This window comes from Oceanicella sp. SM1341, assembly GCF_003448965.1.
Classification (GTDB): Bacteria; Pseudomonadota; Alphaproteobacteria; order Rhodobacterales; family Rhodobacteraceae; genus Paroceanicella.
Genome location: NZ_QRGC01000008.1, coordinates 57,672 through 170,417, shown reverse-complemented (window position 1 = coordinate 170,417; position 112,746 = coordinate 57,672). Strand labels below are relative to the sequence as shown.

Sequence of the window (112,746 nt, the reverse complement as noted above, 5' to 3'; positions counted from 1 at the left end):
CCTTCGTCCAGCGGCGGATGAGCTGCAGCGCCTCCCAGTAGGCCAGCCCCTCGTCGCTCTGCGCCGGGATCCAGCCGTTCTGCACCGGGGTCTCGGGCGAGAGCCTGCGGCGGAACCGCTCCGCCACCTCCTTGCCGGCCTTGTAGAGCTGCCCGCCCGGCCCGCGTGAGCCGTGATGCGTCACCATCGCCGTGCGCCCGGTGCGGCGCGAGCGGCCGACGAACAGGAAGTGGTTGCCGTCGCCCTGGGTGCCCATCTGCTCCTGCGCCGCCTGCAGCAGCCGCGGCTCGCGGAGGAACGGGTTGGCGCGGAAGGCGTCGAGCAGGTGCAGCGACACGGCGAAGCGCCGGCCGTTCGGCCGCCCGCCATACCCGAAATGCGTCACGGCCGAGGCCGCGTCCAGCACCGCCTTCGGGTCGGCCGTCCCGAGGTCGGTGAGCATCATCGAGCAGCAGATGTCGGCCGAGTGCATGCCGGGGTGGATCGCCTCGCGCGCGGCCACCACCCCGCCCACGGGAATGGTGCCCACCGGCCCGCTCGGGCAGGCATCGGGCAGCACGGCGCCGGCCTCCACCGTGGGGGTGCGCATCAGCATGCGCATGGTCTCGCGCACCTTCTCCAGGTTCGCCTGCTCGTCCCCGGTCTCCGCCGCGATGATCTCGGAGAAGCCGGTCGCCCCCTCCGCCCGCAAGGGCAGGGGCTCCGTCGCCGGCGCGGGCGGGCGCTCGGCCATCAGCGTGCGGCGCACCGCCTCGGGCGTGGCGCCGCCGGCCTGCAGCGCATCGGCGCGGGCCAGCAGCCCGGCGAAGTCCGGGCCGGGGGCATAGCCCCAGCCGATCAGCGTGTGTCCGGTGACGGGGGCCGTTCCGGCCGCCTGCTGAATGGTCATTCTCGCGTCCTTTCCGCCCCGGCCGCGGTGCGGGGCCGGGGGCATGTTGCTGAGGGGCCGGGGCCCGGGGATGTCCGTTCCGGGCCCCGGCAGGGGCCGGAGCGGCCGCATGGTCCGCCCCGGCCGGTCTTCGCCGCAGGCACGGATCTGCCTGCTTCCGGTTACCTCTCCTTCGGTGACCATCTGACTCTGCCCGCCACCGCCCGCGGCGCACAGCAAAAGCGAGATTTCCGCCAACCCACTGGTTTTACCCGGCTTTCACCGCGTTTGACCGGAAGCGCTCCCGCAGATACGATCCTGCGGTATCGCCACTTATACATCCGGATACACCCGCCATGCCCCGCCACGCCCTGACGACTCTCCCCCGCCACACCCGGGCCTGAGCCGTGCGCAACGTCGTCATCGGCTTCCTCGGCACCAAGCTCGACGCCGGCAAGCGGCGTGAGTGGCGCCCCAGCGTGCAGCTCTGCACCCACCCGGGCTTCCCCGTGGACCGGCTGGAGCTGCTGCATGACCGGCGCCACTCCCGCATCGCCGAGCGCGTGGCTGCGGACATCGCCACCCTCTCGCCCGAGACCGAGGTGCTGCCGCGCCGCATGGAGCTCGCCGACCCCTGGGACTTCCAGGAGGTCTACGGCGCGCTGTTCGACTTCGCCCGCGACTACGGCTTCGACGAGGACCGCGAGCGCTACCACCTGCACCTGACCACCGGCACCCACGTGGCGCAGATCTGCTGGTTCCTGCTCGCCGAGAGCCGGCACATCCCCGCCCGCCTGCTGCAGACCGCGCCGCCCGCCGCCGCCGGCCCGGCCGAGGGCCGGCTGCACGTGATCGACCTCGACCTCTCGCGCTACGACGCGCTGCAGAGCCGCTTCGACCTCGCCACCCGCGCGCATGCCGCCCTGCTGCGCGGCGGCATCGACACCGCGAACCCCGGCTTCGACGCGCTGATCGGCCGGCTGGAGCAGGTGGCCACCACCACCGACGCGCCGCTGCTGCTCACCGGCCCGGCGGGCAGCGGCAAGACCGTGCTCGCCGGGCGGATCCACGAGCTGAAGCTGCAGCGCCGCCGGCTGAAGGGCCGGCTGGTGCACGTGCCCTGCGCCAGCCTGCGCGGCGACCGGGCGATGGAGGCGCTCTCGGGCCGGCGCCGCGCCGGGCCCGGCAGCACCGAGCGCCGCGGCCTGCTGCGCGAGGCCGACGGCGGCGCGCTCTTCCTCGACGGCATCGACGCCCTCGGCCCGGACGAGCAGGCGATGATCCTGCACGCGGTGGAAAGCGGCACCTTCCTGCCCGTCGGCTCGGACCAGGAGCATTCCGCCCGCTTCCAGCTCATCGCCGCGGCCAGCGCCGACCTGCCGGCGCTGGTGGCGCAGGGCCGGTTCCGCGCCGATCTCTACGCCCGGCTGAGCCTGTGGAGCTTCCGGCTGCCGCCGCTGGCGGAGCGGCGCGAGGACATCGCCGCCAACATCGCCCACGAGCTCGCCCGCGCGGAGCGCCGCCTCGGCCAGCGCATCGGCTTCAACGCCGATGCCGCCGAGCGCTACCAGCGCTTCGCCCGCGCGCCCTCCACGCCCTGGCACGGCAATTTCCGCGACCTCGGCGCCTCCGTCGAGCGGCTGTGCACCCTCGCGCCGCGCGGCCGGGTCACCCTGGCGATGGTCGAGCAGGAGATCGCGGTGCTCGAGGCGCAGTGGCGCGGCCTCGCCCCCGACCCGGAGGAGGAGCTTCTCGCCGGCCTGCCGGGCGCGGAGGCCGGGCGCATCGACCCGTTCGACCGCGCCCAGCTTGCCGCCACCGTCGCCGCCTGCCGCCGCGCGGCCAGCCTGAGCGAGGCCGGCCGGGCGCTCTTCGCCGTCTCCCGCCTCGAGCGCAGCTCGCGCAACGACGCCGACCGGCTGCGCAAGTACCTCGCCCGCTTCGGCCTGTCCTGGGAGGCCGTGACCGCCGGCCGCTGACCCGCCGCGGCTGCAGCGCCGCGCGGTTTCACATGACGACACGGAGATTTTGCGGCATCATCTCCGGCGCATCCGTCTGCGGGTGCGCGAGGGTGCCGACGATGCCGATACGGGACTTCTCCATCACCCGGGACATCCTGCGCTTCGAGGGCGCGGACCCCGGTGCCTACTGGCGGCGCTTCGCCATGCTGCTCACCCTCGCCGTGACCATCGCCACCATGGGCCTGCTGCGCGATTCCGGCGCCGTGGTCATCGCGGCCATGCTCATCGCGCCGCTGATGACCCCGATCCTGGGCATCGCCTCCTCCATGGTGATGGGCTGGCTGGGCCGGGCGCTGTGGCTGGCGCTGGTGGTGCTGTTCGCGGCGGGGGTGAGCGTCTGCATCGCCTGGGCCATCGCCTGGGCCATCGACGCGCCGCGCGGCGTCACCCTGCCGGTGGAGGTGGGCAGCCGCACCCATCCCGGCGCCGAGGACCTGCTCATCGCCCTCGCCGCCGGGGTGGCGGGCGCCTATGTCCAGATCCAGAAATCCGAGATCAGCCTGCTGCCGGGCGCTGCCATCGGCGTGTCGCTGGTGCCGCCGCTCGCCGCCGCCGGGCTGCTGCTGCATTTCGGCGAGCCGCTGCGCGCCCGCGAGGCGGTGCTGCTCTTCGCCACCAATTTCGGCGCCATCATCTTCTCGGCCTGCATCGTCTACATCGCGTCCAGCCCGTCGAGCTTCCTGCTCAGCCGCGGCCGGCGGCGCATGCGCTTCACCATGAGCGCCACCATCGCCACCGCCTTCCTGGTGGCGGTGTTCCTCCACCTGCTCACCACCACCTACTACCGCTACGTGGAAACCCGCACCGAGGCGGCCCTCGCCGCGCATATCCGCCGCTGGGCCGGCAGCGTGCCGGTGGAGGTGCTGCGGGTGGAGGTGCATGCGCGTGACCGGATGGCCGAGATCTGGGCGCTGGTCGACCTGCCGTCGGACGCGCAGTACCGCATCGCCTCCGCCGCCGACCTGCTGCCCGCCTCCCTCGCGCGAAACCCGTTCCGCAGCACGGTGCGCGAGGTGCTGGGCCCGGACTATACCGTCGTGGTGCGCTACCAGACCCGCATCGCCTGGCAGATCGACCTCGCCGACGAAAGCCTCCACCCCGCGCCGGTGCTGCTGCTGCGCGAGGACGAGTAGCCTCACACCGGCCGGGTCTCGGTGGCGTAGGTCTCGAAGAAGTCGGAGAAGGTGGCGAGCCGCATCGGCAGCCGCTCGTAGGGCGGGTAGTAGAGCGTGAGCCACAGCTCCGGCAGCGACCAGCCCTCGAGCAGGGTCACCAGCCGGCCCTCGGCCAGCGCCGGCTCCACGATGAAGCGCGGCAGCAGCGCGATGCCCTCGCCGTTCTCCGCCATCCGGGCGATCAGCTCGCCATTGTTGGCGCTCAGCTCCGCCCCGGCCCGCGCCCGGCGGCGCATGGAGCCGCGCGCGAAGTCCCAGATCTCCGGGCCGCCCTGCGCGTCGTAGGCGATGCAGACATGCCGGGCCAGGTCCTCCGGGCTGTCGGGCCGGCCCCAGGCCTCGAGATAGCGCGGCGCCGCCACGATCACCCGCCGCACCGGGCAGAGCTTGCGCCAGATGGTCAGCTTGTCGCGCGGCGGCCCGGAGATGCGGATCGCGAGGTCCACCTCGTCGGCCACCACGTCCACCAGCCGGTCGGTGAGGGTGAGCGAGACATTCACCTTCGGATAGAGCGTGCGGAACTGCGCGATCACCTCCGGCAGGATGCGCTGGCCCATCGACATCGGCGCGTTGATGCGGATGAGGCCCGAGGTCTCGCCCTGGCCCTCGCGCAGGTCCTCCGCCGCGGCGGTGAGCGCGTCGACCAGCGGGCCCACCCGCGCCGCATAGGCCGCCCCCGCCGAGGTGAGCGACACCTGCCGCGTGGTGCGCAGCAGCAGCTGCACGCCCAGCCGGTCCTCCAGCGCGCCCACCGTGCGGGTGACCGAGGGCGGCGTCATCATCAGGTGCCGCGCCGCCGCGACGAAGCTGCGCTGCTCCGCCACCGCCAGGAATACCCTTATCGCCTCGAGATCGCCCATGCCTCATTGTTGCGCCTACCGTAATGGTGTTGTCAATATTATTGCCATTCTCTTTCACCTCCCGCTGGCCCATCTTCACTGCAGCACACAGGAACAGCCGGCCAGGCCGGCAGCCAGGAGGACAAAATGGACAGCAAGATCAACGGCCTGCATCACGTGACCTCGATCGCGTCCAGCGCCCAGGCCAACTCGGACTTCTTCACCAAGACCCTCGGCCTGCGCCGGGTGAAGAAAACCGTCAACTTCGACGCGCCGGACACCTACCACCTCTATTACGGCGATGCCGCCGGCACGCCCGGCTCGGTGATGACCTACTTCCCGTTCCGCGGCGTCGGCCAGGGCCGGCCGGGCACGGGCGAGGTTGGCACCACGCTCTTCTCGGTGCCCGAGGGCAGCCTGGGCTACTGGAAGCAGCGCCTCGCGGGGCAGGGGGTTACCGGCCTCGCGGAGGAAACCCGCTTCGGCGAGCGCCGCCTGCGCTTCGACGGGCCGGACGGCGACGGTTTCGCCCTCGCCGAGATCGCCGGCGACACCCGCCCGGGCTGGACCGGCAACGGCGTGAGCGGCGATGACGCGGTGCGCGGCTTCTCCGGCGCCAGCCTGCGGCTGCGCGACGGCCGGGCCACGGGCGAACTGCTCGAGTTCATGGGCTACCGCCGCCTCGCCACCGAGGGCGACGTGACCCGCTACGCCATCGAGGGCGGCAACGGTGCGAACACCGTCGACCTCGAGGTGCTGCCGGGCGCCGACCGGGCGCTGCAGGGCGCGGGCTCGGTGCACCACATCGCCTTCTCGGTGCCCGACCGCGCCGCCCAGGCCGAGGTGCGCCGCAGCCTGATGGACACCGGCTACCAGGTCACCCCGGTGATCGACCGCGACTATTTCTGGGCGATCTACTTCCGCACCCCCGGCGGCGTGCTCTTCGAAGTCGCCACCGCCGAGCCCGGCTTCGACCGCGACGAGCCGGCCGAGCACCTCGGCGAGGCGCTGAAGCTGCCCCGCCAGCACGAGGCGCTGCGCGACCGGATCGAGGCCTACCTCGACCCGATCACCGACTGACCGGCCAGCCGGACCGACCAGCCGACTGCCCACCGGCGGGCCCCTCCCGGGCCCGCCGACCAGAAGGCACATCCCGGGCCCCCCGGCCCGCCCGAGGGGCCCGACAGGCCCCGCCTGACATACCCCGACAGGAAGGACACGAACCCATGAGCTGGAACCCCACCCAGTCCCCCGACTGCCCCGAGGCCGGCGCGCTCGACGCGCTGGAGACGCTGATCATCCCCCGCGCGCGTGATCTCGGCGGCTTCGAGGTGCGCCGCGCGCTGCCCGCCCCCGCCCGCCAGATGGTCGGCCCCTTCATCTTCTTCGACCAGATGGGCCCGGCCGAGTTCCTCACCGGCGGCGGCATCGACGTGCGCCCCCACCCGCATATCGGCCTCGCCACCGTCACCTATCTCTACCGCGGCGAGTTCCAGCACCGCGACAGCCTGGGCACCGACCAGATGATCTACCCCGGCGAGGTGAACTGGATGATCGCCGGCAACGGGGTCACCCATTCCGAGCGCACCAGTGCCGCGATGCGGGCAAACCCCGGCGCGCTCTACGGCATCCAGACCTGGGTCGCGCTGCCCGAGGCGCACGAGGAAACCGGTGCCGCCTTCGAGCACCACGGCCGCGAGGCCCTGCCGATGCTGGAGGAGCCGGGCAAGTCCGTCCGCCTCATCCTCGGCGAGGCCTGGGGCGCCCGCGCCCCGGTGAAGACCTTCTCGGAGACCTTCTACGCCGATGCCGTGCTCGCCGCCGGCGCCATGCTGCCGCTGCCCGACAACCACGAGGACCGCGGCGTCTACGTGACCGAGGGCAGCATCTCGGTGGCGGGCCAGGTGTTCGAGGCCGGCCGCATGATGGTGTTCCGCCCCGGTGACGCCATCACCCTCACCGCGGGCCCCCTCGGCGCCCGGGTGATGGTGCTGGGCGGCGAAACCCTCAACGGCCCGCGCTACATCTCGTGGAACTTCGTCGCCTCCTCGCAGGAGAAGATCGACGCGGCCAAGGAGGCCTGGCGCCAGGGCGATTTCGAACACGGCCGCTTCCGCCTGCCGCCGGGTGACGACGCCGAACATATACCTCTGGCTGAATAGGCAGTGCCCCCGGGCATGGTCTACCATCGCGTTGACCAACCCCGCGGACCGCCGCCGCCCCCCTCCCGCACGGGCCGGGGGGCGCTGGCGGCCCCGGGCCAACCGACGCCGGAACCCACGCATGCCGCAGTTTTCCCCCCCGGGGCCCCGCTCACGAAGGATCCGCATCGCCGCCACGGTCGCGATGATGGCGGCGATCTTCGCGGTCGACACCTTCACCCCGCTCAAGAGCGCGGTGGCCACGCTCTACATCGTGGCGCTCATCCTGCTCACCAGCGATTACCGGCCGGTGAACGTGCTGCGCTGGGGCCTCGCCTGCGCCGCGCTCACCGTCATCGCCTTCCTCGCGGTGCACGGCGACTGGGACGACGACATCAGCTCGGTGCTGCGCATGGTCTTCAGCCTCGCGGCCATCGGCGTGGCCACGCTGCTCATCCGCCGCGCCCAGCACACCTATTCCACCCTGCAGCGCTCCGAGCAGCGCTACCGCACCACCTTCAACACCGTGGCCGTGGCGATCTGCGAATATGACTTCCGCCCCGTGGCCGAGGCGGTGGCCGAGCTGCGCGCCCGCGGCGTGAGCGACATCGCCGGCCATCTCGCCGCGCATCCCGACACGGTCGAACGCATCCGCCGCTCCGTCCGCCTCGCCGACGTGAACCACACCGCGCTCCGGCTCTTCGGCTTCCCCGATGCCGCCGGCTTCCGCCAGTACCGCGACGAGTTCCTGCCCGGGCTCGGCCCCCGCTTCGCCGACTGCATCCTCGCGGTCGCCGAGGGGCGGGGGGACCTGAGCATCGAAACCCGGGTCGAGCGCCGCGACGGCCAGCTCCTCGACGTGATCGTGGCCTTCTCGCTCGATGCCGGCAGCGCGCTCGACCGCGTGCCCTGCTCCATGCTCGACGTGACCGAGCGCCGCCGGCTCGGCGCGGCGGTGGAGGAGGCGCGCGGCCGGCTCGAGCGCGCCCATCGCGCCACGGTGATGGCCCAGGTCTCCGCCTCCATCGCCCACGAGATCAACCAGCCGCTCTCGGCCATCCGCAGCTATGCCGGGGCGGCGCACCGCTGGCTGTCGCGCCCCGAGCCCGACCTCGGGGAGGTCAACACCGCGCTCACCGCCGTCGTCGCCTCGGTGCAGCGCGCCGACGAGGTGATCCGCCGCATCCGCGCCATCACCGGCAAGCCGGCGGCCGAGACCAGCTCGCGCATCGGGCTCGACGGGCTGCTGGCCGAGGTGCCCGCCCTCGTCGCCGGCGAGGCGGCGCGCCACGGCGGCAGCCTCGTGGTCTCGCCCGCGGCCCCCGGCGCCGAGATCACCGGCGACCGCATCCTCCTCCAGCAGGTGCTGATCAACCTCGTCTCCAACGCCTTCCAGGCGATGGACGGCCAGCCCGGCCCGCGCCGGGTCGAGATCGCCACCGCCCGCCGCCCGGAAGGGGCGGTCATCGAGGTGCGCGACACCGGGCCCGGCCTGCCGGAAGACTTCGCCGCCCGGGCCTTCGAGCCGTTCCAGACCACCAAGCCCGACGGGATGGGCGTGGGGCTCGCGATCTGCGAATCGGTGGTCGAGCGCCACGGCGGCCGGCTCACCCTCACCTCCGCGCCGGGGCAGGGCGCCACCGCGCGCGTCACCCTGCCGCTGGCGGGAGAGGAGGCCTGCGCGCCCCCGGCCGCCACCGAACCCGCCTCCGCCTGAGACGGGGCGGGGTCAGGCGCGGGGGTCAGGCACGGGGGGTCACGCAGGGAGGGAAGACGCGGGGGCCTAGTGCCCCCCGCTCGCCTGCGGCAGGATCTCGAGCATGCGCAACCCGGTCACGAAGAGCTGCACCGCGACGGCGGTGAGCAGGATGCCGAACACGATCTCCGACACCACGAGCGAGGTGGGGTTGATGCGCTTCGCGATCTTGTCGATGTTGGAAAAGATCACGTAGTCCAGCGCCCCCACCAGCAGCACGAGCCCCAGCACCAGCGCCGAGGCCGCCCAGGATTCGGCGCTGTCGGAGGCGATGATGAGGATGGTCATGCCCACGGGGTTGAACAGGTAGGGCACCGCCAGCGGGTAGATGGCCATCTTCTCGAGCTTCTCGGGCACGAGATGGCTTTCCTTGACCACCTCCTCGCCCGGCCCCAGCGCCATGCGCATCGCGATCAGCGCCAGGATGATGCCGCCGGCCACCGCCACCGCCCCGGAGGTGATGTGCAGCAGCCGCAGCAGCAGCGCCCCGGCCAGGAACACCACCACGGCCGAGGCCACCGCCGTGCGCACCATCAGCCGGCCCACGGCGCGCTGTTGCTCCGGCGTGGCCCCGCGGGTCTTTTCCAGGAAGGGAACGAGCGCGATCTTCGGCCCCAGCCCGACGAGCAGCAGGAGCAGCAGCGTCGCCACCAGTTTCAGATCAATAGTCGAAAAGTCCAAGGGCAACCTCCGCAAGTCACTTTCGACAACTGCGGAATACACACTGCCTGCGCTTTCCGAAAACTCAAAGAAGAATCCGCGCCGGCCGCCTCAGTGCTCCAGCGCGCTTTCCAGCAGGCCCAGCAGGCGCTCCTCGTCCACCGGCTTGTCGAGCACGGCCAGCGCGCCGTCGCTCAGCGCGCGGCTCCGCAGCGGGTCGGAGAGGAAGGCGGTCATCAGGATGAAGGGCACGTCACAGGCGCGGCCGCGCAGTTCCTCCAGCAGCTCCAGCCCGGAGCGGCCCGGCATCCGGTAGTCGCTCAGGATGCAGTCCACCTCCCGCGGCGCACCGGCGAAGAACTCCTCGACGGAGGCATAGAGAAGGGTGCGGTACCCGACGGAGCGGAGAAGGCTGGCGGTGGCGGCACGTACATGGTCGTCATCATCCAGGACAGCTATGAGAGACTGGGTCACGATCTGCTTTCATTCCAGGGGCGCGCCCCGCGAACGCTTTCAGGGGTGAATATGAGCCGGCGGGCTCCCGGCTTCATCCTATACTTGCGTTTACTGCCGGCCCGGAAAGCGCCAACACCCTGACCTGAAAGGCGAAATCGCCGCGCCTCAGCCCCCGCGCAGCGCCTCGGCGATGCGGACCAGCTCGGCCACGGAGCGGGCTTCCATCTTCCGCATCATCGAGGAGCGGTGCAGCTTCACCGTGATCTCGGCCAGGCCCAGCTCGCCGGCGATCTGCTTGTTCAGCAGCCCGCGCACCACGCCCTCCATCACCTCGCGCTCGCGCGGGGTGAGCGTGTCGGCGCGCGCGCGCAGCGCCGCCACCGCGCCCTCCTGCTCGCGCCGGGCGCGGTGGCGCTCCAGCGCGGCATCCACCGCGTCGAGCATGTCCTGGTCGCGGAAGGGCTTGGTGAGGAAGTCCACTGCGCCCGCCTTCATCGCCTGCACGGTCATCGGGATGTCGCCGTGCCCGGTCATGAAGATCAGCGGGATGCCCGAGCCGCGCTCCACCAGCCGCTGCTGCAGCTCCAGCCCGCCGATTCGCGGCATGCGGATGTCGGCGATGATGCAGCTCACCCCCTCGGGCATCGGCGCCTCCAGCAGGTCCGCCGCGCTCTCGCAGGGCCGGGTCTGCAGCCCGACCGAGCGCAGCAGGCTGTCGATCGCCCCGCGCACCTGCGGATCGTCGTCGACGATCACCACGATATCGCTCTCCGGCTCGGTCATGCTCTGCCTGCGCGGTGCCGCGCATCCCTTCTGGTGTGTTGCCTGCAAACCGCTGGGCTTGCGTACAAGCCCTTCATCGGCAGGGCATTTAGACACAAGCGACAAGGTGACGCCACCGCGTCTTCGCCCTCCGCGCCGGGGGTGCCGCAGCGGCACCCCCGAGCCCCGCTCTCACCGCCGCCCGCCCGGCGCCCGCGCTCCTCCCCCCGGCCCGTCCCCCCTCCCGGACGGCCGGACGCCCGATGGCCGGCCCCCGCGCCGGCCGCCCCTCCTGCCCCCCGGGCAGCCCGCCACGGAGACACGCAATGTCACCCACAGCCCGCCCCGGCCCGTCCCGGCGCCGCTCCCGGATGCTGCTCGCCGCCGGCACCGCCCTCGGGCTCGCCGTCGGCGCGGCGCTGGCGCTCGCCCTCGTGCTCCGCCCCGCCATCGCCCCGATCACCCCGCCCGGGCGTGATGCCTTCGCCCCCGATCTCGTGCGCCGCGGCGCCGGGCTCGCCGCGCTGGGAGACTGCGCGGTCTGCCACACCGCGCCGGGCGGGGCGGCGCTCGCCGGCGGCCGGGCGCTGCCCACGCCCTTCGGCACGCTCTACTCCGACAACATCACCCCCGACCCCGCCACCGGCATCGGCACCTGGTCGGAGGCCGCCTTCGCCCGCGCCCTGCGCGAGGGGGTCGACCGCGAGGGCCGCCACCTCTACCCCGCGCTCCCCTACGAGCATTTCACCCATGTGACCGACGCCGACGTCTCCGCCCTCTACGCCTTCCTGATGACCCGCAGGCCGGTGCGGGCCCCGGCGCCGGAAAACGAGCTCATCTTCCCGCTCAACTTCCGCCCGCTCCTCGCCGGCTGGAAGCTGATGTTCCTGCACGAAGGCGGCATCGCCCCCGATCCCGCCCGCTCCGCCGCCTGGAACCGCGGCGCCTACCTGGTGCAGGGGCTCGGCCATTGCGGCGGCTGCCACAGCCCGCGCAACCTCGCCGGGGCGGAGGAGGGCGGGGCCCCCTTCGCCGGCGGCAGCGCCGAGGGCTGGGACGCCCCGCCCCTCGACGCGTCAAACCCCGGCGCCGCGCGCTGGAGCGAGGCCGCCCTCACCGCCTATCTCTCCACCGGCGCCGCGCCGGGCCACGGCGCCGCCGCCGGCCCCATGGGCCCGGTCACCCACGGCCTGTCGCAGGTGCCCCCCGAAGACGTGGCGGCCATCGCCACCTACATCGCCTGGAGCCTCTCGGGCGGACAGGGCGGGGCAACACCCCCCAGGGCCGCCGCCACCGCCCCGGCCCCCGCCGCCCGCGCCGCCGCCGCCGCGAGGGCCGAGCCGGAAGGCGCCACGCTCTTCGCCGGGGCCTGCGCCGGCTGCCACGGCGCCGGCGCGCCGATGGCGGGGCAAGGCCGCCCCGACCTCTCGCAGATGACCGACCTCGCCGCCCCGGGCCCGGCCAACACCCTGCGCGCGATCCTCGGCGGCATCGAGCCGCCGGTGGACGGCCGCGGCCCGAAGATGCCCGGCTTCGCCGACAGTTTCACCGACCCCCAGGTCGCCGCACTCACCCGCTACCTGCGCGCCCGCTACAGCGCCGACGCGCCCTGGCCCGACCTCGCCCCCGCCATCCGCACCGCCCGAGAGGAGCTCTCCCGATGACCGTATCGCTTACCGTCAACGGCACCGCCCATGACATCGCCAGCCCGCCCGACACGCCGCTGCTCTACGTGCTGCGCGACGAGCTGGGCCTGAACGCGGCGAAATACGGCTGCGGCCTCGGCCAGTGCGGCGCCTGCACCGTGCATCTCGACGGCCGGGCGATCTTCTCCTGCGTCACCCCGCTCGCCGCCGCCGCCGGCCGCCGCGTCACCACGCTCGAGGGTCTGGGCGGGCCGGACAGCATGAACCCCCTGCAACAGGCCTTCCTCGACGAGCAGGCCGCCCAATGCGGCTACTGCATCGCCGGGATGATCATGCGCGCCCAGGCCCTGCTCGACGTCACGCCCCACCCGGACGAGGCCACCATCCGCGCCCACATGCAGCCCAACCTCTGCCGCTGCGGCACGCACATGCGCATCCTGCGCGCCATCCGCCGCGCCGCCCGCCCCGCCGGCGCCACCCGGGCCGACGCCCTGCCGGCCGCACCCGGCCCGCGCACCGCCAGCGCAACCGCCAGCGCCGCCCCGGCGCACACCGCCCCTGCCTCCGACCACCCCGCAGCCGCCACCCCCTGTGCCGCCACCGAGGCCGGCCTGCCGGTCTGCGCCCTCGACATGCGGCAGCTCGACGCCGGGGAGGAGCTGTGATGTCCCGCCCCATCCCCGCCGGCCCCGTCCTCACCCGCCGCGGCCTGCTCGCCGCCGGCGGCCTGCTGGTCACCGTCGCCCTCGCGCCGCGCGCCTTCGCCGATGCCGGGGGCGAGGGCGGCGCCGGCCCGGCCGTGCTGCGCCCCGAGCTGCCCGGCAGCCTGAAATCCACCCCCGGCCTCGCCGCCTGGATCCATATCGACGCGGCAGGCCGCGCCACGGTGTTCTCGGGCAAGGCCGAGCTCGGCCAGGGCATCCGCGGCGCGCTGCTGCAGGTGGTGGCCGAGGCGCTCGACATGCCGCCCCCCGCCATCACCCTCGTCTCCGCCGACACCGGCCGCGTGCCCGACGAGGGCCTCACCGCCGGCTCGCATTCCATGCAGGACGGCGGCACGGCCCTGCTGATCGCCGGGGCCAACGTGCGCATGCTGCTGATGCGCGAGGCCGCCCGCCAGCTCGCCCTCCCCGAGGCCGGGGTCGAGACCACCGGCCGCGGCGTGGTGGCGGCGAAGGACGGCCGCGTGCTCGGCTACGGCCCGCTCGCCGCCGCCCTCTCCCTCGAGGTGGAGGCGGTGGCGAACCCGCCCCTGCGCGCCCCCGCCAGCTACCGCAGCATGGGCCGCGACATCCCCCGCCCCGACATCCCGGCCAAGCTCACCGGTGGCGAGGCCTTCGTGCAGGACCTGCGCCTGCCCGGCATGCTGCACGCCCGCCTGGTGCGCGGGCCGAGCTACGGCACCAGCCTCACCGCGCCCGACATGGCGGCCGCCCGCGCCGCCCCGGGCGTCGCCGGCGTGGTGGAGCGCGGCGGCTTCCGCGCCGTGGTCGCCGACACCGAGTGGCAGGCGATCACCGCCATGCGCCTCGCACAGCGCTCGGCCTCCCGGCGCGACCTCGGCCCCCTGCCCGCCGGGCAGGGGCCGGACGTGCTGCGCGCCATGCCCTCGCGCCGCATCAACGTCGAGGGCCTGCCCGGCGCCTCGTCCCGCGGCGGGCCCCGGCGCCTCGTGTCGAACTACAGCCGCCCCTGGCTCAGCCACGGCTCCATCGGCCCGTCCTGCGCGGTGGCGCTGCTGAAGGACGGCGCGCTCACCCTCTGGTCGCACAGCCAGGGCGTGTTCGACATGCAGCGCGCCACGGCCGAGCTCGTCGGCCTCCCGCCCGAGCGCGTGCGCGTCATCCACACCCCCTCCGCCGGCTGCTACGGCCAGAACGGCGCCGATGACGTCACCGCCGAGGCCGGGCTCATCGCCATGGCCTTCCCCGGCCGGCCCGTGCGCCTGCAATGGATGCGCGAGCAGGAATTCGGCTGGGAGCCCTGCGGCTGCGGCATGACCACCCGGCTCGAGGCCTCGCTCGACGCCGCCGGCCACATCGCGAGCTGGAAACACGAGGTCTGGAGCAACGCGCACAACAACCGCGCCACCGACGCCTCCGGCTATCTCGCCGCCCACGAGCTCGACCCCGCCCTCGCCTGGCCCGAGCAGAAACCCATCCCGATGCCCGAGGGCGACGGCGACCGCAACGCCAACCCGCTCTACGCCTTCGCCAACATGGAGGTGCGCTACCGCTTCGTGCCCGAGCCGGTGCTGCGCGCCTCGGCCCTGCGCTCGCTCGGCGGCCATCTCAACGTCTTCTCCATCGAATCGATGCTCGACGAGCTCGCCGCCCTCGCCGGCACCGACCCGCTCGCCTTCCGCCTCGCCCACATGGACGACCCCCGCGCCCGCGACGTGATGATCGCGGCCACCGACCGTTTCGGCTGGGCCCGCCGCCCGCGCGGCAACGGCCGGCGCGGCTGCGGCATGGGCTTCGCGCGCTACAAGAACCTCGGCGCCTACTGCGCCGTGGCGATGGAAGTGGAGGTCACGCCCGAGACCGGCGCCGTCTCGGTGCTGCGGGTGGAGGCGGCGGTGGACGCCGGCCAGCCCGCCAGCCCCGACGGCATCCGCAACCAGGTGGAGGGCGGCATCGTCCAGTCGCTGAGCTGGGCACTGCGCGAGGCCGTGACCTTCGACAGCGAGAAGCGCACCAGCTTCGACTGGGGCAGCTACCCGATCCTGCGCTTTGCCGACGTGCCCGGCTCCGTCAGCGTCCACGTGCTCGCGCGCCCGGGCCAGCCGTTCCTCGGCGCGGGCGAGACCGCCCAGGGCCCGGCCAGCGCCGCCCTCGCCAACGCCATCGCCGACGCAACCGGCCTGCGCCTGCGCCACATGCCCTTCACCCCGGCGCGGGTGAAATCCGCCCTCGGCCCGCTCTACCCGGGATGACCCGGCCGCCGCGCCACTGCCGCGGGGCGCCCCCGCCTCTCCCCGCCGGTCCGGCACCGGCAGGTCTCTCCGCCAGCCGGCATCGGCCGTCCCCTGCTCCGGCCGTCGCAAGCGGGCCCCCCCGCCAGCCGGCCCCGGCGGCTCTCCCGGCGTCGGGCCAGCCACATCGCCCTCCGCTCCCCTCCGATCGGGGCGGGGGCGCCACCTCCCCGCAGAGCGCCCACCGCGCGCGGGCGCGCGCGCACTCACGTCTCGCGCGCGGGCTCAAACATCCCCCGCCTGCAGCCCGGCCGGGCGCGGGAAGGCTACCTCGCCCCCTCGGCCAGCCGTGCCGAGAGTGCTGCGAGGAAGGCGCGCACCTTCGGCGGCACCATGCGCGCCGTGGGGGTGACGGCCCAGATCCCCAGCGCCTCGGGCACCGCGTCCTCCAGCGGCAGGGGGATGAGCCGGCCGGCGGCCAGCTCCTCCTCCACGTACCACTCCGAGAGGTTGGCGATGCCGAGCCCGCCGAGACAGGCCGCGTGCAGCGCCTCCAGCGCCGTGGCGCTGAACGGCCCGCGCACCGGCTGGCGCACCCGGCCGCCGGGGCCGGTGAAATCCCAGTGCGTCGCGCCGCTGCTCACCAGGCAGGCGTGCCGGCCGAGATCGGCGATGCGCCGCGGCGCCCCGGCGCGGGCGAGATATTCCGGTGCTGCCACGAGCACCCGCGCGCTGTCGCCCAGCCGCCGCGCCACCAGCGTGCTGTCGCGCAGGGGCGCGATGCGGATGGCAAGGTCGATGCCCGCGCCCACGATGTCGAGCACGCTGTCGGTCATCGCGAGGTCCACCCGCAGCCCCGGATGCGCGGCGAGAAACCCCGGCATCAGCGGCGCCACCACCCGGCGCCCGAAGGGCGCCGAGCAGGTGAGGCGCAGCAGCCCGCTCACCCCCGCGCCGGCCGGGCGCAGCGCCTCGCGCGCGCCGGCCTCCTGCTCCAGCATCGCCTCGGCCCAGGGCAGGAAGGCCTCGCCCTCCGGCGTGGGCGCAAGCGCGCGCGTCGTCCGGTGCACCAGCCGCACGCCCAGCTCGCGCTCCAGTGCCGCCAGCCGGCGCGAGGCCGCCATCGGCGTCAGCCCCAGCCGCCGCGCCGCCTCGGCCAGGCTGCCGCCCTGCACCGCCTCCACCAGCACCGCGAGGTCTCGCAGGTCCATTATATCGCCATCCGTTACACAGGCTTATCGATGCAGCACACTACCGCGCATTCCGTGCGTCTGCCACATCCGTCTCATCCCGAAGCCGCGGCCCGCGCCGCAGGAGACAGCCAGATGAGCATGCACGCACAGACCCTCCCGGCCGCGCCCGCGCCCGAACCCGCTTCCGCGGCCCTTGGCCGGGGGCTCACCCTCGCCATGGCGGTGGCCGCCGGCGCCGCGGTGGCCAACATCTACTACAACCAGCCGATGCTGGAGATCATGGAGGCCGACCTCGGCCCCGCCGGCACCAGCCTCGTGCCCACGGTCACCCAGCTCGGCTACGCGGCCGGGCTGTTCCTGCTCGTGCCGCTGGGCGACATCGTCGAGCGCCGGCGGCTGATCACCGTGCAGTTCCTCGTGCTCGCCGCCGCGCTGGTGGCGATGGCCAGCGCGCCGGGGCCGGTGATGCTGGTGGCGGCCGCCTTCCTCACCGGGCTTGCCGCCACCGTGGCCCAGCAGATCGTGCCGCTCGCCGCCCATCTCGCCCCGCCCGCGCGCCGCGGCGCCACGGTGGGCACGGTGATGGCCGGGGTGCTCTGCGGCATCCTGCTCAGCCGCACGCTGGCGGGCTTCGTGGGCAGCCACGCCGGCTGGCGCGAGATGTTCTGGCTCGGCGTGCCGGTGGCGCTCGGCGCGGCAGCCCTGATGGCCCGGCTGCTGCCGCAAAGCCCCGCCACCAGCACCGAAAGCTACCCCGCCGCCCTGCGCTCGCTCGCCACCCTGTGGCGCGCCCACCCCGGCCTGCGCCTCGCAGCCCTCACCCAGGCGCTGCTCTTCGCCGCCTTCATCGCCTTCTGGACCGTGCTCGCCTTCCGCCTGCAACAGCCGCGCTTCGGCCTCGGCGCCGAGGCGGCCGGGCTGTTCGGTGTGGTGGGCGCAGTCGGCATCCTCGCCGCGCCCCTCGCCGGGCGCATCGCCGACCGGCGCGGCCCGCACCGGGTGATCGCCCTCGGCGCGGCGCTCACCCTCGCCGCCTGGGCGCTGATGGCGGCCTGGACCAGCCTCGCCGGGCTGATCGCCGGCGTCGTGCTGCTCGATTTCGCGGTGCAGAGCGCGCTGGTGTCGAACCAGCACGTGATCTTCGCCCTCGCGCCGCAGGCCCGCGCCCGGCTCAACACGCTGTTCATGGGGGCGATGTTCCTCGGCGGCGCCTTCGGCTCGGCCGCGGGCTCCGCCGCCTGGGCCTTCGGCGGCTGGGGCGGGCTTGCCGCCTTCGGCATCGCCGCCGCCGGGCTCGCCACGTTGCTGCAGCTCCGCAGCCTCTCGAAGAAGGATATCTGACATGCGCATCGTCATCGCAGGCGGCTCCATGGCCGGGCTCTTCGCCGCCGCCCTCCTCGCGCGCGCCGGCCACACGGTCGACGTGTTCGAGCGCTCGCGCCACGGGCTCGCCGGCCGCGGCGCCGGGCTGGTGGCGCAGGGCGAGGTCGGCGCCCTCCTCGGGCGGATCGGCCGGGCCGACGCGGCGCGCGTCGGCGTCACCGCCTCCGAGCGCATCATCCTCGGCGACGACGGCAGCATCGCCCACCGCGACCCCATCCCGCAGATGCAGATCTCCTGGGACCACCTCTACACCGTGCTGCGCGAGGAGGTGCCCGAGGCCAGCCACCACACCGGCATCGCCGTCACCGCCGCCACCGAAGACGGCCGCGTCACCCTCTCCGACGGCCGCACCCTCGAGGCCGACCTCGTGATCGGCGCCGACGGCATCGGCTCGGCCCTGCGCGCCGCGGTGGCGCCGGGGGCAGGGGGGCCGCGCTACGCCGGCTACGTCGCCTGGCGCTTCCTCATCCCCGAGGCGGCCCTGCCCCCCGCGGCGCGGATGCTCTCCGGCCGCTTCGCCTTCCACCATGCCGAGGGCGCCCAGGCGCTCGGCTACCTCGTGCCCGGCCCGGCGGGCGAAACCGCCCCCGGCGCGCGGCGCTACAACGCCGTGTGGTACCGCCGCGCCGCCGATCTCGCCGCCACGCTCACCGATGCGGACGGCCGCCGCCACCCGTTCTCCCTCGCCCCCGGCCAGCTCCCGGCCGCGGCGCGCGCCCGGCTGGTGGCCGCGGCACGCGCCGCGCTGCCGCCGGCCTTCGCCGCGGTGGTGGCGGCCGAGCCCGCGCCCTTCGTGCAGGCGATCTTCGACATGGACACCCCGGCGATGGCCCGCGGGGCGCTCGCGCTGATCGGCGACGCCGCCTTCGTGGTGCGCCCGCATACCGCGATGGGCGTGGCCAAGGCCGCGGGCGACGCGATGGCCCTCGCCGACGCGCTCTCCCCCCCGCCGGCCCCCGCCGCCCTGCCGGGGGTGCTCGAGGCCTGGGCCCGCCCGCGCCTGCGCTTCGGCCGGGCGGTGCTCACCCGGGGCCTGCGCCTCGGCGCGGCGCTCGAGCCGCAGCCCGCCGCCTGAGCGCCACGCAAAAAGGCCCCGCCCGGCGCGCAGCCGGGCGGGGCCCTCCCGGCGGGGTGCTCAGCCCTGGTGACGGCCGGTCTCGAACAGCATCCAGATGCGGGTCTCCGCCTCGTCGATCCAGGTCTCCAGCAGGCTCGCGGTGGCCACGTCGCCATACTCGTCGCAGACCGCGTGCAGCCCGCGCAACCGCGCGGCGAGGTCGGTGTTGTCGGAGCGCAGCTCGGCCAGCATGTCGGCGGGGGTCACGTAATCCGCCTCGTTCTCGGCGATGCGCGCCTGGCCCGCCACCTGCGTCACCGACCGGATGGTGGTGCCGCCCAGCTTGCGCACCCGCTCGGCCACCGGGTCGATCATCTCGCCGAGGCTCTCGGCCTGGCCGTCGAACAGCAGGTGATAGTCGCGGAAATGCGGCCCCGACACGTGCCAGTGAAAGTTCTTCGTCTTCATCCACAGCGTGATGACGTCCGCCAGCACCGCGGTGAGCGCCGCGGAAATGTCGCGCCGCGCTTCCGACCCCAGGGCGGTGGGCGTGGCGAGCGCCGCCTGGCGCTTCTGGTGCAGCAGGGTGTCGTTCATCTCGGTATCCTCGCGAAACAGGCGGGCCGCGCACATCGCGACGCGCTATGGTGCCGGCCCAGCATGCGCCCGCGGCGCCGCCCGGTCTTGGCAGTTTGCCGCCCGGCTTGCACCGGTCGCGCGGCGGCCGGCAGGCAGGCCGGGAAGGGGAGAGCCGGGCAGGCCCGGGCTCAGCAGGCCCGGTGGGCGCGGCGCCACACGAAGGGGGTATCGCCCACGAACTTGCGGAACAGCCGGGTCATGTGCGCCTGGTCGGTGAAGCCGCAGGCACAGGCCAGCTCGCCCAGCGGCTCCTCGGTGGTGAGCATCAGCGTCTGCACCTGCCGCACCCGCTTGCGGATCACGAAGGTATGCGGCGTCTCGCCGGTGCTCACCTTGAAGGCGCGGGAGAAATGCCCGGCGCTCAGCCCCACCTCGCGGGCCAGCGTCTCCACCGGGATGCTCTCGGAGACATGCGCCTCCACGAAGCGGGTCACCCGGTTCACCTGCCACTGGGCCAACCCGCCGCGCAGCGGGGCGGCCGGCGCCGGCGTGCCGCACTCGGGCAGCAGCAGGCTCTCGGTGTCAACGGCCTCGGGCGCGGGCTCCAGCAGGCTCGCCAGCTCGTCGAGGCAGAGCCGGGCGCGGCGCGGGTCGGCCTCCAGGGCGGCGCGCGCCCGGGTCAGCAGGTCGCCCAGGGCCCGGGGCGAGGCGGGGACGGGCGCTGCAGGGACGGGCGCGGCGGCAGGAACGGGGCGGGAAGAAACGCGCGGGGCCTGCTGCGCTGCGGCATGGGAGAGAGTGAACATCGATGTCCTCCTGTTCGGTGACTGCCTGCCCATGATCCCCATCCGGGCGCGCAGACGGAATTGAACGGCGGGACATCGGTTTCGTGTTCTGGGATAGAACGCTCATACCATGGTTTAGACTTGCTGCCCGGGAGGTGGGGGCGGCAGCGCCCTCCGGCACGCAATGGCCGGATAATCAACGTTATGTTGACTGATCCGGCGTCCCCGCCCGCAGGCCGCATTCGATTCAAATTTTCTGAAAATCCGCGGAAAACTTGATGCGAATTGGCAAGGCCCCGCAAGGAACCGCAAATTTCCGCCAAAGTTTTGTACGAATGCGTCGCACCGCCGCGTCAGGTGAAGAAGGCGCCGTTCTCGCGCACGATCTCGGGCAGCCGCTCGATGGTACCGGAGAGATGCAGGCGCATCGCCTCCGTGGCGGCGGCCGGATCGCCGGCGGCGATCGCCTCCACCACGGCGCGGTGGCCCTCGAGCACGGCGCGCATCTTGCCCTTGCGCGGCAGGTCGAGCGAGCGCACCCGCGCGAGATGGCCGCAACGCGCGGTCACGTGGCGGTGCAGGTCGAGCTGGTCGGCCGCGGCGAAGAGCGCCTCGTGGAAGGCCTCGTCGAGCTGCTTGAACAGCTCGATCTGCTCCACCTCGCCGGCCAGCGCCTCCTGCATCTTGAGCATGCCGCGCAGCTTCACCGCCGCCGCCCCGTCGCCCTGCAGCGCCAGCACCCGGGCCACCTCGCATTCCACCGCCGCGCGCAGGAAATGCTCCTCGCGCAGCCGGTCGCGGTCGATGCGGGTGACGAGGGTGCGCGACTGCGGGTAGGAGCGCACCAGCCCGTCGCCCTCCAGCCGCAGGATGGCCTCGCGCACCGGGCTCTGGCTCACGCTGAAGGCCTGGGCGATCTCGGCCCGCACCAGGGCCGAGCCGGGCGGCAGCTCGAGCGACACGATCCGCCCCCGCAGCGCCTCGTACACCCTCGCGGAGGCCGGCACATGCGCGCTCACCCCCTCGCGCGGGGCCGGCATGTCGGTGGAAAACGGGTTCCTGTTCATCGCGTTGCGCCTCCCGGCCGCAGGGTCGTCGAGCTGCCGAAGCTGCGGGCTTACATCAGCCTGTCGGGCAAGAAAAGCGACAAGCCCGGCACCGCGATCAGCAGGGCGAAGAACAGCACCATCACCGCGAAGAAGATCACCGAGGCGCGGCTGAACGCCCCCATCTTCACGTCGAGCACCCCGCAGACGGTGAACATGATCACCCCCACCGGCGGCGTGAGCCCGCCGAAGTTGATCAGCGTCACGATGAGGATGCCCATGTGCACCGGGTCATAGCCCGCGTGCACCAGCGCCGGCATCACGATGGGGGTCACCAGCAGGATGTTGGCCGCCCCCTCCAGGAACATGCCGCTCACCACCAGCAGCACCACGATCAGCAGCAGCACCGAGAGCGGGTCGGAGGTGAGCGAGGTGACGAATTCGGTGATCTGCTGCGGCCCGCGCTCGATGGTCACGGCGTAGCCCAGTACGCCCGCCATCATGATCAGCAGCATCACCATGCCGAGGTCCGACACCGAGTGGCGCAGCGCGTCGACGAAGCGCGCCCAGGTGAGCTCGCGGTACACGAACACCCCCACCGCGAGCGCGTAGGCCACCAGGAAGGCGCCGGCCTCGGTGGCGGTGAAGAAGCCGAAGCGGAAGCCCACGATCAGGATCACCGGGAAGGCCAGCGCCCAGACCGACTCGAGGAAGGACGCGCCCAGCTCGCGCGCCGAGGGCAGCGTGGCGGCATCCGCCGCGTAGCCGTTGCGCTTCGCCACCCCCCAGGTGGTCACCATCAGCACCAGCGTGAGCGCGATGCCCGGCAGCACCCCGGCGAGGAACAGCCGCCCGATCGACACCTCGTTGATGAAGCCGAACAGGATCAGCCCGATCGAGGGCGGGATGGTGGCGGTGATGATCGAGCCGAAGGCGATGATCGCCGCCGTCATCGCCTTCGAGTAGCCCTGCGCGATCATCGAGGGCCCGAGCAGGCGCGATTCCATCGAGGCATCCGCCACCGCCGAGCCCGAGATGCCGCCCATCATGAAGCTCAGCATGATCGACACCTGCGCGAGCCCGCCCGCCATCCAGCCGGTGAGCAGCCGCGCGAAGCGCACCAGCCGCTCGGTGATGCCGGTGGCGTTCATCAGGTTTCCCGCGAGGATGAAGAACGGCACCGCCAGCAGCGGGAAGCTCTGCGTCGCCGTCACCATCTTCTGGATGGCGATGGTGGGCGGCATGGTGCCGGTGAGCACGAACACCGGAATGGCCGAGAGCGCCAGCGCGAAGGCCACCGGCATGCCCATCAGCAGGAACAGCACGAAAAGCGCGAGGATGAGCAGCAGCATCAGGTCACGTCCTCCTCGCGCGGGGCGGGCGCCGGCGCGCCGCGAAAGCCGGCGGCGATCTGCACCAGCATGGTGCGCAGCATCAGCCCGAGGCCGAGCACCATCGAGGCGTGCACCCATGAGCCGTGCATCTGCGTCGCCCCCTCCAGCCGCGGGTGCATCAGCACCATGTTGCGCCAGGCGTAGACCAGCAGGAAGCCCAGCAGCCCCGCCAGCACCAGACCGTTGAGCAGCATGAGCCAGCGCCGCGCCGCCTCCGGCAGCATGTCCGGCACCAGCGCCAGGCCGAAGTGCCGGCCGTCCTGCAGCGCGAGGTCGGCCGCCAGCATGGCGAGCCAGGCGAAGAGCAGCTGCGCCACCTCCACCGACCAGATGATCGGCGTGCCCCGCACCCGGGCGACCGAGGCCGCCCCGATCAGCACCACCACCGCGACGAGCAGCGTCGCGGCGGCGGCATATTCGATGCGTCGGAACATCACGCGTCCCCCTCCCCCGCGCTCAGCGGCCCAGCACCTTGTCCACCTCGGCGGCCTCGGCCTCGAGGTTGAGCGTCGCATAGACCGGCTTCACCGCCTCCTTGAAGGGCGCGGGGTCGATCTCGCGCACGCTCACGCCGGCGGCGGCGATCTTCTCCAGCGCCTCCTTGCCCTGCTCGATGGTCAGGCCCGAGGCATAGCGGCCGTCCTCCACCGCGAGCTTGCGGATGATCTCCTGGTTCTCCGGCGAGATGTCGTCCCAGGCATCGGCCCCCACCACCAGCGCGGTCACCAGCTGGATGTGGTTGGTGAGCGTCACGTCCTTCACCACCTCGTAGAGCTTGGCGCCCCAGATGGCGGTGGGCTGGGCCTCGGCGGCGTCGATGGTGCCGAGCTGCAGCGCCGAGTACACCTCGCCCCAGGCGATGGGCGTGGGCTCGGCCCCCATGGCGCGGATGGTCTCGATCCACACCGGCGCGCCGATGGTGCGCATGCGCACGCCGGCGAGGTCGGCCGGCGTGTCCACCGGCATCTGGGTCAGCGCCTGGCGCGCGCCCTGGTACCAGTTGGAGGCGAGCATCACGAGCCCGGCCTTCTCCTTCAGCTCCTCGCCCCAGCCCAGGTAGGCCTCCGACAGCGCGAAGCGGTCCGCCTCCTCGTAGCTGTCGAAGATGAACGGCGCCGACATGATGGCGAGCGAGGGCACGAAGCTCGACAGCCGCGCCACGTCGGTCACCGTGCCCACGTTGGCGCCGGCGCGGGCCTGGTCGATCATCTCGGTGGTGTCGCCGAGCTGGGAGTTGTGGAACACGTCCACCTCCACCGCGCCGCCCGTGGCCTCCTTCACGTCGGCGGCGAATTTCTCCAGCCCCTGCCCCATCGGGTCGGAGGGGGCGAGCACGGTGCCGATGCGCAGCACGGTCTGGGCGGCGGCGGGGCCGGCAAGCGCCCCTGCCCCCGCGAGCGCGAGGGTCGAGACGGCGGCGGCGACACCGAGGCGCCTGGCAATGGAAAGCATGGTCTTCCTCCCGTGTAATTATGATTTTTCCGCAACTGATATTTTTGTTGCGCTCGGATACTGGGTCTGCGATCACTGGCCTGTCAACCGGTTTCTGCATGCCCCGCCCCGAGGAGGAGCCCCCCTGCCCCCGTCCCCCGGCCTGAGCTTCACCCCCGCCAGCGACACCACGGCCGAGCTGGGCGAGAGCCCGTTCTGGTGCCCCCTCGAGGGCTGCCTCTGGTGGGTCGACATCGCCGGCCGCCGCCTGCTGCGCACCGACCCCGCCAGCGGCGCCACCGCCGCCTGGCCCACGCCGGAGGAACCGGGCTTCGTGGTGCTCACCGGCCCGGGCGCGCCGGCTGTGGGCATGGAGAGCGGCATCTTCGCCTTCTCCCCCGGCACCGCCCGCTTCACCCGCATCCTGCCCCTCGAGGCCCCCGGCACCCGGTTCAACGACGCCACGGTCGATGCCGCCGGCCGGCTCTGGGCCGCGACGATGGACATCACCGTCACCCGCCCGCTCGGCGCGCTCTACCGCTTCGGCCCGGAAGGGCCCGAGCGCCTGCTCGACGGGCTCTCCACCCCCAACGGGCTCGCGGTCGACGCCGGGCTCACCCGGCTCTGGCTGTCGGATTCCCACCCCTCCCAGCGCCATGTCTGGACCCTGCCGCTCACCGGTGCCGCGCCCGGGCCCCGCCGGCCCTTCGCCACCCTCGCCGGCCCCGACGGCCGCCCCGACGGTGCCGCCATCGACAGCGCCGGCGATTACTGGATCGCGGGGGTGGACGGCGGCGCCCTGCATGTCTTCGCGCCCGACGGCACGCACCGCGCCCGCCATGCCACCCCCTCGGCCACGCCCACCAAGCCCGCCTTCGCCGGGGGCCGGCTGTTCCTCACCGCCAAGCACGGCCCCCTCGCGGCCGCGGCCCTCGCCGCCCCGGTGCCCCCCCTGCCCTACTGGAAACCCGCAGCCTGAGCCGCGGCGCCCCGCCGCCTCGCGCAGCCTGAGCCGCGGCGCCCCGCTGCCCCGGCCCACGAGCCGGGGCCTCGCGCCGCCCGGCCTCCGCGCCACCCCCGCGCCCCCCGTTCAACCGCGGGGTTGCCGATTTCCCCCCGCACCGCGCGCGGCTCTGCTATGCTGCGCGTGAGCCCGGCTGCCCGGGCGAGTGGAGGTCAATTCCGCACCTCATCGGGAGAAACTTCTTGATCAGCGACGGGCGCTCCGTGCATCTGTCGCGAAATCCTGCACCTGTCCAGAAGCTTGCAAGACTCGAGGATGTATTCGATGCGCCACAATATCGCCACTTTCTGCCTTTTTCTTGCCCTGTTATTCGCCTGCTTCCTGCCGCAGCCCTCCGCGGCGCAGCAATCCGGCGCGGCACCCGCCGCGGTGCCCGTCACCACCGTGCCGGCCGCGATGCAGGACGTCTCCCAGACCCTCGACGTCGTGGGCCGCATCGAGGCCACCGAGCGCGTTGAGCTGCGCGCCCGCGTCACCGGCTTCCTCGAGCAGGTGCTGTTCACCGACGGCACGGAGGTGAAGGAAGGCGACGTGCTCTACCGCATCGAGAAGGGCGAGTTCGAGGCGGCCGTGAACCAGGCCCAGGGCGCGCTGGCGCAGGACCAGGCGGCCCTGAAGCTCGCCCAGGTGCAGCTCGACCGCGCCCAGCAGCTCGCCGATCGCGATGCCGGCACCGTCGCCCGGCGCGACGAGGCCCAGGCCTCCGCCGACGAGGCCGCCGGCCGCATCACCTCCGACGAGGCCGCCCTCGCCAAGGCGAAGATCAACCTCGGCTACACCGAGATCACCGCCCCCATCTCCGGGCGCATCGGCCGCACCGCGGTCACCAAGGGCAACGTGGTGGGGCCGGACAGCGGCGTGCTCACCACCATCGTCTCGGAAGACCCGATCTACGTCACCTTCCCCATCAGCCAGCGCGTGCTGCGCGCCTACCGCATGGCGGGCGGAGACCCCAAGGGCGCCGGCGACATCGCCGTGCAGCTCGGCTTCTCCGACGGCACCACCTACGCCCAGACCGGCACCATCGACTTCCTCGACGTCTCGGTCTCCCGCTCCACCGACACCGTGCTCGCCCGAGCGGTGATGCCCAACCCCGACGGCGCCCTGCGCGATGGCGAGCTGGTCACCGTCAACCTCTCCGAGAAGACCCCGGAGGAGAAGATCGTCATCCCCCAGTCCGCCCTGCTGTCGGACAAGGACGGCATCTACGTCTTCACCGTGACCGACGGCAAGGCGACCCAGGCGCGGCTCAAGCTCGGGCCCCAGCACGGCACCGGCGTGGTGGTCGAGAGCGGGCTCTCCGAGGGCGACCAGGTGATCACCGAGGGGCTCGAGCGGGTGCAGCCCGGCGCGCCCGTCTCCGCCGCTCCGGCCGGAAAGTCCTGATCCATGCTCTCAAGCCTCTTCGTCGACCGCCCGCGCTTCGCCATCGTCATCGCCATCGTCACCACCATCGCCGGGCTGCTCTCGCTCATGTCGATCCCGGTGGCGCAATACCCCGACATCGTGCCGCCGCAGGTGCAGGTCTCGGCCTTCTACCCCGGCGCCTCCTCCCAGGTGGTGGAGGAAACCGTCGCCCAGCCCATCGAGGCCCAGGTGGTCGGCGTCTCCGACGCGATCTACATGAAATCGGTCAGCGGGGACGACGGCACCTACACGCTCACCGTCTCCTTCGAGCTCGGCACCGACCCCGACATCAACACGGTCAACGTGAACAACCGCGTGCAGGTCGCCACCTCCAAGCTGCCCGACGAGGTGCAGCGCAGCGGCATCACGGTGAAGAAGAAATCCTCCGCCCTGCTGGGCGTGATCGCCTTCTCCTCGCCGAACGCCACGCATGACCCGCTGTTCCTGTCCAACTACGTCACCATCAACATCCTCGACCAGATCCGCTCCACCCCCGGCGTGGGCGACGCGATGCTCTGGGGCCCGCAGGACTACGCGATGCGGGTCTGGACCGACACCGACCGGCTCACCGGCCTCGGCCTCACCAACGCCGACATCGCCGCCGCCATCCAGTCGCAGAACGTGCAGGCGGCGGTGGGCCGCATCGGCGCCCGCCCGATCTCCGACGACCAGGCCCTGCAGTTCAACGTGCGCACCAAGGGCCGGCTCGCCACGGTGGAGGAGTTCGAGAACATCGTGCTGCGCACCAACCCCGACGGCTCGGTGCTCCGCCTCGGCGAGGTGGCGCGGGTCGAGCTCGGTGCGGCAAACCTCGACCGTTCCACCACCTTCAACGGCGGCGACGCGGCCGTGGTCGCCATCTACCAGGCCCCCGGCGCCAACGCCCTCGAGGCGCTCGATTCCGTGCGCGCCCAGGTGGGCGAACTGGCGAAATCCTTCCCCGAGGACATGGACTGGAAGGTCACCTACGACCCCACGGCCTTCGTCACCTCCACCATCGAGGAGGTGCAGAAAACCCTCATCGAGGCCTTCGTGCTGGTGGTCGCGGTGGTGTTCATCTTCCTCGGCAACTTCCGCGCCACGATCATCCCCACCGTCGCCGTGCCGGTGAGCCTGGTGGGCGCCTTCATCGCGCTCAACGCGCTCGGCTACTCGGCCAACTCCGTGTCGCTGCTCGCCCTCGTGCTCGCCATCGGCATCGTGGTCGACGACGCGATCGTGGTGGTGGAGAACGTCGAGCGGGTGATGGAGGAAAACCCCCATCTCAGCCCGGCCCAGGCCACCAAGCAGGCGATGCGCGAGATCACCGCGCCGATCATCGCCATCACCCTGGTGCTGCTCTCAGTCTTCGTGCCCATCGGCTTCATTCCCGGCATCTCGGGCGAGCTGTTCCGCCAGTTCGCGGTCACCGTCTCGGTGTCGATGGTGCTCTCGGCGATCAACGCGCTCACCCTCTCGCCCGCGCTCTGCGCCGTGCTGCTGCGCCCCTCGCACGGGCCCAAGCGCGGCATCATGGCCCGCGTCTCGCGCGGGATCGACGGGCTGCGCGACGGCTACGGCAACGTGGTGGTGCGCCTCGTGCGCGTCTCGGTGGTGGGGCTGCTCATCGCCGCGGTGGCCGGCGGGGCGATCTGGTCGATGATCAAGGTCACCCCCACCGGCTTCCTGCCCTCCGACGACCAGGGCGGCTTCTTCATCGTGGTCCGCCTGCCCGACGGCGCCTCGGTCACCCGCACCTCGGAGGTGATCGCCCAGGCCGAGGCGATCCTGAAGCAGGAGGACGCCATCGAGGACATCACCTCGGTCACCGGGCTGAACTTCCTCGACGGCTACTCCCAGTCGAGCTCGGGCTTCATCGTGCTCACCCTCAAGCCCTTCGCCGAGCGCCCGGGGCCGGAGAACGGCACCGACGCGCTGATCGCCCGGCTGGGGCCCAAGCTCGCCACCATCCGCGGCGGCGCGGTGGTGCCGCTCGCCCCGCCCCCCATCGTCGGGCTCGGCACCGGCGGCGGCTTCACCTACATGATGAAGGACCAGGGCGGCGGCACGCCGGAGGAACTGGCCCAGGCCCTGCGCGGCCTCATCGTGGCGGCCAACCAGAGCCCCGACCTCTCGCGGGTGTTCTCCACCTACTCGGCCACCACGCCCTCGGTCTACCTCGACATCGACCGCGACAAGGCGCGCATCCTCGGGGTGAACATTTCCGACATCTTCACCCAGCTGCAGGCCGCGCTCGGCGGGCTCTACGTGAACGACATGAACCTCTACGGCCGCACCTGGCAGGTGCAGGTCCAGGCCGAGGCGGCCGACCGCGACAGCATCGACGACATCTACCGCATCAACGTGCGCTCCGACACGGGCGAGATGGTGCCGCTGCGCAGCCTCGTGGAGGTGCGCCCGGTGGTGGGGCCGCCGGCGCTCATCCGCTACAACAATGCCCGCGCCGTGACGGTGATGGGCGGGCCGGCGCCCGGTGTCTCCTCGGGCGAGTCGCTCGCCGCGATGGAGCAGGTGGCCGCCTCCACCCTGCCCGCCGGCTTCTCCGGCGAGTGGACCGACACCGCCTTCCAGGAGAAGCGCACCGAGGGCGCGCTGCCGGTGATCCTCGGGCTGGCGGTGCTCTTCGCCTTCCTGTTCCTCGTGGCGCTCTACGAGAGCTGGACCATCCCGATCCCGGTGCTGCTCTCGGTCTCGGTGGCGATCACCGGCGCGGTGGGGGCGCTGCTGATAGCCGGGCTGCCGCTCGACCTCTACGCCCAGATCGGCATGGTGGTGCTGATCGGCCTCGCGGCGAAGAACGGCATCCTGATCGTGGAGTTCGCCAAGGAGCAGCGCGAGCACGGCGTGCCGCTCCGACAGGCGGCGGCGGAGGGGGCGCGGCTGCGCTTCCGCCCGGTGATGATGACCTCGCTGGCCTTCATCCTCGGGCTCTACCCGCTGGTGACGGCCAGCGGCGCCTCCGAGCTCGCCCGGCGGGCGGTGGGCACGCCGGTGTTCGGCGGCATGATCTTCGCCTCGCTGCTGGGCATCTTCGCCATCCCGCCGCTCTACGTGTTCTTCCAGGGCCTGCGCGAACGCCTGCGCCCCGGCGCCCGCCCCAAGGCCCCGCCCGAGGAGACACCCCCCGCCGCCTGATCTCCCGCCGCCTGACCTGCCACACGGCCCGCCCTCCCCGGCGGGCCGTTTTCCTTTCCGTCCCGGCCCGGCCACGGCCGCCTCGCCGAGGGGGCTTCGCCCCCTCACCTCGACGGCCGTCGCACAGGGCCTTGCGGCCCTGCGCCGAGGCGGCCCCGCTGCGGCAGGGCCCCGGGCGGTGCGCCGCGGGCAGGTTTCGAAGTGGACGGTTGCAAGGGCCTGGTGCGAAGGATGACAGGGGGGGAACAGAGGCCCCCTGCCCCACCGGCCGCGACCGGTTCCGAGGCCCGCGAGGCGGCCACCCGTTGCCGGACCGGGGGACTCGTCGTTGCCACCGGCGGCCTGACGTCAAAGCCTGCCCGTTCGGGGCTCAGAAAGCGGCGGCGGAACCTGCCGCGGCGCGAGCCCCTCCTCGTTCCGAGCCGGGCGCGAAGGGACGCGCCCGAGCCTGGGTGGGCGCACTCACGCCCGTGGTCAGCGGTTTATCGCGAAAGCCCCGGACGAGGACTGTGCGACACCTGGCATCGCCATCGCGCCCTCCCGGGGGAGGGTCGGGCGCGGCCCGGGCTGGTCGCCCGGGCGGGAGGCCCGAGCCATGCACGCAGCCCCGGAAGGACAAGCGGCGCGCCTTGTCCCGGCGCGCCGCTTGTCTTCCCCCCTGCCCTGCCGTTGCCACTTTCCAGCGGCAGGAAACTATAGCCAGAAGTAAGCTCTATCAGATCTGTTTTCCATGCGTTTTCAATATGTTACAAAGCACTTCCGCAAAAATTGCCAATTGGCAATTCTCACACCCGCGACCGTGCGGCAATCAACGCCTCGAAGGCCTTGCGCAGCTCCGCCTCCGACACCGAACCGTCGATCTCGACCACGCTCTTGCGCCCCTTCCGGCGCAGGATCACCCCGCGCGCCAGGGCCTCGCCCTTGTCGGCCGCCTTGCGCGGCGCGGCCTTGCCCTCGCCCGCCTTGCGCAGCCGGGTGAGCACCTCCGCCACCGGCACCCCGCCCTGCCCCGAGAGCCGCGCCGAGGCCTGGGCGTCGCGCAGCTCCACCGCCGCGTCGAGCACCCGGGCGCGGCTGTCCTCGGCGGCCAGGAACGGCTTCAGGCTGCGGGCGTGAAGCTCGCGCAACTCGCGCACCGAGGGCCAGGCGGAGACGATCTCCTCGGGCAGCCGGGCGAGCTGCAGGAAGCGCGACAGCCAGCCTTCCGAGACGTCCAGCCGCTGCGCCATCGCCTTCTGCCGGCCGTCGTAATAGAGGTCGAGCGCCCGGGCATAATCGATGGCGCGCTCGTAGTCCGAGAGGTCCTCGCGGTCGCGGTTCTCGATGTCGGAGAGGCGGAAGGCCTCCTCGTCGCTGAGCTCGCGCACCTCGACGAGATAGCGGAAGCCGGGGTAGTTGTTCGCCCGCAGCCAGGAGATGGCGAAGTGCCGGCGCGCACCGCAGATCACCTCGTAATCCACCCCCTCCTCGCCCGTCACCCGGCGCACGATGGCGGGGAATTCCTGCTGCCCCTGGGCGCGGATGCCCTGGATGAGATCGGCGCAGTTCTCCTCCGTCAGCAGCCCGTAGGCGCGGTTGTGGCGCTCCCACATCCGGCAGCGCGCGGGGTCGACCCAGCGCAGCACCTTCTCCTCGCGTTCGCCGATCTCGGCCAGCGCGTTGGAGCGCTTCAGGGCGCGCGCCGGGGCGGCGGCGGGCTCCACCGGGGCGTCGGTGTCGAGCCCCTTCAGGACATCGTCGAAGATCGCCTTGTGACGCTTGCTCATATCAGTCCCTCCTTGCGCAGGGCGGCATGGTGACTCGGCCAGGTCTTGCGCGCAAGGAACTCCACCTCGCGGCCCACCGCGTCGAGATAGGCCCGCGCGCGGCGGTGCGTCTCGGTGCGCACGCCGGGCCCGGTCATCTCGTAGACGGTGGAGAGATTGGCCGAGGCGTTGTCGATCTCGGCACTGTCCTTGAGCACGGCGCCCAGCATGTCCTGCGGGAACACCGCGTCCATCATGCGCTTGATGGCCTGGTGGGCGGATTTCTGGTCGTTCATCTTCGAGGCGATGATGCGCACGAAGGAATAGGCGCGCTCGCCGCCGTGGCGCTCGAGCTCGGCGAGGGTCGATTCCATCATCTTGAGGAAATGCACCGTGGAGGCGAAGTCGATGTTGCTCGGCGGTGCCGGGATCAGCAGCGCGTTGGCCGCGCGCAGCACCGAGAGCGAGAGCATGCCGAGCGCCGGCGGCGGGTCGAGCAGGATGACGTCGAACTGGTCGGAGATCGACTCCACCCCCTCCCGCAGCCGGTCGAGGATGAAGGCGGGGTCGCGCGCCATGCGGGCGGCAAACTCGTATTCCGCGTCGTAGAGGCCGAGGTTGGCGGGGATGATCGCGAGGCCCGGCCAGTAGGTGGCGCGCAGGGCGTAATGCAGGGTTTTCGGGCCGCCGTGGCGCAGGAAGGGGTAGAGCGTGTCCTCCTCCTCGTTCACGTCCACGTCCGGGTTCATGCCGAAGACGGCGGTGGTGGAGGCCTGGCTGTCGCAGTCGATCACGCAGACGCGGTAGCCCTTGAGCGCGAAATACTGCGCGAGATGGGTGACGAGGGTGGTCTTGCCGACGCCGCCCTTGAAGTTCTGCACCGCGAGTACCAGAGGCGGGTCTTCGGGCGCGCGGTGCGGCAGGGTGCCGAAGACCGTGCGCATGCGGTTGACCTCGGCGAGGGAATAGCCCAGCCTGCGGTTTGTCTCGGGGTCCTTCGCCGGCTCGGGCAGACGGCCGTCGGCCTCGGCGTCGCGGATCGCCTTCTCGGTGCGGCCGGCCATCTCGGCCGCGGTGCGGACGTTGAAGCGCAGTTCCAGCTCCTTCTGGGTGCCGGGGGCGAAGACACGCTCGCGCAGACGCTCGATCACCGCGTTGGCGCGATAGGTGAGCTGCCGCAGTTCGGTGAGCGAGATGGCGGAGAGAACGGATGTATCCATCGTCGGGTTCCTGCATCGTTTCGGCACAGAGTGCGCCAGGTGCCCGGAAAGGTAAAGTTCGGAAATCCGCGGCCGGGGCCCCAAAAACCGGAAGTGGGGCGGTGAGGCGCCCGATATCGGTCCCGCACGGCGCAGCCTCGTGAATTCCGCACCTCGGAGCTTCGAGGGACCCGGCTCCATCCCATTTCGTAAGAGTTGCGATCGGGACGGTGCGACCGGCTTCGGCGAATCCCCAATGAAAACAGATGCAAAAAACCCTGGTCGGGTTCTGATTCATAGGATTCATAGATTCATGCCGGGCAAGCCCTTGCAGAATATGGTGTTTTCGCGCGCAGCCATACGTTTCGGGTGGGTTCGCGCTACATTTCGGGACGCGTAGCCTTACGAATCGGGGGGCGCAGGCTTACGGATCGGGTGGCCCGGCAGCCCTTACCTTTCGGGTGCGGTGACAAAATCGCCGGGTCAGGCTGAAAACATCAATTAAATCAATGGAATGAGGTCGGTGGTGCGGCAGTCGGGCGCCGCAAGGCTTACGTTTCGGGTGGTGGCGGTTCTTCCTGCTTGATGGCTTACGTCGTTTTCATTACAAATGTATGAGGAGCGGGGTAGGGCACAGAGATGGCCGAACGATCATACTTCACCATCGAGGCACGGCCAAACGGCGAAAGCCTGATCAAGCCGGGCGAACTCGTGGACCTCATCGAGGTGACGCCGCTCACGCTCAACGACCGTCGCATCTACAACCAGCTGCTCGAAAACGCCTGGGACGCGATCGACAAGCCGGTGACGCATGTGATCGCCAAGGCGGTGCTGCGCGGCTCGCACAATTCCAATGACCGGATCGGCGAGAGCCTCGAGCGGCTGATGTCGGCGGTGGTGAAGGTGGCCGTGGTGTGGGACGGCGAGCCCGCCATCGAGCGCGTGCAGCTTCTGGGCGGCAACATCGAGGCGGCGCGGCCGGACGGGCTGATCGAGTACGAGATCCCGGCGCGGCTGCGCAAGATCATCGGCAATTCCACCGTGTTCGCCCGGCTGCAGCGCGAGGTGATGTTCGCGCTGTCCTCCAAGTACGCGCTGACGCTCTACGAGATGGTGCAGAAGCGCGGGAATTTGCGCTGGCGCTCGTCGGAGCGGTTTTCGGTGGAGGGGCTGCGCGGGGTGCTGGGGGTGCCGAAGGGCAAGCTCACCAGCTGGTCGAACCTGAAGCTGCGCGCGATCGACCCCGCGGTGTCGGAGGTCTGCGCGCTGTCGGACTTCATGGTGGAGATCGTGCCGATCAAGACCGGCCGGGCGGTGACGCATGTGGAGCTGCGCTGGTGGCGCAAGGACGGCGAGGCCTCGGGCGCGGCGGAGCGGGCGCTGCAGTTCTCCAAGGTGGGCCGGCGGGTGCGGGCGGAGGCACGCGAGGAGGTGGTGCAGCCGGCCGGCCGGGAGGCCCGGCCGCGGCCGGGCTGGCTGGAGAGCCGGGGCGCCGCGTTGCGCTCGGAGACCTACGAGACCGCGCGGCTGCGCTTCCCCGGCTACGACATCTATTTCGTCGAGAGCGAGTGGCGCGCCTGGGCCGGGGACAAGCCGCCGGCGGACGACCCGGACCGGGCGTTCCTCGCCTTCTTCCGGCGCTTCGCGGAGGCCAATCCGCTCTGAATTGCCAATTGGCAATTTCCCGGATCGCGGCCGCGGGGCAGGGGGCGGAGCGGGCCCCGATGTGCCGCGCAAAATGAGCATAAAATGCGCGTTGTGTTTCGCGGCTCGCGGGGGGTCATGCGGAAGGCGGCGGGGCGGGCCGCCGGGGCGGGGGGCGCGTTTCCGGTCGCGCGTGTCGCCCGCGCCTCCTGGCGCGTCGCAGGCTGTGGCGCAGCGCGCCCCGTGGAGTGTAAGAGGGCCTGCCGGCGCGCATCGCACCCCGACATGGCGGGGGAGAGCGGAGCGGCCCGACCCGGTTTCCCGGCCCCGCGCGGGCTGCCGCATTGCGAAGGATCGACGATGACCAAGTACTGCCTCACCGTGACCTGCCCCTCCACCCGGGGCATCGTCGCCGCCATCTCGGGGTTCCTCGCCGAGCGGGGCTGCAACATCACCGACAGCTCGCAGTTCGACGACATGGAGACCGGCAACTTCTTCATGCGGGTGAGCTGCACCTCGGAGACCGGCACGGACATCGCCACCCTGCAGGAGGAGTTCGCCGGCATCGCGGGGCGCTTCGGCATGGACTTCGCCTTCCACGACGAGGCGCTGAAGATGAAGGTGGTCATCATGGTGTCGCGCTTCGGGCACTGCCTGAACGACCTGCTCTACCGCTGGCGCATCGGGGCGCTGCCCATCGACATTGTGGCGGTGATCTCCAACCACATGGACTACCAGAAGGTGGTGGTGAACCATGACATCCCCTTCCACTGCATCCGCGTGACGAAGCAGAACAAGCCCGAGGCCGAGGCCGCCATCATGGCCGTGGTGGAGGAGACGGGGGCGGAGCTGATCGTGCTCGCGCGCTACATGCAGATCCTGTCGGACGAGATGTGCCGCAGGATGTCCGGGCGGATCATCAACATCCACCATTCCTTCCTGCCCAGCTTCAAGGGCGCCAACCCCTACAAGCAGGCCTTCGAGCGCGGGGTGAAGCTGATCGGCGCCACCTCGCATTACGTGACGGCCGACCTCGACGAGGGGCCGATCATCGAGCAGGACATCGTGCGCATCACCCATGCCCAGAGTGCGGAGGACTACGTGAGCCTCGGGCGCGACGTGGAGGCGCAGGTGCTCGCGCGGGCCATCCACGCCCATGCCCATCGCCGCGCCTTCCTCAACGGCAACAAGACCGTGGTGTTCCCGGCCTCGCCCGGCTCCTATTCCTCCGAGCGCATGGGCTGAGGGCCGGGCGCTCCTCGCGGCAGGGGAGCCGGCGTCCGCTGGCCTGCGCCCCGGGGGGCACCTCCCGCGCGGGCCCGGGGCGCGACAAGACCCCGCGCCGGGCCCCCGCGCCGCCGCGCCCCGGCCCCCGAGCCGGGGCCTCCCGGCCGGGGCGGTGTGCTCCGCCACGCCCGGAGCGGGCCGGTTCCGCCGACACCGCGGGTGATGTCCGCCGACGGGGCAGGGGCCCGTGCCGGCCGCGCCGGGAGGCGCGGGGGCAATGCGCCGCGCCCCGGCCGCCGAGCCGGGGCCTCCGCGACGGTGACGCGGGGAGAGCGGAGGCCGGAGGCCCGGCGACCCGAGACGCGCGGCTCGCCGACGCCGCGCGGGCCCCCCGGCGGAATCGGCTCCCGGGCCCGGGGCGTCCCGCCGTGCCCGGCCCGGTGTTCCGGAAGGTTTCGTACCAAGGTGCTTGAATCGCCGCGCGTGGCCGCTAGGCTCTCGGGCTCAGAACTCCGGGAGGTACAAATGAAATTCGTGAAATCCCTGGCCATCGCGGCGTCCCTCGTCGCGGCTCCGGTCGCAGCACAGACCCAGCTCTCCATCGCCACCGGCGGCACCGGCGGTGTCTATTACCCGATGGGCGGCGGGCTGGCCGAGATCATCAACAACCATGTCGAGGGCTATTCCGCCACCGCCGAGGTGACCGGCGCCTCGGTGGAGAACATGGGCCTGATCGCCACCGGCGACGCCGACCTCGCCATCGCGCTCGCCGACACGGTGCAGCAGGCCTATGCCGGCAGCGGGCGCTTCGAGGGCCAGCAGCTGCCGATGGTGCGCGCCGTGGGCTCGCTCTATGCCAACATGGTCCAGATCGCCACGCTGGCCGATTCCGGCGTGGAGAGCCTGGAGGACCTCAAGGGCAAGCGCGTGTCGGTCGGAGCACCCGGCTCGGGCACCGAGGTGAACGCCCGCACCCTGCTCGAGGCCAATGGCATGTCCTTCGACGATTTCGACGCCCAGCGGCTGAACTTCAACGAGACCGCCGATGCGCTGAACAACGGCGACATCGACGCGGGCTTCTGGAGCGTGGGCGCCCCCACCTCCTCGATTCTCAACCTCGCGACGACCAACAGCATCCGCATCCTCGCGCTCAGCCCCGAGCAGATCGCCGCGGCGCGCGAGGCGGACCCGGTGTTCGCCGAGCTGTCGCTGCCCGCGGGCACCTACCAGGGCGTGGACGAGGCAACCCCCACCCTGGGCGTGCCCAATGTGCTCGTGGTCTCCTCGGAGATGGACGAGGAGACGGTCTACCAGGTGACCAAGGCGATGTACGAGAACATCGCCGAGCTGCAGGCCGTGCACCCGGCGGCGAACGAGACCACGGTCGAGTTCACCATGTCGGCGACGCCCGTGCCGCTGCACGCCGGCGCCATCCGCTACTTCGAGGAAGCGGGCGCCGAGATCCCCGACCGGCTGCGCGAGTGATGCGAGCCGGGAGAGGGGGAGGGCGCCGCGCCCTCCTCCTGCTTGCGCTGCTGCTCGCCCCGGGCCTGGCCCGGGCCGGGATGCTGACCGCGAGCCTGCCCGACGGCACCGAGCTCGCCCGCCTCGACGTGCCCGAGGGCACGGGCTGGTGCGTGCTCTGGAACCACTCCGTGCAGGGGTTCGCGGTGCGCGACTGCTACGAGAACCGCGCCGGGCACATGGTGCTGGTGCGCTCGCACCAGCCGGATTTCGCCGCCGGGCTGGGGCACTGGATCGGCCGGGGCCGGCAGCTCTCCGACGGTGAGGGCGGCTACTGGATCGAGGATATCGACGAGCCGGTGCCGGGCGACGCCTATATCCTGCGCCCCGGCAGCATGGCGGTGAACCACAGGCTGAGCGCGGCCTCGGGCGAGGTGTCGCTCTCCGCGCTCGCCCCTCATGCACGGGTGCGCATCGCCCTCGAGACCGGAGATCCCGAATGACCGACACCGCGACCGCCCCCACCCCCGAGGAGCCGGGCCCCGACCAGCCGAGGCTGGTGCTGAAGGCGATCGCCGTGGTGGGGATCGCGCTGTCGCTGTTCCAGCTCTACGCCGCCGGGCTGCAGCCGCTGGGCCTGTTCTTCCAGCGCCCCATCCACCTCGGCTTCATCCTGGTGCTGACCTTCCTGATCTACCCGGTCACGGGCAAGCGCCCGCGCGGGGTGATCGGCTGGGCGGTGGACGGCGCGCTCATCGCCTGCGGCGTGCTGGCGGGCTACTGGGTGCCGGCCAACATCGACGCCATCTCCAACGCCATCATCCCGCGCAACGTGGACGTGGTGATCGGGGTGATCACGGTGCTGGTGGTGCTGGAGGCGGCGCGGCGGGCGATCGGGCTGGGGATGACGATCATCGGGCTCGTGTTCATCCTCTACGCCTTCGCGGGCAACCGGGGCGAGCTGCCCTTCCTCGCCGATCTCATGCCCGGCATCCTCAACCACCGCGGCTACACGCTCGACCGGCTGGCGAGCCAGCTCACGCTCGGCGCCGAGGGCATCTGGGGCCTGCCGCTGGGGGTGGCGGCCACGTTCATCTTCGTCTTCGTGCTGTTCGGCGCCTTCCTGGAGGTGACCGGGGCGGGCAAGTTCTTCATCGACCTCGCCTATGCCGCCACCGGCCGGCAGCGCGGCGGCCCGGCCAAGGCGGCGGTGATCGCCTCGGCCGGCATGGGCTCGATCTCGGGCTCGGCCATCGCCAACGTGGTGACCACGGGCGCCTTCACCATCCCGCTGATGAAGCGGCTGGGCTACCGGCCGGCGCAGGCGGGCGGCATCGAGGCCGCGGCCTCCACCGGCGGGCAGATCATGCCGCCGCTGATGGGCGCCGGCGCCTTCCTGATGAGCGAGTTCACCCGGGTGCCCTACATCGACATCGTGCTGATCTCGATCTTCCCGGCGGTGCTCTATTTCGGCGCCGTCTACCTGCTGGTGCACATCGCCGCGGTGAAGCAGGGGATGAAGGGCATCCCCGCCGCCGAGCTGCCCAAGGTGCGCGAGGTGCTGGCCGAGGGCTGGCATTTCCTGCTGCCGCTGGTGGCGCTGGTGTGGCTGCTGGTGGTGGGCTACTCGCCGATGCGGGTGGGGTTCTACGCCATCGTGGCGGTGATCGCGGCGGCGGTGCTGCGGGCGACGCTGCGCTTTCTCGCCGAGGGGCCGACGGCCGCGGGGCTGGTGGCGCTGACGAAGGCGGGGGTGGAGAAGACCCTCGCCGCGCTGGAGCTGGGCGCGCGCAACGCGGTGGCGGTGTCGATGGCCTGCGCGGTGGCGGGCATCGTGGTCGGCGTGGTCGGGCTCACCGGGCTGGGGCTGAAGTTCTCCGCCATGATGCTGGCCTTCTCGGGTGGCAACCTGTTCCTCGCCCTCGTGCTGGTGGTGATCGCGAGCCTGATCCTCGGGATGGGTCTGCCGGTGACGGCGGCCTATATCGTGCTGATCATCCTCGTGGGCCCGGCGCTCACCTCCGAGTTCGGGGTGCCGCTGCTGATCGCGCATCTGGTGGTGTTCTGGTGGAGCCAGGATTCCAACGTCACCCCACCGGTGGCGCTGGCCGGCTTCGCCGGGGCGGCGATCGCGAACGCGAGCCCGATGGAGACCTCGGTGCAGGCGTGGAAATACGCCAAGGGGCTCTACCTCATCCCGCTGTTCATGGTCTACAACCCCTCGATCATCGAGGGCGGGCCGGTGCCGCTGGTGCTGTGGAACGGGTTCATCGTGATCCTGGCGCTGGTGGCCTTTGCCGCGGCGCTGGAGGGCTGGCTGTTCGGGCCGATGCCGGTGTGGCAGCGGGTGTTGCTGATCCCCGGCGTGGTGGGCATCTTCTGGCGCTCGATCCCCATCGAGATGGCGGGCGCGGCGCTGATCCTCGTGTTGCTGGCGCTGAACTGGCTCGCGGCCCGGCGCAACCCCGAGCCCGCCTGAGCCCGGCGGCCCGGGGGGCCTGCGCCTTACGACACCGCCGCCAGGCACGAAGGGACGCGCCCGACCCTGGGTGGGCGCGTCCACGCCTGTGATGGACGCTTTATCCCGCAAGTCCCGGACGAGGGCTGTGCGGCGAGCGACATCGCCGTCGCGCCCTCCCGGGGGGAGGGTCGGGCGCGGCCCGGGCTGGTTGCCCGGGCGGAAGGCACGGGCCGGGCGCCGGAAGGGCGACCGGGCTCGCGCTGCGCGGTGTCCGTGGCAGGCGCCCTGTGCCCGGGCCCGCAGCTGAGACGGCCCGCCGCGGCCTTGCTGCAGCGCGACATCCCCTTTGGCAAAGCGGCCGGGCTCGGCTAGGTCTTGGGGGCCCGGCACGGCCGCCGGGCCGCCAGTTTCCGGGGAAGTCCATGTCCGATCAGCCTGCACCGCCCGTCATCACCTGCGAGAAGCGCCCGGCCAGCGGGGCGGGGGGGATGGTGGTGACCAACCATCCGCTCGGCTCCGCCGCCGGCCAGCAGGTGCTCGCCGAGGGCGGCAACGCGGTGGACGCGGCGGTGGCAGCCCTGCTCGCGCTCACCGTGGTGGAGCCGATGATGGTGGGCGTGGCCGGCGGCGGCATCGCCCACCTGCGGCTGGCGGAGGGGCGGCACGTGGTGGTCGACGCGCTCTCCACCGCCGCCGCCGCCACCCACCCGGAGATCTACGAGCCGATCGACGACCCCGACGCCACCTTCCCCCCCGCGAAGGACCGGCGCAACCTCGTGGGGCCCTCGGCGGTGGCGGTGCCGGGCAATCTCGCCGGCTGGCACATGATGCAGGCGCGCTACGGGAAGCTGCCCTTCGCCGACGTGGTGGCCCCGGCCATCGGCCTCGCCCGGCGGGGCTTCGCGGTGACGGACTATCTCTCCGGCGCCATCGGCTCGCATGCCGACGACCTCGCCGCCGACCCCGCCATCGCCGCAGTGATGCTGCCCGGGGGCGCGGTGCCGAAGCCCGGCGCGCGCCTCGTGATGGGCGATTACGCGCAGAGCCTGGAACTGATCGCCCGCGAGGGCGCCGCGGCGCTGCACGGCGGCGCGCTGGGGCAGGCGCTGGCCGGCCGCCTCGCCACCGGGGGCGAGGACGCGGGCTACGTGACCCTCGACGACCTCGCCGCCTACCGGCCGCTGGAGCGCGAGGCGATCTTCGGGCGCTACCGGGGGCATGACATCGTCGGCCCGCCGCCGCCGGCCTCCTCGGGCGTGCACGTGGTGCAGATGCTCAACATGCTGGAGGGCTACGACGTGGCCGGCATGGGCTTCGGCAGCCCGGAGCTGCTGCACCTTCTGGCCGAGGTGATGCGTGTCGCCTTCGAGGACCGGCGTGCCGCCTCGGGCGACCCCGCCTTCGTCGACGTGCCGGTGGCGCGCTACCTCTCCGCCGCGCATGCCGAGGCCGGCCGCGCCCGGCTGCGCGCCATGGGCGGCATCGCCGAGGCGCGCCAGCCGGCCGAGAGCCGCGACACCACCCATGTCACGGTGGCGGACCGGGAGGGCAACATCGTCTCGGCCACGCACACGATCAACGGGCTGTTCGGCGCGCGCTTCATGGTGCCGGGCACCGGGATCATTCCCAACAACTACATGTGCAACTTCGACCCCGCGCCGGGGCGGGCGCTCTCCATCGCGCCGGGCAAGCGGGTGCCCACCTCGATGGCGCCGATGATGGTGCTGCGGGACGGCGCGCCGCGCTTCGCGCTCGGCCTGCCGGGGGCGGTGCGCATCTTCCCCTCGGCGATGCTCGCGATCGTGAACCTGCTCGACCATGGCATGGACCTGCAATCGGCCGTGGAGGCGCCGCGGATCTGGACCCAGGGCGGGGCGGTGGAGATCGAGCCCGGCTACTCGGCCGCGCAGGCGGCGCTGGAGGCGCGGGGCCATGCGGTGCGGGTGGAGCCGCATATCGGCGGCGGCATGAATGCCATCGCCTTTGCCCCCGACGGGATGATGACCGGGGCGGCCTGCTGGCGCGCCGACGGCACGGTGGCCGCACTTGGCGGCGGGCTCGCCCGCCCCGGCGTGCGCTTCGCGGTGTGAGGCGGGCATGGTGAAGCTCGTGATGCTCGACCCCGCGGCGCCCGAGCGGCTGGCCCGCATCGCCGCCTTCCTGCCCGCGGGCTGGGAGCTTGCCACCGCCGCGAGCCGGGCGCCGGAGGACCAGCTTGCAGCCCTTTCCGGCGCGCGCTTCGCCATCACCGGCGACGTGCTGGTGAGCGCGGCGATGATGGCCGTGCCCGGGCTGCAGGCGGTGCACAAATGGGGCGTGGGCTATGACAACATCGACTGCGAGGCCGCCCGCGCCCGCGGCGTGCGGGTGCTGCGCACCACCGGCTCGAACGCGGTGGCCGTGGCCGAGACCGCGCTGGGGATGATGCTGGCGCTCGAGCGCAACATCGTGCGCGGCCATGTGGCGCTGCGCGGCGGGGACTGGGCGAAATCGGCGCTGGCCCCGACTTCCGGCACGCTGTCGGGCAAGGTGGTGGGCATCGTGGGGCTGGGGCATATCGGCCGGGCGCTGGCCGGGCTGCTGCGCGGTTTCGGCTGCACGGTGCTCTACAGCCAGCGCACGCGGCTCGACGCGGAGCGGGAGGCGGCGCTCGGCGTGCGGTTCGTGGCGCTCGACGCGCTGCTTTCGCAGGCGGACGTGGTGTCGCTGCACTGCCCGCTCACGCCGGAGACGGCCGGGATGATCGGGGCGGCGGCGCTGGCGCGGATGAAGCCCACGGCCCTGCTGGTGAACCTCGCGCGCGGCGGGGTGGTGGACGAGGAGGCGCTGGCCGATGCCATCGAGGCCGGGGCGCTGCGCGGGGCGGCGACGGATGTCTTCGCCACCGAGCCGATGACCCCCGGCCACCGGCTGTCGCGGCTCGACCGGGTGATCGTGACGCCGCATCTCGGCGCGATCTCGACCGACAGTTTCGCGCCCACGCTGCGCCGGATGATCGGCAACCTCGCCAGCCTCGCCGCCGGGGCCGAGCCGCCGGAGGGCGATGTGGTGGTGTGAGGGCGGCGACCGGGGGGCCGGCATCCCGCGGCCCCCGGCTGGGCCCTGTCGCCCGGGCGACCAGCCCGGGCCGCGTCCGACCCTCCCCATGGGAGGGCGCGATGGCGATGCCGCCAGCCGCTCAGCCGTCGTCCGGAGCTTTCGGGATAAACCGCCGACCAAGGACGTGGCGGCGCCCACCCAGGGTCGGGCGCGTCCCTTCGTGCCTGGCGGAGGTGTCGGAGGGGGGCGTCCTCCCCGGCCGTTTCGCCTGGGCGACCAGCCCGGGCCGCGCCCGGCCGTCCCCACGGGAGGGCGCGTTGGCGATGCCGCCCACTGCACAGCCTTCGTTCGGGGCTTGCGGGATAAACCGCTGACCACGGGCGTGGCGGCGCCCGCCCAGGGTCGGGCGCGTCCCTTCGTGCCCGGCGGAGGTGTCGGAGGGGGTGGCGTCCTCCCCGGCCGTTTCGCCCGGGCGACCAGCCCGGGCCGCGCCCGACCCTCCCCATGGGAGGGCGCGATGGCGATGCCGCTCGCCGCACACCCCTCGTCCGGAGCTTTCGGGATAAACCGCCGACCACGGGCGTGGATGCGCCCACCCAGGGTCAGGCGCGTCCCTTCGTGCCCGGCGGAGGTGTCGGAGGGGGGTGGCGTCCTCTCCGGCCCTTGCGCCCGGGCGACCAGCCCGGGCCGCGCCCGACCCTCCCCCCGGGAGGGCGCGTTGGCGATGCCGCGCGCCGCACAGCCCTCGTCCGGGGCTTGCGGGATAAACCGCCGACCACGGGCGTGGATGCGCCCACCCAGGGTCAGGCGCGTCCCTTCGTGCCCGGCGGAGGTGTCGGAGGGGGTGGCGTCCTCCCGGCCGTTTCGCCCGGGTGGCCAGCCCACCCGGGGGGCGGGCACGACCCTCGGTGCCGCGCGGGGCGTGGTTGAAACGGAGGGGGCGGGGGGTTAGCTGCCGGAGGAGGGCCATCGCGCCCCGGCATCCGGATGAAGGAGCAGGAATGAAACAGGTGCAGATTGCCGCCCCGGGCGGGCTGGAGAACCTCGTGGCCGTCGACGCCCCGGAGCCGCGTGAGCCGGGGCCGGGCGAGATCCGGGTGCGGGTGCATGCGAGCTCGCTCAACTTCCATGACCTGATCGTGGCGAGCCAGCCCGACTGGGTGCCGGACGGGCGCATCCCGCTGGCCGATGGCGCGGGCGTGGTGGAGGCCGTGGGGCCGGGCGTGGAGGAGTTCGCCCCCGGCGATGCCGTGGTCTCGGGCTTCTTCCCGCAATGGCTGAGCGGCGACGACTGCCCGGGCGATTTCAACGGCACCCCGGGCGACGGGATCGACGGTTTCGCCCGCGAGCGGGTGACCATGCCGGCCACGTCCTTCACCCGCGCCCCGCGCGGCTGGTCGCATGCCGAGGCGGCGACGATCACCACCGCGGGCCTCACCGCCTGGCGCGCACTGGTGGTCAACGGCGGGCTGAAGGCCGGCGACACGGTGCTGGTGCTGGGCACCGGGGGCGTGTCGATCTACGCGCTGCAGATCGCCCGGGCGATGGGCGCGCGGGTGATCGCCACCTCCTCGTCGGACGCGAAGCTGGAGCGGGTGCGCGCGCTCGGCGCCGAGGCGGTGATCAACTACCGCAGCACGCCGGACTGGGGCGCCGAGGTGCAGGCCCTCACCGGGGGGCGGGGTGTCGACCATGTGGTGGAAGTGGGCGGGCCGGCCACGCTCGACCAGTCGATCACCGCGGCGCGCATCGGCGGGCATATCGCGCTGATCGGCGTGCTCACCGGGCGCGGCGGCGAGGTGCCGACCAGCAAGATGATGGCGAAACAGCAGCGGCTGCAGGGGCTCATCGTCGGCTCCCGGCGCCAGCAGCAGGATTTCGTCGCCGCGCTCGAGGCGACCGGCATCCGCCCGGTGATCGACAGGCACTTCCCGCTCGACGCGCTGCGCGAGGCCTTCGAATTCCAGGCCGGCGGCGGGCATTTCGGCAAGATCGCCGTGGATATCTGAGCGGGGAAGGGGCGGGGCCTCAGCCCCGCCCGCCCTTGCGCCCCCCGAGCGCCACGGAGACCAGCAGCAGCACCACCGAGAGCCCGATCAGCATCGAGGAGATGGCGGCGATGGTGGGGTCGACCTGGTCGCGCAGGCCGGAGAACATGCGCCGCGGCAGGGTCATGTTCTCGCCGCCGGCGATGAACACCGAGATCACCACCTCGTCGAGCGAGGTGATGAAGGCGAAGAGCGCCCCGGAGACCACCGCGCCGCGCAGCTGCGGCAGGGTGACGGTGAGGAAGGCCGTCCAGCGGCTGGCGCCGAGGCTGCGGGCCGCGCGCTCCTGCGCCGGGTCAAACTGCTGCAGCCCGGAGGTGGTGGTGACCACCACGAAGGGCAGGGCGAGGGCGGCATGCGCCAGCACCAGCCCGGTGACCGTGTTCACCAGCTCCAGCCGGGCGTAGAGGTAGAACACCCCGATGGCGAGGATGATCACCGGCACGATGAGCGGGCTGATGAGCATCAGGCTGAGCACCCGCGCCCCGCGCAGGCGCGACTGGTTGAGCCCGTAGGCCGCCGCCACGCCGAGCGGGGTTGCGAGCAGGGTGACGAGGGCGGCCACCTTGAAGGAGGTGAGCGTGGCCTGCACCCATTCCAGCGAGGCGAAGTAGTTCTCGTACCAGCGCAGGCTGAAGCCCTCGGGCGGGAAGCGCAGGTAGCGCGAATCCGAGAAGGACATCGGCACCACCACCAGCACCGGCGCCACGAGGAACACCAGCACCGCGGCCGCCAGGAGGTAGAGCCAGAGCCGGCCGAGATGGGTGACTTGCGTCTCCGACGCGGGCGAACGCAGCATGTCAGAGCCCTCCGAAGACGCGCTCGATGCGCGTGACGCGGCCGAGCAGCCAGAACAGCGCCACCGTGACCCCGAGCAGCACCACGCCGAGGGCGGAGGCGGCGCCCCAGTCGAAATACATCGCCGCGTTCTGCTGGATCTTCATCGACACCATGATCACCTTGCCGCCGCCGAGCAGCGCCGGTGTCACGTAGAAGCCGAGGCAGAGCACGAACACCAGCAGGCTGCCGGCCATCACGCCGGGCAGCGAGAGCGGGAAGAACACGGTCCAGAACGCCTTCACCGGCCCGGCGCCGAGGCTGGAGGCCGCGCGCATCAGCGACACGTCGACCGCGCGCAGCGAGGAGAACAGCGGCAGCACCATGAAGGGCAGCATCACGTGCAGCATGCCGATCACCGTGCCGGTGTAGTTGTTCACCAGCCGCAGCGGCGTGTCGATGAGGCCGAGGTCGATGAGCCAGCCGTTCACCAGCCCGCGGCGCTGCAGCAGCACCATCCAGGCATAGGTGCGCACCAGGATCGAGGTCCAGAACGGCAGCATCACCAGGATCATCAGCAGCGCGGCGGCGCGCGGCGGCATCTGGCTGAGCAGGTAGGAGAGCGGGTAGCCCAGCAGGAGGGCCAGCGCGGTGACGAGGAAGCTGATCTCGAAGGTCATCGAGAAGATGTTGCGATAGGCGGGCTCGAGCAGGCGCTGGTAGTGGATGAAGCTGAACTGCCCCTCCGAGACCAGCGACAGCCCGAACAGCCAGCCCACCGGCAGGAACACCAGCACCCCCACCAGCAGCAGCGCGGGCAGCGAGAGGGCGGCGAGGGAGAGCCGGTCGCGCAGCTCCTCGCGGCGGATGCGGCGGGCCTGTGTGTCGCCCTCACGGGCGCGGGCCTGCGTGTCGCCCTCGGCCTCGCGGGCGCGGGGCAGGCGGGTGGTGGTATCGGGCGCCGCGGTCATGCCGGGCGCTCCGGCACGAGGATCGTGTCATCGGCGTGCAGCGCGAGGGTGATGCGCTGGCCGGGCTCGGGCATGCGGGCGAGGATCTCGCGGCGCGTGGTGCGGCGCAGCATGATCACCTGGTCGGCGCCGATATCGACCTGCGCCAGCAGGGTCTCGCCCTGGTAGATCACCGATTTCAGCAGGCCGGTGAAGAGGTTGTGCTCCGCCTCCATGCCGGGCTCGGCGAACTCGAGCTTCTCCGGGCGGATGACGAGGAAGGCCGCGTCGGCCACCGGGCGGGAGGTCTTGAGGGGCGTGCCCTCGAAGGCGTGGCCGCCTGGGCCGGGGGTGACCGGCAGCAGGGTGGATTCGCCGATGAAATCGGCCACGAAGGCGTTTGCGGGGCGCTCGTAGAGCGCGCGCGGCGTGTCGACCTGCGAGACGCGGCCGCGGTCGATCACCACGATCCGGTCGGACATGGTGAGGGCCTCGCGCTGGTCGTGCGTCACGTAGACCGTGGTGATGCCGAGCTTGTCGTGCAGGGCGCGGATCTCGATCTGCATGCGCTCGCGCAGGTTCTTGTCGAGCGCGGAGAGCGGCTCGTCCATCAGCAGCACCCGGGGCTCGAACACCACGGCGCGGGCCAGCGCGATGCGCTGTTTCTGGCCGCCGGAGAGGGCGGAGATGTTGCGATCGGCGAGGTGGGAGAGCTGCACGAGGTCGAGCGCGCGGCGCACCTGCGCCTCCACCTGCGCGCGGGGCAGGCGGCGCAGCTTCAGCGGGTAGGCCACGTTCGCCGCCACGTTCATGTGGGGAAAGAGCGCGTAATTCTGGAAGACCATGCCGAAGTCGCGCTTGTGGGGGGCGACGCGGGTCATGTCGGTGCCGCCCACGGTGAGCCGGCCGCGGCTGGGGCGGGTGAAGCCGGCGAGCACCATCAGCAGCGTGGTCTTGCCCGAGCCGGAGGGGCCGAGCAGGGTGAGGAACTCGCCGGCGCCGATCTCGAGGTTCACGTCCTCGAGGGCGTGGAACAGCCCGTAGGTCTTGGTGACGCCGGTGATGGCGATGGGCTCGGCCCGGGGGGCGGGCGCGGTGGCTGCGGGGGCGGGGGCCGTGGCGGCAAGGGGGGTCATCCGGGGGCTGTCTCCTGTGCCTGGGGAAAGCGCGATGCGGGGCCGGCCGCGGGCGGCCGGGCCCCTTGGGTGAGCGCGGGGCTCACTGCGTCATGAAGGCGTCCCAGCGCTCCTGGATGGCGGGGCGGTTGGCGGCCCAGAAGTCGGGGTCGGTGGGCAGCTGCAGCGCGATGTTCTCGGGCGCGGAGGGGCTGATGGCGGTCTGCTCCTCGGTGATCTTGCCCTCGTCGAAGGCGAGCGAGGTGGTGGGGCCGTAGTTGATCAGCGCCGGCAGGTTTGCCTGCAGGTCGGGCGCGAGGATGCGGCCGAGCACCTTCATCGCCAGGTCCTTGTTGGGCGCGCCCTTGGGGATGGCGAGGCAGTCGAGCGCGAGGATGGCCTGGTTGAAGGTCTGCTCCGCCGGCACGCCGGAGGCCTTCACCGCGTCGAGCCGGCCGTTCCAGATCGATTCCATGTCGACCTCGCCGTCGGCGATGAGCTGGGCGGACTGTGCGCCGGTGGTCCACCACACGGCGATGTCGGGCTTGATCTCCTCGAGCTTGGCGAAGGCGCGGTCGATGCCCTCGGGGGTCTCGAGCATCGGGTAGACATCCTCCGGGGCGACGCCGTCGGCCATGAGCGCGATCTCGAGATTGCCGCCGGGGGTGTTCTGCAGGGCGCGCGCACCGGGGAAATTCTCCACGTCCCAGAAGTCGGCCCAGCTCTGCGGTTTCGCCTCGAGATACTCGGGGTTATAGGCCAGCGTGGTGGAGTAGTAGATGGTGCCGGCCCAGGTCTCGGCATAGGCCGTGTCCTTGAAGCCTTCCGTGGAGATAATCGAATAATCCAGCGGTTCGAAAAGGCCCTCGGCCTGGGCGAGGGCGCAGTCGTTCACCCCGAGGTCGACGATGTCCCAGGTGACGGCGCCGGCCAGCACCTGGGCGCGCACCTCGGCGATGCCGGTGAGCGTGTCCTCGCGGATGGTGATGCCCATCTCCTCCTCCACCGGGTCGAGCAGGGCCTTGCGCTGTGCTTCCTGGTAGGTGCCGCCGTAGGAGGTGAAGGTGAGACTGTCCTGCGCGAGGGCGGGGAGGGCCATCATGCCGGCCAGGCTCATGCCACCGGCCATCAGCGCCGCGGAGGCGGAGAGTGCGTGCTTCATCTTTTACCCTGTCGATTTCAGTGTTGTTGAAATTTTGTCCTGATTGTTACAGCTTGAAATGAGAATCATGGAGTTGTCAAATTTTGACCACGAAAACTTCCTCCCGGCGTGAGCCGGGCCCCCGCCGGGGCCCGGAGGGTGAGGCGCCGGCCCCGGCCGGGGAGGCGGCGCAGGGGGCCGCGCGCATCGGGGCGCGGCTGCGCGACCGGCGCAAGCTGCGGCAGCTGTCGCTGCAGGAGGTGGCGGGGCGGGCCGGCGTGTCGGCCGCGCTGCTGAGCCAGGTGGAGCGCGGCATCTCCGCGCCCTCGCTCGAGACGATGGTGGCGCTCTGTGCCGCGCTCGACATGCCGGCGAGCTGGCTGTTCGACAATTCCGGCCCCGCCGGTGCCGCGCCGGAGGAGGCCTGCATCGTGCGCCGCGGCGCGCGCCGGGTGCTGGACCTGAGCGCGCGCGGCATGATCAAGGAAATGCTCACCCCCGATGCCTGCCGCAGGGTGCAGATGATGCGCATGCTCATCCGCCCCGGCGGCAGCAGCGGCGAGGCGCCCTACAACCACCCCGAGGGGGCGAAATGCGGCACGGTGCTGGCGGGCACGCTCTCGCTCGAGATCGGCGGGCGGTTGCACCTGCTGCACGGCGGCGACAGTTTCGCCTTCGAGGCCACCGAGATGATCCGCTTCTGGAACGAGGGGCCGGAGGAGGCGGACGTGATCTGGGTGGGGAGCCCGGCGTTCTACTGAGCCGGACGCCTGCCCGTGCGCGGACCGGACCCGCCGGCGCCAGCCGGCAGACAGGCAACCTGCCGGCCCGCCGGCAGTCCGCCGGAGCCGGCGCAAGCCGGCGCTCTCTTCCGCCGGCGCGAGCCGGCGCCCCTGACCCCGCCGGCGCCAGCCGGCAACCGTTACCCGCCGGCGGACGCCGGCAGATGCTACGCGCCGGCGCCAGCCGGCAGACAAGATCCCCCGGCGGAGGCCGGCAAGACCCACTCGCCGGCGCCAGCCGGCACATCCGCTCCCGCCCGGCCCGCGCCGGCGGGGCGCAGCGCAAGGACCCGATGCGATGATCCCCGACGAACGCCCGGTGGTGGCCGACAGCCTGTATACCGCGACCGCCAATCCCGCCCCGCACACCCCGCCGCTCAGCGGCGCGGCGGAGACCGAGGTGGCCATCGTGGGGGGCGGTTTCACCGGCCTCTCCACCGCGCTGCATCTCGCGGAGCGCGGCGTGCGGGCGACGGTGCTGGAGGCGCAGAGCCCCGGCTGGGGCGCCTCGGGGCGCAACGGGGGCCAGGTGAACCCCGGCCTGAAGGAGGACCCGGAGGCGGTGGTCGCCCGCTTCGGCGCGGAGATGGGCGGGCGCATGCTGCGGCTCTCCTCCGGCGCGCCGGACCTGGTGTTCGACATCATCCGCCGCCACGGCATCGCCTGCGACGCGGTGCAGCCCGGCTGGGTGCAGCCCGCGCATGATGCCGCCTCGATGAAGGTGATCACCGAGCGGGTGCGGCAGTGGAATGCCCTCGGCGTGCCGCTGCGCCTGCTCAGCCGCGAGGAGACCGGGGCGATGATCGGCTCGGGCGCCTACCTGGGCGCGCTGTTCGACCCGCGCGGCGGCAACCTGCACCCGCTGAACTACGCGCTCGGCCTCGCCGCGGCGGCGCAGGCGCAGGGCGCGGTGGTGCATGGCGGCTCGGCGGTCACCGCGCTCGAGCGCGAGGGCGACGTGCATGTGCTGCGCACCGCGGGCGGTGTGCTGCGCGCCCGGCGGGTGGTGGTGGCGACCAATGCCTATACCGGCGATCTCGCCGCGCCGCTGGCGCGCACCATGGTGCCGGTGCGCTCGGTGCAGGTGGCGACGCGGCCGCTCTCGGACAACCTGCGCCGCTCCATCCTGCCCGGGCGGCAGGCGGTGGCCGACACGCGGCGGGTGATGGTGTATTACCGCATGGACGCCGAGGGCCGGCTGCTGATGGGCGGGCGCGGCTCGTTCGACGACAGGGGCACGGCGCGGCTGATGCAGGTGCTGCGCGATGTCTCGACCGACCTGTTCCCGCAGCTCGGCGAGCCGGACTGGGCGCATGCCTGGGGCGGGTTCCTCGCACTCACCACCGACCATTTCACCCATCTCGCGCCCCTGGGCGAGGGCATCATGTCGGCCACCGCCTACAACGGCCGGGGCGTGGCGCTCGCCACCGCCATGGGCGGCGTGCTGGCCGACTGGGCGACGGGCAGGCCGGAGGCGGAGCTCGACTTCCCCGTGGCGCCGATGCGGCCCATCCCCTTCCATTTCCTGCGCAAGCCGGCGGTGCAGGCCACCATCCAGTGGTACCGGCTGCGCGACGCGCTGGGGTTCTGAGGCGCGGCTGCCCGGGGTGAGTCCCGCCGCCCGGCGGGGGCGGGGCAATTGCACCTTGATCCTATACGCCCCGGCCCGGGCCCGTGGCCTGATGGGCGGGGCGGCGGGCTGGCCGCCGTTCAGGCAAGGGAGACGGTGATGCGGAAGCTCATCGGGGCCATGGCGGTGTGCGCGGGGCTCGCGCTCACCGGCGGGGCGCAGGCGGCCACCCTGGGGGTGATGCCGCTGCGCATGCTCGACACGTCCGGCGAGGACGCGGCGCGCGGCGCCGCGCATGCCGGCCGGATGGAGGCGATGGCAGGCGCGCTCGAGCACGACCTCGGCGCGCGCTACAGCGGCACGGTGCTGCTGCAGGCGGGCGAGGTGGACGCCGCCTGCGAGACCGGCGACGCGCAATGCCTGCTCGACCTCGCCGCGGCGGCGGGGGCGGACGAGGCGCTGTTCCTCGTGGTGGTGAAGACCTCGGAGCTGATCATGCGGATGTATGCGCAGCTCGTCGAGGTGCCCGGCGGCACGGTGCTGCGCCGGCGCGAGCTGAACTTCCGCGGCGACACCGACGAGAGCTGGCAGCGCGCCGGCCGGTTCCTCGCGAAGAACCTGCAGGCGGAGTGAGCGGCGGCGCCGGTGGCCCGGCGCGCCGGACCCACGCCGGGGGGAATGCGGCGGCGCAGGGGCCGAGCCGTGACATGGAGCGGCGCCTGCGGGGCCGGGGTGTCACCGGCCCCGCGCTTGTGCGGTGCCGGTGCGGGGCGCGGCCTCAGGCGGTTTCCGCGGCGAGCTCGGCGCAGCCGGTGGCGAGCAGGCTCGCGAGGTGCGGGGCGAAACTGTGCCAGATGTCCATGCGGAAGCGGGTGTCGGCCTCGCGCCAGAGCACCACGCTCACGCCGTCGAACAGGGTGCGGCGGCCCTCGCCCGGCGCGATGCTGTCGGGGTCGCGCGGCATGCCGAGGGTGAGCAGCTCGGCCGCGCGCGGGCCCTCGAGGACGAGCGTGAGCTCGCGGCCCGAGATGTCCACCGCGCTGTGCGGGTGCTCGGGCGAGAGGGCGGCGCAGGCGGCGAGGAGGCCGGGCAGGGCCGCGGGGGTGGCGTGCAGCACCCATTCGTCGGGGCCGAGGCGCAGGGCCTCGGTGTCGCCCGCCGCTGTGGAGGCGCGGGTGCCGATACGCTCGGGCAGCGTGAGCCCGAGGGCGGCGGAGAGCGGCGCCACCGCCGCGCCGCGGGCGCGCAGCGAGAGCCGGGCGCAGGGGACGGCGAGGCTCAGCTTCGCGGCGGCGCTTTCGGCGAGCGGGCCGGGGGCGGAGAGGTCCGGGGTCATGGTCATGCGTCTCCTCCCGGGGCGGCGAGCTTCAGGCGGGTGTTCTCGGGGTCGTGGAACACGCAGCCGGTGATGGTGGCGGCGATGGTGCGGTCGGGCATGGGGATGTGCACGGTCTCGCCCATCCGGCCGTGCCCGCCCTCGACGAGCGCGAGGGCGATGGGCCGGCCCGCCGCCTCGGAGCGGTAGGCGGAGGTGACATGGCCCACCATCTTCATCGGCACCGGCTGGGCGGGGTCGAGCACGATCTGCGCGCCCTCCTCGAGCAGCGTCGTGCCGTCTTCGGTGAGCAGGCCGACGAGCTGGCGGCGGCCCGGGGCGGTGAGGTCGGGGCGGGCGAGGCCGCGCTTGCCGACGAAATCGGGCTTCGCCTTGCCCACCGCCCAGGTCAGCCCGGCATCGGCGGGGGTGACGGTGCCGTCGGTGTCCTGGCCCACGATGATGTAGCCCTTCTCGGCGCGCATCACGTGCATGGCCTCGGTGCCGTAGGGGGTGAGGCCGAGCGGCGCGCCGGCCTCGGCGAGGCGCTGCCACAGCGCGGGGCCCATGGGGGCGGGCACGTTCACCTCGAAGCCGGTCTCGCCGGTGAAGCTCACCCGGAACAGCCGCGCCGGCATGCCGGCCACGGTGCATTCGGCCACCGACATGTGCGGGAAGGCCTCCTCGGTGAGGGTGACCCCCTCGACGAGCGGGCGCAGCAGCTCGGCCACCCTCGGGCCGTTGAGCGCGATGGTCGACCACTGTTCGGTGGTGGAGGTGAGCCAGACGTCGAGCTCGGGCCACTCGGTCTGGAGGTAGTCCTCCATCATGTTGAGCACGCGCGCCGCACCGCCGGTGGTGGTGGTGACGTGGAACCGGTCATGCGCGAGGCGGCCGATCACGCCATCGTCGCGGATGAAGCCGTCATCGCCCAGCAGCAGGCCGTAGCGGCAGCGGCCGGGCTGCAGCTTGGTCCAGGGGTTGGTGTACATGCGGTTCATGAACTCCACCGCGTCCGGGCCGACCACCTCGATCTTGCCTAAGGTGGAGGCGTCGAACATGCCGATGGCGGTACGGGTGGCGCGGCATTCGCGCGCCACGGCCGTGTCCATGTCCTCGCCCGGGCGGGGGAAGTAGCGGGCGCGGCGCCACTGGCCCACCGGCTCGAACACCGCGCCCGCGGCCTCGGCCAGCGGGTCGATGGCGGTGCGGCGGGTGACCTCGAAATGCCCTCCCCGGTGGTAGCCCGCGAAGGCGCCGAAGGAGGTGGGCGTGTAGGGCGGGCGGAAGGTGGTGAGCCCCACTTTCGGCTGCGCGCGCCCCAGCGCGTCGGCGGCGATGTTGAGGCCGTTGATGTTGGACATCTTGCCCTGGTCGGTGGCCATGCCGTTGGTGGTGTAGCGCTTCACGTGCTCGATGGAGCGCATGCCCTCGCGCACGGCGAGGCGCAGGTCCTTCGCGGTGACGTCGTTCTGGAAGTCGACGAAGGCGCGGGCGCGGGAGGGGCTGCGGTCGGTCGCAAGCTCGGTGTGGGAGGTGCCGGAGCCGGTGCGGTCGCCCTCCACCGGCAGGGCGGGGGCGGAGGCGCCGCGGCCGAGGGAGGCGGCGACTTCGGCGCCCTTCTCCGCGCCGTCGGCGAGGGTGGCGGCGATGCCCCAGAGGCCGCGGCCCGCGCCGGCGATCACGCAGTCCTCCGGCGTGTCGGCGGGCAGGAAGGTGGTGCGGTCCTCGTCCCAGGCGAGGCTGCCCTTCGTGTGGGAGAAGAGGTGGAGCGAAGGGGTCCAGCCGCCGGACATCAGCAGGCAGTCGCAGGCGATCTCCTCGCCCGCGCCGACCGTGCCGGCGCTGACCGGGTGTACCCGCACCGAGCGCACGCGCAGCCGGCCGGAGGTGGCGGTGGCGGTGAACCCTGCGAGCACGCGGATGCCGCGGGCCTGGGCCTCGCCGGCGAGGGCGGCGGGGGGTGCGGCGCGGGTGTCGACGATGGCGGCTACCTTCGCGCCCGCGTCCTGCAAATCGAAGGCCGCGTGCCAGGCGCTGTCATGGCTGGTGAGGATCACCGGCCGATCGCCCACCCGCACGCCGAAGCGGTGCAGGTAGGTCTGGGCGGCGCCGGCGAGCATCACGCCCGGGCGGTCGTTGCCGTCGAACACCAGCGGCTTTTCCAGCGCGCCCTGGGCGAGCACGACGCGGGCGGCGCGCAGGCGCCACATGCGCTCGCGCGGGGTGTCGGCGGGGAGTTCCGCGAGGTGATCGGTGAGGCGCTGGCACAGGCCGATCATGTTCTGGTGGTAATAGCCGATGGCGGTGGTGCGGGTCATCACCCGCACGCCGAGCGCCTTCAGCGCCGCGAGCTCGGCCGTGAGCCAGTCCCAGGCGGGGAGGCCGGCGATGCGGGCCTGCGGCTCGGAGAGCAGGGTGCCCCCGGCCTCGGCATGCTCGTCGACCAGCACCACGCGCAGGCCGGCCTCGGCGGCGGTGCGGGCGGCGGCGAGGCCGGCGGGGCCGGCGCCCACCACCAGCACGTCGGTGTGCAGGTAGCGCGAGGCGTAGGTGTCGGGGTCTTCCTCGGAGGGCGAGACGCCGAGGCCGGCGGCGGCGCGGATCACCGGCTCGTAGAGCTTGTCCCAGAAGCTGCGCGGCCACATGAAGGTCTTGTAGTAGAACCCGGCGGAGAACAGCATGTAGGCCCGGTCGTTCACCGCGCCGAGGTCGAAGGAGAGCCGCGGCCAGCAGTTTTGCGGGCGGGCCTCGAGGCCGGGCCAGATCTCCTGCATCGTCGCACGGGTGTTGGGCTCGGCGCGGCCGGGGCCGCGGCGGGTGTTGATGAGCGCGTTCGGCTCCTCCGAGCCCGCGGCCACGGCGCCGCGCGGGCGGTGGTACTTGAAGGACCGGCCCATCAGGTGGATGCCGTTTGCCAGCAGCGCGGAGGCGACCGTGTCGCCCTCGCAGCCCTGCACCGGGCGGCCGTCGAAGCGGAAGGTGACGGGGCGGTCGGGGTTCACCCGGCCGCGGCCGGGCACGCGGAAGCGGCTCATTCGCTCTCTCCGGTCAGGCTGGCGAGGGAGGGGCGCGGGGCGCCGGCGGGATAGGTGGCGAGAAACCGGTCGCTCACCGTGTCACGCACCGCGTTGAAGAAGCGCCCGCAGCCGTGGGTGTGGCGCCAGCGCTCGTAATGCGGGCCCTTCACGTTGCGGCGGATGAAGAGGAACTCCTCCCACTCGGCATCGCTCTGCGCCGAGGGGTTTTCCGGCCGGGCGACATGCGCCTCGCCGGCATGGGCGAACTCGAGCTCCGGCAGGGTCTCGTCGCAGTAGGGGCAATGGATCAGCAGCATCGCGAGGGTCCTCGGGGGCGGCGGTTCAGGTCGTTTCCGGTGTGCGCAGTCAGTGCGGGTTCTTCATGTGCGCGCAGGTCAATGCGGCTTTTCATTTGCGCGCAGGTCAATGCGCGACGGCCGCAGCCGCCGCCTCGTCGATCAGCCGGCCGGTGCGGAAGCGCTCGAGGGTGAAGGGCGCGTTGATCGGGTGGGGCTCGTCCTTCGCCACGGTCCAGGCGAGGGTGTGGGCCGCGCCCGGCGTGGCCTTGAAGCCGCCGGTGCCCCAGCCGCAGTTCACGTAGAGCCCCTGCACGGGGGTTTTCGAGATGATCGCCGAACGGTCCGGTGTCACGTCGACGATGCCGCCCCATTTGCGCAGCATGCGCATGCGGTTGAAGATCGGGAACACCTCGGTGATCGCGGCCACCGTGTGCTCGATCAGCGGCAGGCCGCCGCGCTGGGAGTAGCTGGTGTACTGGTCGGTGCCCGAGCCGATGACCAGCTCGCCCTTGTCGGACTGGCTGATGTAGGCATGCACGGTGTTGGACATCACCACGCAGGGGAACACCGGCTTCACCGGCTCGGAGACCAGCGCCTGCAGCGGGAAGCTCTCGAGCGGCAGGCGCACGCCGGCGGTGTCCATCACCATCGTGTTGTGGCCCGAGGCCGAGACGGCGACCTTCTTCGCGCGGATGAAGCCACGCGCGGTCTCCACCCCGATGACGCCGCCGGAGGGGCCGCGGCGGATGGCGGTCACCGGGCAGTTCTGGATGATGTCCACGCCGCGGGCGGCAGCGCCCCGGGCATAGCCCCAGGCCACCGCGTCATGCCGGGCGGTGCCGGCGCGCTCCTGCAGGGCGGCGCCCAGCACCGGGTAGCGCGCGTCGGGCGAGATGTTGAGCGGCGGGCAGTAGTCCTTCGCCTCCTGGGGCGTGAGCCAGCGGTTGTCGACGCCGTTGAGCCGGTTGGCGTGGATGTGGCGCTTGAAGCTCTGGATGTCGTGCACCGAATGGGCCAGCATCATGCAGCCGCGGCGCGAGTACATCACGTTGTAGTTCAGCTCCTGGCTCAGCCCCTCCCAGAGGTCGACCGAGTGGTCGAACAGCCGCGCGCTCTCGTCGTAGAGGTAGTTGGAGCGGATGATGGTGGTGTTGCGCCCGGTGTTGCCGCCGCCGAGCCAGCCCTTGTCGATCACCGCCACATTGGTGATGCCGTGCTCTTTCGCGAGGTAGTAGGCGCAGCCCAGCCCGTGGCCGCCGGCGCCGACGATCACCACGTCGTATTCCGCCTTCGGCTCCGCGTCGGGCCATTGCTCGGTCCAGTTGCGGTTGCCGGTGAGGGCGTGACGGACGAGGTTGAAGGCGTTGAAGCGCGTCATGGCAGGGCCCGCTGGCTGGAGGAGGGTCTCGATGCTGCCATAGCGCGGGCGGGGGCTTCGCGGCTGGACAATTGCGTCATTCCCCGGGAAGATATGCGCCATGAGCCCGAACGCCCTCCCCCCCGCCGGCCGCGGCGCGGCCCCCCCGCGCAAGCGGCTGAGCGTGGCCTTCCTGCTGGCGGACCGCTTCACCCTCTCGGCCTTCGCCAATTTCGTCGACGTGCTGCGCCTCGCGGCCGACGAGGCGGACCGCTCGCGCCCGATCCTGTGCGACTGGTCGGTGCTCTCGGCCGACATGGACGCCGTGCCCTCGAGCTGCGGCGTGCGGGTGCAGCCCGACACCCGGCTGCGCCAGGCCGGGGCCTATGACTACATCGTGGTGGTGGGCGGGCTGATCGGCGACGAGGTGGCGCTGGGGGCGGAGGCGATCGGCTTCCTCAGGTCCCGCGCGGCGGCGGGCGTGCCGGTGGTGGGGCTGTGCACCGGCGTGTTCATCCTGCACGAGGCGGGGCTGCTGGAGGGCTACCGGGCCTGCGTGAGCTGGTTTCACCACCAGGATTTCCTCGACCGGTTCGAGGAGCGCCAGCTGGTGGCCGACCAGATCTTCGTGGTCGACCGCGACCGCCTCACCTGCTCGGGCGGGCACGGGGCGGCGCATCTCGCGGCCTTTCTGGTGGAGCGGCACGTGGGCCAGAGTGCGGCGATCAAGAGCCTCAACATCATGATGATCGACCGGGCGCTGAGCGGCGAGCAGACCCAGCCGGGCCAGCAGAGCGCCCGGCGCGCGCGCGATCCGCTGGTGAAGAAGGCGCTGCTCACGATGCAGCAGAACGTGCAGGTGCCGCGCACGGTGGCCGCGCTTGCCGAGGGCCTCGGCGTGGGGCGGCGCAGCCTCGAGCGGCGCTTCCTCGCCGACCTGCAGGCGCCGCCGGCGCGGGTGTATCTCGAGCTGCGGCTCGACCGGGCGCTGGCGCTGCTGCGCGCCGGCCCCGCCAGCGTGGCGGACGTGGCGCTGGCCACCGGCTTCTGCGACGCGCCGCATCTCGCCCGCGTGCTGCGCGCCGAGCGCGGCTTCACCCCCGGCGAATACCGCAAGGCACAGGCCGGGCATGGCGGGCCGGAGGAGCCCGCCGTGGGCGTGCTGCTGCCGAGGCGCGAGGGCGCCTGAGGCCGCGGCCCTTCCCGCACGCCCCGGTTCACGGCCTCGTTCACGGCTGCGTGCGCGGGGGGAACGCCGCCCGGGGGGGCGGGCGTTGGCCGGGCAATGCACACGCAACGTGGAGGACCACGCCATGAGCAGCGACATCACCACCGTCAACCCGACCACCGGGGAGCCCATCCGCAGCTATCCGCGGATGTCGGACGAGGAACTGGACACGGCGATCCGGGATTGCCATTCCGCCTTCGTTTCCTGGCGGTGCCGCAGCCTGGAGGAGCGGGCCGAGGTGATCGGCGCGATCGGGCGCGAGCTGCGCGCGGGCGCCGAGGAATTCGCCGCGCTGATGAGCGAGGAGACCGGCAAGCTGCTGCGCCACAGCCGCGAGGAGATCGAGCTTTGCGCCGGCATCTGCGAATATACCGCCGAGAACGGGCCCGCCGAGCTCGCCGAAGAGACCCGCAGCCCGACGGGCGCGCGCAAGGGCATCGTGCACTATGCGCCGGTGGGGGTGGTCTACGGCATCCAGCCGTGGAACTTCCCGGCCTACCAGGCGGTGCGCTACTCCGTCGCCAGCCTGATGACGGGCAACGGCGTGCTGCTCAAGCACGCGAGCAACTGCACCGGCAGCGCGCTGCACCTCGCCGGGATCTACGAGCGCGCCGGCCTGCCGCGCGGGCTGTTCGGCGTGCTGCGCATCGACCATGACCAGTCCGACGCGGTGATCGCCCATGACCTGGTGCGCGGGGTGACCATGACCGGCAGCGCCGATGCGGGGCGCATCGTGGGCCGCAAGGCCGGCGAGGCGCTGAAGAAATCGGTGCTGGAGCTGGGCTCGAACGACGCGCATCTGGTGCTCGGGGATGCCGACCTCGACCTCGCGGTGGAGACCTGCGCCGCCGGCCGGCTCTACAACAACGGCGAGACCTGCGTGAACGCGAAGCGCTTCGTCGTGGTCGACAAGGTCTACGACGCCTTCGTGGAGCGTTTCGTGGAGCGGATGGCGGCGGTGAAGACCGGCGCGCCCGACGACGAGGAGGCGGGGCTGGGCCCGCTCGCCCGCAAGGACCTGCGCGAGACGCTCCACGACCAGGTGCAGCGCAGCATCGACGCGGGCGCGACCCTGCGGTGCGGCGGCGAGATCCCGGACGGCCGGGGCTTCTTCTACCCCGCGACGGTGCTCACCGACGTGGCGCCGGGCCAGCCCGCTTATGACGAGGAGCTGTTCGGCCCCGTGGCCTCGGTCATCCGCGCGAAGGACGACGAGGACGCGATGCGCATCGCCAACGACAGCCGCTTCGGCCTCGGCGGCGGCATCTTCTCGCGCGACGAGGAGCGGGCGGTGGAGCTCGCGGGCCAGCATTTCGACACCGGCATGGTGTTCATCAACGGCTTCAACCTGGCCACGCCGCAGATGCCCTTCGGAGGCGTGAAGGACTCGGGCTACGGCCGCGAGCACGGCGGCTTCGGCATGAAGGAATTCGCCAACGCGAAGGCGATCTTCGTGAACTGAGGCGGGGTTTCTCCCCGCACGGGGCCGCGATGCCCGATGCCCGAAGACTGCACGCCCCGCCGGTTCCGCCGGCGGGGCGTTCTGCTGCGCGGCGCAGGCCCCGGGGCCCCCGGCGCCGCGGGGCGGAGGTCTCCGCGCGGCGTGCAGGCGCGGCGGCGGCCCCGGGGGCTGGTGCTTGCGGCCTCGCGCCGTTGCAGGGAGGGCGACGGATGCGCGCGCGCCCCGGGCCGGCCCCGTGCCCCGGTCCGCGCGCCCGGGAGAGGGAGTGGCGGCCGTGAGGCGATTGCGGGGTATATTCGCATCAGAATGGGCTGGATCGTGAGGCGAATATGACGGATATTCGCCTCATGACCCATATCTGGCAAACGCCCGCCTGGCCGCGCTTCACCCATGACCCCGCCGCGGCCGAGCCGCTGCTCGCCGCGGCGATGGAGGCGGTGGGCGAGGTTTCGGGCCTGCAGGCCGGGCTCGAGGGCGCCGAGCGCGATGCGCTGCGCCTGTCGCAGGTGGTGCAGGAGGCGCTCTCCTCCTTCGGCATCGAGGGGGTGACGCTGAACGCCGGCGAGATCGAGGCCTCGGTGATCGCCTCGCTGCGCCACCGCGACCGCGCGGCCGTGGCCCGGCGCTCGGACGCCATCGTGGAACTGATGGTGGAGGCGCGGCGGGCGGAGGGCCCGCTCACCGCCGCGCTGCTGCAGGACTGGCACCGGCTGCTGTTCTTCGGCATCGAGGTGGAGGACGCCGGGCGCTGGCGCGGCTTCGACATCGAGATCGTGCGCTCGGCCGCCGCCGGGCCTTCGGACGTGCTCTACAAGGCGCCGCCGCCGGAGCGGGTGGGCCCGGAGATGGAGCGCTTCCTCGGCTGGCTGGCGCAGGAGGCGGCGCTGCCGGTGCCGATCCGCGCCGCGATCGCGCATATCTGGTTCGAATCGATCCACCCCTTCTCCGACGGCAACGGGCGCATCGGGCGCGCGGTGGTGGAGCATGTCTTCGCCCGGGCCGCGCGGCCGCTGCCCTTCTCGCTGTCGCGCCAGATCGAGAAGGACAAGAAGGCCTATTACGCCGCGCTGCAGGACGGCCGGCGCGAGGGCGCGGGCGGGGTGGACGCCACCGCCTTCGTGCTGTGGTTTCTCGCCACGCTGCAGCGCGCGGCGGAGGCGGGGCGCGAGGAGGCGCGCTTCCTCGTGCGCCGCAACCGCTACCTCGCGCGGCTGGGGCCGGGGCTGAGCCCGCGCACCCGGGCCGTGCTGGAGACGCTGTTCGCCCAGGGGCCGGGGCGGGTGGAGCAGGGGCTGAGCGCGCGCTCCTACAGCCGCATCGCGAAGGTCTCCGGCCCCACCGCGACCCGCGATCTCGCGGCACTGGTGGCGGCGGGCGGGGCGCGGCGCTCGGAGGCCGGCGGGCGCTCGACCGTGTATCTGCTGGAGTACTGAGAGGGCCGGCCGGGCGCGGATCTTCCGGGGCCCGGGGCGGCGGAGGTGCTGCGCGAGGGCCGGGGCTGCGTCGCGCGGAAGGCAGGGGCGCGGTCGGCGGGGCGGGGCAGCGTGCGCCCCGGCGGTCGGTGAGGCGCCTGTTCTGCAGTGCCGCGCGGAGGGGCGGGGTGTCGCGTATCCTCCGGGCGAGGAGGATGCGGGGACGGTGCGGTTGCCGGGCCCGGCCGTGGCGCGTTGTGGTGCGGGGCCCCGGGTCGGGCCCGGGGCAGCGGGCGAGGGGGGAGGTGTGTCGCGTATCTTTCGGGCGCGGGGACGGTGCGGTTGCCGGGCCCGGCCGTGGCGCGTTGTGGCGCGAGCTCCCGGGTCGGGCCCGGGACAGCGGGCGAGGGGGGACGGGCGTCCGGAGCAGCTTCGGGGCCTTTGCCGGCGGCGGGTGCCTCAGCCGCCGGCGAACCAGCGCAGGAAGCGGGCGCGGACGCGGTCGGTGTGCTCGATCATCATGGCGCGGGCGGCGTCGGCATCGCGCTGGTCGATGGCCTCGAGCACCTTGAGGTGCTCGGCCGCCTGCTCGGAGAAGTTCCGCTCCATGCGCACCACGTGGCACATGCGCGCCTTGTCGCGGATGCCGCGGATCATCTGCGCCAGCAGCGGCATGCCCGAGCCCTCGGCCACGAAGACGTGGAACCGGTCGTCGTAATTCCAGAAATCCTCCAGCTCGGCCACGGGGTTCGCGATCACCGAGCGGGTTTCGGCGAGGATCTCGGCCGCAGCCCCCGGGGGTGCCTTCACCGCGGCCTGGGCGGCGGCCTCGCTCTCGAGCTGGCGGCGGATCACCATGATCTGCAGCAGCTCGTCGAGCGGCACCTCGCGGATCACCATCGTGCCGTTGGACAGCCGCTCCACAAGCCCCTCGCCGATCAGCCGGGTGATGGCGGTGCGCAGCGGCGTGCGCGAGGCGTTGAGCTGCTCGGCGAGCTTGCGCTCGGTGAACACGGTGCCGGGGCTCATGTCTCCGGCCAGGATCAGGCTGCGCACGTACTGGTAGGCCTGCTCGGAGACGCTGGTGCGATCCTCCTGCAGCTTCAGGGCTTCGCTCATCGCGGGGTCTCGCTCTCTTCTCGGCGGATCGTGGGGTTTCCTCACCCCGGAAGATTGCAAAAACCTGCTGGACATTCAAGATCCCACTGGTATCAATCTGGGATACCACCGGGACACACCCGGGGCACTGACAGGAATCGCACGGTTTGACACAGCTCCCCTCCCTCGCGCCGCTCACCGCGGAGGCCTTCGCGCCCTACGGCTCGGTCATCGCCCACGAGGGCTCCGCGCGCCGCCACCCGGTGCGGCTGGAGCATGGCGACGCCGCCCGCCCCGGCACGGTGGCGAGCTGGGTGAGCCGGATCGGGGCGCCGCTGGCACCGGGCGCCACCGTGACCGCCTTCGAGCGCCACCCGCATTCCGACCAGGCCTTCGTGCCGCTTTCCGGCCAGCGCTACCTGGTGCTGGTCTGCGACGGCGGCCCGGACGACCGGCCGGACCCCGCCACCGCCCGCGCCTTCCTCGCCGGGCCGGGGCAGGGGGTGGTCTACCGCCGCAACACCTGGCACGCGGGCATGCAGGTGTTCGACGCGCCGGCGGAATTCTTCGTGCAGATGAAGCGGGTGGCCGAGGGCGCGGACGACGAGTTCGTCGATATCGCCGCGCCGCTTTCCATCCCCTTCCCCGAGGAGGCCCCGGCATGAGCGCGCACCTCACCCGCGACTTCCGCGGCTACGGCCCCACCCCGCCGGACCCGCAATGGCCGGGCGGCGCGAAGCTGGCGCTGAACTTCGTGGTCAACATCGAGGAGGGCTCCGAGCCCTCGGTGCCCGACGGCGACGCCGCCTCCGAGCAGGGGCTCGTCGAAGCGGGGGGTGACCCGATCCCGGGGCGCAACCTCGCCGCCGAGACCATGTTCGAATACGGCAGCCGGGTGGGCTTCTGGCGCATCGCGCGGCTGTTTGCCGAGGCGGGGGTGCCCGCCACCGCCATGGCCTGCGGGCTGGCGCTGGAGCGCAACCCGGAGATCTGCGACTGGCTGCGCGCCTCGGACTGGGACGCCTGCGCGCATGGCTGGCGCTGGGAGCATCACCGGCTGCTGGGCCGCGAGGAGGAGGCGGAGCGCATCGCCCGCACGGTCGCCGCCTTCGAGCGCTGCCTGGGCGTGCCGCCGGCGGGCTGGTATTGCCGCTACGGGCCGAGCCTCGCCACCCGCGAGCTGGTGGTGGCGCAGGGCGGCTTCCTCTACGACAGCGACGCCTACAACGACGAGCTGCCCTACTGGGTGGCGGTGAACGGCGCGCAGCACCTGGTGCTGCCCTACTCGCTCTCGACCAATGACGCGAAGTTCATGCGCGGCGGCATCGCCACGGCCGGGCAGTTCTTCGAGATGCTGCGCGACAGCGTGGAGATGCTCTGCGCCGAGCCGCACCCGAAGATGCTCTCGGTGGGGCTGCACCTGCGCATCGCCGGCCACCCGGCCCGCGCCGCGGGGCTGAAGCGCTTCCTCGACTACCTCGCCGGCCGGCCCGACGTGTGGGTGTGCCGGCGCTCCGACATTGCCCGGCACTGGCGCGAGACCCATCCCGCGCCGCGGCCGTGACAGCCCGAAGAAACCACCACGACCAACCGACAGGGAAACACCAGATGAAGACCACGCTGCTTGGCCTGGCGCTCGCCGCCGGAACCGCCCTTTCCGCCCCCGCCTTCGCGCAGGACGACGCGCATCCCGCCGACCAGCCGCTGGTGGTGGGCTCCGATTTCGGCCTCGCGCCCTGGATGGTGCGCGGCGCCTCCGGCCCCGAGGGTTTCGGCTACGACATGATCACCGAGATCGCCAAGCGCATCGGCCGGCCCTCGGTTGAGGTGACGGACATCAACTTCTCCGGCCTGTTCGCCGCCCTGCTCTCGGGCCGCATCGAGTTCACGGTGAACCCGCTCAACATCACCGCCGAGCGCGCCGAGACCATGCTCTACTCCGAGCCGTTCTTTGCCACCGGCAACGGGTTCATCACCCGCGAGGGCGACACGATGGCCGCCTTCGAGGACCTGAACGGCAAGGCCGTGGCTGTGAACCGCGGCACGATCTCCGACAAGTGGGCCACCGAGAACGCCGAGCAGTACGGCTTCGAGGTGCAGCGCTACGACACTTTCCCGGACTCGGTGCAGGCCGTGATCACCCAGCGCGCCTTCGCCGCGATCAACGAGATCCCCACCGCCGCCTATGCCGCGAGCAAGAACCCCGCCATCACCCTGGCGATGGAAGACTATGACGGCCGCATGTTCGGCTATGCCTTCCGCTACGAGTCCGAGGCCTACCGCAACACGGTGGAAGACGCCATCGAGTGCATGAAGACCGACGGCACGCTGAAGGCGCTCTACGACAAGTGGTACGGCGGGGAGCTGGCCGAGGACAGCCCGCTCACGACCGTCTACCCCGGCTACGGCGCCCCCGGCTTCAAGGGCTACGACGAGACCCCGCACGAGCTGAGCTGCAACTGACAGGCTCCCCGCGGGGCTGCAACGAGCCGCCCCTGCGGGAACGTGGCGACCCGCCCCCGCGGGGTGAGAACGGCGAGGCTCCTCTTCCGGGGGCCCGCGACCTCACCGGCGGCTCTCGCCCGGCCGCGATGGCCCCCCCGGGCGCCCGTGCCTTCCGGCCTGCCGCGTGAGCCCCTGCGGGATGCGGCTCCCCGGAGCGGGGAGCATTCCGGGCCGCCGCGGTCGATGCGCGCTGAAACGCGCGCGGGAGTCCGCGCAGCTGAACACCGCGCGGGAGGCCGCGCGACCTGAAACTCCACGCGGCCTCCCCCGGCCGCGTGGCCCGAAACTTCCCGCCCCCGGCAGCCCCGGGGCGGCCGCGCAGCCGGCGAGGACCCGACGCACATGGAAGAGTTGTACGCCAACTATTTCAACATGACGATCATCGCCGGCGCGCTGCCCTCGGTGCTGCGCGGCTTCCTCGTCACCGTCGAGGTGGCGCTGGCGGTGATCGTGATCGGGGTGGCGCTGGGGCTGGGGCTGGCGCTCCTGCGCCTGCCGGGCTGGAAGCTGGTGAACGGGCTCATCACCGCCTGGATCGAGCTGTTCCGCACCTTGCCGCAGCTGGTGATCCTGATCTTCCTCTACTTCGCGCTGCCCTACGCGGGCATCCGCCTCTCGCCCTTCGCGGCCACGGCGCTGGCGCTCGGCGCGGTGCTCTCAGCCTTCGCCGCCGAGATCTTCACCGCCGCGATCATGGCGCTGCCCAAGGGGCAGTGGGAGGCGGCGCAATCGCTCGGCTTCGGGCCGGTGCGCACGCTCAGGATGATCATCCTGCCCCAGTCGGTGCGGCTCGCGACCCCGCTGGTGACCAACCGGATCATCGCGGTCACCAAGGGCTCGGCGCTGGGGGTGGCGGTGTCGCTCAACGACACGCTGGGCGCGGCGCAGAGCTACATGTCGATCACGGCGAACCCCTCGCCGCTGATGCTGGCCGCCGCCCTCTACCTCGCGTTCTTCATCCCGCTCGTAGCCCTCTCGCGCGCCATCGAGCGCCGCATGACCCTGAGCTGAGGCGCTGACCATGGATCTCTTCGTCGCCAATTTCCTCAACTGGCAGTCCTTCGTGATGATCTGGCCGCTGCTGGCGCAGGGGCTCGTGGTCACGCTCAAGCTGGTGGTGGTGTGCCTGCCGCTGGCCACGCTGAGCGGGCTGGCCGCCGGCATCGCCTATTCCTTCGCCGGCAAGGGGCTGCGGCGGCTGATCGTGGTGCTGATCGACCTGCTGCGCTCCTTCCCGGCGCTGGTGCTGCTGGTGGTGATCTACTACTCGCTGCCCGCACTCGACATCCGCATCTCCGGCTTCTGGGCGGTGGTGCTGGCGCTCTGCCTCAACAACACCGGCTACTTCGGCGAGATCTTCCGCGCAGGCCTGGTATCGGTCGACAAGGGGCAGGGCGAGGCCGCGCATGCGCTCGGCTTCGGGCCGGTGCGCGCGATGGTGTGGATCATCCTGCCGCAGGCCTTCCGCCGGGTGATGGCGCCCTGCGCCTCCAATGCGCTGGAGCTGGTCAAGACCACCTCCATCGCCTCGATCGTGGCGATGCCGGAGCTGCTGCGCTCGGCCCGCGTGGCGCAGGAGCAGACCTACAACCCCACGCCGCTCACCGCGGTGGCGGTGATCTTCTTCCTCATGCTCTGGCCGTTCTCGCGCTGGGTCTCGGTGCTCGAGCGCCGGGCGATCATCGCGCGGGGCTGACGATGGCGGGCTCCTCTCCCATGCGCGTGGCGGTGACCGGCGGCGCCGGGTTCATCGGCCTCGCCGCCGCCGAGGCGCTGCTGGCGGCCGGGCACGATGTGCTGGCGCTCGACCTCGCGCCGCCGCCCGAGGCCTTCGCCGGGCACCCGGGCCTCGCCGGCCTCGTCTTCGCGCGCTGCGACGTGACCGACCAGGAGGCGCTGACGGGCGCGCTGCGCGGCTTCGGCGCGCAGGCGCTGGTGCATCTCGCCGCGATGACGCCGGACGGGGAGACCGCGCGCCGCGCCGCCCCCCGGGTGGTGGCGGTGAACGTGGGCGGCACCGTGGCGGCGGTGGAGGCGGCGGCTGCGGCCGGGCTCGGGCAGATGCTGGCCATGTCCTCGGTCGCGGTTTACGGCGGCACCGGCCCCTGGGCGGGCGAAACCCTGCGCGAGGACGGGCCGCTTGCGCCGGATTCGCTCTACGGGGTCACCAAGCAGGCGGCCGAGGCGCTGGCGCTGCATCTCGCCGCGGCGCGCGGCCTGGCCCTCACCGTGCTGCGGCTCGGCCCGGTCTTCGGCCCCTGGGAGCGGCCGGGCGCGCTGCGCCCCGACCTTTCGCCCCATGGCCGGCTGTTGCAGCTCGCAGCCGCTTGCACGCCCGCCGTGCTGCCGCATGCGATGGCGGGCGACTGGCTCTATTCGCGTGACGCGGGCGCGGGCATTGCCGCGGCGCTGGTGGCCGGCGGCGGCGGGGTGTTCAACCTCGGCGCCGGCCGGCTCTCCACCCCTGCCGACTGGGCGGCCGCCGCCGGCCTGCCCGCGCCCGGGACTGACCCCGCCCGCGCCAACGTGACCGCCCGGGTCACCCCCGGCCGGCCGATGCTCGACACCGCGGCGCTGGCGCGGCACTGCGGCTATCCGGGCGCCCGCCCGCTGGCCGAAGCCGCCGCCGACCACATGGAATGGTGCGCCGCCACCGCCCCCCGAGAGAGGACCCGCCCATGAGTGCCACCGCCGCCGAGGAGCCCCTGATCCGGGTCGAGTCGGTCTCGAAATTCTACGATCGTTACCAGGCGCTGAAGGAGGTCTCGCTCTCGGTGCCGAAGGGCCGCCGGGTGGTGATCTGCGGGCCGTCGGGCTCGGGCAAGTCGACGCTCATCCGCTGCGTGAACGGGCTGGAGCGCTACCAGCAGGGCCGCATCACGGTGGACGGCGTGGTGCTCGGCCCCGCGGGCCAGGGGCTGGACAAGCTGCGCGGCCGGGTGGGCATGGTGTTCCAGCATTTCAACCTGTTCCCGCATCTCACCGTGCTGGAAAACCTCACCATCGCGCCGGTGAAGATCGGCCGGGTGCCGAAGGCGGAGGCGCGCGCGCGGGCGATGCATTACCTCGAGCGGGTGCATATCGCCGAGCAGGCCGACAAGCGGCCGGGCCAGCTTTCCGGCGGGCAGCAGCAGCGCGTGGCCATTGCCCGCGCCCTGTGCATGAAGCCCGCGGCGATGCTGTTCGACGAGCCGACCTCGGCGCTCGACCCCGAGATGATCGGCGAGGTGCTGGAGGTGATGACCAGCCTCGCGGAGGAGGGCATGACGATGATCTGCGTCACCCACGAGATGGGGTTTGCCCGCAAGGTGGCCGACGAGGTGCTGTTCATGGACCATGGCATGATCCTGGAGCGGCGCACGCCGGAGGAGTTCTTCACCGACCCGCAGCACCCGCGCGCGCGGGACTTCCTGTCGCGGATCCTGCGGTGAGCGGGGTGCTGGCGGGGCGCACGGCGCTGGTGACCGGGGCGTCCTCGGGCATCGGCCGGGCCATCGCGCTGCGGCTGGCGGAGGCGGGCGCCGAGGTGGTGGCCGCCGACGTGACCGAGGCGGTGGTCGAGGGTGGGGCGCCCGTGGCCGGGCCGCTCGCGGCGCTCTCGCCCGCCTCGCGCTTCGCGCTGCTCGACGTGCGCGACGAGGCGGCGACGCAGGCGCTGGTGGCCGATATCGCCGCGCGCTCCGGCCGGCTCGACGTGCTGGTGACCTCGGCCATGGTGCCGGGCGGGCGCGGGTTGCCGGACACCGATGCGGCCGAGTGGGAGCGGGTGACGGGCGTGAACCTGCGTGGCGTCTACGTGAGCCTGCGCGCGGCCCTGCGGCAGATGCTGGCGCAGGCGCCGGTGGCGGGCGAGCGCGGGCGCATCGTGAACATCGGCTCGCAGCACGGGATGGTGGCGGCGCCGGGCTCCTTCGCCTACGGGGTGTCGAAGGCGGCGGTGCTGCAGATGACCCGGCAGATCGCGGCCGACCATGCGGCCGAGGGCATCGTCTGCAACGCGGTCTCGCCGGGCAAGATCCTCACCGGCAAGACCGGGCCGGCGGTGAGCGAGGCGGTGCTGGAGTATTCCCGTGCCCGCACCCCCATGCCCCGCCTCGGCGCGCCGCGCGACGTGGCGGAGGCGGTGCTGTTCCTCGCCTCGCCGCAGACCGGCTTCGTGAACGGGCACAACCTGCTGGTGGACGGCGGCTGGATGGCCGCCTGAGGCGGCGGAGCGCCCCTGCCGGAGCACGGTCCGGGACCGGGTCCCCTGAAGGGGACCGCGGAGCCCGGCCCGGGCCGGCGGTTCCCGCCGGCCGGCGCGGGGTGTCGGCCGGGTGCAGCTGCCCGGCTGAGCCGTGTCGCCCGGGCGACCAGCCCGGGCCGCGCCCGACCCTCCCCCCGGGAGGGCGCGATGGCGATGTTGGTCGGAGTTCAGCCGTCGTCCGGGGCTTTCGGGATAAACCGCCGACCACGGGCGTGGGTGCGCCCACCCAGGGTCGGGCGCGGCCCTTCGCGCCTCTCGGAGGTGGTGCAATCGGACGGCCGTCTCAGCTGGAGGACCGGTCTTCTGCGCATCGTGGAGCGGGGGAGAAGCCGGGCACCCGCTCCCGCATCTCGCCTTGCCCCGGAGCGGGCCCGGGCTGCGCCATGGTGATGATACAGGCCAGGCGATCTTCGTCGGGGTCTCGGTATTGCTGCGCCTGGCGGGCGGCGCACTTCGCCGCAGCGCTCCGCAGCAGGTACTCCCGGCTCCGGCTCTGGCGGCGTCACGCGAGGTGTCCGGACGGCCCCGGCTGCGGACGCTCGCGGACTGCACTCGGCGTCGCATGAAGGATGTCGGCTCCCCTGCCATGCTCCGGGCGTGCGCCGCCGGCGGCGTGGTGACCCGTTCCGGCGGTTCGCGTGTCGGGAAACCCTCCCGCCTCTGCGGCGACAGCCGCGCTGCGCGCGGAAGCCGCCTGCGCGTCGGGCCGTGCCGTCCCGCGATGCGGGCCGGCTGCAGCGCGGGCTCCGGTGCCGGGAGGCGGAACGGGCACGCTGGCGCGGAGGCCCGGGGGGCCTTCGCGACGCCCGTCGAGGTGAGGGGGCGCAGCCCCCTCGGCGAGGCGGGCGTGGCCGGGCCGGGACGGAATGGAAACGGCCCGCCGGGGTGGGCGGGCCGTTCGGGGAGCTTGCGGGGCGGGCTCAGGCGGCGGGGACGGTCGCCAGGGCCTCGTCGAGGGTGCTCAGGATCAGGTCGATGTCGTCGGGCGTCGAGATCAGCGCCGGGCTGAAGCACAGGGTGTTGTTGAAGCCGGGCAGCGAGCGGTTGGTCATGCCGATGATCACGCCGCGCTTGTCGCACTCGGTGACCACCGATTTCACCACCGCCTCGGGCAGGGGCTCGCGGGTGTCGCGGTCGGCCACCAGCTCGGCGCCGCAGAACAGGCCCTTGCCGCGGATGTCGCCGATCAGCGCGTACTTGTCCTTCAGCACCGCGAGGCCCTCCATCAGGCGCGCGCCCATGGCGGTGGTGTTGTCGAGCAGGCCCTCGTCCTCGATGATGCGCATGTTCTCCAGCGCCGCCGCCGGGCCGGCGGTGCAGCCGCCGAAGGTGGAGATGTCGCGGAAGTGGTTCAGCGGGTCGGAGGCGTCGTCCTTGAACAGCTCGAACACCTTCTCGTTGGTCACGAGGCAGGAGATCGCGGCGTAGCCCGAGGCGAGGCCCTTGGCCATGCTCACCATGTCCGGCTCCACCCCGTAATGCTGGTAGCCGAACCAGGTGCCGGTGCGCCCCACGCCGCAGACCACCTCGTCGATGTGCAGCAGGATGTCGTATTTGCGGCAGATCTCCTGCACGCGCTGCCAGTAGCCCTCGGGGGGCGTGATCACGCCGCCGCCGGCGGTCACCGGCTCGAGGCAGAGCGCGCCCACCGTGTCCGGGCCCTCGCGCAGGATGACTTCCTCGATCGCGTCGGCCGCGCGCTCGCCGTAATTCTCCACGTCCCACTGCTTGCGGTACTCGAGGCAATGCGGCACCTGCACGAACCCGTCCGGGTAGGGGCCGTACTGCAGGGCGCGCTCGGGCTGGCCGCCGGCGGCCAGCGCGCCGATGGTGGTGCCGTGGTAGTCGCGCTCGCGGAACAGGATCTTGTACTTCTTGCCGCCGTAGCGCTTGTGCGCGATCTGGCGGACCATCTTGAAGGCCTTCTCGTTGGCCTCCGAGCCGGAGTTCGCGTAGTAGACGCGGCTGAGCCCGGGCATCTTGGTGATCAGCTTCTCGGCGAAGAGCGCGCCGGGGATGGAGCCCGCGGAGCCGGCGAAGTAGTTGATCTTCACCAGCTGGTCGCGCACCGCGTTGGCGATGCTCTCGCGGCCGTAGCCCACGTTCACCGTCCACACGCCGCCGGAGACCGCGTCGAGGAATTCCTTGCCCTTCTGGTCCCACACCCGCATGCCGCGGCCCTCGACGATGATCCGGGGCTCGCCGGTCTCGAAGGGCTTGTGCTGGGTCAGGTGGTGCCAGACATGGGCGCGGTCGGCCTCGACCACGCCGCTGAGGTCGTTGGTGTCGTACATGGTGTGAGGACTCCCTTCTGTCATGTCCCGGGCATCAGACACTGTAATGCCGCCCGCGGGACAGGGCCAGAGGGGCTGAATGGATGGGGCCAGAGCGCGCGCGCCCCGGCCCCGCCGCCGCTCAGCTCTTCGTGACGAAGAGCTGGCGCGGGAAGCTGGTGAGCCGCTCGATGCCCTCCTTCGTCACCGCGATGGTCTCGGACATGCCGAACCCCTGCGCCAGCACGTAGGAGTGGAACACCTGGCCCTCCTCGAAGGCCCATTCGGCGCCGGGATGCGCCTCCATCGGCTCGCCGCCATTGGGCTGCAGCAGCAGGCCCACGGCGTAGAAGGTCTTGTTGGTGTAGGTCTCGCGCAAGCCGGCCGAGAGCACGCCCTCGCGGCAGATCGTGTCGGGCACGGTGGCGGGCACGCCGGGGCGCACGGCGGCCAGCGTCGCGTCCTGGATGGCGATGAGCTGCTCGGCGAGGCGGTGGTCGGCGTCGGAGGCCTCGGCCACGCGGATCGGGCGCATGAAGCGGGCGTGGTAGTGGCGCACGTTGGGGGTGACCTCCACCTGCACGATGTCGCCGCGCTCCAGCACCCGGTCGGAATAGCCGCCGTGCAGGTGGAAGGCGCGCTCGCCGGAGGAGAGCACCCCAGGCCCGGGCAGGTCGGAGCCGGCGCGGATCATCGCGGCACAGATTTCGGCGGCCATCTCGCGCTCGCTCACGCCGGTGCCGGCGGTGTCGATGGCGGCCTGCATGCCGGCCTCCGCCGCCCGCGCCGCCCGGCGCTGCAGGGCGATCTCGGCGGGGGATTTCACCAGCCGCATGGCCGAGACCAGGCCCGACTGGTCCTCGAAGCGCGCGCCGGGCATGGCGGCGGTGATCGCCTCCCAGCGGGTGGCGTTGAGCACCCAGGCGTCCTTCTCCACCCCGATGGCGGCGGTGGCGCCGAGGCGCGAGGTGATGGCCTGCACCGCCACGGCCACGCGGTCGTCGCTGTCGGTCCACATCACCCGGCCGGGGAAGACGCAGGTGGCGTCGAGGTAGTATTCCTCCACGTCGCGGCAGAAGAGCGTGGGCTCGCCCTCCGCCGGGATGATGGCGAACTGGAAGGTGCCGTAGGCCCGGGTGAAATAGCCGGTCAGCCAGGTGACGGTCTCGGGCATGAAGGCGAGCAGGGCGTCGAGGCCGCGGGCGCGCAGCCCGGCCTGCACCCGGGCGAGGCGGGCGCGGTATTCGGCCGGTTCGAACCAGTAGGCGGGCTTGGCGAGCATGGGGGAGCTCCTTCGGGGGGTGTTCAGCCGCGCAGCACGCGGTCGGTAAAGCGGGTGATCATGGTCTTCGCCTCCAGCGCGGGGGCGGATTCGGCGATGAAGGCGTCGACATCGCCGCCGTCGGTCTCCATGCGGGCGCGGTTCTCGGTGAACCACTCGGGCGCCTGGGCGGCGGTGACCTCCGGGTGGCCCTGGATGCCCCAGGCCGGGGCCATGCGGTGGCGCCAGACCTGGTTGGGGCAGTCGTCGGAGGCGGCGAGGATGACCATGTCCGGGTGATCGTGGCGCACCTCGTCGTTGTGCCACACGAACATGCGCACGGTGGGGCCCCAGGCGCCCGCCATCTCGTCCTCCCCCGCGGCGGGGGTGACGGCGAGGTCCTTGTAGCCGATCTCGCAATACGGGCGGCGGAACACCTGGTCGCGGCCGCAGAGCGCGGAGGCGAGGATCTGGCTGCCGAAACAGATGCCCAGCATCGGGATGCCCTGGGCCGCCGCCTCGCGGATCAGGTCATGCTCGCGGTGGATGAAGGGGATGTCCTCGTAGGAGCCGTGCGGGCTGCCGGAGAGGAAGATGCCGTCATAGCCCGCGAGGCTCCTGGGGAATTCGCCGTTGTAGGCCCAGAAGCGGTCTACCTCCAGCCCGGCGCTCTCGAAGCGCTCGTCGAGCTTCGCGACCGATTGCAGCTTGCGGCCGTTGCCGAGGTAGAGAAGGCGTCTTGCGGTCATGCCGGGCTCCCGTGATGCTGTGATATGCGAGTGGTATACCAAAGGTGTGCCGAGTGGCAATCGGCTTCCGCGCCTCAGCCGGCGAGGCGCTGGATGATGCTGTCGCGCACCCGGCCGAGATGGGCGGTCATCGCGCGCTCGGCCGCCTCGCCGTCGCCGGCGGCGAGGGCGTCGAGGATGGCGAGATGCTCGTTGCAGCTGTCCCGGAGCCGCTCGGGCATGGAGCGCAGGTCGAACATCTGGGTCTGGCGGCGCAGGGTGCGGATGATCTGGCTCAGCTGCGGGTTTCGGGCCGCGTCGGCGATGAGCCCGTGCAGGTCCTCGTCGACGTCGCGCACCTGGGCGCGGTCGGCGGGGTGGGGGCCGGCGCCGGCGAGGATCTCGGCCAGCCGGGCGCGCAGGGGCGCGATGTCCTCCGCCGCCAGCCGGCCGGCGGCGAGCCGCGCCACCGCGGGCTCCAGCAGCAGGCGGATCTGCAGCGCGTCCATGTAATCCTCGATGCGCATCTGCTTGACCTGAAGGCCCCGGCTGCCCTGGCGGATGAGCAGCCCCTCCGCCTCCAGCATCAGCAGCGCGTCGCGCACGGGGGTGCGCGACATCTCCAGCGCCTCGGCGAGCCTGCGCTCGGTGATCAGCTCTCCGGGATGCGCCCGGCCGCCCAGGATCATGTCCAGGATCTGCTCGTAGGCCTGCAGGGCGCGGCGCTTGTCCGGCGCGTTCAGCATGTTTCCTCCTCCGCGATTCGCGTCATGGGCGCGCGAGTCCGCGCCTTGCTATCCACGCTCCGGAGGCCACGGACAAGGGGTCGTACGGGAAAATGTACCATTCGTATTCCTTTGGTTGACGACTGGTATACCAAAATCTACCTTGGCCGCGAAAGCCCCCGAATCGCGGCCCCGGGCCGCTGCTTCGAAATTGCGGCCCCCGGGCCGCCCCCGAGATGGAAAGACCCCGCCTTGGCCACTGCCCCCGAGACGCTGCTGCCCTTTGCCCGCCCCGAACTGGAGGCGCGCCAGGCCCGGCTGCGCGCCACGCTGCGCGCCCGCGGGCTGGACGCGATGCTGGTCTTCTCGCAGGAGAGCCTCTACTGGCTCACGGGCTACGATTCCGGCGGGTTCGTGTTCTTCCAGTGCGCGCTGGTGACGGCGGACGACACGCCGATCGTGCTGCTCACCCGCCGGCCGGACCTGCTGCAGGCGCGGATGACCTCGACCATCTCCGACATCCGCATCTGGTGGGACGCGGATGACGCGAACCCGGCGCGCGACCTGCGCGGGATCCTCGAGGAGAGGGGGCTGGCGGGCGGCCGGGTGGCGATCGAGCTCAACACCCACGGCCTCACCGGCTGGAACCTGTGGCGCTGCCAGCAGGCGCTGGAGGGGGTCTGCCGGCTGGAGGATGACGACCATCTCATCCGCCGGCTGCGGGTGGTGAAATCCCCGGCCGAGATCGCCTTCATGCGCGAGGCGGGCCGCATCTGCGACCGGGCGCTGGAGCGGGTGATCGGCGCCGCGCGCCCCGGCATGCTCGACGCGGAGCTGAAGGCGGAATACCTCGCCTCGATCCTCGGCGACGGGGCCGACATGCCGCCCAACGCGCCGCTGTTCAACTCCGGCATCCGGGCGGTGTTCGGGCGCGGCGTGTCGCAGCCGCGCCGGCTGGAGGCGCAGGACCAGATCCTGGTCGAATACCCCGTGCCCTTCCGCCACTACAACGTGAAGACCGAGTGGACCATCCTGTTCGGCGAGGTGCCCGGGCGCCAGCGCCACATGTACGAGGTGGGCCGCGAGACCCTGGCGCGGATGACCGAGCTCGCCCGCCCCGGCACCACGCTGGGCGAGATCTTCGACGCCTATGCCACCGGGCTCGACACCGCCGGCTACGGCCGGGCGCGCTACGGCGCCACCGGCTATTCGGTGGGCATCAACTTCGCCCCCACCTCGATGGACGTGCCGCCGATGATCTATGCCGGTGCCGCGACCGTGTGCGAGCCGGGCATGACCCTGTTCTACCACGTGATGAACGGCGACGGCGACACCGGCCTCGCCATGGGCGTGGGCCACACGCTGCTGGTGACCGAGGGCGCGCCCGAGCTGCTCACCGGCCTGCCGGACGACCTCACCGTCATTGCCTGACCGCCGCCGGGACGGCGCGCGCCGCCCGGCCTTCCCACGCATGCTGAAAGAACGGGCCCGCAACGCCGGCCCACCGACAAGGAGAGACCCGAGATGAGCTTCCTCACCCTCACCCGCCGGCACGTGCTGATGGGCCTCGCGGCCAGCACGGCCCTGCCCTCCGTGGGCTTCGGCCAGTCGGCCGCGCCGAAGAGCGGCGGCACGCTGCGCGTGAGCCATTCCACCCGCATCGCCACGCTGAACGTGCTCAGCCTGTCGGGCCCGGCGGAATATCCCTGCATCGACATGCTCTACTCGGGCCTCACCCGCATCGGCACCGACAACCTGCCGCATCCCGACCTCGCCGAGAGCTGGGAGGCCAACGACGACGCCACCGAGTTCACCTTCCACCTGCGCGAGGGTGTCACCTTCCACGACGGCACGCCCTTCTCGGCCGAGGACGTGGTGGCGACATATCAGGCGATCCTCAACCCCGACATCCCGGCCGCCGCGCGCTCGGTGCTCACCATGATCGACACCATCGAGGCGGTGGACGCGACCACGGTGAAATTCACCCTCAACGCCCCCTTCGCCGACCTGCCGGTGTCCACCGCGCACGCGAATGCACGCATCCTCTCCAAGGCCGCCCTTGCCGCGCCGCTCTCCGAGCTCGACACGAAGGCCAACGGCACCGGCCCGTTCAAGCTCGAGACCTACGACACCGCGCGTATGGTGCGGCTCGTGAAGAACGAGAACTACTACCAGCCGGGCAAGCCCTATCTCGACGCCGTCGAGATGCTGCTCTACCCCGACCTCACCGCCGAGACCGCGAATTTCCTCTCCGGCTCGACCGACGTGATGCTCACCGTGCAGCAGGCCGATTTCCAGCGCATCGCCGATGCGCAGGGCGTGCAGGCGCTGCGGGTGCCCTCGGGCCGTTATGCCTGCGTGGTGATGCGCCAGGACGCCGAGCCCTGGAACGACGTGCGGGTGCGCAAGGCGCTGGCGCTGGCGACCGACCGCGAGCTGCTGGTGGAGGTGATCCTCGAGGGGCTCGGCCGCCCGGCGCAGGACAGCCTCGTTCCGCCCGAGCTGCAGTTCGCCACCGAGAAGCCGGTGGTGCCCTACGACCCCGAGGCGGCGCGCGCGCTGCTGGCCGAGGCCGGCTACCCGGACGGGCTGAAGGCCACGCTGGTCGCCTCCGACCGCCCGGCGATCCGCGCCCAGACCGCCATCGCGCTGAAGCAGACCGCGGCGGCCGCCGGCTTCGATCTCACCATCGAGACCATGCCGCATGACACCTATCTCGCCAACGTGTGGATGAAGGGCGCCTTCTACGTGGGCTACTGGGGCATGCAGCCCACCATCGACGCCACCTACAACCTGCTGCTGACCTCCGACGCCTCCTACCAGGACACCGAGTGGAAGAACGCCGAGTTCGACGCGCTGATCGCCGAGGGCCGCTCCACGGTGGACGAGGGCAAGCGCGCCGAGATCTACGCGAAGGCGCAGGAGATGGAGCTGGCCGACGTGCCCTACATCGTGCCGTTCTTCGAGGACGTTCTCACCGCCAGCAGCGCGGGCACCCACGACTGGGAGGTGGCGCCGATCTCGCGCTTCTTCCATGTCGAGGATGTCTGGCTCGACCGCGCCTGAGGCCCATGCCATGAGCCTCGCCTATCTCATCCGGCGCCTCGGCGCCGTCATCGTCGTGCTGGCCATCGTGACGCTCGCGGTCTTCGCGATCACCGCGGTGCTGCCGGGCAACGCGGCGCTGATGGTGCTGGGCGAGAACGCCACCCCCGACGCCCTCGCCGCCATGGAGCGGCAGCTCGGGCTCGACCAGCCGCTGGCGGTCCAGTATCTCGACTGGATCGGCGGCGTGCTGCGGGGCGATTTCGGCACCTCGCTGCGGCTGCAGCTTCCGGTGGCGCAGGTGGTGGGCGAGGCCTTCTGGCACTCCGCCGCCCTGGCGGTGATCGCGCTGGTCACCGTCACGGTGGTGGCGATCCCGCTCGGCACGCTCGCGGCGCTGCGCCGCGGCACCGCCTGGGATCTCGGCATCGGGCTGTTCTCCTACGTGGGAACCGCCCTGCCGGAATTCGTCACCGCCACGCTGCTGCTGGTGGTCTTCGCCGCGCCGGACGGGCCGATCCTGCCGGCGGGGGGCTTCGTGGCCCCCGGGGAGGATTTCGGCGGCTTCCTGCTGCATGCCGTCCTGCCCTCGGCCACGCTGGGGATGATCCTGCTCGCGCATATCTCGCGCCAGGTGCGCTCGGAGATGTCGGAGGTGCTGTCCTCCGACTACGTGCGCGCCGCGCGGCTGAAGGGGGTGAAGGAGCGCCGGGTGATCCTGCGCCACGCCCTGCCCAACGCGCTCATTCCCGCCGTCACGGTGATCTCGCTCGACATCGGCTACCTCTTGGGCGGCATCATCGTGGTGGAGGAGATCTTCGCCTGGCCCGGCCTCGGCCGGCTGCTGATCTATGCGCTGCAGAACCGCGACCTGCCGGTGATCCAGGCCGTCGTGCTGCTGCTCGCCGTGGTCTATGCCCTGTCCAACCTCGCCGCCGATCTCGTCATCGCCTGGCTCGACCCGAGGGTGCGCTATGCGTAGGCTCCTGAGTTCTCCCACCGGCATCGCCGGCTGCCTGCTGCTGCTGCTCGTCTTCGTGGCGGCGCTGTTCGGGCCCTGGATCGCGCCCTACGACCCGCAGGAATTCCACGTGACCGCGCGCCTGCAGGGCCCGGGGCCGGAGTTCCTGCTCGGCACCGACCAGTACGGCCGCGACCTGCTCTCCCGCCTGCTCAACGGCGCGCCCGCCACGGTGCTCTTCGGCCTCGGGGCCACGGCGCTCGGTGTCGGCGCGGGCTCGGTGATCGGGGTGATCGCGGGCGTGGCCGGCGGCCGGGTCGACAGCGTCATCATGCGGGTGCTCGACGGGCTGCTGGCCATGCCGGAGCTGCTGTTCACCCTGCTCATCGTCTCCTTCCTCGGCGGCGGCACCGGCCAGGCGATGCTCGCGGTCGCGGTCACCTTCACGCCGGGCATGGCGCGCATCGCCCGAGGCGCCACGCTCTCGGTGCGCACCCGCGAATACGTGCTGGCGGCCATCGCCCGCGGCGAATCCCGCGCCTGGATCGTGGGGCGCGAGGTGCTGCCCAACGCGCTGGGGCCGATCATCGTGGAGGCCACCATCCGGGTGAGCTTCGCCATCATGATCGGCGCCACGCTGGGCTTTCTGGGCCTCGGCGCGCAGCCGCCCTCGACCGAGTGGGGGCTGATGGTGTCGGAGGCGCGGCAGTACATGTTCCGCAATCCCTGGTGCGTGATCGTGCCCGGCCTCGCCATCGCCATCACCGCCATGGGCTTCAACCTGTTCGGCGACGCGCTGCGCGACGCCTTCGACCCCCGGAGGACCCGCTGATGGCCGACCGCCAGGACCGCCCGGTGCTCGATGTCGCCGGCTACTCGATGGCCTATCGCACCGAGGAGGGCCGCTACGACGCGCTGCGCGACATCACCCTGCGCATCCGCCGCGGCGAGACCCATGCCCTGGTGGGCGAGAGCGGCTCGGGCAAGAGCACGCTCGCCTGGGCGATCATGCGCTACCTCGCGCCCAACGCCGAGGACACCGGCGGCGCCATCCTCGTGTCGGGCGAGGACATGCTGGGCGCCTCGAAGCGCGACCTCGACCGGCTGCGCGGCCGCAAGGTGGCCATGGTGTTCCAGGACCCCAGCTCGGCGCTCAACCCCACGCTGCGCATGGGCGAGCAGATCACCGAGGTGCTGATGCGCCACCGCGGCATGAGCCGCGCGCAAGCGCTGGCCGAGGCGGAGGCCGCCCTCACCCGCACCGGCATCCGCCGCCCGGCGGAGCTCATGAAGCGCTTCCCGCACGAGGCCTCGGGCGGCGAGAAGCAGCGCGTGGTCATCGCCACCGCCTTCGCCTGCGAGCCCGACCTCATCCTGTTCGACGAGCCGACCACCGCGCTCGACATCCTCACCGCCAAGCAGATCCTCGAGCTGTTCGTGACGCTCAAGGCCGAGACCGGGGTGGCCGCGCTCTACATCTCGCATGACCTCGGCCTCGTCTCGCGCATCGCCGACACGGTATCGGTGATCTACAAGGGCGAGATCGTGGAGAGCGGGCCGGCGGCGGAGGTGCTCACCGCGCCGCGCCATGCCTACACCCGCCGGCTGCTCGCCGCCCTGCCGCGCCCCGACGAGCGCATCGCCGTGCCGGCACCGGCCGCGCAGCCGCCGCTGCTCAGCGTCGACACGGTGAGCGTGCGCTACGGCGCGCCCGGCTGGCTCACCCGCAAGCTCGACCCTTCGGCGAAGGCGCATTACGGCGCGCGCGACGTGAGCCTCGATATCCGCCCCGGCGAGCTGCTCGGCGTGGTGGGGGAGAGCGGCTCCGGCAAGTCGACCATCGCGCGGGCCGCGACCGGCCTTGCCGAGTTCGAGGGCGCCATCCGCTTCGGCGGGCGGGACTTCACCTCCCGCCGGGCCTTCGACAGGGCCTACCGCCGCGAGGTGCAGATCGTCTTCCAGCACCCGGACGCGAGCCTCAACCCGCGCGAGACCATCGGGCGCATCCTCGCCCGGCCGCTGCGGCTCTACGGCCTGGTGCCGCGGGGGCAGGTGGAGGCGCGGGTGCGCGAGCTGCTCGAGATGGTGCTGCTGCCGGCCGAATACGCCTCGCGCCACCCCCACCAGCTCTCGGGCGGCGAGAAGCAGCGCGTGGCCATCGCCCGCGCCTTCGCCGCCGAGCCGAAGCTGGTGATCTGCGACGAGGTGACCGCGGCGCTCGACGTCTCGGTGCAGGCCGCGGTGGCGCGGCTTCTGGTCGATCTGCAGGCGCGCTCCGGGGCCGCCTGCCTGTTCATCACCCATGACCTCAACCTGGTGCGCCAGCTCGCCCACCGCATCGCGGTGATGCAGCACGGCGCGCTGGTCGACGCCTTCGACGTGGCCGATGCCGGGGCTCCCGGCCGCCACCCCTACACCCGCGCGCTGCTCGACGCGGTGCCGGTGCCCCAGCCGCTCAGGGACCCCGCATGACCGACCCGCTTCCCCTCGCCCTCGCCCGCTCCATCGACGAGCGCGCCTGCCTCGAGACCCTCGCGGAGATGGTGCGCCACAAGAGCTACTCCGAGACCCCCGGCGAGCGGGCGCTGGCCGAGCGCATGGTCGAGATCATGGCCGGCATGGGCATGGAGGCGTATCTCATGCCGGTGGAGGGCGAGCGGGTGAACGCCATCGGCATCTGGCGCGGCACCGGCGGCGGCAAGAGCCTGATGTTCAACGGCCATCTCGACACCAACCCGGTGACCGAGGGCTGGACGGTGGACCCCTGGGGCGGGCTGATCGACGACGACTTCATCTACGGCATCGGCGTGTCGAACATGAAGGCGGGCGACGCGGCCTATCTCTGTGCCGTGCGCGAGCTGATCGAGGCCGGGGTGCGGCTGAAGGGCGACGTGATCCTCACCTTCGTGATCGGCGAGCTGCAGGGCGGCGTGGGCACGCTGGCGGCGGTGCGCGCCGGCCTGCGCGCCGACTATTTCATCAACACCGAGCCCTCCGACCTGCAGGCCATCACCATGCATGCCGCGGCCTTCACCTTCGTGGTGGAGCTGGAGGGGGTCACCCGGCATCTCTCGAAGCGCGAGACGGCGGTGGACGCGATCCTCGCCGCCTGCGAGCTGATCCCCGAGCTCACCGACCTCACCTTCTCCGACGCGCCGAGCGATGAGCACCGGGCGATCAACCGCGTGCACGTGGGCGTGGTGCATGGCGCGCTCGGGCGCGACCTGCACGAGTGGCGCCCGCCGCAGGTGGCCGATTTCCTGCGGCTCAAGGGCTCGGGCCGCTACGGGCCGGGCCAGACCGAGGCGAATGCGCTCGCCGACATCCGCGCCGTGCTCGACCGGCTCATGGCCCGCCACCCGGGCCTGAAGGCGACGGTGTTCAGCGAGGCGCGCGAGGGCCGGCCGGTGATGCCCGCCTTCGAGGTGGCGCGCGACAGCCGCATCGTGACCGCGCTCAACACCGCCTACGAGAAGCTGCGCGGCGAGGCCCAGCCCACCGGCGCCCTGCCGCCGCCGGGTTTCTTCGGCACCGATGCCGGGCACCTCCATGCCGAGGGCGGCATGGAGGGCGTGGTCTGCGGGCCGGGCGGGCGTTTCAACACCATGCCGGACGAGCGGGTGGAGATCCCCGACTATCTCGACGCCGTGCGGCTCTACCTTCTCACCATCTGCGATATCTGCGAGGCGAAATGATCGACCTGGCCACCCAGCACCCCGGCCGCGCCTCGGGCCGCGCCGTCACCCTGCGGTTTCCGGAGGCCGAGCACCGCGCCCGCCTCGCCCGCACCCGGGCGGAGATGCGCGCCCGCGGGCTCGACGCGCTGCTGGTCTTCGCGCAGGAGAGCCATTTCTACCTCACCGGCTTCGACACGGCGGGCTTCGTGTTCTTCCAGGCCGGCATCATCACCGCCGATGACAGCCCCACGGTGCTGCTCACCCGCACGCCGGACCGCCGGCAGGCCGAGGTGGCCTCGCTCTACGACGAGGTGCGGGTGTGGCTGAACGCCGAGGGCGCGAACCCGGGCGAGGACCTGCGCGACATCCTGCTGGAGCGGGGCCTGGGCGGCGCGCGCATCGGCGTGGAATTCGCCACCCACGGGCTCACCGCCGCGAACGGGCGCATGGTGGAGGCGGCACTTGCCGGGCACTGCAGCCTCACCGACGCCTCGGACATCGTGCGCGGCCAGCGGCTGGTGAAATCCCCGCTGGAACTGGAGTATACCCGGGCGGCGGGCGAGCTGGCCGACCGCGCGGTGGAAGCCGCCCTCGGCGCGGCGGCGCCGGGAGTGTATGACACCGCGCTCTCGGGCGCTGCGGTCACCGCCATGCTCTCGGCGGGGGGCGACCTGCCCTCCGGCGGGCCGCTGGTGAACGTGGGCGAGCGCGCGCTCTTCGGCCGCGGCATCGGCGGGCCGCAGGCGCTGGCGGCGCAGGACCAGATCCTGATCGAGCTCGCGGGCTCCGCCTGCCGCTACCACGTGGTGGTGGAGCACACCGCCGTGCTCGGCCGCCCCGACCCCGCGCAGGTGAGCCAGATGGGCGTCGCCATCGAGGCGCTGGAGCGCATCAAGGAGGCGGCGGTGCCCGGCGCGCGGCTCGGCACGCTCGACGACATCCACCGCGCGGTGCTCGACGGCGCGGGTTTCGAGCAGGCCCGCTACGCCGCCTGCGGCTATGCGCTCGGCTGCACCTTCAAGCCCACCTGGATGGACGTGCCGCCGATGATCTACACCGGCAACCCGCTGGTGCTGGAGCCGGGCATGGTGTTCTTCGTGCATATCATGATCCCCGACACGCGCACCGGGCTCGTCGCCGGCGTGGGCCAGACCTTCGCCATCGGCGCCGAGGGCCGGGGCGTGGAGACCTTCAGCCGCCTGCCGCTGCAGCTCTGGACCCTCTGAACCGGCCGGGGGCAGGCCGTGCTGCCCCCGCCTTGACCGGGACCACCCCGGGGCATCGCGCGCGCGCCGGTGTCGCAGGCCCGCCGCCCGCGCCGCGCCACCTTCGCGAGCGGATGCAGCCGGCCTTCTCCTCCCTCCTCCCTCCTCCCTGCTCGATGCTCCGGGCGCCTCGCGGGGATGGGGCTGCACCGCGATGGCGGAGCGATGCGTCGCCCGGCACGGCGTGGCCGGCGGGTGGTGCCGGCCGGCAGGGACGGCGCGACCGGACGCCGCCTGCGTGCATGCAATCCGCGCTTTCCCGCACCCTGCGCGCCGCGCTAGTCTGCCGGCCGCGCCGCCCGGCGCGGGGGCCGCGGCAGACGGCCCGCAACAGAAGGAACGCGGTCGATGACGGAAAAACTCAGCTCCATGGCACCGGCGGTGCTCAGCCTGGTCCGCCTGGTGGCGGGGCTCATCTTCATGGAGCACGGGCTGCAGAAGCTCGCGGGCTTCCCGCCCACCGAAAACACCTGGGAGGCCTTCTCGCTGTCCTGGGTGGCGGGGTGCTTCGAGCTCGCCTGCGGCGCGCTGATCGCGCTGGGGCTGTTCACCCGGCCGGCGGCCTTCCTCGCCTCCGGCGTGATGGCCTTCGCCTACTGGATCGCCCATGCCCCGCGGGACTTCTTCCCGGTGAACAACGGCGGCGACGCGGCCATCCTCTATTGCTTCCTGTTCCTCTATCTCGTCTTCGCCGGCGCCGGCCCCGCCAGCCTCGACGCCATGCGCGGCCGCGCCTGACACGGGGGAGGGGGGCCGGCGGGCCCCCCTTCCGCTTTCACGATGCGCCCGCTGCGGGCGGGGTGCCCGGAAGGCCCGCCTCAGGCGGGGAGGGCGCCGGCGAGCTCGTCCTCGATGTGGATGCGGATGATCTCGTCGAAGGAGGCGTCGGCGGTGAAGCCCAGCTCCAGCGCGCGCTTCGGCGCGAAGTCGCGCGGCCAGCCGGCGACGATGGCGTCGATCGCGGGATCGGGCTCGCGGCGGATCAGGCGCACCGCGCGCTCGCCCGCCACCCGGCGCAGCGCCTCGATCTGCTCGCCCACCGTGGCCGAGAGCCCGGGCATGCTCAGCGCCCGGCGCTGCTCGAGCACCGAGAGCTCCATCGTGGCGGCATGCAGCAGGAAGCCCACCGCGGCGCGCGGGCTCGCGTGCCAGTGCCGCACGTCTTCGGACACCGGCAGCACCGCCTCCTGCCCCACCAGCGGCTCGCGCAGGATGTTGGAGAAGAAGCCGGAGGCGGCCTTGTTCGGCTTGCCCGGGCGGATGCAGATGGTGGGCAGGCGGATGGAGATGCCGTCGAGGATGCCCTTGCGGCTGTAGTCCGACACCAGCAGTTCGCCGATCGCCTTCTGCGCGCCGTAGCTGGTGCGCGGGGTGGAGAAGAACGCGTCGTCGATCTTGTCGGGGAAGGGCGCGCCGAACACCGCGATGGAGGAGGTGAACACCAGCCGCGGCGTGTAGCCCTCGGCCTCGTGGGCGGCGCGGATGGCGTCGAGCAGCTGGCGGGTGCCGTCGAGGTTGATGGCATAGCCCTTGTCGAAATCGAGCTCGGCCTCGCCCGAGACGATGGCGGCGAGGTGGAAGATCACCTCCGGCCGGGCGGAGACCATCTCGGGCGCCGCGGCGGGAGAGGCGATGTCGAGCGCCTTCGTGGTCACGCTGCCGGAAAAGCCCTCGGGGCGGGCGGGCTCGATCACGTCGACGAGGGTGAGACGCTCCACCGCGGCGCCGCCGAGATGGCCGTCGCGCACCAGCCGTTCGGTGAGCTTGCGGCCGACCATTCCGGCGGCGCCGATGATGAGTACATGCATGGGATCAGGTTCCTTCTGAAGGGGTCGTGACGTGCAGGCGCAGCACGGCATGGGCGTCGAGCGCGAGGGGGCCGGGCGGCGGGGGCGCCAGCCGGTCGAGGAAGGCGGGGTCGGCGGCGGCGGGCACGAAGCTCTCCGCGTCGAGCCGGGCGAGGCCGGTGACCGGGCCGGCGAGCACCGCCTCCACCGGGGCGGCGGAGAGGTTCGCGAGCCAGATCTCCCACCCCTCCGCCCCGCCGGCGGCGAGGCCGCGCAGGGGCCCGGGGCCGGTGACCACCGGGTGCAGCGGCCGGCCGGTGAGGGCGGAGAGCCCGCGCAGCACGTGGTAGAGCGGGAAGACGCCGCCGGCCTCGTCATACCAGGGCTGGGGCAGCTCGGAGGCCGCGTGGATGGCGCCGAGGGGGCCTGTCGGCTCGCCGAAGGCCACCGCGCTGGCGCCGCCGAGGGCCATCTCGGCGAAATATCCCAGGGTCCATGCGGCGCCGATGAGGCCGCGCTGGCGCGGGTCGGCGCGGTTCATCGCCTGGCGGATGTTGCGCGGGTTGTCCTTGGGCGCCGCGCCGTAGGGGTTGTCGCGCATGCCGATGGCGGAGGGGCCCACGGCGAAGGGCAGCGGCCGGGCGATGGCGGCGGCACTGCGCGCCACGGCGGGCAGGGCCTCGATGGTCTCGGTGAGGGAGCGGTCGTCGCCCGCGTGCACCTGCGGGCAGGTGGTGAAGCTCACGAGGTCGAGCGCCTCCACCGGTGGCCGCTTGCGGTTGAGCTCGGTGAAATAGCTGAACATGCCGCCGCCGATGCGCTTGCCGGGAAACGCCTCGCGGGTGGCGGCGGCGAGGGCCGTGGCGGGCGGCGTGGCGGGCCAGGGGCTGCCGGGCAGGGTGCACTTGAGGTCGGGCGCGGGCGAGGTGAGCACGGTCTCGAACGGCGCGCCCAGGGCGCGGACCGTCTCGCCCAGGGCGGCGATCTCGGCCTCGAACCCGTCGACCGAGGCCACCACCGCCTCGAGCCAGGCCTCGGCACCGATGGCGCGGGCGAGGCCGGCCTGGGCGGCGAGGGAGGTGCCGTCATGGCCGCGCCGGGGGTCGTGGTGGCAGACGAGATGCGCCGGCGCGAGGCCGCGCAGGAGCACTTCCGCCTCCCAGGAGGCGGCGACGCTCTCGGGCTGCAGGCCGAGGCCCAGCGGCGGCACCACGCCGGCGCGGGGCCCGGGCGCGAGGGTGATCGGGCCGGTGCCGGCGGCGGCGGAGGGCGTGCCGCTCACCTCCACGGTGATGGCCTGCTCCAGCGCCTCGCCGGGCTCCAGCCGGTAGGGCCAGGGCAGGGCGAGCGGGCGCACATAGGTCTTGTAGGAGGCGTCGGTCCAGTTGCGCTGGTCCTCCATCTCGTAGGTGTCGCCCTCCATCAGGCAGCTCACGCGCAGGCCCTGCGGCGAGGTGTGGACCAGCCGGCGCAGGTCCATCATCGGCTGCACGGGGTCGATGATGAGCGGGAAGCGGCCCTCCTCCACCGTGCCGTCGGTGCGGGTGATCTCCACCGGCGCGCCGGCCACGCCCTCGATGGGGTGGAGGATCACGAAGCCGGTGCGGTTGGTGAGGAACGGTGTCTCGGCAGCGCCGCGGGCGGAGAAGGTGAGGCGGCCCTCCGCCGTGCCCTCGATGCGGGCGGTCCAGGCGAAGGCCTGCTCACCGTCGGCCGCGCGGGCGGTGTAGGTGACGGTGAAGCGGCCCTCCTCCTCGGCCACCGCGATGTCGGAGAGGGCGGGGGCATAGGTGCCCCAGTCCGGGTCGCGCACGATGAAGGAGACGGCGCGCAGCACCTCGGCGCCGCCCATGCGGATGTAGCGCAGGTTTCCGGCCTCGAACTCGGCGGTGAGGGGGCCGGCGGTGAGGATGCGCGGCGGGGCGACCTCCTCCTCGGTGCCGAAGAGGCGCAGGGCGCGGCTGGGGGTGGGGGACATGGGGGGGCCTCCTTCAGCGCGCGGCGCGCCAGTTCACCAGCCGCTCGGCCAGCAGGGCGAGGATGATGATCGAGCCGATGGCCGTGCCCTGCCAGAAGGGCGAGACGCCCATCAGGTTCAGCCCGTTGCGGATCATCACCATGATGAGCACGCCGATGAGCGTGCCGATGATCGAGCCGCGCCCGCCGTAGAGGCTGGCGCCGCCGATCACCACCGCGGCGATGGCGTCGAGCTCCATCTGGTTGCCGGCCAGCGGGTCGGCCGAGAGGATCTGGGCGATGGAGAAGGTGATGGCCACGGCGGCGAGCGCGCCCGAGATCACGTAAGGTAGCACCGAGTAGGCCAGCACGTTGAGCCCCGCCGCCCGCGCCGCCTCGCGGTTCGAGCCCACGGCGTAGATGGTGCGCCCGCCCTTGGAGAAGGTGAGGTAGGCCCAGGCGAGGGCGTAGAGCGCGAGCAGGAACAGCACGTTGGCCGGGATGCCGAGCACCGTGGAATAGACGATGTCCGACAGGCCCATGGGGATGGAGGAGATCGCGGTCTGGCCGGAGAAGATGTAGGCGAGGCTGCGGGCGATGGCCATCATCCCCAGCGTCACCACGAAGGGGGCGAGGCCGAAGACCGCCACCAGCACGCCGGAGCACAGCCCGATCACGCCGCCCGCCGCCACCGCGCAGAGGATGGCGAGCGGGATGGGCAGCTCCCCCAGCGCCAGCCCCAGCACGATGCCGGTGAGCCCGGCCACCGAGCCCACCGAGAGGTCGATGCCGCCGGTGAGGATGACGAAGGTCATGCCCACGGCGACGATGCCGATCACCACCGACTGGTCGAGGATGTTGAAGATGTTGTTCTGGGTGAGGAAATACGGCGAGAGCAGCGACAGGCCGCAGGCGATGACGAGGGCGAGGCCGAGCATGCGCATCTCGAGGCTGCGGCCGATGCGGGCGAGGCCGGAGGGCAGGGAGGCGGTGATCTGCGTCATGGCGCGTCTCCTGAGACGGGGTCCGGGGCGGTGAGGGCTTCCATCCGCGCGCGCAGCTCCGCGGCATCGGGGAGGGGGGCGCCCGCGGGCAGGGTGAGGCCGATATGGCCGAGATCGTGGCCGCGGGCGTTGCGCATCGGCAGCACGAGGCTGGTGTGGCCGCCGGGCTCGGTGACGAAGCCCTCCGCCGCGGCGCGCAGGGCGGCGGGAATGCCGGTGTCGGCGTAATGCGCCGCGGCGCCGGGGCTGAGGCCGGTGTCCGGCGCACCGGGCAGGGCCACGTGGCCGAGGCAGATCAGCTCCTCCGCCCCCGGCTCGAGCAGGGCCCAGAAGGCGCTGCCGCCGTGCTCGGCCACCAGTGCCTCCAGCGCCGCCAGCGTGCGCCCGGCCGAGCTGCGCGGGGCGGCGAGCAGGGTGAGCTTCTCCTCGGTCAGCATGGCGGTGGGCAGGTCGGCGATGCTGATGCCGTCCGACATCACCACCACCCGCTCGGTGACGCCGAGCAGCTCCTCGAAATCCGAGGAGATCACCACCACCGCCACGCCGGCATCGGCGATCTCGCGCAGGATGCGGTAGATGGCCGAGCGGGTGCCGATGTCCACGCCCTTGGTGGGCTCGTCGAGGATCAGCACCGCGGGGTCGATCAGCAGCCAGCGCGCGATGATCACCTTCTGCTGCATGCCGCCGGAGAAGGTGAGCAGGCTGGCGTCGAGCCGGTTTGGCGGCAGGCCGAGCTTTTCCAGCAGCTCCGCCAGCCGGGCGCGCCGCTTGCCGTAGCCGAGGCCGAAGCCGCGGTGCCTGCCGATATGGGCGAGCATGAGGTTCTCGCGCACCGTGAGGTCGGGCACGATGTTCTGGGCGCGGCGGTCTTCGGCCACGAGGCCGATGCCGTGGCGGATGGCGTCGGCCGGCTTGCGCGGCGCGATCTCGCGGCCCGAGATGCGGATGGTGCCGGCGTCGCGCCGGCGCAGGCCGAAGATCGCCTCCGCCGCCTCCGAGCGCCCGGCCCCCACCAGCCCGCCGAGGCCGAGGATCTCGCCCGCGCGCACCGAGAAGGACACGTCGCGCACATGGGGGGCGGCGCGCAGGCCGCGCACCTCCAGCGCCATCGCCCCGGCCTCGCCCGGGCGCTCCGGGCCCGGGGTGGCGTAGATGGCGCCGAGCTCGCGCCCCACCATGTGGCGGATGATGTCGGCCTGGCCGAGCCCGGCGGTGGGCAGGCTGGCGGCCACGGTGCGGCCCTCGCGCAGGATGGTCACCCGGTCGGTGATGGTGAACACCTCCTCCAGCCGGTGCGAGACGAAGATCAGCGCCCGGCCGTCGTCGCGCAGGCGGGAGATGATGTCGAACAGCCGGTCGACCTCGGAGGGGCTGAGCGAGGCGGTGGGCTCGTCGAAGATCAGCAGGCTGGCATCGAGGGCGAGCGCCTTCGCGATTTCCACCAGCTGGCGCTGTGCGGCGGAGAGGCCGCGCACCTCCGCCTCGAGCGGCAGCGCGTGCTCGCGCCCCAGCCGGGCGAGGATGGCCTGCGCCCGCCGCCGCATGCCGGTGTAGGAGAGCCGGCCGGGCCGGCCCAGCTCGGGCAGGAAGATGTTCTCCAGCACCGAGAGGTCCGGGGCGAGGCTGGTCTCCTGCGCGACGAGCGCGATCCCCATGTCGAGCGCCTCGCGGGTGGAGCGCAGGGCGAGCGGGCGGCCGCGCCAGCTGAGGCTGCCCTCGTCCCGCGTGATATGCCCGGAGATGATGCGCGAGAGGGTCGACTTGCCGGCCCCGTTGGCGCCGAGCAGGCCGTGCACCTCGCCGGCGCGCACCTCCAGCGCGGCGTTCGCGAGGGCCTGGGTGCTGCCGAAGCGCTTGCCGATGCCCGACGCGACGAGCGCGGGGGCGGTGTCGGCCTCGGGAAGGGAGGGCTCGGGAAGGGAAGGGGCGTGCTGCATGGGGTGCCTCCGCCGGAGCGCCGCCCCCCGGGCCATCGCGGCCCGCGGGGCGGCCCCGGGTGTCAGTCCATCTCGTTGGCGAAGACGGATTCGCGGATGGTGGGCAGCATCTCCTCGATGTTCTCCGCGGTCACCACCACGATGGGCACGAGGATCTCCTTCTCGACCTCCTTGCCGGCGAGATGGTCGAACAGCGCGCGGCCCGAGGTTTCGCCCATCAGGTGGGGCTGCTGCATGCCCGAGGCCACCAGCTCGCCCGATTGCAGCAGCGGCACGAACTCGGGGATGCCGTCGAAGGCCGCCACCAGCACCTCGCCCTGGCGCCGGGCGGCGCGGATGGCGCGCAGCGCGCCCACCGCCGGCTGGTCGGTCTGCACGAAGAGGCCGCGCATTTCCGGGTTTGCGGTGAGCATGTCCTGGGTGAAGCGGAAGGTCTCGTCGGCGGTGTAGGACTGCATCTGCTGCAGCCCGGCCTCGCCGGCGATGCCGGCCTCGGCCATCGCGTCCTTGAAGCCTTTGGTGCGGGCCTGGCCGTTGAGCCGGGCCTGCGAGATGGCGACGATGCCCACCGAGCCGTCTTCCCAGCCCTTGTCCTTCAGCGCCGCGGCCAGCGCCTCGCCGGTGCCATGCGCGCCCTCGTAATTGTCGGAGATGATGAAGGAGACATACTCGCCGCTGTTGGTGCCGATATCGGCGATCACCACCGGGATGCCGGCCTTCTGCGCCAGCTGCAGCACGCTCGGCGCGGTGGAACTGTCGGTGGGCGAGAGCACGATGCCGGCCACGCCGCGGGCGATGGCGTCTTGCGCGTTCTGGAGCTGGGTCTGGGCATCGTTGTGCGAATCGAGCGCCTGGAAGCCGTAGCCCTCCTCGGTCGCCACCTTCTCCACGCCCCTGGAGAGGTAGCGCCAGAACGGCAGGTCGAGCCCCGGCGTGAGATAGACGATCTGGCCGGACTGCGCCTGTGCGGGCGCCCCCGCCCCGAGCGCGAGGGTGAGGGCCGAGACGCCGGCCAGCGCCAGCCCCAGCATGCTGCGACGAGTGATCATTTCGTGGTTCCTCCCGTGAAGGGCCCCGGTTGTTTTCTGATGGGGCCGTTTATTGCAAGCCTATGTATTCATTGGATTTATATCGCGGATGAAAGTGCAGGTGGTGGTGTAGATCCGCGCCTCGTGGGCGGCGAAGGCGGCCATGGCGGCGGTGCTGTCATGCGCCTCGAGCGCCTCGAGGATGGCGGTATGGTCGGCCACGCTGGCGGCGATGGCGCCGGGCAGCGACACCGCGCGGCGGCGGTGTTCCATCATGTAGGTGTAGAGGTCGGTGACGATGTCGGCGAGCAGCGGGTTTCCGCAGGCGCGGTAGACGGTGACGTGGAACTCGCGGTCGCAGATCAGGAAGCGCAGCGGGTCGCGCAGGCAGCCTGCCTGTGTGTCGAGCGAGCGGCGCAGGCGCAGGAGCGCCTCGTCGGAGATCTGCGCGGCGGCGTCGCCCACCACGCGCTGCTCGATGAGCAGGCGGGCGTGGTGCACCGCGTCGACATCGTAGCTGTCGACGTTAAGGCGGTTGGTGATGCCGATGGACATGTCGCCGAGATCGTCGGAGGCGACGCGGGTGCGCGCGCCCTGGCTCACCTCGAGGATGCCGCGGGCGGCGAGGGCGCCGATGGCGGCGCGCACGGTCTCGCGGCTGACGGAAAGGGCGAGGCTGAGTTCGCGCTCGGAGGGCAGCTCGTCGCCGCGCTTCATCAGGCCGGAGGCGATGAGGGCGGCGATCTTGTCGGCGATGACGTCGCGCATGGTCTGGCGGCGGACGTCCCGGCCGATGCCGGTCGCCTTGTCGAGGAACAGGCCATGCACGCCCGAACTTTCCACCCTCGGATCTCCCTCGCGGGGCCCCGGCGCTGTGCCCGGCCCGCCCGACGTTTCCCGGAGGCCCGACACGTGCAGCGCTGTTTCGCTGTCTACTGGACCATCCACCCTACCAGTGAGCCTAGGCGGCGCCGGCCCGGCCTGTCAAGCGGGGTGGCGCGAGGCCCCGGCTCGGGGGCCGGGGCAGCGGCGCGCGGGGCGCTCAGGGGCCGGGGCAGACCGGGGCGCGGGAGAGGCGCTGCGCCCCGGCCTCGAGCGTGTAGGCGCGGAAGCCGGCCTCGTCGATCAGCAGCACCCGGTAGGTGGGGGCGCCGCCGGTCCACCAGGGGGCCGGATCCTCGAGGTCGGCGATGAAACGGTGGCTGCAGGCCTGGCCGGAGCTGAAGGCGATGCCGGAGGGCGTGGTACCCGCGAGCGGCACGTGGATGTGGCCGAAGACCACGTGGCGCAGGCCGGGGGCATGGGCGCGCAGCCGGGCCAGCACCGCCTCGCCGTCGTGGAAGCCGATGTGGCGGAAATGCGCCAGCCCGTCGGGCATCGGCGGGTGGTGGACGAAGACCGTCACCGGCAGGGGGCCTGCTTCGGCGAGGGCGCTGTCGAGCCAGGCGAGGCGGTCGGCGCAGTAGCGCCCGCCGATCTCGCCGGCGGAATGGCTGTCGAGGAACAGGAGCCGGCCGTGGTCGGTGTCGAGGAACGACTGCACGAAGCCGGTGGCGTCGCACTCCGCCTCGGGGAACTCGGCGCGGAAGGCGGGGCGGGCGTCGTGGTTGCCGAGCAGGAAGCGCACCGGCATGGGCAGGGGGGCGAGGATCTCGCGCAGCAGGGCGTAGGCCTCGGGGTCGCCGTCATTGGCGAGATCGCCGGTGAGCACGAGGAGATCGGCATCGGCCTGGCGGGCGAGGATGTCGGCCACGGCGCCGCGCAGCTGCTCCGCCGGGTCGAGCCCGTGCAGCGTGCCGCCGGGGGGCAGGAGGTGGATGTCGGTGAGCTGGAGGATCTTCATCTGGGGATTGTCCGTGGGCAGGAGGCCGGGGCGCGGCGGCGGGCGAGGCCCCGGCGCGGGGGCCGGGGCAGCGCGGGGAAATCTGCCACGCCGGCAGGGGATCGGCGCGGCGCGGGGAGTTTGCCGTGTCGGTGGAGGACCGACGCTGCGCGGGGAGACATGCCGCGCCGGCAAGGGGCCGGGGCAACGCGGGGATATCCGCCGCACCGGTGGAAGGCCGGCGCGGCGCGGGAAAATCCGCCGGGCCGGCGGAGGGCCGGCACAGCGCAGGCATGGCTCCCGCGCCGGGCGGGACCCGGCGCGGGGCGGGCGGCGTGCCCGGGCTCAGTCCATCAGCGCGTTGGTCTGCTCGACCATCTGCGCGAGCCCGTCCTCGGGGGTCACCTCGCCGCGCATCACCGTGCCGATGATGTCACGCTGGGCGCGCCAGATGCGCACCGAGGCGCCGCCGGGGTAGCCCTGCCAGGGCAGCGAGCGGTCGGCCTGGCGCGAGGCGGTCTCCACGTTCGGGTGCTCGGCGTAGTAGGGGGCGAGGTAGTCGGCCCCGGTGGTGCGCTTGTTGGTGGGCAGGTAGCCGGTGATGCGCACGATGAGGTTCTGCGCCTCCGGGCTGGTCATGAACTGCACGTATTTCCAGGCCGCTTCCTGCTTTGCGGCGTCGGTGGCGAGCACCACGGCGGCGTTGCCGCCGGTGGGCACGCCGCCCTCCGCCTTGTTGTCGATCGGGAAGAGCGCGGTCTTCAGCTCGAAACGGTCGCCCACGAGCCCCTCGATGGTCTGGACATGGGCGGGCGTGGAGAACATGAACCCGGTGAGCCCGGCGCCGAACTGCTGGCGCGACTGGTCCCAGTCGAGCAGGCTCTGGCCGCCCTCGGTGACCATGGAGCGGGCGAGCTTCAGCGCGTTGAGCCCGACCTCGTTGTCGAAGCCCGCGGTGCCGGAGACCTCGTCGACGAGCTGGCCGCCCTGCTCGAAGACGAGCGCCTGCCACAGCCAGTCGTCCGGCCAGGAGTTGATGTCATAGGCCATGCCGGCGACCTTGGGGTCGAGCGCGTGGATCTTCGCGGCGAGCGCGATGGTGCCCGGCCAGTCGGTGGGCATGTTATCGGGGTCGGCCCCGGCCTGCCGCACCAGGTCGGCGTTGATGTACATGATCGGCGAGGAGGCGTTCACCGGCAGGCCGTACTGCACGCCGCCCACCTCGCCGAGCGCCAGCATCCGCGGCTCGAAATTGGCCGAGACGAAGGCCTCGCCGCCCGCGGCGGAGATGTGCTCGCCGAGATCGAGGATCCCGCCGCGCGGCTCGAGCGTGTGCACGAGCTCGGCGAGCAGGTTGAAGCCGGAGAAGTAGACGTCCGGCGTGCCCCCGGTGACCGCGGCGCGCAGCACCTGCTGGTGGCCCTCGTTGTAGTTGGCCGCCGGGGCGCGGAAGCGGATGGCGATGTCGGGGTTCGCCTTCTGGAACTCCTCGGCCAGCGGCTCGTAGAAGCGCGAGAAGCCGGGGTTGCAGTAGAGCACGTCGAGGGTGACGGACTGGGCGGCGGCCAGGCCGGGCAGCATGGCGCCGGCAAGGGCCGCGCCCGCGAAGAGGCGGTGAACGGGTTTCATATCAGGCTCCGTGGTGTGGGAAAGGAAGGCGGCGGGGGCTCATTTCACCCCCGTCATGGTGATGCCGGCGATGAACTGGCGGCGGGCGAGCAGGAAGCACAGCACCATCGGCGCGGTGAGCAGGGCGGCGCCGGCCATCAGCGCGCCGTAATCGGTGCCGCTCTCGGCGTTGGAGAAGAACAGCATGCCCAGCGGCGGGGTGGCGAGGGCCATGTCGTTGACCGCGATCATCGGCCAGTAGAGGTCGTTCCAGTGGGCGACCACCGAGAACACCGCGAAGGCCGCGAGTGCCGGCAGCGAGCCGCGCAGCACCAGCCGCCAGCAGATCTCCGTCTCGGAGAAGCCGTCGAGGCGGGCGGCCTCGATGATCTCGTCGGGGTAGGAGCGGAAGGACTGGCGGAACAGGAAGATGGCGAAGACCGAGAGGAAGAACGGCGCCATCAGCGCGAAGTAGCTGTTGAGCAGGTCGAGCCCGGCGAGGCCGACGAAGAGCGGCAGGGCGAGCGCCTGCATCGGCACGCACAGCGCCGCCACCACGAGGCCGAGGAACAGCCGCCGGCCGGGAAAGCGCAGCTTGGCCAGCGCATAGGCCGCCGGCACCGCGGTGAGCACCTGCACGAGCAGGATGCCGAGGCAGACCACCGCGCCGTTGAACAGGAAGCGCGCGAGCGGCACGGCGGTGGCGGCGCGGGCGTAGTTTTCCGCCACCGCGCCGGGGTCGGGCACGGGCAGGAGCGAGACGTCGAAGATCTCCTGCGGCGGGCGGGCCGAGGTGAGCAGCATCCAGTAGAAGGGCAGCAGCATCAGCGCGGCGACGAGGCCCAGCGGCACATGCGGCAGCGCGCGGCGGAGGCGGGACGGGCTCATCAGTAATGCACCTTGCGGTCGAAATGGAGGGTCTGGCCGAGGGAGAGCAGCAGCACCAGCACGAGGAAGATCAGCGTGAGGGCGGCGGCATAGCCGGTGTCGAAATACTCGAACCCCTCGAGGTAGAGCGCGTAGAGCAGCGTCTCGGAGCCGGAGCGCCCCTGGGTGAGCACGGCCACGGTCTCGAACACCTTGAAGGCGGTGATCGAGGTGGTGACGGTGACGAACATCGTGGTGGGGCCCAGCAGCGGCCAGGTGACGGTGAGGAAACGGTCGATGGCGCTCCTCGCGCCGTCGAGCCGGGCGGCCTCGTGCAGGTCCTTCGGGATGGCGGAGAGGCCGGCGAGGAACAGCACCATGTTGAAGCCCGCGATCTGCCAGGTGCCGATCAGCGCCATGGTGGGGATCAGCAGGTCGGGGTCCGAGAGGAAGCCCACCGGGCCGAGGCCCAGCCAGCCGAGCGCCGCGTTCACCGGCCCCAGCGAGGGGTGCAGCACGAATTGCCAGACCGTGGCCATCGCCACCAGCGTGGCGGTGACCGGTAGGAAGAAGGCCACCTCGTAGAAGCCGCGGCTGCGCTTGCGCCCGTGCACCAGCAGCGCCGCGCCCAGCCCCAGCCCCACGCCGCCGGGGATGACCAGCGCCACGTAGAACAGCGTGTTGCCGAGCGCGCGCAGGAACACCGGGTCGGCGGCGGCGCGGCGGAAGTTCTCCAGCCCGGTGAAGCGGGTGGCGACGGCGCCGAGCTGGTAGTCGGTCACCGAGAACAGGCCGAGCATGACGAGGGGCAGGATGTAGATGGCCAGCAGCAGCAGGGCGGCGGGGGCCACGAAGGCGAGCCCGCGGCGCGCGGCGCGGCGGGCCGGGGCGCCGCTGTCGAGGCGGGCGGCGGCGGGGTGGGCGGTGTCGAGGGCGAGGCTCATGCCGTCACCCGCTGTTGTGCCAGGGTCTCGATGCGGGTGCCGTCCGGGGCGAAGAGATGCGCGCGCGCCGAACCGAGCCCGAGGCGCAGCACCGCGTCCGGGCCGAGGCCCTCGGCCTGCGCCGCGGGCATCCGCAGGGTGAGCGGCGGCGCCTCGCCCCGGAGCAGCGACACGGTGAGGTAGCGGTCGGCGCCGTGATGCTCGGCGCGGCTCACCCGGGCCTCCGGCCCGTCCGGCGCATGGGCGGTGATGTCCTCGGGGCGCAGGCCTAGGCTGGCCGGCCCGCGCGGGGTGCCGCCCGCCGCCCGCAGGCCCAGCGGCCGGCCGGCGTGGTGCACCGCGCCGTCGGCGCCGATCTCCACCGGCAGCAGGTTGATGGCGGGCGAGCCGATGAACCGCGCCACGCTCAGGCTGGCCGGGCGGTCGTAGAGCTCGGCGGGCGTGCCCACCTGCAGCAGCCGGCCGCCCTCCATCAGGGCGATGCGGTCGGACATGGTCATCGCCTCGACCTGGTCATGGGTGACGTAGACGAAGGTGGCGCCGAGCCGGCGGTGCAGGGCGGAGAGCTCGGCGCGCATGTGCACGCGCAGCCGCGCGTCGAGGTTGGAGAGCGGCTCGTCCATCAGGAATGCGGCGGGGTCGCGCACCAGGGCGCGGGCCAGGGCCACGCGCTGGCGCTGCCCGCCCGAGAGCTGGGCCGGCCGCCGGTCGAGCAGCGCCTCGATCTGCAGCATCTCGGCGGCGCGCTGCACCTCGGCGCGGATCGAGCGGCGCGTGCCCGCCGCCCCGGGCAGCATCCGCCCGACGAGCGGCAGCCGCCCGGTGAGCGACAGGCGCCGCATGCGCAGCGGGGTGGCGATGTTCTCCGCCACGCTCATGTGCGGGTAGAGCGCGTAGCTCTGGAACACCATCGCGAGGTCGCGGGCCGAGGGGTCGTCCCCGGTCACGTCGCGGCCGCCGATGCTCACCGTGCCGCGGTCCGGTGTCTCCAGCCCGGCGATGACCCGCAGCAGGGTGGACTTGCCGCAGCCCGACATGCCGACGAGGGACAGGAACTCCCCCGGGCGCACCTCCAGGTCGATGCCCCCGAGCACTTCCGCGCCGGCGAAGGATTTTCCGATCCCGGCAAGACCGAGCCCCTGAACCGTCATGATGATCTCCTTCGAAGTCGGGGAAAGTCGGGGCTCTCATGGGGCAGGGGGACGACACGATTGTTGCGCTACAATGAAGCTTTGAAGACAGTACACCGCCGGTATGCCGGACGCCCATGCCGGTGGCCGGGCGGGGTCTGCAGCGCAGATGCGGGGAAAAAACGGCGGTTCCCGGCCGGGGTGAGGGTGGGTGGGGGCCGGCGCGGGAACCGCCTCAGGGGTCACGGATCAGGTGGGTCCGTGCAGGGACAGAGGCGACAGGACGGAGGTGCAGGGACAGCCGTCTTGACCCCTGCATGGTGCGCCTTCCCGCGCCCGCGGGATTGGACGCGAGAGGCGCGATTTGCACCGCGGGTGCGTGACGGACGCGGGATGGCCGCCGGGCGGCGGGGCGGGATATCGGCGCGCGCGCCGGGCCCGGCCCTTGCACGGGAGGCGCATCATCGCGTGTCGGCGCGGCCGCTGCGGGTATCGCGGGGCGGCCGCGCGCCCTATGATCCCCCTCCGGCAGCACTACCTTGAACCCCCGGCCCCCCCGCAACACATGAGGGCGCCGGAACAGGAGACACCCGTGATGTTCAGAGCCCTCGCCCTCGCCGCAGCCCTCGCCGGCACCACCGCGCTGCCCGCCCTCGCCGAGACCATCCGGGTGGGGATGTCGGGCGGCTACTTCCCCTTCACCTTCGTGCGGCAGGACAAGCTGCAGGGCTTCGAGGTGGACCTGATGAACGCCGTGGCCGAGCGCACCGGCGACGAGGTGGAGTTCGTCACCATGTCCTTCTCCGGGCTGATCGGCGCGCTCGCCTCCGGGCGGATCGACACGATCGCCAACCAGATCACCATCACGCCTGAGCGCGAGGCGACCTTCACCTTCTCGCAGCCCTACGTCTACGACGGCGCGCAGATCGTGGTGAAGCGCGGCAACGAGGCCGGGATCACCGGCCCGGAGGACCTGAAGGGCCGCACCGTGGCGGTGAACCTCGGCTCGAACTTCGAGCAGCTGCTGCGCGCGCTGCCCTACGCGGACGAGATCGACATCCGCACCTACGAGAGCAACATCGAGCAGGACACCGCCCTCGGCCGGGTGGATGCCTTCGTGATGGACCGGGTGTCCTCGGCGCAGGTGATCGCGAAATCGCCGCTGCCGCTGGCCCTCGCCGGCAAGCCCTTCAGCGAGATCCGCAACGCGCTGCCCTTCCGCGACGATGCCGAGGGCCACGCGCTACGCGACAAGGTGGACGCGGCCCTGACGGAGATGAAGGCCGACGGCACGCTGAAGGCGATCTCGGAGAAATGGCTCGACGCGGACGTGACCGGGGCCGACTGAGCCATGCAGGGCCTCGACATCGGCTACATGTGGGGGCTCGTTCCGGTCATCCTCGGCTATGTGCCGCTCACGCTGGGCATGGCGCTGGCGGGGATGGCCTGCGCGCTGGTGCTCGCCTGCCTGCTGGCGGTGGAGCGGGTGGCCCGGGTGCCGGTGCTCGACCGCGCGGTGGTGCTGTTCATCAGCTTCTTTCGCGGCACGCCGCTGCTGGTGCAGCTCTTCCTGTTCTACTACGGGCTGCCGCGGCTGGTGCCCTTCCTCGTGAACATCGACGGGGTGACCGCCGCGGTGATCGGGCTCACGCTGCATTTCTCCGCCTACATGGCCGAGAGCATCCGCGCCGCCATCCTCGGGGTCGACCGCTCGCAATGGGAGGCGGCGCGGGCGGTGGGCATGAGCGAGGGCGTGATGATGACCCGCATCATCCTGCCCCAGGCGGCGCGCATCGCGGCGCCCACGCTGGTCAACTACTTCATCGACATGGTGAAAAGCACCTCGCTCGCCTTCACCCTCGGGGTCACCGAGATGATGGGTGCTGCGCAGAAGGAGGCCGCCGGCAGCTTCCTCTACTTCGAGGCCTTCCTCGTGGTGGCGGTGATCTACTGGGGCATCGTGGAGGCGTTCTCCTTCCTCCAGCGGCGGCTCGAGCACCGGCTGGGGAGGGCCTACTCGCGATGATCTCCGTGCGCGGCCTCACCAAGCGCTTCGGCGACACCACGGTGCTCGACGGCATCGACCTCGACGTCCGCGAGGGCGAGCGGGTGGTGATCGTCGGGCCCTCGGGCACCGGCAAGTCCACGCTGCTGCGCTGCCTCAACTTCCTCGACCGCCCCGACGCGGGCACCATCACCATCGGTGACCTCACGGTGGAGGCGGGCCGCGCCACGCCGGCGCAGGTGCTGGCCCTGCGCCGGCGCACCGCCTTCGTGTTCCAGAACTACGCGCTCTTCGCCAACCGCACGGCGCTGGGAAACATCACCGAGGCGCTGGTGCATGTGCAGGGCCGCCCGAAGGCCGAGGCCCGCGCCCGGGCGGAGGCGATCCTGCGCGAGATCGGCCTCGCCGACCGGGCCGGCAGCTACCCCGCCGCGCTCTCGGGCGGGCAGCAACAGCGGGTGGGCATCGGCCGGGCCATGGCGCTGGAGGCGGAGCTGATGCTGTTCGACGAGCCCACCTCGGCGCTCGACCCCGAGTGGGTGGGCGAGGTGCTCGACCTCATGCGCCGGGTGGCGCGGCAGCGGCGCACCATGCTCATCGTCACCCACGAGATGCAGTTCGCCCGCGAGATCGCCGACCGGGTGATCTTCATGGAGGGGGGCCGCATCGTGGAGGAAGCCCCGCCAGAGCGCTTCTTCGCCGCGCCGCAAGACCCCCGCACCCGCCGGTTCCTCGCCCGGGTGAGCGGAGGCGGCAGCCCTGCCCGCCCGGCGGGCAGGGCCTGAGCGCGGGCAGGGGCGGCGGGCCGCCAAGGCCACTGGCGCTCGCCGCCGCGGCACGACTATACTTCCCCCGAGACGACAGCCGGAGAACCTCCTCTCAATGGCAGAACGCCCCTGGCCATCCGAGCATGGCGACACGGAGACCCTGACGCGGGACTCCCGGACAGAACTGCTGCGCGCGCCGCAGCCCGGCAAGGGCTACACGGTGCTGCTGCGCCTGGCGCTGCCGGGGGCGGAGCGGGGCCTGGCCGCGGGCATGCTGCGCCACGAGTTCGCCCTGGCCGGGCGGCTCGACCCGGAGTGGGCGGCGCGCCCGCTCGACCTGCTGGCCGAGGGCGAGGGGCTGGCGTTGCGCTGCGCCGACCCCGGGGGGCGGCCGCTGAGCGAGCTGCTCACCGAGCCGCTGGCCCCGGCGCGCCGGCTGCGCTACGCGGCCGGGCTGGTGGCGGCCGTGGCGGGCATGCAGGCCGCGGGGCTGCTGCACCGCGACCTGCGCCCCGCCCACCTGCTGTGCCGCGAGGACGGCCGCGCGCATCTCACCGGCTTCGGCCGGGCGGTGCCGGGGGGGGGGCCGGCGGGGGGGCCGGCGGAAGTGCAGGCGGGGGCACCGGAGATCCCGGCCGACGCGCTGCCCTGGGCGGCGCCGGAAAGCACCGGCCGGCTCGCCGCGCCGGCCGATCCGCGCTCCGACCTCTATGCCCTGGGCGTGATGCTCTACGAGCTGCTCGGCGGCCGGCCGGCCTTCGTGGCGCGCGGCGTGGCGGAGTGGCTCCACTGCCATGCCGCGCGTGAGCCCGCGCCGCTGGCCGAGCTCGCGCCCCGCCTGCCCGAGGGGCTGGTGCGCATCGTTCACCGGCTGCTGGCCAAGAGCCCGGAGGAGCGCTTTCCCGATGCCGCGGCGCTGAGCCTCGCCTGGGAGGCGGCGCAGCCCGGCCTGCCGCGGGCGCTGCCCGCCGGCCCGGCCCTGCCGCGGCCGCAGGCGCCGGCGCTGCTGCACGGCCGGGCCGGCGAGCGCGCCACCCTCGCCGACGCCTTCGAGCGCATGGCGCGCGGCGGCGGCACGGGGGTGGTGCTGGTGCACGGCGTCTCCGGCATCGGCAAGTCGGCGCTGGTGCGCGACGCTTTGCGCGGGCTGGTGCCGCCGCGCGGGCTCTACGCCGCCGGCAAGGTCGACCAGTTCGCCCGCGGCGCGCCCTACGCGATGCTGTCGCAGGCCTTCGGCGGGCTGATCGGCGGCATCCTGCAGCGCGCCGCCCCCGAGCGCGAGGTCTGGGCCGCGGCGCTGCGCGGGGCGCTGGGGCCCTCCGTGGCGGTGGTCGCGCCCCTGGCGCCGGGGCTGGAGCAGCTCCTCGGCCCGCTCTCCCCGCCGCCCGAGCTGCCGCCCGAGCAGGCTTCCGCGCGCTTCGACCACGCCTTCCGCGGCCTGCTCTCGGTCTTCGCGCGGCCCGAGCATCCGCTGGCGCTGTTCCTCGACGACCTGCAGTGGCTCGACCGTGCCACGCTCGACCTGCTGTGCCGGGTGCTGGCCGGGGGCGCGCCGGGGCACCTGCTGCTCGTCGGGGCCTGGCGCAGCGACGAGGTGGGCGCCGGCCACCCGCTGCACGAGCTGCTCGACGTGCTCCATGGCGCGCCGGGCTTCGACATCCGCGAGATCGCGCTCGGCCCGCTCGACCGGGCCGCCAGCGGCGCGCTGATCGGCGAGGCGCTGCGCATGCCGCGGGCCGCCATCGCCCCGCTCGCCGAGGCGCTGGAGGCAAGCTGCGACGGCAACCCGCTGCACCTGCTGCAGCTTCTCTCCGCCCTCGCCGAGGAGCAAGTGCTGCGCCACGATGCGGCCAGCGACAGCTGGAGCTGGGACGAGGCGGCGGTGCGGGCCCGGCCCGGCCGGGTGGTGAGCGAGATGCTCGCCTTCCGGCTCGGCCGGCTGTCGGAGCCGGCGCGCGGCCTGCTGCTGCGCTTCGCCTGCCTCGGCGCCCAGGTGGAGACGGAGGTGCTGGCCTCCGCGGCGCGCATGGCCCCGGAGCGGGCGGCCGCCCTGCTCGAGGAGGCGCTGCGCGACGGGCTGGTGCTGCGCCGCGGTGCCGGCTGGGCCTTCCTGCACGACCGGGTCCAGGAGGCCTCCTACGCTCTCGCGGCCCCGGCGGAGCGCGCGGCGCTGCACCTCGATATCGCCCGGGCGCTGGCCGCGGCCTCCGGCGAGGCGCCGCCGGCGGCGCGCGCCTTCGCCATCGCCGCGCAGTACACGCTCGCGCTGCCGGCTGTCACCGCCGAGGCCGATCGCCGGGCGCTGGCGCGCTTCTACCTCGATACCGCGCGGCACGCCCAGGCCACCGGCGCCTGCCGCGCCGCCCAGACCTATGCCGCGGAGGGGCTGGGGCTGCTCGGCCCCGAGCCGGCGGCGGAGGTGGCGGGGCTGGCCTTCGAGCTCGGCCTGCTGCGGGCGGAATGCGCCCTGCTCGATGGCGCCGCGCCCGAGGCGCTCGCCCGGCTCGAGCCGCTGGACGACCAGGCGCCCGGCATCGCCGAGCGCGGCGCCGTCGCGGCGCTGCGCATCACCGTGCTGCTGGCGCTCGACCGCTCCGACCAGGCCATCGCCGCCTGCCTCGGCTTTCTCGCCCGGCAGGGCACCCGCTGGGAGCCCCACCCGCCGGCGCAGGCCGCGCGCGACGAGTATGCGCGGTTCCTGGCCGCGCTCGGCGAGCGGCCGGTCTCCGGCCTCGTCGCGCTGCCGATGATGACCGACGAGGAGGCCCGCGCCACGATGGACGTGCTGGCGGCCGCCCTGCCGCCGGCCTTCTTCTCCGACGAGAACCTGGTGGCGCTCATGCTCTCGCGCATGGCCAACATCTCGCTGGAGCGCGGCCTGTGCCATGCCTCGGCCCTGGGCTTCGCCTATCTGGGGATGATCACCGGCCCCGGCTTCGACGACTATTTCCGGGCCTACGAGTACGGGCAGCTCGGGGTGGCGCTGCTGGAACGCGGGCTGGAGCGCTTCCGCCCGCGCGTGCTGATGACCTTCGCCTACCACGTCTCGCCCTGGACCCGGCCGGTGCGCGCCGAGCGCGCGCGGCTGACGCGCGCCTTCGAGGAGGCGCGCGAGAGCGGCGACGTGACCTACATGGGCTTCACCTCGGTGACGCTGGTGAGCTCGATGCTCTGGGCGGGCGACCGGCTGGAGCAGGTGCAGCGCCTCGCGGAGGTCCGGATGCAATACGTGCGGCAGGTGCAGTTCGGCCTGTGCATGGACATTCTCACCAGCCAGATCCGCATGGTGCGGGCGCTGCGCGGCCTCACCCGCGAACTGGGCAGCTTCGACGGGCGCGCCTTCGACGAGGCCGCCTTCGAGGCGCGGCTGGCCGCGAACCCGGCCCTGGCCATCGCCGCCTGCTGGCACTGGCTGCGCAAGCTCGAGCTGCGCGTGATCGCGGGCGATGCCGCCGGCGCGGTGGAGGCGGTGCGCCAGGCCGAGCCGCTGCTCTGGACCAGCTCGGGCCACCTGGAGATGGCGGAATACCATTTCCACGCGGCCCTCGCGCATGCGGCGCTGGCCGGGCGCTCGGGGGCGGAGCTGCACCGCGCGCGGCTCGCGCACCACCTCACCCGGCTCGACCGCTGGGCCGGGGTGAACCCCGGCGATTTCCGCGCCCGCGCCGTTCTGGTGCGCGCCGAGAGCGCCCGCCTGTCCGGCCGGCGCGAGGAGGCGATGCGGCTCTACGACGAGGCCATCCTCACCGCGCGTGCCCAGGAGGTGCCGCAGGTGGAGGCGCTGGCCTGCGAGCGCGCGGCGCGCTTCCATGCCGGCCAGGGGCTGGCTGCGCTGGAGGCCGCCTTCCTGCGCGAGGCCCGCGCCGCCTGGGATCGCTGGGGCGCCACGGCACGGGTGCTGCAGATGGACCTCGAGCGGCCCGACCTGCGCCCCGACCCGGCGGAGGCGGAGATGGCCTCGGTCTCGCTGCCGGGCGTGGCGATCGCGGCGCTGCAGCGCGGCTCGCGGGCGATGTCCGGGCCCGGCGGGCTGGCCGAGCTCACGCCCACGCTGCTTGAGCTGGTCGTCGAGCATGCCGGCGCCTCGCGCGCGGTGCTCCTGGTCGCCGCCGGCGAGAAGCTGCGCCCGGAGGCGGAAGCCTATGTGGACACGGCGGGTGTGTGCACCCGCCGCCTCGACCCCGCGCAGGCGCCGCCGCTGCCCTGGAGCGTGCTGGAGGCCTGCGCGGCCGAGACCCGGCCGGTGCGCATCGACGACGTGCGCGCACCGGGGCCCTTCTCCGCCGATGTCTACTGGCAGGAGGCCGTGGCGCGCAGCTTCCTCGCCCTGCCGCTGATGCGCCGGGGCCGCGCGGTGGGCGTGCTGATGCTGGAGAACGACCTCGCCGCCCAGGCCTTCCCGCCCGAGCGGGTGGAGATGCTGCGCCTTCTCGCGAGCCAGGCCGCCGCGGTGATCGAGGCCGCCAACCTCGAGGAGAAGGACAGTCTCCTCAAGGAGGTCCACCACCGGGTGAAGAACAACCTGCAGCTCATCATGAGCCTGCTCAGCCTGCAGGCCGGCCGCATCGCCGACCCCGAGACCGCGATGCTCTTCGCCGATGCGCGCGACCGGGTGCGCTCGATGGCGCTGGTGCACGAGAGCCTGTACCGGCTGGGAAACTTCGCCCGCGCGCCGATGCGCCCGCAGCTCCAGGCCATCTGCGCCCACCTGTTCCGGGCCTATGCGCCGGCGGGCGGGCTGGTCGACCTGCGCACCGACATCGAGGACCTGCAGCTCGACCTCGACCGGGCGGTGCCCTGCGGGCTCATCGTGAACGAGCTGGTCTCCAACGCGCTCAAGCATGCCTTTCCGGGCGGGCGCCGCGGCATGGTGCTCGTCTCGCTGTTGCGCCGCGGGGCGGAGCTGCGCGTCGCGGTGCGCGACGACGGCATCGGGCTGGCGCCCGACACCGCCCCGGGCGAGGCGGACACCCTGGGCCTGCAGCTGGTGGGCGACCTCGCCGCACAGCTGCGCGGCCGGGTGGAGGTGCGCCGCCAGGCCGGCACCGAGATCGCGGTGATGTTCCACGCCGGCGCGGCGGCGCCATGAATTCCGCCCGTATCCTGATCGTGGAGGACGACCGCGTGGTGCAGCGCGACCTGCGCCAGCAGCTCGTCCGGCTCGGCCACCAGGTGGTGGGCGCCTCGGCCAGCGGCGAGGAGGCCGTCACCCTCGCCGCCCGCCATGTCCCGGACATCGTGCTCATGGACATCCGCCTCGAGGGCGAGATGGACGGGGTGGAGGCCGCCCGCCGCATCCGCGAGGCGCAGGCCATCCCGGTGATCTACCTCACCGCCTATGCCGACGACGACACCGTGCGCCGCGCCGCGGTCACCGAGCCCTTCGGCTACCTGCTCAAGCCCTTCGAGGAGCCGCAGATGCGCACCGTCATCCAGATGGCGCTCTACAAGCGCGACACGGATGCGCGGCTGCGCCGGAGCGAGCGGCGCTATGCCGCCACCCTCGCGGGCATCGGCGACGGGGTGATCTCCTGCGACATGGCCGGGCGGGTGGAATACATGAACCCGGTGGCCGAGCGCCTCACCGGCTGGAGTGCCGCCCTCGCCCATGGCCAGCCGCTGGCCCGGGTGATGCCGGTGCGCGACGAGGAGAGCGGCCGCTCGCTGCCCGACCTGGCCCTGCTGGTGATGGCGGGCGCCGCGGCGCCGGAGGGCGGGCTGCCCGGGCCGGGGGGCGACGGCGCTCCGGCGGCGGCCGGGGCCGGGGGCGCGGTGATCGAGCGCAGCGCCGAGCTGGTGCCGCGCGACGGCCCGGCCGTGGTGATCGAGGAGCGCGGCGCGCCGATACCCGACGACAGGGGCGGCCGGGCCGGCGCGGTGATCACCTTCACCGACATGACCCAGCGCCGCCAGGTGACCAACGCGCTGCGCAAGGCGGAGGCCGACCTCGCCCATATCTCGCGGCTCACGCTGATGGGCGAGCTGGCCGCGGCCGTGGCGCACGAGGTGAACCAGCCGCTGATGGCCATCGCGGCCAATGCGGGCGCCTGCCTGCGCTGGCTCTCCGACGAGCGCCCCTCGCCGGAGAAGGCCCGCGGCGCCGCCGAGCGCATCGTGCGCGATGCCGACCGCGCCGGCGAGGTGGTGCGCTCGATCCGGGCGCTGGCGCGCCGGGCCCGCTCGCGCGCCGGGCCGGTCGCGCTCGAGCCGCTGGTGAGCGAGACCCTGGCGCTGGTGCGCGCCGAGCTGCAGCGCGGCGCGGTGCGCACCGAGCTCGTCGCGGCGCCGGACCTGCCGCGGCTGCACGGCGACCGCGTGCAGCTCCAGCAGGTGTTCCTCAACCTGGTGGTGAACGCCATCGAGGCCATGGCCGGGGTGCAGGACCGCCCGCGCGAGCTGCGCATCGCCCTCGACCTGCACGAGGGCGAGCTGCGCGTGCGGGTGGCCGACACCGGGCCGGGCATTCCCGACGCGCAGGCCGCGGAGATCTTCAACGCCTTCTACTCCACCAAGCCCGAGGGCACCGGCATGGGCCTGTCCATCAGCCGCTCCATCGTCGAACTGCACGGCGGGCGACTCTCGGTCTCGCCAGGCGCGGCTTTTGGCAGTACCTTTACCGTCAACCTGCCGATCGGGCGCCGGAGACACGCCAGATGACACAGATGCTCACCCCGCCGCCCGAACCCCCCGCCGGCCGCGCCGCCACCCCCACCGTGGTGCTGATCGACGATGACGACGCGGTGCGCGAGGCGCTGGAAGGGCTGCTCGACTCGGTCGGGCTCGCGGCGCGGAGCTTCGGCTCGGTGCAGGAATACCTCGAGGCCGCGCCCGGGGTGGAGCTCGGCTGCATGGTGCTCGACGTCCGCCTGCCCGGGCGCAGCGGCATCGACTTCCACGACGCGATGGTGCGCGGCGGCGCCGACCTGCCGGTGATCTTCATCTCCGGCCATGCCGATGTCCCGATGTCCGTGCGCGCGATGAAGGCCGGGGCCTTCGAGTTTCTCACCAAGCCGGTGCGCCACCAGGAGCTGCTCGACGCGATCCACCAGGCGATCGAGAGCCACAGGGCGCGGCGCTCAGGCCGCTGCCAGCTCGTCCGGCTGCGCCGCCGCTACGACAGCCTCACCCCGCGCGAGCGCGATGTGGGCGCGGGCGTGGCCCGCGGCCTGCTCAACAAGCAGATCGCCGGGGAGCTGGGCCTCTCCGAGGCCACGGTGAAGCTCCACCGCGGCAACCTGATGCGCAAGATGGAGGCCGGCAGCGTCGTCGACCTCGTGCGCATGCTCGACCGGGTGAGCTGACCGGGAAGCGCGCCCGCCGCCGAGGTTTCGCAGGCACCGGCGGGGCGCGGGACCCCCGCGCCCCGCCTCGAAAACCTGCGCGCCATCCTGTTGCCCAGCAGCTTCGGCGCGCGCGGCCTCCCGAGCCGGCGCCGCGGAGGCCCACGGTGGCTCCGTCGCTCTCCCGCCCCCGGCCGCGGCCGCGCTGCCCGTCTCCTCCGCCGGCGGCTGTCGGCCCGGGGGCTCTCGCGACGCCCCTGACCCTGCGTGACAGGCCCCGAGCCGCGAATGGGCCGGCAATGCGGCGCCGGGGCGGGGGCGGACCTCCGCCGGGGCGGCCCGCGTGGCACGCCAGCGCGGCGAGGGCGCGCCGGAATGTGCCGGCAACGCCCCTCGTGGCCGCGAGCCCGTGGCCGTCCCGGCAGCCCCTGCCGCGCCCGGAGCGAGCGGCGGGAGATTCCACGGGCATTCGCCGGGCGCCCGGGGCAGTATCCGGGCCATGTCCGCCGCTGCCCGCACCGCGATTCTGCCTCACCCGCCCTCGCGGGCCCCGTGCCATCGGGGCGCGGGCTGATGACGCGGGAGATTCTCGTCATCGGCAGCGTGAACCATGACCGGGTCTGGCAGCTCGCCGCGCCGCTGGTGCCCGGCGCCCGGCTCGACTGGTGCTCGCGGCGGATGACGCTCGGCGGCGGGGGGCTCAACACCGGCATGCGCCTGCTTTCGCTGGGCCGCCCGGTGGCGCTCGTCACCCAGGTGGCGGAGGACCGGCGCGGCACCGCCACCCGGGCGTTCCTCGCCCGCGCGGGCTTCGGCATGGACGGGGTGGCCACGGTGCCCGGCCCGGCGCGCATCACCGAGATCCTGCTCGGGGCCGACGGCGAGCGCACGATCCTGTTTCCGCCGGGCGCCCGGCCGCCGCTCGAGGCCCGGCCCGGCCCCGCTTGCGCGGCCTACGTGAACGCGCGCCGCCTCGGCCCCGGGCTCCGCGCCGCCCTCGGCCGGGTGGCGCTGGTGATGACGCAGCTCCCGCCCGGTGCGGCGGATGCGCGCCCGGCCGACATCGCCATCACCTCGCGGGCCGATTTCCCCGGATCCGCCCCGCGGGACCTGCTCGCGCAGGCACGCCGTCTCTGCGGGCCGCGGCTGCGCCTCCTGGTGCTCACCGACGGGGCGCGGCCGGTGACGCTGCTGGGCTCCGGCCCGGAGGCGGAGGAGGTTTCGGTGCCGCCCGGCCCCCGGGTGCGCGTCGCCAACGCCACCGGGGCGGGCGACAGTTTCGCCGCCGCCTTCCTGCATGCCACGCTCGACGGTGCCGCCCCCGCCGGTGCCGCCGCCGAGGCCTGCCGCCTCACCGCGCTCTGGCTCGAGGATCGCCCCCCGCTCGCCCTCCCCGCGGACGCGGCGCCCCGGCCCGGGGCCTGAGCCCCCGGCCCTGCGCCCGCGCCCGGCCCGCGCAAGCGGGATCGTTCGCCGAGCGGGGGCTCGATGCCCCCCGAGGCGAAGCCTCCCCGGCCGGGTCAGCGCGCCGTGGTGCGGGGCAGGGCCCAGGGGGTGGCGGCAAGATAGGCGGCCTCGAAGCGCGCGATGCTCTCCTCCTCCTCCAGCGTCTCGGAGAGCTCGTCGAGCCCCAGCAGCAGCCGGCGCTTCACCTGCGGGTCGATGTCGAAGGCGATGGGCGCCAGCCTCTCCGCCTCGATGCGCTGCGCCTCGAGGTCGACATGCGTCTCCGCCCCCGGATGCGCCTCGAGCCAGGCGCAGAGCGTGGCGCGCTCCGCCTCGGGCAGGGCGACGGTCAGCAGCCCGTTGCGCGCCGCGTTGTTGCGGAAGATGTCGGCGAAGCCCGAGGCCACCACGGTGCGGATGCCGTGGTCCCAGAGCGCGTAGACCGCCGCCTCGCGCGAGGAGCCGCAGCCGAAATTCGCCCCCGCCACCAGCAGTGCCGGCGGCGCGGGCAGGCGGTTGAGCGGGAAGTCGGGCCGCGGGCGGCCCTCGGGGTCGAAGCGCAGGTCGTGCAGCAGCTGGTCGCCGTAGCCCTCGGTGCGCGAGCGCTTCATGAAGCGCGCGGGGATGAGCTGGTCGGTGTCGACGTTGTCGCGCGGCAGGGCGGCGCCGGGGCCGGTGACGGTGGTGAAGGGGGTCATGCCGCGGTCTCCTCCAGGGCGCTCAGGTCGGCCCGGGGCAGGGCGCGCACGTCGGTCACCCGGCCGGTCACCGCCGCCGCCGCCACCATGGCCGGGCTCATCAGGTGGGTGCGCGCGCCCGGCCCCTGCCGGCCGCGGAAATTGCGGTTCGAGGTGGAGGCGCAGCGCTCGCCCGGCGCCACCCGGTCGCCGTTCATGCTCACGCAGAGCGAGCAGCCGCTCGCCCCCCATTCCGCCCCCGCGGCGCGGAAGATGCCGGCGAGCCCGGTCTCCTCCGCCCGCCGGGCCACCGCCTCGGAGCCGGGCGAGACGAGGAGCGGCACCGCCACCTGCCGGCCCTTCAGCACCGCCGCCGCCGCCAGCAGGTCGGAGTAGCGCCCGTTGGTGCACGAGCCGATGAAGGCGCGCTGGATCTCGATGCCGTCCACCGGCGCGCCGGCCGTGAGGCCCATGTAGTCGAGCGCCTCGGGCTGGGTGTCGGGCACCCGGCCGGTCACCGGGGCCACGTGCTCGGGGCTGGTGCCCCAGGTCACCATCGGCGCCACGTGGGCGGCGTCGATGCCCACCTCGCGGGCGTAGGTGGCGCCGGGGTCGCTGCGCAGCGCCGCCCAGGCCTCCAGCGCCCGGGCGCGCTCGGCGCCCGCGGGCGCCATCGGCCGGCCGTCGAGCCAGGCGAAGGTCACCTCGTCGGGCGGCACGATGCCGGAGCGGGCGCCCATCTCGATGGTCATGTTGCACAGGGTCATCCGCGCCTCCATCGAGAGCGCGCGGATGGCGGCGCCGGCGTATTCCACCGCGTGGCCGGTGGCCCCGCCGGTGCCGATGGTGCCGATGATGTGCAGCGCGAGGTCCTTGGCGGTGGTGCCGGCGGGCAGGGCGCCCTCCACCGTGATGCGCATCATCGGCGGCTGCTTCTGCCACAGGCCCTGGGTGGCGAGCACATGGGCCACCTCCGAGGCGCCGATGCCGAAGGCGAAGGCCCCGAAGGCGCCGTGGGTGGCGGTGTGGCTGTCGCCGCACACGATGATGGTGCCGGGCAGGGTGAGCCCCTGCTCGGGCATCGCCACGTGCACGATGCCGCGCCGGGTGTCGCCGATGTCGAAGCTCTCGATGGCGTGGCGCGCGGTGTTGCGCGACAGCCGCTCGATCATCGTCACGGTCGCCTCCGTGGCGCGCTCGGGGGCGGAGGGGGCGTAATGGTCGGCCACGCCGAAGGTGAGCTCGGGGTGGCGCACCGGCCGGCCGGCGGCGGCGATCTTGTCGAAGGCGTGGTGCGAGCCCTCGTGCAGCAGGTGGCGGTCGACGAAGAGCAGGTCGGCGCCGTTGCGCGTCACGATGCGGTGGGCGTCCCAGATCTTCTGGACGAGGGTGCGGGGAGCATGGGTCATGACAGGGCCTCCCTGGCCTTGCGGCGGCGCCTGGTGCGGCGCTTGCCGAGTTCGGAGATCACCACCGAGGCCACCAGCAGGGCGATGAAGCACAGGGTGATGGGGCGGCCGAGCACGAAGGCGGGGTCGCCGCCGCTGATCTGCCAGCTGCGCACCAGCTCGCCCTCGGCCATCGGCCCCACGAGCAGCCCCACCACGGTGGCGGTCACCGGGTAGTCGTAGCGGCGCATCAGCCAGCCGAGCGCGCCGGCCCCGGCCACGGTGAGCGGGCCCACGATGCTGCCGGTGATGGCATAGGCGCCGGTCATCGAGATGGCGATCACCCAGGGCACCAGGTAGCGCAGCGGCGCCTTCACGATGGAACTGGCGAAGAAGACGAAGGCGAGCCCGACCACCAGCAGCAGGGCGGCCTGCACCATGTTGCCCAGGATGATGGCATAGACGACATCGGTATTGTCGGCGATGAAGCGCGGGCCGCCGGTGACGTTGTGCATGGCGAAGGCGCCGAGCAGGATGGCGGTGCCCGCGCCGCCCGGCAGGCCGAGGGCGAGCAGGGTCACCATGCCGCCGCCCTCGGAGGAGGAGTTGGCCGATTCGGAGGCGATCACGCCCTCGGGGTTGCCGCGCCCGAAGCTCTCGGGCTGCTCCGCGCCGCGCTTGGCCATGGCGTAGGAGGCGAGATTGGCCACCGAGGCGCCCACGCCGGGGATGATGCCGATCAGCGTGCCGGTGAGCGAGCCGCGCAGCACCGCCGGCCAGCGGCGCAGCGTGTCGCGCACCCCGGCGAGGATGGGTTTCATCCTGAGCGTGCGCAGGCTCTCGTCGGAGACGATATAGTCCCGCCCCGCCATGTTGATGAGCTCGGACGCGGCGAAGAGGCCGATCAGCGCCGGGATGGCCGGGATGCCGTCGAGCAGGTACATCGAGCCGAAGGTGCCGCGCATCAGCCCGGTGTCGGAATAGCCCACGGTGCTGATGAGGATGCCCAGGATGCCCGCGGCGATGCCCTTGGCAAAGCTCGCGTCGTTGAGCACCGCGATGAGCAGCAGGCCCCAGATGGCGACCACGAGCATCTCGGTGGGCCCCAGCAGCAGCACCCAGCCCGCCACCGGCCCGACGATCAGCAGCAGGATGGCATAGCCCGCCAGCGTGCCGACCACCGAGGCCGCGAGCCCGATGCCGAGCGCCTCGCCGTGCCGGCCGGCCTGGGCCATCGGGTAGCCGTCGAAGGCGGTGGCGACCGCGCTGGAGGTGCCGGGGATGTTCATCAGGATGGCGGGAATGGCGCCGCCGAAGCCGCCGCCGGTGAAGACCGCCGAGAGGAACAGGATCGCCGGCAGGAAATCCATGTAGAGCGTGGCGGGCAGGAACACCGCCATGGCGATGGAGATCGACAGGCCCGGCACGGCGCCGAAGATCAGCCCGATGAGCAGGCCCGGCGGCACCACCAGCCAGGCCATGGCGTCGCTGCCCAGCAGGTGCAGCGCGCCGGCGAGGGCGGAGAGGTCAATCATGTCTGGGCTCCCGGCGCATCACATGAGGAGGGTGGGCAGGCGGACCATCAGCAGATCGTGGAACACCCACACCAGCAGGCCCGTGCCGAGCACGGCGTTGAGCGCGATCAGCCAGATCCGCCGCTCGCCCTGGATCAGCAGCGCGATGGCGATGAACAGGGCCGTGCCGAGGTCGAACCCCGCGAAGGGCAGGCTCGCGGCGTAGACGCAGATCAGCACCAGCAGCGCCACCGGCCGGGCGTTGCCCTTCAGCGCCGGCAGCTTCGCCGCGGCGGGGATGGCGCGCAGGGCGGCGGCGTCGCGCAGCGCCGCCCAGGCGAGGGCGATCACGCCGACGCCCGCCGCCGGCAGGATCATCAGCCAGTCCACCGTGGAGCGCGCGCTGTCGAGGATGCTCCACGCATAGCCGAGCATCGCGAGCGCGAGTGCCGCGGCGAAGACGATGCCGCCCGGCTTCGGCCGGTGGCGGGGCGGGGTGGGAGCCTGTTGCTGTGTCATCCGAAGTGCCTTCCGCTGCTCTCGGCGTCCCGGCCGGGCTGGTGGGGTCCGGCAGGGGAAACGGGCGCGGCCGCGGGGGGCAGGCCCCGGCGCGGCCGCGCCGCGGGGTCAGTTCACCAGATCGGCGTGGGAGCTGAGGGCCTCGTAGGCCTCGTCGACCATGGCCTGGCTCTCCTCGGGCCCCACCCAGTCGGCGCCGACACCGGCGGATTTCGCGGCTTCGGCATATTCCGGGCTCTCCACCACCTGGCGGTAGGCGTCGAGCAGCTTCGCGTAGCGCTCCGGGTATTCCTGCTCGAAGGCGGCGGGCACCATCAGGCCGGTCACGTTGCCGCCGATGATCGGCTGCTTGCCGG

Annotated in this window: 93 protein-coding genes (2 of these 93 running past the window's edge); 50 read left to right on the top strand and 43 right to left on the bottom strand. The window is 72.7% G+C overall.

All coding sequences use genetic code 11. The features are described from left to right. On the bottom strand, positions 1-889 hold the 5' portion of the coding sequence (locus D3P35_RS10105) for an RtcB family protein (RefSeq protein WP_118134595.1). The gene continues 542 nt to the left of window position 1, outside the view; the window shows 889 of its 1,431 coding nt (coding positions 1-889); its start codon is at positions 887-889; its stop codon lies off the left edge, out of view. A 386-nt stretch (positions 890-1,275) separates the two neighbouring features. Here D3P35_RS10105 and D3P35_RS10100 point away from each other — a divergent pair, with 386 nt between their 5' ends. Together D3P35_RS10100 and D3P35_RS10095 are read left to right on the top strand one after the other, a co-directional pair. Beyond that, positions 1,276-2,847 carry an RNA repair transcriptional activator RtcR family protein gene (locus tag D3P35_RS10100; protein WP_118134594.1) on the top strand — a complete coding sequence of 524 codons (1,572 nt, stop codon included), beginning with the start codon at positions 1,276-1,278 and terminating at the stop codon, positions 2,845-2,847. Between the two features lie 101 nt (positions 2,848-2,948). Beyond that, positions 2,949-4,022: a DUF389 domain-containing protein gene (locus D3P35_RS10095; RefSeq protein ID WP_157982093.1), complete on the top strand. Its 1,074-nt coding sequence runs from the start codon at positions 2,949-2,951 to the stop codon at positions 4,020-4,022. Between the two features lie 2 nt (positions 4,023-4,024). Here D3P35_RS10095 and D3P35_RS10090 read toward each other — a convergent pair whose 3' ends face one another. After that, positions 4,025-4,924: a LysR family transcriptional regulator gene (locus D3P35_RS10090; protein WP_118134592.1), complete on the bottom strand. Its 900-nt coding sequence runs from the start codon at positions 4,922-4,924 to the stop codon at positions 4,025-4,027. Positions 4,925-5,050: 126 nt separating this feature from the next. On the opposite strand from D3P35_RS10090, the gene D3P35_RS10085 reads away from it, so the two are divergent. The 3 genes from D3P35_RS10085 to D3P35_RS10075 all read left to right on the top strand — a co-directional run bounded on the left by D3P35_RS10085 (position 5,051) and on the right by D3P35_RS10075 (position 8,761). Beyond that, positions 5,051-5,983, top strand: a complete 933-nt coding sequence (locus D3P35_RS10085; RefSeq protein WP_118134591.1) for a VOC family protein — start codon at positions 5,051-5,053, stop codon at positions 5,981-5,983. A 146-nt stretch (positions 5,984-6,129) separates the two neighbouring features. Next, a complete protein-coding gene (locus D3P35_RS10080) occupies positions 6,130-7,065 on the top strand; it encodes a pirin family protein (protein WP_118134590.1) in 936 nt (311 codons plus the stop codon). A 121-nt stretch (positions 7,066-7,186) separates the two neighbouring features. Next, complete coding sequence (locus D3P35_RS10075) at positions 7,187-8,761, top strand: sensor histidine kinase (protein ID WP_118134589.1); 1,575 nt, start codon at positions 7,187-7,189, stop codon at positions 8,759-8,761. A gap of 66 nt (positions 8,762-8,827) precedes the next feature. Here D3P35_RS10075 and D3P35_RS10070 read toward each other — a convergent pair whose 3' ends face one another. The 3 genes from D3P35_RS10070 to D3P35_RS10060 all read right to left on the bottom strand — a co-directional run bounded on the left by D3P35_RS10070 (position 8,828) and on the right by D3P35_RS10060 (position 10,699). Continuing rightward, the gene (locus tag D3P35_RS10070; RefSeq protein ID WP_118134588.1) at positions 8,828-9,481 is read right to left on the bottom strand and encodes a MarC family protein; all 654 of its coding nucleotides are present in this window, start codon (positions 9,479-9,481) and stop codon (positions 8,828-8,830) included. A 90-nt stretch (positions 9,482-9,571) separates the two neighbouring features. Then, the gene (locus D3P35_RS10065; RefSeq protein WP_198670545.1) at positions 9,572-9,934 is read right to left on the bottom strand and encodes a response regulator transcription factor; all 363 of its coding nucleotides are present in this window, start codon (positions 9,932-9,934) and stop codon (positions 9,572-9,574) included. A gap of 147 nt (positions 9,935-10,081) precedes the next feature. Next, complete coding sequence (locus tag D3P35_RS10060; RefSeq protein ID WP_118134586.1) at positions 10,082-10,699, bottom strand: response regulator transcription factor; 618 nt, start codon at positions 10,697-10,699, stop codon at positions 10,082-10,084. 305 nt (positions 10,700-11,004) lie between these two features. Here D3P35_RS10060 and D3P35_RS10055 point away from each other — a divergent pair, with 305 nt between their 5' ends. Genes D3P35_RS10055 through D3P35_RS10045 form a run of 3 tightly spaced genes read left to right on the top strand, consistent with a single transcriptional unit; the run spans position 11,005 to position 15,259 of the window. Beyond that, positions 11,005-12,342, top strand: a complete 1,338-nt coding sequence (locus D3P35_RS10055; RefSeq protein ID WP_198670544.1) for a cytochrome c — start codon at positions 11,005-11,007, stop codon at positions 12,340-12,342. After that, on the top strand, positions 12,339-12,989 hold the full coding sequence (locus D3P35_RS10050) for a (2Fe-2S)-binding protein (RefSeq protein WP_118134584.1): 651 nt from the start codon (positions 12,339-12,341) through the stop codon (positions 12,987-12,989). Before D3P35_RS10055 ends, D3P35_RS10050 begins: the two co-directional genes overlap by 4 nt. Next, positions 12,989-15,259, top strand: coding sequence for a molybdopterin cofactor-binding domain-containing protein (locus D3P35_RS10045; protein ID WP_118134583.1), 2,271 nt, complete (start codon positions 12,989-12,991; stop codon positions 15,257-15,259). The genes D3P35_RS10050 and D3P35_RS10045 overlap by 1 nt, the downstream gene beginning before the upstream one ends. 305 nt (positions 15,260-15,564) lie before the next feature. Here the strand turns inward: D3P35_RS10045 and D3P35_RS10040 are convergent, their stop codons facing one another. After that, positions 15,565-16,449: a LysR family transcriptional regulator gene (locus D3P35_RS10040; protein WP_118134582.1), complete on the bottom strand. Its 885-nt coding sequence runs from the start codon at positions 16,447-16,449 to the stop codon at positions 15,565-15,567. 114 nt (positions 16,450-16,563) lie between these two features. Between D3P35_RS10040 and D3P35_RS10035 the strand changes: the two genes are divergently transcribed. Both D3P35_RS10035 and D3P35_RS10030 read left to right on the top strand, forming a co-directional pair. Further along, a complete protein-coding gene (locus D3P35_RS10035; protein ID WP_232830452.1) occupies positions 16,564-17,772 on the top strand; it encodes an MFS transporter in 1,209 nt (402 codons plus the stop codon). Between the two features lies 1 nt (position 17,773). Beyond that, positions 17,774-18,889 carry an FAD-dependent monooxygenase gene (locus tag D3P35_RS10030; protein WP_118134581.1) on the top strand — a complete coding sequence of 372 codons (1,116 nt, stop codon included), beginning with the start codon at positions 17,774-17,776 and terminating at the stop codon, positions 18,887-18,889. A 60-nt stretch (positions 18,890-18,949) separates the two neighbouring features. Here D3P35_RS10030 and D3P35_RS10025 read toward each other — a convergent pair whose 3' ends face one another. From D3P35_RS10025 to D3P35_RS10000, 6 genes are all read right to left on the bottom strand, one after another. Next, positions 18,950-19,468: a Dps family protein gene (locus tag D3P35_RS10025; protein ID WP_118134580.1), complete on the bottom strand. Its 519-nt coding sequence runs from the start codon at positions 19,466-19,468 to the stop codon at positions 18,950-18,952. A gap of 170 nt (positions 19,469-19,638) precedes the next feature. Continuing rightward, positions 19,639-20,256: a helix-turn-helix domain-containing protein gene (locus D3P35_RS10020; protein WP_118134579.1), complete on the bottom strand. Its 618-nt coding sequence runs from the start codon at positions 20,254-20,256 to the stop codon at positions 19,639-19,641. Positions 20,257-20,588: 332 nt separating this feature from the next. After that, positions 20,589-21,302 (bottom strand): GntR family transcriptional regulator, encoded by a 714-nt coding sequence (locus D3P35_RS10015; RefSeq protein ID WP_118134578.1) that lies wholly within the window; start codon positions 21,300-21,302, stop codon positions 20,589-20,591. 50 nt (positions 21,303-21,352) lie between these two features. Next, complete coding sequence (locus tag D3P35_RS10010) at positions 21,353-22,633, bottom strand: TRAP transporter large permease (protein ID WP_118134577.1); 1,281 nt, start codon at positions 22,631-22,633, stop codon at positions 21,353-21,355. Continuing rightward, the gene (locus D3P35_RS10005; RefSeq protein ID WP_118134576.1) at positions 22,633-23,109 is read right to left on the bottom strand and encodes a TRAP transporter small permease; all 477 of its coding nucleotides are present in this window, start codon (positions 23,107-23,109) and stop codon (positions 22,633-22,635) included. Before D3P35_RS10005 ends, D3P35_RS10010 begins: the two co-directional genes overlap by 1 nt. Before the next feature lie 22 nt (positions 23,110-23,131). Further along, positions 23,132-24,127 carry a C4-dicarboxylate TRAP transporter substrate-binding protein gene (locus tag D3P35_RS10000; RefSeq protein ID WP_118134575.1) on the bottom strand — a complete coding sequence of 332 codons (996 nt, stop codon included), beginning with the start codon at positions 24,125-24,127 and terminating at the stop codon, positions 23,132-23,134. Between D3P35_RS10000 and D3P35_RS09995 the strand changes: the two genes are divergently transcribed. The 3 genes from D3P35_RS09995 (at position 24,117) to D3P35_RS09985 (ending at position 29,672) form a co-directional block, all read left to right on the top strand. After that, on the top strand, positions 24,117-25,085 hold the full coding sequence (locus D3P35_RS09995; RefSeq protein WP_157982092.1) for an SMP-30/gluconolactonase/LRE family protein: 969 nt from the start codon (positions 24,117-24,119) through the stop codon (positions 25,083-25,085). The genes D3P35_RS10000 and D3P35_RS09995 overlap by 11 nt on opposite strands. Positions 25,086-25,394: 309 nt before the next feature. Next, the gene (locus D3P35_RS09990) at positions 25,395-26,516 is read left to right on the top strand and encodes an efflux RND transporter periplasmic adaptor subunit (RefSeq protein WP_118134573.1); all 1,122 of its coding nucleotides are present in this window, start codon (positions 25,395-25,397) and stop codon (positions 26,514-26,516) included. A 3-nt stretch (positions 26,517-26,519) separates the two neighbouring features. Beyond that, positions 26,520-29,672, top strand: coding sequence for an efflux RND transporter permease subunit (locus D3P35_RS09985; protein ID WP_118134572.1), 3,153 nt, complete (start codon positions 26,520-26,522; stop codon positions 29,670-29,672). A 785-nt stretch (positions 29,673-30,457) separates the two neighbouring features. On the opposite strand, the gene D3P35_RS09980 is transcribed toward D3P35_RS09985, so the two are convergent. Further along, positions 30,458-31,438, bottom strand: a complete 981-nt coding sequence (locus tag D3P35_RS09980; protein ID WP_118134571.1) for a ParB/RepB/Spo0J family partition protein — start codon at positions 31,436-31,438, stop codon at positions 30,458-30,460. Continuing rightward, positions 31,435-32,637, bottom strand: coding sequence for an AAA family ATPase (locus tag D3P35_RS09975; protein WP_118134570.1), 1,203 nt, complete (start codon positions 32,635-32,637; stop codon positions 31,435-31,437). Before D3P35_RS09975 ends, D3P35_RS09980 begins: the two co-directional genes overlap by 4 nt. Positions 32,638-33,255: 618 nt before the next feature. Between D3P35_RS09975 and D3P35_RS09970 the strand changes: the two genes are divergently transcribed. The 8 genes from D3P35_RS09970 (at position 33,256) to D3P35_RS09935 (ending at position 44,460) form a co-directional block, all read left to right on the top strand. Further along, complete coding sequence (locus D3P35_RS09970) at positions 33,256-34,281, top strand: replication initiation protein (protein ID WP_118134569.1); 1,026 nt, start codon at positions 33,256-33,258, stop codon at positions 34,279-34,281. Between the two features lie 339 nt (positions 34,282-34,620). Further along, positions 34,621-35,505, top strand: coding sequence for a formyltetrahydrofolate deformylase (gene purU, locus D3P35_RS09965; protein ID WP_118134568.1), 885 nt, complete (start codon positions 34,621-34,623; stop codon positions 35,503-35,505). A 507-nt stretch (positions 35,506-36,012) separates the two neighbouring features. Then, positions 36,013-36,972, top strand: coding sequence for a TAXI family TRAP transporter solute-binding subunit (locus D3P35_RS09960; protein ID WP_118134567.1), 960 nt, complete (start codon positions 36,013-36,015; stop codon positions 36,970-36,972). A gap of 80 nt (positions 36,973-37,052) precedes the next feature. Beyond that, on the top strand, positions 37,053-37,454 hold the full coding sequence (locus tag D3P35_RS09955; protein ID WP_232830451.1) for a DUF1850 domain-containing protein: 402 nt from the start codon (positions 37,053-37,055) through the stop codon (positions 37,452-37,454). Continuing rightward, entirely contained in the window at positions 37,451-39,430 is a 1,980-nt protein-coding gene (locus D3P35_RS09950; protein ID WP_118134565.1) for a TRAP transporter permease, read from the top strand. Before D3P35_RS09955 ends, D3P35_RS09950 begins: the two co-directional genes overlap by 4 nt. Before the next feature lie 404 nt (positions 39,431-39,834). Continuing rightward, positions 39,835-41,502 (top strand): gamma-glutamyltransferase, encoded by a 1,668-nt coding sequence (gene ggt, locus D3P35_RS09945; protein WP_118134564.1) that lies wholly within the window; start codon positions 39,835-39,837, stop codon positions 41,500-41,502. Positions 41,503-41,509: 7 nt separating this feature from the next. Further along, the gene (locus tag D3P35_RS09940) at positions 41,510-42,469 is read left to right on the top strand and encodes a 2-hydroxyacid dehydrogenase (protein ID WP_198670543.1); all 960 of its coding nucleotides are present in this window, start codon (positions 41,510-41,512) and stop codon (positions 42,467-42,469) included. Between the two features lie 983 nt (positions 42,470-43,452). Next, positions 43,453-44,460: an NAD(P)-dependent alcohol dehydrogenase gene (locus D3P35_RS09935; protein ID WP_118134563.1), complete on the top strand. Its 1,008-nt coding sequence runs from the start codon at positions 43,453-43,455 to the stop codon at positions 44,458-44,460. Between the two features lie 19 nt (positions 44,461-44,479). Here D3P35_RS09935 and D3P35_RS09930 read toward each other — a convergent pair whose 3' ends face one another. From D3P35_RS09930 to D3P35_RS09915, 4 genes are all read right to left on the bottom strand, one after another. Next, positions 44,480-45,298, bottom strand: a complete 819-nt coding sequence (locus tag D3P35_RS09930) for an ABC transporter permease (protein WP_118134562.1) — start codon at positions 45,296-45,298, stop codon at positions 44,480-44,482. A gap of 1 nt (position 45,299) precedes the next feature. Further along, a complete protein-coding gene (locus D3P35_RS09925; protein WP_118134561.1) occupies positions 45,300-46,247 on the bottom strand; it encodes an ABC transporter permease in 948 nt (315 codons plus the stop codon). Continuing rightward, positions 46,244-47,362, bottom strand: coding sequence for an ABC transporter ATP-binding protein (locus D3P35_RS09920; protein WP_118134560.1), 1,119 nt, complete (start codon positions 47,360-47,362; stop codon positions 46,244-46,246). Before D3P35_RS09920 ends, D3P35_RS09925 begins: the two co-directional genes overlap by 4 nt. Positions 47,363-47,444: 82 nt before the next feature. After that, entirely contained in the window at positions 47,445-48,503 is a 1,059-nt protein-coding gene (locus D3P35_RS09915) for an ABC transporter substrate-binding protein (RefSeq protein WP_232830450.1), read from the bottom strand. Between the two features lie 83 nt (positions 48,504-48,586). Here D3P35_RS09915 and D3P35_RS09910 point away from each other — a divergent pair, with 83 nt between their 5' ends. The 3 genes from D3P35_RS09910 (at position 48,587) to D3P35_RS09900 (ending at position 51,467) form a co-directional block, all read left to right on the top strand. Next, positions 48,587-49,243: a helix-turn-helix domain-containing protein gene (locus tag D3P35_RS09910; RefSeq protein ID WP_232830449.1), complete on the top strand. Its 657-nt coding sequence runs from the start codon at positions 48,587-48,589 to the stop codon at positions 49,241-49,243. Positions 49,244-49,562: 319 nt separating this feature from the next. Beyond that, complete coding sequence (locus tag D3P35_RS09905; RefSeq protein WP_118134559.1) at positions 49,563-50,855, top strand: FAD-binding oxidoreductase; 1,293 nt, start codon at positions 49,563-49,565, stop codon at positions 50,853-50,855. A gap of 138 nt (positions 50,856-50,993) precedes the next feature. Further along, on the top strand, positions 50,994-51,467 hold the full coding sequence (locus tag D3P35_RS09900) for a DUF2380 domain-containing protein (protein ID WP_118134558.1): 474 nt from the start codon (positions 50,994-50,996) through the stop codon (positions 51,465-51,467). A 145-nt stretch (positions 51,468-51,612) separates the two neighbouring features. On the opposite strand, the gene D3P35_RS09895 is transcribed toward D3P35_RS09900, so the two are convergent. The 4 genes from D3P35_RS09895 to D3P35_RS09880 all read right to left on the bottom strand — a co-directional run bounded on the left by D3P35_RS09895 (position 51,613) and on the right by D3P35_RS09880 (position 56,846). Further along, complete coding sequence (locus tag D3P35_RS09895) at positions 51,613-52,176, bottom strand: sarcosine oxidase subunit gamma (RefSeq protein WP_118134557.1); 564 nt, start codon at positions 52,174-52,176, stop codon at positions 51,613-51,615. Further along, a complete protein-coding gene (locus D3P35_RS09890; protein ID WP_118134556.1) occupies positions 52,173-55,187 on the bottom strand; it encodes a sarcosine oxidase subunit alpha in 3,015 nt (1,004 codons plus the stop codon). Before D3P35_RS09890 ends, D3P35_RS09895 begins: the two co-directional genes overlap by 4 nt. Continuing rightward, positions 55,184-55,486 (bottom strand): sarcosine oxidase subunit delta, encoded by a 303-nt coding sequence (locus tag D3P35_RS09885; RefSeq protein WP_118134555.1) that lies wholly within the window; start codon positions 55,484-55,486, stop codon positions 55,184-55,186. The genes D3P35_RS09890 and D3P35_RS09885 overlap by 4 nt, the downstream gene beginning before the upstream one ends. A 106-nt stretch (positions 55,487-55,592) precedes the next feature. After that, positions 55,593-56,846: a sarcosine oxidase subunit beta family protein gene (locus D3P35_RS09880; protein ID WP_118134554.1), complete on the bottom strand. Its 1,254-nt coding sequence runs from the start codon at positions 56,844-56,846 to the stop codon at positions 55,593-55,595. 100 nt (positions 56,847-56,946) lie between these two features. Here D3P35_RS09880 and D3P35_RS09875 point away from each other — a divergent pair, with 100 nt between their 5' ends. From D3P35_RS09875 to D3P35_RS09865, 3 genes are all read left to right on the top strand, one after another. Continuing rightward, positions 56,947-58,014 carry a GlxA family transcriptional regulator gene (locus tag D3P35_RS09875; protein ID WP_118134553.1) on the top strand — a complete coding sequence of 356 codons (1,068 nt, stop codon included), beginning with the start codon at positions 56,947-56,949 and terminating at the stop codon, positions 58,012-58,014. 124 nt (positions 58,015-58,138) lie between these two features. Then, positions 58,139-59,515, top strand: a complete 1,377-nt coding sequence (locus D3P35_RS09870) for an NAD-dependent succinate-semialdehyde dehydrogenase (protein ID WP_118134552.1) — start codon at positions 58,139-58,141, stop codon at positions 59,513-59,515. Between the two features lie 347 nt (positions 59,516-59,862). Continuing rightward, positions 59,863-60,948: a Fic family protein gene (locus tag D3P35_RS09865; protein ID WP_118134551.1), complete on the top strand. Its 1,086-nt coding sequence runs from the start codon at positions 59,863-59,865 to the stop codon at positions 60,946-60,948. Positions 60,949-61,386: 438 nt separating this feature from the next. On the opposite strand, the gene D3P35_RS09860 is transcribed toward D3P35_RS09865, so the two are convergent. After that, entirely contained in the window at positions 61,387-62,046 is a 660-nt protein-coding gene (locus D3P35_RS09860) for a GntR family transcriptional regulator (protein WP_198670542.1), read from the bottom strand. A 146-nt stretch (positions 62,047-62,192) separates the two neighbouring features. Between D3P35_RS09860 and D3P35_RS09855 the strand changes: the two genes are divergently transcribed. From D3P35_RS09855 to D3P35_RS09820, 8 genes are all read left to right on the top strand, one after another. After that, entirely contained in the window at positions 62,193-62,690 is a 498-nt protein-coding gene (locus D3P35_RS09855; protein ID WP_118134549.1) for an ureidoglycolate lyase, read from the top strand. Then, the gene (locus D3P35_RS09850; RefSeq protein ID WP_118134548.1) at positions 62,687-63,589 is read left to right on the top strand and encodes a polysaccharide deacetylase family protein; all 903 of its coding nucleotides are present in this window, start codon (positions 62,687-62,689) and stop codon (positions 63,587-63,589) included. The genes D3P35_RS09855 and D3P35_RS09850 overlap by 4 nt, the downstream gene beginning before the upstream one ends. Positions 63,590-63,633: 44 nt before the next feature. After that, entirely contained in the window at positions 63,634-64,488 is an 855-nt protein-coding gene (locus D3P35_RS09845) for an ABC transporter substrate-binding protein (protein ID WP_118134547.1), read from the top strand. 384 nt (positions 64,489-64,872) lie between these two features. After that, positions 64,873-65,541, top strand: a complete 669-nt coding sequence (locus tag D3P35_RS09840; RefSeq protein ID WP_118134546.1) for an amino acid ABC transporter permease — start codon at positions 64,873-64,875, stop codon at positions 65,539-65,541. 10 nt (positions 65,542-65,551) lie between these two features. Continuing rightward, the gene (locus tag D3P35_RS09835; RefSeq protein ID WP_118134545.1) at positions 65,552-66,226 is read left to right on the top strand and encodes an amino acid ABC transporter permease; all 675 of its coding nucleotides are present in this window, start codon (positions 65,552-65,554) and stop codon (positions 66,224-66,226) included. Between the two features lie 2 nt (positions 66,227-66,228). Beyond that, positions 66,229-67,212, top strand: coding sequence for an NAD(P)-dependent oxidoreductase (locus tag D3P35_RS09830; protein ID WP_118134544.1), 984 nt, complete (start codon positions 66,229-66,231; stop codon positions 67,210-67,212). Continuing rightward, on the top strand, positions 67,209-67,961 hold the full coding sequence (locus tag D3P35_RS09825; RefSeq protein WP_118134543.1) for an amino acid ABC transporter ATP-binding protein: 753 nt from the start codon (positions 67,209-67,211) through the stop codon (positions 67,959-67,961). The genes D3P35_RS09830 and D3P35_RS09825 overlap by 4 nt, the downstream gene beginning before the upstream one ends. After that, positions 67,958-68,734 (top strand): SDR family NAD(P)-dependent oxidoreductase, encoded by a 777-nt coding sequence (locus D3P35_RS09820; RefSeq protein WP_198670541.1) that lies wholly within the window; start codon positions 67,958-67,960, stop codon positions 68,732-68,734. The genes D3P35_RS09825 and D3P35_RS09820 overlap by 4 nt, the downstream gene beginning before the upstream one ends. Before the next feature lie 962 nt (positions 68,735-69,696). Here the strand turns inward: D3P35_RS09820 and D3P35_RS09815 are convergent. From D3P35_RS09815 to D3P35_RS26100, 4 genes are all read right to left on the bottom strand, one after another. After that, positions 69,697-71,070 (bottom strand): aspartate aminotransferase family protein, encoded by a 1,374-nt coding sequence (locus tag D3P35_RS09815; RefSeq protein ID WP_118134542.1) that lies wholly within the window; start codon positions 71,068-71,070, stop codon positions 69,697-69,699. A gap of 121 nt (positions 71,071-71,191) precedes the next feature. Beyond that, positions 71,192-72,331, bottom strand: coding sequence for a Xaa-Pro peptidase family protein (locus D3P35_RS09810; protein ID WP_118134541.1), 1,140 nt, complete (start codon positions 72,329-72,331; stop codon positions 71,192-71,194). 23 nt (positions 72,332-72,354) lie between these two features. After that, positions 72,355-73,059 carry a type 1 glutamine amidotransferase gene (locus tag D3P35_RS09805; RefSeq protein WP_118134540.1) on the bottom strand — a complete coding sequence of 235 codons (705 nt, stop codon included), beginning with the start codon at positions 73,057-73,059 and terminating at the stop codon, positions 72,355-72,357. A 74-nt stretch (positions 73,060-73,133) separates the two neighbouring features. Beyond that, positions 73,134-73,784, bottom strand: coding sequence for a GntR family transcriptional regulator (locus D3P35_RS26100; protein WP_157982091.1), 651 nt, complete (start codon positions 73,782-73,784; stop codon positions 73,134-73,136). Positions 73,785-74,015: 231 nt separating this feature from the next. Between D3P35_RS26100 and D3P35_RS09800 the strand changes: the two genes are divergently transcribed. The 8 genes from D3P35_RS09800 (at position 74,016) to D3P35_RS09765 (ending at position 83,449) form a co-directional block, all read left to right on the top strand. Beyond that, positions 74,016-75,194, top strand: coding sequence for a Xaa-Pro peptidase family protein (locus tag D3P35_RS09800; protein WP_198670540.1), 1,179 nt, complete (start codon positions 74,016-74,018; stop codon positions 75,192-75,194). Positions 75,195-75,287: 93 nt separating this feature from the next. After that, positions 75,288-76,829, top strand: coding sequence for an ABC transporter substrate-binding protein (locus tag D3P35_RS09795; protein ID WP_118134538.1), 1,542 nt, complete (start codon positions 75,288-75,290; stop codon positions 76,827-76,829). A 10-nt stretch (positions 76,830-76,839) separates the two neighbouring features. After that, on the top strand, positions 76,840-77,790 hold the full coding sequence (locus D3P35_RS09790) for an ABC transporter permease (RefSeq protein ID WP_118134537.1): 951 nt from the start codon (positions 76,840-76,842) through the stop codon (positions 77,788-77,790). After that, positions 77,783-78,601, top strand: a complete 819-nt coding sequence (locus D3P35_RS09785; RefSeq protein WP_118134536.1) for an ABC transporter permease — start codon at positions 77,783-77,785, stop codon at positions 78,599-78,601. Before D3P35_RS09790 ends, D3P35_RS09785 begins: the two co-directional genes overlap by 8 nt. Then, positions 78,601-80,241 (top strand): ABC transporter ATP-binding protein, encoded by a 1,641-nt coding sequence (locus tag D3P35_RS09780; RefSeq protein ID WP_118134535.1) that lies wholly within the window; start codon positions 78,601-78,603, stop codon positions 80,239-80,241. Before D3P35_RS09785 ends, D3P35_RS09780 begins: the two co-directional genes overlap by 1 nt. Then, a complete protein-coding gene (locus tag D3P35_RS09775) occupies positions 80,238-81,464 on the top strand; it encodes a M20 family metallopeptidase (protein ID WP_118134534.1) in 1,227 nt (408 codons plus the stop codon). The genes D3P35_RS09780 and D3P35_RS09775 overlap by 4 nt, the downstream gene beginning before the upstream one ends. Next, a complete protein-coding gene (locus D3P35_RS09770; protein WP_118134533.1) occupies positions 81,461-82,672 on the top strand; it encodes a Xaa-Pro peptidase family protein in 1,212 nt (403 codons plus the stop codon). The genes D3P35_RS09775 and D3P35_RS09770 overlap by 4 nt, the downstream gene beginning before the upstream one ends. A 387-nt stretch (positions 82,673-83,059) precedes the next feature. Next, positions 83,060-83,449 carry a DoxX family protein gene (locus D3P35_RS09765; RefSeq protein ID WP_118134532.1) on the top strand — a complete coding sequence of 130 codons (390 nt, stop codon included), beginning with the start codon at positions 83,060-83,062 and terminating at the stop codon, positions 83,447-83,449. A gap of 80 nt (positions 83,450-83,529) precedes the next feature. On the opposite strand, the gene denD is transcribed toward D3P35_RS09765, so the two are convergent. The 11 genes from denD to D3P35_RS09710 form a co-directional block, all read right to left on the bottom strand. Further along, a complete protein-coding gene (gene denD, locus D3P35_RS09760) occupies positions 83,530-84,519 on the bottom strand; it encodes a D-erythronate dehydrogenase (protein WP_118134531.1) in 990 nt (329 codons plus the stop codon). Positions 84,520-84,523: 4 nt separating this feature from the next. After that, positions 84,524-86,476, bottom strand: coding sequence for a hypothetical protein (locus D3P35_RS09755; protein WP_118134530.1), 1,953 nt, complete (start codon positions 86,474-86,476; stop codon positions 84,524-84,526). Between the two features lie 13 nt (positions 86,477-86,489). Further along, positions 86,490-87,458: an ABC transporter permease gene (locus D3P35_RS09750; RefSeq protein ID WP_118134529.1), complete on the bottom strand. Its 969-nt coding sequence runs from the start codon at positions 87,456-87,458 to the stop codon at positions 86,490-86,492. Then, positions 87,455-89,395: a sugar ABC transporter ATP-binding protein gene (locus D3P35_RS09745; RefSeq protein WP_118134528.1), complete on the bottom strand. Its 1,941-nt coding sequence runs from the start codon at positions 89,393-89,395 to the stop codon at positions 87,455-87,457. Before D3P35_RS09745 ends, D3P35_RS09750 begins: the two co-directional genes overlap by 4 nt. Positions 89,396-89,457: 62 nt before the next feature. Beyond that, positions 89,458-90,444 (bottom strand): substrate-binding domain-containing protein, encoded by a 987-nt coding sequence (locus tag D3P35_RS09740; protein ID WP_198670539.1) that lies wholly within the window; start codon positions 90,442-90,444, stop codon positions 89,458-89,460. Between the two features lie 60 nt (positions 90,445-90,504). Next, the gene (locus D3P35_RS09735; protein WP_198670538.1) at positions 90,505-91,266 is read right to left on the bottom strand and encodes a FadR/GntR family transcriptional regulator; all 762 of its coding nucleotides are present in this window, start codon (positions 91,264-91,266) and stop codon (positions 90,505-90,507) included. 199 nt (positions 91,267-91,465) lie between these two features. After that, positions 91,466-92,266, bottom strand: a complete 801-nt coding sequence (locus D3P35_RS09730) for a phosphodiesterase (RefSeq protein ID WP_118134527.1) — start codon at positions 92,264-92,266, stop codon at positions 91,466-91,468. Positions 92,267-92,590: 324 nt separating this feature from the next. Continuing rightward, complete coding sequence (locus D3P35_RS09725) at positions 92,591-93,874, bottom strand: ABC transporter substrate-binding protein (protein ID WP_118134526.1); 1,284 nt, start codon at positions 93,872-93,874, stop codon at positions 92,591-92,593. A 39-nt stretch (positions 93,875-93,913) separates the two neighbouring features. Continuing rightward, positions 93,914-94,741, bottom strand: coding sequence for a carbohydrate ABC transporter permease (locus tag D3P35_RS09720; protein ID WP_118134525.1), 828 nt, complete (start codon positions 94,739-94,741; stop codon positions 93,914-93,916). Further along, on the bottom strand, positions 94,741-95,664 hold the full coding sequence (locus D3P35_RS09715) for a carbohydrate ABC transporter permease (RefSeq protein WP_118134524.1): 924 nt from the start codon (positions 95,662-95,664) through the stop codon (positions 94,741-94,743). Before D3P35_RS09715 ends, D3P35_RS09720 begins: the two co-directional genes overlap by 1 nt. Next, on the bottom strand, positions 95,661-96,815 hold the full coding sequence (locus D3P35_RS09710; RefSeq protein ID WP_118134523.1) for an ABC transporter ATP-binding protein: 1,155 nt from the start codon (positions 96,813-96,815) through the stop codon (positions 95,661-95,663). Before D3P35_RS09710 ends, D3P35_RS09715 begins: the two co-directional genes overlap by 4 nt. Before the next feature lie 574 nt (positions 96,816-97,389). Here D3P35_RS09710 and D3P35_RS09705 point away from each other — a divergent pair. The 7 genes from D3P35_RS09705 (at position 97,390) to D3P35_RS09675 (ending at position 108,271) form a co-directional block, all read left to right on the top strand. After that, a complete protein-coding gene (locus tag D3P35_RS09705; protein WP_118134522.1) occupies positions 97,390-98,142 on the top strand; it encodes an amino acid ABC transporter substrate-binding protein in 753 nt (250 codons plus the stop codon). A gap of 3 nt (positions 98,143-98,145) precedes the next feature. After that, a complete protein-coding gene (locus D3P35_RS09700) occupies positions 98,146-98,820 on the top strand; it encodes an amino acid ABC transporter permease (protein ID WP_118134521.1) in 675 nt (224 codons plus the stop codon). After that, the gene (locus tag D3P35_RS09695; protein WP_118134520.1) at positions 98,817-99,584 is read left to right on the top strand and encodes an amino acid ABC transporter ATP-binding protein; all 768 of its coding nucleotides are present in this window, start codon (positions 98,817-98,819) and stop codon (positions 99,582-99,584) included. Before D3P35_RS09700 ends, D3P35_RS09695 begins: the two co-directional genes overlap by 4 nt. A gap of 97 nt (positions 99,585-99,681) precedes the next feature. Further along, positions 99,682-104,655 carry an AAA family ATPase gene (locus D3P35_RS09690; protein ID WP_118134519.1) on the top strand — a complete coding sequence of 1,658 codons (4,974 nt, stop codon included), beginning with the start codon at positions 99,682-99,684 and terminating at the stop codon, positions 104,653-104,655. After that, positions 104,652-106,223 carry an ATP-binding protein gene (locus D3P35_RS09685; protein WP_118134518.1) on the top strand — a complete coding sequence of 524 codons (1,572 nt, stop codon included), beginning with the start codon at positions 104,652-104,654 and terminating at the stop codon, positions 106,221-106,223. The genes D3P35_RS09690 and D3P35_RS09685 overlap by 4 nt, the downstream gene beginning before the upstream one ends. Further along, positions 106,220-106,867, top strand: a complete 648-nt coding sequence (locus tag D3P35_RS09680; protein WP_232830447.1) for a response regulator transcription factor — start codon at positions 106,220-106,222, stop codon at positions 106,865-106,867. Before D3P35_RS09685 ends, D3P35_RS09680 begins: the two co-directional genes overlap by 4 nt. Positions 106,868-107,419: 552 nt before the next feature. Then, positions 107,420-108,271, top strand: a complete 852-nt coding sequence (locus D3P35_RS09675) for a PfkB family carbohydrate kinase (protein ID WP_157982089.1) — start codon at positions 107,420-107,422, stop codon at positions 108,269-108,271. A gap of 95 nt (positions 108,272-108,366) precedes the next feature. On the opposite strand, the gene leuD is transcribed toward D3P35_RS09675, so the two are convergent. The 5 genes from leuD to D3P35_RS09650 all read right to left on the bottom strand — a co-directional run. Then, the gene (leuD, locus tag D3P35_RS09670; protein ID WP_118134516.1) at positions 108,367-108,990 is read right to left on the bottom strand and encodes a 3-isopropylmalate dehydratase small subunit; all 624 of its coding nucleotides are present in this window, start codon (positions 108,988-108,990) and stop codon (positions 108,367-108,369) included. Next, positions 108,987-110,378 (bottom strand): 3-isopropylmalate dehydratase large subunit, encoded by a 1,392-nt coding sequence (gene leuC / locus D3P35_RS09665; RefSeq protein ID WP_118134515.1) that lies wholly within the window; start codon positions 110,376-110,378, stop codon positions 108,987-108,989. Before leuC ends, leuD begins: the two co-directional genes overlap by 4 nt. Continuing rightward, positions 110,375-111,892 carry a tripartite tricarboxylate transporter permease gene (locus D3P35_RS09660; RefSeq protein WP_118134514.1) on the bottom strand — a complete coding sequence of 506 codons (1,518 nt, stop codon included), beginning with the start codon at positions 111,890-111,892 and terminating at the stop codon, positions 110,375-110,377. Before D3P35_RS09660 ends, leuC begins: the two co-directional genes overlap by 4 nt. 18 nt (positions 111,893-111,910) lie before the next feature. Next, positions 111,911-112,390, bottom strand: coding sequence for a tripartite tricarboxylate transporter TctB family protein (locus D3P35_RS09655; protein WP_118134513.1), 480 nt, complete (start codon positions 112,388-112,390; stop codon positions 111,911-111,913). Positions 112,391-112,498: 108 nt separating this feature from the next. Continuing rightward, on the bottom strand, positions 112,499-112,746 hold the end of the coding sequence (locus D3P35_RS09650; RefSeq protein WP_118134512.1) for a tripartite tricarboxylate transporter substrate binding protein. 781 nt of this gene lie beyond the right edge of the window; only the last 248 of its 1,029 coding nucleotides appear in the window; its start codon lies off the right edge, out of view — the gene reads right to left on this strand; the stop codon is at positions 112,499-112,501.

What these genes read in the sequence shown, in the direction of transcription:
- D3P35_RS10010 (WP_118134577.1), bottom strand. Translation starts at nt 22,633, where the DNA reads ATGCTGCTGCTCATCCTCGCGCTTTTCGTGCTGTTCCTGCTGATGGGC.
- D3P35_RS09755 (WP_118134530.1), bottom strand. Translation starts at nt 86,476, where the DNA reads ATGTCCCCCACCCCCAGCCGCGCCCTGCGCCTCTTCGGCACCGAGGAG.
- D3P35_RS09985 (WP_118134572.1), top strand. Translation starts at nt 26,520, where the DNA reads ATGCTCTCAAGCCTCTTCGTCGACCGCCCGCGCTTCGCCATCGTCATC.
- D3P35_RS09750 (WP_118134529.1), bottom strand. Translation starts at nt 87,458, where the DNA reads ATGACGCAGATCACCGCCTCCCTGCCCTCCGGCCTCGCCCGCATCGGC.
- D3P35_RS09810 (WP_118134541.1), bottom strand. Translation starts at nt 72,331, where the DNA reads ATGCTCGCCAAGCCCGCCTACTGGTTCGAACCGGCCGAATACCGCGCC.
- D3P35_RS09825 (WP_118134543.1), top strand. Translation starts at nt 67,209, where the DNA reads ATGAGTGCCACCGCCGCCGAGGAGCCCCTGATCCGGGTCGAGTCGGTC.
- D3P35_RS09680 (WP_232830447.1), top strand. Translation starts at nt 106,220, where the DNA reads ATGACACAGATGCTCACCCCGCCGCCCGAACCCCCCGCCGGCCGCGCC.
- D3P35_RS09975 (WP_118134570.1), bottom strand. Translation starts at nt 32,637, where the DNA reads ATGGATACATCCGTTCTCTCCGCCATCTCGCTCACCGAACTGCGGCAG.
- D3P35_RS10035 (WP_232830452.1), top strand. Translation starts at nt 16,564, where the DNA reads ATGAGCATGCACGCACAGACCCTCCCGGCCGCGCCCGCGCCCGAACCC.
- D3P35_RS09725 (WP_118134526.1), bottom strand. Translation starts at nt 93,874, where the DNA reads ATGAAACCCGTTCACCGCCTCTTCGCGGGCGCGGCCCTTGCCGGCGCC.
- D3P35_RS10025 (WP_118134580.1), bottom strand. Translation starts at nt 19,468, where the DNA reads ATGAACGACACCCTGCTGCACCAGAAGCGCCAGGCGGCGCTCGCCACG.
- D3P35_RS09745 (WP_118134528.1), bottom strand. Translation starts at nt 89,395, where the DNA reads ATGCAGCACGCCCCTTCCCTTCCCGAGCCCTCCCTTCCCGAGGCCGAC.
- D3P35_RS26100 (WP_157982091.1), bottom strand. Translation starts at nt 73,784, where the DNA reads ATGCTGAACGCGCCGGACAAGCGCCGCGCCCTGCAGGCCTACGAGCAG.
- D3P35_RS09955 (WP_232830451.1), top strand. Translation starts at nt 37,053, where the DNA reads ATGCTGACCGCGAGCCTGCCCGACGGCACCGAGCTCGCCCGCCTCGAC.
- D3P35_RS09885 (WP_118134555.1), bottom strand. Translation starts at nt 55,486, where the DNA reads ATGCTGCTGATCCATTGCCCCTACTGCGACGAGACCCTGCCGGAGCTC.
- ggt (WP_118134564.1), top strand. Translation starts at nt 39,835, where the DNA reads ATGTCCGATCAGCCTGCACCGCCCGTCATCACCTGCGAGAAGCGCCCG.
- D3P35_RS09990 (WP_118134573.1), top strand. Translation starts at nt 25,395, where the DNA reads ATGCGCCACAATATCGCCACTTTCTGCCTTTTTCTTGCCCTGTTATTC.
- D3P35_RS09815 (WP_118134542.1), bottom strand. Translation starts at nt 71,070, where the DNA reads ATGTACGACACCAACGACCTCAGCGGCGTGGTCGAGGCCGACCGCGCC.
- D3P35_RS10045 (WP_118134583.1), top strand. Translation starts at nt 12,989, where the DNA reads ATGTCCCGCCCCATCCCCGCCGGCCCCGTCCTCACCCGCCGCGGCCTG.
- D3P35_RS09930 (WP_118134562.1), bottom strand. Translation starts at nt 45,298, where the DNA reads ATGCTGCGTTCGCCCGCGTCGGAGACGCAAGTCACCCATCTCGGCCGG.
- D3P35_RS09780 (WP_118134535.1), top strand. Translation starts at nt 78,601, where the DNA reads ATGGCCGACCGCCAGGACCGCCCGGTGCTCGATGTCGCCGGCTACTCG.
- D3P35_RS10020 (WP_118134579.1), bottom strand. Translation starts at nt 20,256, where the DNA reads ATGTTCACTCTCTCCCATGCCGCAGCGCAGCAGGCCCCGCGCGTTTCT.
- D3P35_RS10040 (WP_118134582.1), bottom strand. Translation starts at nt 16,449, where the DNA reads ATGGACCTGCGAGACCTCGCGGTGCTGGTGGAGGCGGTGCAGGGCGGC.
- D3P35_RS10090 (WP_118134592.1), bottom strand. Translation starts at nt 4,924, where the DNA reads ATGGGCGATCTCGAGGCGATAAGGGTATTCCTGGCGGTGGCGGAGCAG.
- D3P35_RS09715 (WP_118134524.1), bottom strand. Translation starts at nt 95,664, where the DNA reads ATGAGCCTCGCCCTCGACACCGCCCACCCCGCCGCCGCCCGCCTCGAC.
- D3P35_RS09950 (WP_118134565.1), top strand. Translation starts at nt 37,451, where the DNA reads ATGACCGACACCGCGACCGCCCCCACCCCCGAGGAGCCGGGCCCCGAC.
- D3P35_RS09860 (WP_198670542.1), bottom strand. Translation starts at nt 62,046, where the DNA reads ATGAGCGAAGCCCTGAAGCTGCAGGAGGATCGCACCAGCGTCTCCGAG.
- D3P35_RS09710 (WP_118134523.1), bottom strand. Translation starts at nt 96,815, where the DNA reads ATGACGGTTCAGGGGCTCGGTCTTGCCGGGATCGGAAAATCCTTCGCC.
- leuD (WP_118134516.1), bottom strand. Translation starts at nt 108,990, where the DNA reads ATGACCCCCTTCACCACCGTCACCGGCCCCGGCGCCGCCCTGCCGCGC.
- D3P35_RS09870 (WP_118134552.1), top strand. Translation starts at nt 58,139, where the DNA reads ATGAGCAGCGACATCACCACCGTCAACCCGACCACCGGGGAGCCCATC.
- D3P35_RS09765 (WP_118134532.1), top strand. Translation starts at nt 83,060, where the DNA reads ATGACGGAAAAACTCAGCTCCATGGCACCGGCGGTGCTCAGCCTGGTC.
- D3P35_RS09785 (WP_118134536.1), top strand. Translation starts at nt 77,783, where the DNA reads ATGCGTAGGCTCCTGAGTTCTCCCACCGGCATCGCCGGCTGCCTGCTG.
- D3P35_RS09660 (WP_118134514.1), bottom strand. Translation starts at nt 111,892, where the DNA reads ATGATTGACCTCTCCGCCCTCGCCGGCGCGCTGCACCTGCTGGGCAGC.
- D3P35_RS09920 (WP_118134560.1), bottom strand. Translation starts at nt 47,362, where the DNA reads ATGACCCCCCTTGCCGCCACGGCCCCCGCCCCCGCAGCCACCGCGCCC.
- D3P35_RS10005 (WP_118134576.1), bottom strand. Translation starts at nt 23,109, where the DNA reads ATGTTCCGACGCATCGAATATGCCGCCGCCGCGACGCTGCTCGTCGCG.
- D3P35_RS09915 (WP_232830450.1), bottom strand. Translation starts at nt 48,503, where the DNA reads ATGAAGCACGCACTCTCCGCCTCCGCGGCGCTGATGGCCGGTGGCATG.
- D3P35_RS10000 (WP_118134575.1), bottom strand. Translation starts at nt 24,127, where the DNA reads ATGCTTTCCATTGCCAGGCGCCTCGGTGTCGCCGCCGCCGTCTCGACC.
- D3P35_RS10030 (WP_118134581.1), top strand. Translation starts at nt 17,774, where the DNA reads ATGCGCATCGTCATCGCAGGCGGCTCCATGGCCGGGCTCTTCGCCGCC.
- D3P35_RS09720 (WP_118134525.1), bottom strand. Translation starts at nt 94,741, where the DNA reads ATGAGCCCGTCCCGCCTCCGCCGCGCGCTGCCGCATGTGCCGCTGGGC.
- D3P35_RS09935 (WP_118134563.1), top strand. Translation starts at nt 43,453, where the DNA reads ATGAAACAGGTGCAGATTGCCGCCCCGGGCGGGCTGGAGAACCTCGTG.
- D3P35_RS09775 (WP_118134534.1), top strand. Translation starts at nt 80,238, where the DNA reads ATGACCGACCCGCTTCCCCTCGCCCTCGCCCGCTCCATCGACGAGCGC.
- D3P35_RS09845 (WP_118134547.1), top strand. Translation starts at nt 63,634, where the DNA reads ATGAAGACCACGCTGCTTGGCCTGGCGCTCGCCGCCGGAACCGCCCTT.
- D3P35_RS09895 (WP_118134557.1), bottom strand. Translation starts at nt 52,176, where the DNA reads ATGACCATGACCCCGGACCTCTCCGCCCCCGGCCCGCTCGCCGAAAGC.
- D3P35_RS09880 (WP_118134554.1), bottom strand. Translation starts at nt 56,846, where the DNA reads ATGACGCGCTTCAACGCCTTCAACCTCGTCCGTCACGCCCTCACCGGC.
- D3P35_RS09970 (WP_118134569.1), top strand. Translation starts at nt 33,256, where the DNA reads ATGGCCGAACGATCATACTTCACCATCGAGGCACGGCCAAACGGCGAA.
- D3P35_RS09705 (WP_118134522.1), top strand. Translation starts at nt 97,390, where the DNA reads ATGTTCAGAGCCCTCGCCCTCGCCGCAGCCCTCGCCGGCACCACCGCG.
- D3P35_RS09980 (WP_118134571.1), bottom strand. Translation starts at nt 31,438, where the DNA reads ATGAGCAAGCGTCACAAGGCGATCTTCGACGATGTCCTGAAGGGGCTC.
- D3P35_RS10060 (WP_118134586.1), bottom strand. Translation starts at nt 10,699, where the DNA reads ATGACCGAGCCGGAGAGCGATATCGTGGTGATCGTCGACGACGATCCG.
- D3P35_RS09700 (WP_118134521.1), top strand. Translation starts at nt 98,146, where the DNA reads ATGCAGGGCCTCGACATCGGCTACATGTGGGGGCTCGTTCCGGTCATC.
- D3P35_RS09675 (WP_157982089.1), top strand. Translation starts at nt 107,420, where the DNA reads ATGACGCGGGAGATTCTCGTCATCGGCAGCGTGAACCATGACCGGGTC.
- D3P35_RS10015 (WP_118134578.1), bottom strand. Translation starts at nt 21,302, where the DNA reads ATGAACAGGAACCCGTTTTCCACCGACATGCCGGCCCCGCGCGAGGGG.
- D3P35_RS09695 (WP_118134520.1), top strand. Translation starts at nt 98,817, where the DNA reads ATGATCTCCGTGCGCGGCCTCACCAAGCGCTTCGGCGACACCACGGTG.
- D3P35_RS09805 (WP_118134540.1), bottom strand. Translation starts at nt 73,059, where the DNA reads ATGACCGCAAGACGCCTTCTCTACCTCGGCAACGGCCGCAAGCTGCAA.
- D3P35_RS10095 (WP_157982093.1), top strand. Translation starts at nt 2,949, where the DNA reads ATGCCGATACGGGACTTCTCCATCACCCGGGACATCCTGCGCTTCGAG.
- D3P35_RS09905 (WP_118134559.1), top strand. Translation starts at nt 49,563, where the DNA reads ATGATCCCCGACGAACGCCCGGTGGTGGCCGACAGCCTGTATACCGCG.
- D3P35_RS09655 (WP_118134513.1), bottom strand. Translation starts at nt 112,390, where the DNA reads ATGACACAGCAACAGGCTCCCACCCCGCCCCGCCACCGGCCGAAGCCG.
- D3P35_RS09850 (WP_118134548.1), top strand. Translation starts at nt 62,687, where the DNA reads ATGAGCGCGCACCTCACCCGCGACTTCCGCGGCTACGGCCCCACCCCG.
- D3P35_RS09790 (WP_118134537.1), top strand. Translation starts at nt 76,840, where the DNA reads ATGAGCCTCGCCTATCTCATCCGGCGCCTCGGCGCCGTCATCGTCGTG.
- D3P35_RS09865 (WP_118134551.1), top strand. Translation starts at nt 59,863, where the DNA reads ATGACCCATATCTGGCAAACGCCCGCCTGGCCGCGCTTCACCCATGAC.
- denD (WP_118134531.1), bottom strand. Translation starts at nt 84,519, where the DNA reads ATGCATGTACTCATCATCGGCGCCGCCGGAATGGTCGGCCGCAAGCTC.
- D3P35_RS09995 (WP_157982092.1), top strand. Translation starts at nt 24,117, where the DNA reads ATGGAAAGCATGGTCTTCCTCCCGTGTAATTATGATTTTTCCGCAACT.
- D3P35_RS10075 (WP_118134589.1), top strand. Translation starts at nt 7,187, where the DNA reads ATGCCGCAGTTTTCCCCCCCGGGGCCCCGCTCACGAAGGATCCGCATC.
- D3P35_RS10080 (WP_118134590.1), top strand. Translation starts at nt 6,130, where the DNA reads ATGAGCTGGAACCCCACCCAGTCCCCCGACTGCCCCGAGGCCGGCGCG.
- purU (WP_118134568.1), top strand. Translation starts at nt 34,621, where the DNA reads ATGACCAAGTACTGCCTCACCGTGACCTGCCCCTCCACCCGGGGCATC.
- D3P35_RS10050 (WP_118134584.1), top strand. Translation starts at nt 12,339, where the DNA reads ATGACCGTATCGCTTACCGTCAACGGCACCGCCCATGACATCGCCAGC.
- D3P35_RS09925 (WP_118134561.1), bottom strand. Translation starts at nt 46,247, where the DNA reads ATGACCGCGGCGCCCGATACCACCACCCGCCTGCCCCGCGCCCGCGAG.
- D3P35_RS09690 (WP_118134519.1), top strand. Translation starts at nt 99,682, where the DNA reads ATGGCAGAACGCCCCTGGCCATCCGAGCATGGCGACACGGAGACCCTG.
- D3P35_RS09940 (WP_198670543.1), top strand. Translation starts at nt 41,510, where the DNA reads ATGGTGAAGCTCGTGATGCTCGACCCCGCGGCGCCCGAGCGGCTGGCC.
- D3P35_RS09840 (WP_118134546.1), top strand. Translation starts at nt 64,873, where the DNA reads ATGGAAGAGTTGTACGCCAACTATTTCAACATGACGATCATCGCCGGC.
- D3P35_RS09740 (WP_198670539.1), bottom strand. Translation starts at nt 90,444, where the DNA reads ATGATCACTCGTCGCAGCATGCTGGGGCTGGCGCTGGCCGGCGTCTCG.
- D3P35_RS09900 (WP_118134558.1), top strand. Translation starts at nt 50,994, where the DNA reads ATGCGGAAGCTCATCGGGGCCATGGCGGTGTGCGCGGGGCTCGCGCTC.
- D3P35_RS09960 (WP_118134567.1), top strand. Translation starts at nt 36,013, where the DNA reads ATGAAATTCGTGAAATCCCTGGCCATCGCGGCGTCCCTCGTCGCGGCT.
- D3P35_RS09890 (WP_118134556.1), bottom strand. Translation starts at nt 55,187, where the DNA reads ATGAGCCGCTTCCGCGTGCCCGGCCGCGGCCGGGTGAACCCCGACCGC.
- D3P35_RS09830 (WP_118134544.1), top strand. Translation starts at nt 66,229, where the DNA reads ATGGCGGGCTCCTCTCCCATGCGCGTGGCGGTGACCGGCGGCGCCGGG.
- D3P35_RS09875 (WP_118134553.1), top strand. Translation starts at nt 56,947, where the DNA reads ATGAGCCCGAACGCCCTCCCCCCCGCCGGCCGCGGCGCGGCCCCCCCG.
- leuC (WP_118134515.1), bottom strand. Translation starts at nt 110,378, where the DNA reads ATGACCCATGCTCCCCGCACCCTCGTCCAGAAGATCTGGGACGCCCAC.
- D3P35_RS10085 (WP_118134591.1), top strand. Translation starts at nt 5,051, where the DNA reads ATGGACAGCAAGATCAACGGCCTGCATCACGTGACCTCGATCGCGTCC.
- D3P35_RS09835 (WP_118134545.1), top strand. Translation starts at nt 65,552, where the DNA reads ATGGATCTCTTCGTCGCCAATTTCCTCAACTGGCAGTCCTTCGTGATG.
- D3P35_RS09730 (WP_118134527.1), bottom strand. Translation starts at nt 92,266, where the DNA reads ATGAAGATCCTCCAGCTCACCGACATCCACCTCCTGCCCCCCGGCGGC.
- D3P35_RS09685 (WP_118134518.1), top strand. Translation starts at nt 104,652, where the DNA reads ATGAATTCCGCCCGTATCCTGATCGTGGAGGACGACCGCGTGGTGCAG.
- D3P35_RS09795 (WP_118134538.1), top strand. Translation starts at nt 75,288, where the DNA reads ATGAGCTTCCTCACCCTCACCCGCCGGCACGTGCTGATGGGCCTCGCG.
- D3P35_RS10055 (WP_198670544.1), top strand. Translation starts at nt 11,005, where the DNA reads ATGTCACCCACAGCCCGCCCCGGCCCGTCCCGGCGCCGCTCCCGGATG.
- D3P35_RS09770 (WP_118134533.1), top strand. Translation starts at nt 81,461, where the DNA reads ATGATCGACCTGGCCACCCAGCACCCCGGCCGCGCCTCGGGCCGCGCC.